The organism is Methylobacterium sp. D54C, from assembly GCF_053345595.1.
In genome coordinates this window covers 1-113,881 of record NZ_JBKFAK010000010.1, presented here as the reverse complement: position 1 = coordinate 113,881, position 113,881 = coordinate 1, and the positions used below count along the sequence as shown (strand labels likewise).

At 72.7% G+C, this 113,881-nt stretch carries 98 protein-coding genes and 1 pseudogene (1 of these 99 cut by a window edge); 53 read left to right on the top strand and 46 right to left on the bottom strand.

Going from position 1 to position 113,881, the window contains the following annotated elements:
- Positions 1–799, top strand: the 3' portion of a protein-coding gene (locus ACLBYB_RS19765) for a glycosyltransferase family 4 protein (protein ID WP_447699748.1). Its footprint begins 467 nt before the window's first position; only the last 799 of its 1,266 coding nucleotides appear in the window; the start codon falls outside the window, past its left edge; its stop codon occupies positions 797–799.
- Positions 800–1,010: 211 nt separating this feature from the next.
- Positions 1,011–1,187 (top strand): hypothetical protein, encoded by a 177-nt coding sequence (locus tag ACLBYB_RS19760; RefSeq protein ID WP_165923182.1) that lies wholly within the window; start codon positions 1,011–1,013, stop codon positions 1,185–1,187.
- 21 nt (positions 1,188–1,208) lie between these two features.
- Here the strand turns inward: ACLBYB_RS19760 and ACLBYB_RS19755 are convergent, their stop codons facing one another.
- The 5 genes from ACLBYB_RS19755 to ACLBYB_RS19735 all read right to left on the bottom strand — a co-directional run bounded on the left by ACLBYB_RS19755 (position 1,209) and on the right by ACLBYB_RS19735 (position 8,658).
- Positions 1,209–3,728 carry a putative bifunctional diguanylate cyclase/phosphodiesterase gene (locus tag ACLBYB_RS19755; protein WP_447699747.1) on the bottom strand — a complete coding sequence of 840 codons (2,520 nt, stop codon included), beginning with the start codon at positions 3,726–3,728 and terminating at the stop codon, positions 1,209–1,211.
- A gap of 94 nt (positions 3,729–3,822) precedes the next feature.
- Positions 3,823–5,505: an acyl-CoA dehydrogenase family protein gene (locus ACLBYB_RS19750; RefSeq protein WP_100252510.1), complete on the bottom strand. Its 1,683-nt coding sequence runs from the start codon at positions 5,503–5,505 to the stop codon at positions 3,823–3,825.
- Positions 5,506–5,737: 232 nt separating this feature from the next.
- The gene (locus ACLBYB_RS19745) at positions 5,738–5,944 is read right to left on the bottom strand and encodes a hypothetical protein (RefSeq protein WP_012321270.1); all 207 of its coding nucleotides are present in this window, start codon (positions 5,942–5,944) and stop codon (positions 5,738–5,740) included.
- A 116-nt stretch (positions 5,945–6,060) separates the two neighbouring features.
- A complete protein-coding gene (locus ACLBYB_RS19740) occupies positions 6,061–7,623 on the bottom strand; it encodes an FAD-dependent oxidoreductase (RefSeq protein WP_447699746.1) in 1,563 nt (520 codons plus the stop codon).
- Positions 7,624–7,749: 126 nt separating this feature from the next.
- A complete protein-coding gene (locus ACLBYB_RS19735) occupies positions 7,750–8,658 on the bottom strand; it encodes a DMT family transporter (RefSeq protein ID WP_447699745.1) in 909 nt (302 codons plus the stop codon).
- A 229-nt stretch (positions 8,659–8,887) separates the two neighbouring features.
- Here ACLBYB_RS19735 and ACLBYB_RS19730 point away from each other — a divergent pair, with 229 nt between their 5' ends.
- Positions 8,888–9,775: a YihY/virulence factor BrkB family protein gene (locus tag ACLBYB_RS19730; protein WP_056533709.1), complete on the top strand. Its 888-nt coding sequence runs from the start codon at positions 8,888–8,890 to the stop codon at positions 9,773–9,775.
- A gap of 49 nt (positions 9,776–9,824) precedes the next feature.
- Here ACLBYB_RS19730 and ACLBYB_RS19725 read toward each other — a convergent pair whose 3' ends face one another.
- Positions 9,825–11,600, bottom strand: coding sequence for a glucan ABC transporter ATP-binding protein/ permease (locus ACLBYB_RS19725; protein ID WP_447699744.1), 1,776 nt, complete (start codon positions 11,598–11,600; stop codon positions 9,825–9,827).
- A 377-nt stretch (positions 11,601–11,977) separates the two neighbouring features.
- Complete coding sequence (locus ACLBYB_RS19720; RefSeq protein ID WP_447699743.1) at positions 11,978–12,457, bottom strand: CAP domain-containing protein; 480 nt, start codon at positions 12,455–12,457, stop codon at positions 11,978–11,980.
- Positions 12,458–12,643: 186 nt separating this feature from the next.
- Between ACLBYB_RS19720 and ACLBYB_RS19715 the strand changes: the two genes are divergently transcribed.
- Positions 12,644–13,744, top strand: coding sequence for a diguanylate cyclase domain-containing protein (locus ACLBYB_RS19715; protein ID WP_447699742.1), 1,101 nt, complete (start codon positions 12,644–12,646; stop codon positions 13,742–13,744).
- Here ACLBYB_RS19715 and ACLBYB_RS19710 read toward each other — a convergent pair.
- The gene (locus tag ACLBYB_RS19710) at positions 13,697–16,399 is read right to left on the bottom strand and encodes a DUF3772 domain-containing protein (RefSeq protein WP_447699741.1); all 2,703 of its coding nucleotides are present in this window, start codon (positions 16,397–16,399) and stop codon (positions 13,697–13,699) included. The genes ACLBYB_RS19715 and ACLBYB_RS19710 overlap by 48 nt on opposite strands.
- 521 nt (positions 16,400–16,920) lie before the next feature.
- Between ACLBYB_RS19710 and ACLBYB_RS19705 the strand changes: the two genes are divergently transcribed.
- Positions 16,921–17,469: an HNH endonuclease gene (locus ACLBYB_RS19705; RefSeq protein ID WP_020094004.1), complete on the top strand. Its 549-nt coding sequence runs from the start codon at positions 16,921–16,923 to the stop codon at positions 17,467–17,469.
- 16 nt (positions 17,470–17,485) lie between these two features.
- Here ACLBYB_RS19705 and ACLBYB_RS19700 read toward each other — a convergent pair whose 3' ends face one another.
- The 3 genes from ACLBYB_RS19700 to ACLBYB_RS19690 form a co-directional block, all read right to left on the bottom strand.
- The gene (locus tag ACLBYB_RS19700; protein ID WP_331297560.1) at positions 17,486–17,737 is read right to left on the bottom strand and encodes a hypothetical protein; all 252 of its coding nucleotides are present in this window, start codon (positions 17,735–17,737) and stop codon (positions 17,486–17,488) included.
- Positions 17,738–17,767: 30 nt separating this feature from the next.
- Positions 17,768–18,712, bottom strand: a complete 945-nt coding sequence (locus tag ACLBYB_RS19695) for an outer membrane protein (RefSeq protein WP_056533697.1) — start codon at positions 18,710–18,712, stop codon at positions 17,768–17,770.
- A 275-nt stretch (positions 18,713–18,987) separates the two neighbouring features.
- Positions 18,988–19,962 carry an outer membrane protein gene (locus ACLBYB_RS19690; RefSeq protein WP_020094007.1) on the bottom strand — a complete coding sequence of 325 codons (975 nt, stop codon included), beginning with the start codon at positions 19,960–19,962 and terminating at the stop codon, positions 18,988–18,990.
- 236 nt (positions 19,963–20,198) lie between these two features.
- Here ACLBYB_RS19690 and ACLBYB_RS19685 point away from each other — a divergent pair, with 236 nt between their 5' ends.
- Positions 20,199–20,540: an MmcQ/YjbR family DNA-binding protein gene (locus ACLBYB_RS19685; protein WP_020094008.1), complete on the top strand. Its 342-nt coding sequence runs from the start codon at positions 20,199–20,201 to the stop codon at positions 20,538–20,540.
- Between the two features lie 50 nt (positions 20,541–20,590).
- On the opposite strand, the gene glmM is transcribed toward ACLBYB_RS19685, so the two are convergent.
- The 6 genes from glmM to pal form a co-directional block, all read right to left on the bottom strand.
- Positions 20,591–21,931, bottom strand: coding sequence for a phosphoglucosamine mutase (glmM, locus tag ACLBYB_RS19680; RefSeq protein WP_447699776.1), 1,341 nt, complete (start codon positions 21,929–21,931; stop codon positions 20,591–20,593).
- Positions 21,932–22,000: 69 nt separating this feature from the next.
- Positions 22,001–22,813, bottom strand: coding sequence for a sulfite exporter TauE/SafE family protein (locus ACLBYB_RS19675; RefSeq protein WP_447699740.1), 813 nt, complete (start codon positions 22,811–22,813; stop codon positions 22,001–22,003).
- A 303-nt stretch (positions 22,814–23,116) separates the two neighbouring features.
- Positions 23,117–25,039, bottom strand: coding sequence for an ATP-dependent zinc metalloprotease FtsH (gene ftsH, locus ACLBYB_RS19670; RefSeq protein ID WP_331289237.1), 1,923 nt, complete (start codon positions 25,037–25,039; stop codon positions 23,117–23,119).
- Positions 25,040–25,087: 48 nt separating this feature from the next.
- Positions 25,088–26,083, bottom strand: a complete 996-nt coding sequence (gene tilS, locus ACLBYB_RS19665) for a tRNA lysidine(34) synthetase TilS (RefSeq protein ID WP_447699739.1) — start codon at positions 26,081–26,083, stop codon at positions 25,088–25,090.
- Positions 26,084–26,223: 140 nt separating this feature from the next.
- A complete protein-coding gene (ybgF, locus tag ACLBYB_RS19660; protein ID WP_447699738.1) occupies positions 26,224–27,213 on the bottom strand; it encodes a tol-pal system protein YbgF in 990 nt (329 codons plus the stop codon).
- A 113-nt stretch (positions 27,214–27,326) separates the two neighbouring features.
- Entirely contained in the window at positions 27,327–27,821 is a 495-nt protein-coding gene (pal, locus tag ACLBYB_RS19655; protein WP_012321252.1) for a peptidoglycan-associated lipoprotein Pal, read from the bottom strand.
- Positions 27,822–28,170: 349 nt separating this feature from the next.
- On the opposite strand from pal, the gene ACLBYB_RS19650 reads away from it, so the two are divergent.
- Entirely contained in the window at positions 28,171–28,575 is a 405-nt protein-coding gene (locus ACLBYB_RS19650; RefSeq protein WP_020094013.1) for a response regulator, read from the top strand.
- A gap of 78 nt (positions 28,576–28,653) precedes the next feature.
- Here the strand turns inward: ACLBYB_RS19650 and ACLBYB_RS19645 are convergent, their stop codons facing one another.
- A complete protein-coding gene (locus ACLBYB_RS19645) occupies positions 28,654–29,703 on the bottom strand; it encodes a WcbI family polysaccharide biosynthesis putative acetyltransferase (protein WP_447682155.1) in 1,050 nt (349 codons plus the stop codon).
- Between the two features lie 74 nt (positions 29,704–29,777).
- Between ACLBYB_RS19645 and ACLBYB_RS19640 the strand changes: the two genes are divergently transcribed.
- The 3 genes from ACLBYB_RS19640 (at position 29,778) to ACLBYB_RS19630 (ending at position 32,683) form a co-directional block, all read left to right on the top strand.
- Complete coding sequence (locus tag ACLBYB_RS19640) at positions 29,778–30,845, top strand: GSCFA domain-containing protein (protein ID WP_042675851.1); 1,068 nt, start codon at positions 29,778–29,780, stop codon at positions 30,843–30,845.
- A gap of 288 nt (positions 30,846–31,133) precedes the next feature.
- Positions 31,134–31,733, top strand: coding sequence for a nitroreductase family protein (locus tag ACLBYB_RS19635; RefSeq protein ID WP_447699737.1), 600 nt, complete (start codon positions 31,134–31,136; stop codon positions 31,731–31,733).
- Positions 31,734–31,888: 155 nt separating this feature from the next.
- Positions 31,889–32,683, top strand: a complete 795-nt coding sequence (locus tag ACLBYB_RS19630; RefSeq protein WP_447699736.1) for an SHOCT domain-containing protein — start codon at positions 31,889–31,891, stop codon at positions 32,681–32,683.
- Between the two features lie 96 nt (positions 32,684–32,779).
- Here the strand turns inward: ACLBYB_RS19630 and ACLBYB_RS19625 are convergent, their stop codons facing one another.
- Entirely contained in the window at positions 32,780–33,805 is a 1,026-nt protein-coding gene (locus ACLBYB_RS19625; RefSeq protein WP_273560757.1) for a KpsF/GutQ family sugar-phosphate isomerase, read from the bottom strand.
- Positions 33,806–34,031: 226 nt separating this feature from the next.
- Here ACLBYB_RS19625 and ACLBYB_RS19620 point away from each other — a divergent pair, with 226 nt between their 5' ends.
- Positions 34,032–35,465 carry an FAD-linked oxidase C-terminal domain-containing protein gene (locus tag ACLBYB_RS19620; RefSeq protein WP_091680973.1) on the top strand — a complete coding sequence of 478 codons (1,434 nt, stop codon included), beginning with the start codon at positions 34,032–34,034 and terminating at the stop codon, positions 35,463–35,465.
- A 132-nt stretch (positions 35,466–35,597) separates the two neighbouring features.
- On the opposite strand, the gene ACLBYB_RS19615 is transcribed toward ACLBYB_RS19620, so the two are convergent.
- The 4 genes from ACLBYB_RS19615 to ACLBYB_RS19600 all read right to left on the bottom strand — a co-directional run bounded on the left by ACLBYB_RS19615 (position 35,598) and on the right by ACLBYB_RS19600 (position 39,664).
- A complete protein-coding gene (locus ACLBYB_RS19615) occupies positions 35,598–36,137 on the bottom strand; it encodes a MucR family transcriptional regulator (protein ID WP_447682152.1) in 540 nt (179 codons plus the stop codon).
- A 391-nt stretch (positions 36,138–36,528) separates the two neighbouring features.
- On the bottom strand, positions 36,529–37,749 hold the full coding sequence (locus tag ACLBYB_RS19610) for an ABC transporter permease (protein WP_100252500.1): 1,221 nt from the start codon (positions 37,747–37,749) through the stop codon (positions 36,529–36,531).
- 97 nt (positions 37,750–37,846) lie between these two features.
- A complete protein-coding gene (locus ACLBYB_RS19605; RefSeq protein ID WP_056533673.1) occupies positions 37,847–38,341 on the bottom strand; it encodes a DUF4112 domain-containing protein in 495 nt (164 codons plus the stop codon).
- Between the two features lie 153 nt (positions 38,342–38,494).
- Complete coding sequence (locus ACLBYB_RS19600; protein WP_447699735.1) at positions 38,495–39,664, bottom strand: aminotransferase; 1,170 nt, start codon at positions 39,662–39,664, stop codon at positions 38,495–38,497.
- A 366-nt stretch (positions 39,665–40,030) separates the two neighbouring features.
- Here ACLBYB_RS19600 and ACLBYB_RS19595 point away from each other — a divergent pair, with 366 nt between their 5' ends.
- The 5 genes from ACLBYB_RS19595 to ACLBYB_RS19575 all read left to right on the top strand — a co-directional run bounded on the left by ACLBYB_RS19595 (position 40,031) and on the right by ACLBYB_RS19575 (position 50,272).
- Positions 40,031–40,207, top strand: a complete 177-nt coding sequence (locus tag ACLBYB_RS19595; RefSeq protein WP_020094024.1) for a hypothetical protein — start codon at positions 40,031–40,033, stop codon at positions 40,205–40,207.
- A gap of 298 nt (positions 40,208–40,505) precedes the next feature.
- Entirely contained in the window at positions 40,506–41,912 is a 1,407-nt protein-coding gene (locus ACLBYB_RS19590) for an MdtA/MuxA family multidrug efflux RND transporter periplasmic adaptor subunit (protein WP_447699734.1), read from the top strand.
- 64 nt (positions 41,913–41,976) lie between these two features.
- Positions 41,977–45,102, top strand: a complete 3,126-nt coding sequence (locus ACLBYB_RS19585) for an MdtB/MuxB family multidrug efflux RND transporter permease subunit (protein WP_447699733.1) — start codon at positions 41,977–41,979, stop codon at positions 45,100–45,102.
- Entirely contained in the window at positions 45,099–48,566 is a 3,468-nt protein-coding gene (locus ACLBYB_RS19580) for an efflux RND transporter permease subunit (protein ID WP_020094027.1), read from the top strand. The genes ACLBYB_RS19585 and ACLBYB_RS19580 overlap by 4 nt, the downstream gene beginning before the upstream one ends.
- A gap of 170 nt (positions 48,567–48,736) precedes the next feature.
- Positions 48,737–50,272, top strand: coding sequence for an efflux transporter outer membrane subunit (locus ACLBYB_RS19575; protein ID WP_447699732.1), 1,536 nt, complete (start codon positions 48,737–48,739; stop codon positions 50,270–50,272).
- Positions 50,273–50,304: 32 nt separating this feature from the next.
- Here the strand turns inward: ACLBYB_RS19575 and dmeF are convergent, their stop codons facing one another.
- Entirely contained in the window at positions 50,305–51,297 is a 993-nt protein-coding gene (gene dmeF / locus ACLBYB_RS19570) for a CDF family Co(II)/Ni(II) efflux transporter DmeF (RefSeq protein WP_447699731.1), read from the bottom strand.
- Between the two features lie 116 nt (positions 51,298–51,413).
- Here dmeF and zwf point away from each other — a divergent pair, with 116 nt between their 5' ends.
- Positions 51,414–52,940: a glucose-6-phosphate dehydrogenase gene (gene zwf, locus ACLBYB_RS19565; RefSeq protein ID WP_042672970.1), complete on the top strand. Its 1,527-nt coding sequence runs from the start codon at positions 51,414–51,416 to the stop codon at positions 52,938–52,940.
- A gap of 262 nt (positions 52,941–53,202) precedes the next feature.
- On the opposite strand, the gene ACLBYB_RS19560 is transcribed toward zwf, so the two are convergent.
- The 3 genes from ACLBYB_RS19560 to ACLBYB_RS19550 all read right to left on the bottom strand — a co-directional run bounded on the left by ACLBYB_RS19560 (position 53,203) and on the right by ACLBYB_RS19550 (position 56,281).
- On the bottom strand, positions 53,203–54,168 hold the full coding sequence (locus ACLBYB_RS19560; RefSeq protein WP_020094031.1) for a homoserine kinase: 966 nt from the start codon (positions 54,166–54,168) through the stop codon (positions 53,203–53,205).
- Between the two features lie 114 nt (positions 54,169–54,282).
- Positions 54,283–55,284 carry a 4-hydroxy-3-methylbut-2-enyl diphosphate reductase gene (gene ispH / locus ACLBYB_RS19555; RefSeq protein WP_091926965.1) on the bottom strand — a complete coding sequence of 334 codons (1,002 nt, stop codon included), beginning with the start codon at positions 55,282–55,284 and terminating at the stop codon, positions 54,283–54,285.
- Between the two features lie 136 nt (positions 55,285–55,420).
- Complete coding sequence (locus ACLBYB_RS19550; protein WP_447699730.1) at positions 55,421–56,281, bottom strand: C40 family peptidase; 861 nt, start codon at positions 56,279–56,281, stop codon at positions 55,421–55,423.
- Between the two features lie 345 nt (positions 56,282–56,626).
- Between ACLBYB_RS19550 and ACLBYB_RS19545 the strand changes: the two genes are divergently transcribed.
- Positions 56,627–56,959: a hypothetical protein gene (locus ACLBYB_RS19545; RefSeq protein WP_447682144.1), complete on the top strand. Its 333-nt coding sequence runs from the start codon at positions 56,627–56,629 to the stop codon at positions 56,957–56,959.
- Between the two features lie 60 nt (positions 56,960–57,019).
- Here ACLBYB_RS19545 and ACLBYB_RS19540 read toward each other — a convergent pair whose 3' ends face one another.
- Positions 57,020–57,730 (bottom strand): MgtC/SapB family protein, encoded by a 711-nt coding sequence (locus ACLBYB_RS19540; RefSeq protein WP_056533658.1) that lies wholly within the window; start codon positions 57,728–57,730, stop codon positions 57,020–57,022.
- A gap of 257 nt (positions 57,731–57,987) precedes the next feature.
- On the opposite strand from ACLBYB_RS19540, the gene ACLBYB_RS19535 reads away from it, so the two are divergent.
- From ACLBYB_RS19535 to ACLBYB_RS19495, 9 genes are all read left to right on the top strand, one after another.
- Positions 57,988–59,025 carry an AAA family ATPase gene (locus tag ACLBYB_RS19535; protein WP_447699729.1) on the top strand — a complete coding sequence of 346 codons (1,038 nt, stop codon included), beginning with the start codon at positions 57,988–57,990 and terminating at the stop codon, positions 59,023–59,025.
- Positions 59,026–59,171: 146 nt separating this feature from the next.
- On the top strand, positions 59,172–60,041 hold the full coding sequence (locus tag ACLBYB_RS19530) for a DUF58 domain-containing protein (protein WP_447699728.1): 870 nt from the start codon (positions 59,172–59,174) through the stop codon (positions 60,039–60,041).
- A 36-nt stretch (positions 60,042–60,077) separates the two neighbouring features.
- Entirely contained in the window at positions 60,078–60,575 is a 498-nt protein-coding gene (locus tag ACLBYB_RS19525; RefSeq protein ID WP_447699727.1) for a DUF4381 family protein, read from the top strand.
- Positions 60,572–61,606: a VWA domain-containing protein gene (locus ACLBYB_RS19520; protein WP_447699726.1), complete on the top strand. Its 1,035-nt coding sequence runs from the start codon at positions 60,572–60,574 to the stop codon at positions 61,604–61,606. The genes ACLBYB_RS19525 and ACLBYB_RS19520 overlap by 4 nt, the downstream gene beginning before the upstream one ends.
- A 100-nt stretch (positions 61,607–61,706) precedes the next feature.
- Positions 61,707–62,636, top strand: a complete 930-nt coding sequence (locus ACLBYB_RS19515; protein ID WP_447699725.1) for a VWA domain-containing protein — start codon at positions 61,707–61,709, stop codon at positions 62,634–62,636.
- Positions 62,636–63,556 carry a tetratricopeptide repeat protein gene (locus ACLBYB_RS19510; protein WP_447682141.1) on the top strand — a complete coding sequence of 307 codons (921 nt, stop codon included), beginning with the start codon at positions 62,636–62,638 and terminating at the stop codon, positions 63,554–63,556. Before ACLBYB_RS19515 ends, ACLBYB_RS19510 begins: the two co-directional genes overlap by 1 nt.
- Complete coding sequence (locus ACLBYB_RS19505; RefSeq protein ID WP_447699724.1) at positions 63,550–64,839, top strand: hypothetical protein; 1,290 nt, start codon at positions 63,550–63,552, stop codon at positions 64,837–64,839. Before ACLBYB_RS19510 ends, ACLBYB_RS19505 begins: the two co-directional genes overlap by 7 nt.
- A gap of 96 nt (positions 64,840–64,935) precedes the next feature.
- Positions 64,936–65,406 (top strand): EF-hand domain-containing protein, encoded by a 471-nt coding sequence (locus ACLBYB_RS19500; RefSeq protein WP_447682139.1) that lies wholly within the window; start codon positions 64,936–64,938, stop codon positions 65,404–65,406.
- A 179-nt stretch (positions 65,407–65,585) separates the two neighbouring features.
- On the top strand, positions 65,586–66,095 hold the full coding sequence (locus ACLBYB_RS19495; RefSeq protein WP_020094045.1) for a hypothetical protein: 510 nt from the start codon (positions 65,586–65,588) through the stop codon (positions 66,093–66,095).
- 113 nt (positions 66,096–66,208) lie between these two features.
- Here the strand turns inward: ACLBYB_RS19495 and ACLBYB_RS19490 are convergent, their stop codons facing one another.
- Positions 66,209–67,039, bottom strand: coding sequence for a pyruvate, water dikinase regulatory protein (locus ACLBYB_RS19490; protein ID WP_020094046.1), 831 nt, complete (start codon positions 67,037–67,039; stop codon positions 66,209–66,211).
- A gap of 500 nt (positions 67,040–67,539) precedes the next feature.
- Between ACLBYB_RS19490 and ACLBYB_RS19485 the strand changes: the two genes are divergently transcribed.
- The 3 genes from ACLBYB_RS19485 to ACLBYB_RS19475 all read left to right on the top strand — a co-directional run bounded on the left by ACLBYB_RS19485 (position 67,540) and on the right by ACLBYB_RS19475 (position 69,589).
- Positions 67,540–68,718, top strand: coding sequence for a uroporphyrinogen decarboxylase (locus ACLBYB_RS19485; protein ID WP_447699723.1), 1,179 nt, complete (start codon positions 67,540–67,542; stop codon positions 68,716–68,718).
- Positions 68,719–68,726: 8 nt separating this feature from the next.
- On the top strand, positions 68,727–69,158 hold the full coding sequence (gene hemJ / locus ACLBYB_RS19480; RefSeq protein ID WP_020094048.1) for a protoporphyrinogen oxidase HemJ: 432 nt from the start codon (positions 68,727–68,729) through the stop codon (positions 69,156–69,158).
- Positions 69,159–69,223: 65 nt separating this feature from the next.
- A complete protein-coding gene (locus tag ACLBYB_RS19475; protein ID WP_020094049.1) occupies positions 69,224–69,589 on the top strand; it encodes a lysozyme inhibitor LprI family protein in 366 nt (121 codons plus the stop codon).
- A gap of 10 nt (positions 69,590–69,599) precedes the next feature.
- Here the strand turns inward: ACLBYB_RS19475 and ACLBYB_RS19470 are convergent, their stop codons facing one another.
- From ACLBYB_RS19470 to ACLBYB_RS19440, 7 genes are all read right to left on the bottom strand, one after another.
- On the bottom strand, positions 69,600–70,328 hold the full coding sequence (locus tag ACLBYB_RS19470; protein WP_447699722.1) for an aspartate/glutamate racemase family protein: 729 nt from the start codon (positions 70,326–70,328) through the stop codon (positions 69,600–69,602).
- 96 nt (positions 70,329–70,424) lie between these two features.
- Entirely contained in the window at positions 70,425–71,276 is an 852-nt protein-coding gene (locus ACLBYB_RS19465; protein WP_447699721.1) for a LysR family transcriptional regulator, read from the bottom strand.
- Between the two features lie 23 nt (positions 71,277–71,299).
- Complete coding sequence (gene hisG / locus ACLBYB_RS19460; RefSeq protein ID WP_091680945.1) at positions 71,300–72,292, bottom strand: ATP phosphoribosyltransferase; 993 nt, start codon at positions 72,290–72,292, stop codon at positions 71,300–71,302.
- Positions 72,289–73,431 (bottom strand): ATP phosphoribosyltransferase regulatory subunit, encoded by a 1,143-nt coding sequence (locus ACLBYB_RS19455; RefSeq protein WP_447699720.1) that lies wholly within the window; start codon positions 73,429–73,431, stop codon positions 72,289–72,291. Before ACLBYB_RS19455 ends, hisG begins: the two co-directional genes overlap by 4 nt.
- Positions 73,432–73,605: 174 nt before the next feature.
- Positions 73,606–73,848 carry a hypothetical protein gene (locus tag ACLBYB_RS19450; RefSeq protein WP_447699719.1) on the bottom strand — a complete coding sequence of 81 codons (243 nt, stop codon included), beginning with the start codon at positions 73,846–73,848 and terminating at the stop codon, positions 73,606–73,608.
- Between the two features lie 92 nt (positions 73,849–73,940).
- The gene (hisS, locus tag ACLBYB_RS19445; protein ID WP_447682135.1) at positions 73,941–75,488 is read right to left on the bottom strand and encodes a histidine--tRNA ligase; all 1,548 of its coding nucleotides are present in this window, start codon (positions 75,486–75,488) and stop codon (positions 73,941–73,943) included.
- Between the two features lie 397 nt (positions 75,489–75,885).
- Positions 75,886–76,389 carry a DUF3429 domain-containing protein gene (locus tag ACLBYB_RS19440; protein ID WP_056533629.1) on the bottom strand — a complete coding sequence of 168 codons (504 nt, stop codon included), beginning with the start codon at positions 76,387–76,389 and terminating at the stop codon, positions 75,886–75,888.
- 436 nt (positions 76,390–76,825) lie between these two features.
- Here ACLBYB_RS19440 and rho point away from each other — a divergent pair, with 436 nt between their 5' ends.
- From rho to ACLBYB_RS19380, 12 genes are all read left to right on the top strand, one after another.
- The gene (rho, locus tag ACLBYB_RS19435) at positions 76,826–78,178 is read left to right on the top strand and encodes a transcription termination factor Rho (RefSeq protein WP_056533627.1); all 1,353 of its coding nucleotides are present in this window, start codon (positions 76,826–76,828) and stop codon (positions 78,176–78,178) included.
- Positions 78,179–78,538: 360 nt separating this feature from the next.
- Positions 78,539–79,150 (top strand): Maf family protein, encoded by a 612-nt coding sequence (locus tag ACLBYB_RS19430; protein ID WP_091978946.1) that lies wholly within the window; start codon positions 78,539–78,541, stop codon positions 79,148–79,150.
- A 12-nt stretch (positions 79,151–79,162) separates the two neighbouring features.
- Positions 79,163–80,158 (top strand): cation diffusion facilitator family transporter, encoded by a 996-nt coding sequence (locus tag ACLBYB_RS19425; RefSeq protein ID WP_056533623.1) that lies wholly within the window; start codon positions 79,163–79,165, stop codon positions 80,156–80,158.
- Positions 80,155–81,003: a shikimate dehydrogenase gene (locus tag ACLBYB_RS19420; protein WP_447699718.1), complete on the top strand. Its 849-nt coding sequence runs from the start codon at positions 80,155–80,157 to the stop codon at positions 81,001–81,003. Before ACLBYB_RS19425 ends, ACLBYB_RS19420 begins: the two co-directional genes overlap by 4 nt.
- A complete protein-coding gene (gene coaE, locus ACLBYB_RS19415; protein ID WP_447699717.1) occupies positions 81,000–81,638 on the top strand; it encodes a dephospho-CoA kinase in 639 nt (212 codons plus the stop codon). Before ACLBYB_RS19420 ends, coaE begins: the two co-directional genes overlap by 4 nt.
- Before the next feature lie 57 nt (positions 81,639–81,695).
- On the top strand, positions 81,696–81,920 hold the full coding sequence (locus tag ACLBYB_RS19410) for a hypothetical protein (protein ID WP_447699716.1): 225 nt from the start codon (positions 81,696–81,698) through the stop codon (positions 81,918–81,920).
- Positions 81,921–81,992: 72 nt separating this feature from the next.
- The gene (gene dnaQ, locus ACLBYB_RS19405; RefSeq protein ID WP_447699715.1) at positions 81,993–82,718 is read left to right on the top strand and encodes a DNA polymerase III subunit epsilon; all 726 of its coding nucleotides are present in this window, start codon (positions 81,993–81,995) and stop codon (positions 82,716–82,718) included.
- Positions 82,719–82,941: 223 nt separating this feature from the next.
- Positions 82,942–84,174, top strand: a complete 1,233-nt coding sequence (locus ACLBYB_RS19400; protein ID WP_447699714.1) for an extracellular catalytic domain type 1 short-chain-length polyhydroxyalkanoate depolymerase — start codon at positions 82,942–82,944, stop codon at positions 84,172–84,174.
- Between the two features lie 127 nt (positions 84,175–84,301).
- Positions 84,302–85,192, top strand: a complete 891-nt coding sequence (locus ACLBYB_RS19395) for a TIGR01459 family HAD-type hydrolase (protein ID WP_447699713.1) — start codon at positions 84,302–84,304, stop codon at positions 85,190–85,192.
- Between the two features lie 244 nt (positions 85,193–85,436).
- Positions 85,437–85,835: a DUF350 domain-containing protein gene (locus tag ACLBYB_RS19390; RefSeq protein ID WP_020094066.1), complete on the top strand. Its 399-nt coding sequence runs from the start codon at positions 85,437–85,439 to the stop codon at positions 85,833–85,835.
- Between the two features lie 7 nt (positions 85,836–85,842).
- Positions 85,843–86,589, top strand: a complete 747-nt coding sequence (locus tag ACLBYB_RS19385; RefSeq protein WP_447699712.1) for a DUF1190 domain-containing protein — start codon at positions 85,843–85,845, stop codon at positions 86,587–86,589.
- A complete protein-coding gene (locus ACLBYB_RS19380) occupies positions 86,589–87,749 on the top strand; it encodes a glutathionylspermidine synthase family protein (protein ID WP_447699711.1) in 1,161 nt (386 codons plus the stop codon). Before ACLBYB_RS19385 ends, ACLBYB_RS19380 begins: the two co-directional genes overlap by 1 nt.
- A 22-nt stretch (positions 87,750–87,771) precedes the next feature.
- Here the strand turns inward: ACLBYB_RS19380 and ACLBYB_RS19375 are convergent, their stop codons facing one another.
- Positions 87,772–88,368: an HD domain-containing protein gene (locus ACLBYB_RS19375; RefSeq protein ID WP_447699710.1), complete on the bottom strand. Its 597-nt coding sequence runs from the start codon at positions 88,366–88,368 to the stop codon at positions 87,772–87,774.
- A gap of 289 nt (positions 88,369–88,657) precedes the next feature.
- Between ACLBYB_RS19375 and ACLBYB_RS19370 the strand changes: the two genes are divergently transcribed.
- A complete protein-coding gene (locus ACLBYB_RS19370; protein ID WP_447699709.1) occupies positions 88,658–89,635 on the top strand; it encodes a YiiG family protein in 978 nt (325 codons plus the stop codon).
- Between the two features lie 31 nt (positions 89,636–89,666).
- Here the strand turns inward: ACLBYB_RS19370 and ACLBYB_RS19365 are convergent, their stop codons facing one another.
- Positions 89,667–90,503 (bottom strand): hypothetical protein, encoded by an 837-nt coding sequence (locus ACLBYB_RS19365; RefSeq protein ID WP_447682123.1) that lies wholly within the window; start codon positions 90,501–90,503, stop codon positions 89,667–89,669.
- Between the two features lie 76 nt (positions 90,504–90,579).
- Positions 90,580–91,650, bottom strand: coding sequence for a DUF4424 domain-containing protein (locus tag ACLBYB_RS19360; RefSeq protein WP_447699708.1), 1,071 nt, complete (start codon positions 91,648–91,650; stop codon positions 90,580–90,582).
- Positions 91,651–92,136: 486 nt separating this feature from the next.
- On the opposite strand from ACLBYB_RS19360, the gene ACLBYB_RS19355 reads away from it, so the two are divergent.
- From ACLBYB_RS19355 to ACLBYB_RS19320, 8 genes are all read left to right on the top strand, one after another.
- Positions 92,137–92,715, top strand: coding sequence for a peroxidase-related enzyme (locus ACLBYB_RS19355; RefSeq protein WP_020094072.1), 579 nt, complete (start codon positions 92,137–92,139; stop codon positions 92,713–92,715).
- Positions 92,716–93,020: 305 nt separating this feature from the next.
- On the top strand, positions 93,021–95,276 hold the full coding sequence (locus ACLBYB_RS19350; RefSeq protein ID WP_447699707.1) for an ATP-binding protein: 2,256 nt from the start codon (positions 93,021–93,023) through the stop codon (positions 95,274–95,276).
- A complete protein-coding gene (locus ACLBYB_RS19345) occupies positions 95,276–95,737 on the top strand; it encodes a response regulator (protein WP_020094074.1) in 462 nt (153 codons plus the stop codon). The genes ACLBYB_RS19350 and ACLBYB_RS19345 overlap by 1 nt, the downstream gene beginning before the upstream one ends.
- The gene (locus ACLBYB_RS19340) at positions 95,734–97,461 is read left to right on the top strand and encodes a response regulator (RefSeq protein ID WP_447699706.1); all 1,728 of its coding nucleotides are present in this window, start codon (positions 95,734–95,736) and stop codon (positions 97,459–97,461) included. Before ACLBYB_RS19345 ends, ACLBYB_RS19340 begins: the two co-directional genes overlap by 4 nt.
- A 220-nt stretch (positions 97,462–97,681) precedes the next feature.
- Entirely contained in the window at positions 97,682–100,921 is a 3,240-nt protein-coding gene (locus ACLBYB_RS19335) for a PAS domain-containing protein (protein WP_447699705.1), read from the top strand.
- A 138-nt stretch (positions 100,922–101,059) separates the two neighbouring features.
- On the top strand, positions 101,060–101,677 hold the full coding sequence (locus ACLBYB_RS19330) for an SOUL family heme-binding protein (protein WP_447682118.1): 618 nt from the start codon (positions 101,060–101,062) through the stop codon (positions 101,675–101,677).
- 291 nt (positions 101,678–101,968) lie between these two features.
- Entirely contained in the window at positions 101,969–104,575 is a 2,607-nt protein-coding gene (locus ACLBYB_RS19325; RefSeq protein ID WP_042672263.1) for a TonB-dependent receptor, read from the top strand.
- A 206-nt stretch (positions 104,576–104,781) separates the two neighbouring features.
- Complete coding sequence (locus ACLBYB_RS19320; RefSeq protein WP_447699704.1) at positions 104,782–105,012, top strand: DUF6894 family protein; 231 nt, start codon at positions 104,782–104,784, stop codon at positions 105,010–105,012.
- A gap of 32 nt (positions 105,013–105,044) precedes the next feature.
- On the opposite strand, the gene paoC is transcribed toward ACLBYB_RS19320, so the two are convergent.
- The 6 genes from paoC to ACLBYB_RS19290 all read right to left on the bottom strand — a co-directional run bounded on the left by paoC (position 105,045) and on the right by ACLBYB_RS19290 (position 112,554).
- A complete protein-coding gene (gene paoC / locus ACLBYB_RS19315) occupies positions 105,045–107,264 on the bottom strand; it encodes an aldehyde oxidoreductase molybdenum-binding subunit PaoC (protein ID WP_447699703.1) in 2,220 nt (739 codons plus the stop codon).
- 3 nt (positions 107,265–107,267) lie between these two features.
- On the bottom strand, positions 107,268–108,218 hold the full coding sequence (locus ACLBYB_RS19310; protein ID WP_447699702.1) for an FAD binding domain-containing protein: 951 nt from the start codon (positions 108,216–108,218) through the stop codon (positions 107,268–107,270).
- Positions 108,215–108,790, bottom strand: a complete 576-nt coding sequence (paoA, locus tag ACLBYB_RS19305) for an aldehyde dehydrogenase iron-sulfur subunit PaoA (protein ID WP_020094082.1) — start codon at positions 108,788–108,790, stop codon at positions 108,215–108,217. The genes ACLBYB_RS19310 and paoA overlap by 4 nt, the downstream gene beginning before the upstream one ends.
- A 281-nt stretch (positions 108,791–109,071) precedes the next feature.
- Positions 109,072–109,269 (bottom strand): hypothetical protein, encoded by a 198-nt coding sequence (locus ACLBYB_RS19300; RefSeq protein WP_012321181.1) that lies wholly within the window; start codon positions 109,267–109,269, stop codon positions 109,072–109,074.
- 138 nt (positions 109,270–109,407) lie between these two features.
- Positions 109,408–111,867, bottom strand: coding sequence for a bifunctional diguanylate cyclase/phosphodiesterase (locus tag ACLBYB_RS19295; RefSeq protein ID WP_056533585.1), 2,460 nt, complete (start codon positions 111,865–111,867; stop codon positions 109,408–109,410).
- A gap of 216 nt (positions 111,868–112,083) precedes the next feature.
- Positions 112,084–112,554 (bottom strand): NUDIX hydrolase, encoded by a 471-nt coding sequence (locus tag ACLBYB_RS19290; RefSeq protein WP_020094084.1) that lies wholly within the window; start codon positions 112,552–112,554, stop codon positions 112,084–112,086.
- A 245-nt stretch (positions 112,555–112,799) separates the two neighbouring features.
- On the opposite strand from ACLBYB_RS19290, the gene ACLBYB_RS19285 reads away from it, so the two are divergent.
- Positions 112,800–113,273 carry a CYTH domain-containing protein gene (locus ACLBYB_RS19285; RefSeq protein ID WP_056533583.1) on the top strand — a complete coding sequence of 158 codons (474 nt, stop codon included), beginning with the start codon at positions 112,800–112,802 and terminating at the stop codon, positions 113,271–113,273.
- Positions 113,274–113,362: 89 nt separating this feature from the next.
- Positions 113,363–113,611: a hypothetical protein gene (locus ACLBYB_RS19280; protein ID WP_447682114.1), complete on the top strand. Its 249-nt coding sequence runs from the start codon at positions 113,363–113,365 to the stop codon at positions 113,609–113,611.
- 42 nt (positions 113,612–113,653) lie between these two features.
- Here the strand turns inward: ACLBYB_RS19280 and ACLBYB_RS19275 are convergent.
- Positions 113,654–113,881: pseudogene (locus ACLBYB_RS19275) on the bottom strand (hypothetical protein); the annotation flags it as partial.

Sequence of the window (113,881 nt, the reverse complement as noted above, 5' to 3'; positions counted from 1 at the left end):
CTGCATCGTGGCGAACTGCGACGCGCGCAGCTACCCGCGCAAGGTGGCCCGGATGGTCCGCCATGCCGGGCTCGCCCACGTGGCCCGGCTGCCGGAGCTGTTCGCCCACGTCATCACGATCAGCGACCTGCAGGAGAGCGTCGTGCGGCCACTCCTGCCCCGCGGCACCGCCTTCCACCGGGTCGACAACCCCATCGCGGTGGCGCCGGCGCCGGTCCACGACGGGCCGCCGGGCGACTTCCTGTTCGTCGGGCGGATCTCCACCGAGAAGGGCGCGCCGATCTTCGCCGAGGCGGCCCGCCGGGCGGGCGTGCGGGCGGCCTTCGTGGGCGACGGCCCCGAGCGGGCCGAGCTCGCGGCGCGCTATCCCGAGGCGGTGATGCTCGGCTGGCGCGACGCCGCGGCCGTGCAGGCGCTGATGCGGCGGGCCCGGGCGCTGGTCTTCCCGAGCGTCTGGTACGAGGGCCAGCCGCTCACCGTCTACGAGGCGCTCGCCTGCGGCGCGCCGGTGATCGTGAGCGACGCCTGCGCGGGTCGCGAGGCCGTGGCCGACGGCGAGACCGGATTCTGGTTCCGCTCGGGCGACCCGGACGACCTCGCCGCGCACCTGCGCCGCCTGACCGACGACGGCCTCGCCGCCCGGATGGGCCGGGCCGCGCACGAGCGCTACTGGGCCGCCCCCCTGACCCTGGATGCCCATCTCGACCGTCTCGAGGCCGTCTACGGGACGGTCCTGCGCGAGGCCGCGGCCCGCGCGCCGGCCCGCGGCCCGCTCGGGCGGCCGCTGGCGACCGCCTGACGGAGATTCCGGTGCGCACGTCCTCGCGAGCGCGGCGGAGCAATCCAGGGCAGCGGGTCGCCTCGGCACGCGGCGCGGTTCTGCGTCGCTCCGCTGCGCGCGCGATGACGGGGCGCACCGATCAGGCCCGAAAGATCGGAAACACCCGCCCTCCCTCGCGTTGATGCCCACCGGCACCCTTGCGTGCCTCCGTCACGGACGAGCGAGCGACATGGCCGAGACCCACAAGCCGAACGAGACCAAGCCGGGCTTCCAGCAGGGCAGCGCCAAGCCGGGCGACGCCAAGAACCCCGACAACAAGCAGGAGAAGCTGAACGAGCGCCTGGACGACGCCCTAGAGGAGACCTTCCCGTCGAGCGACCCGGTCTCGGTGAAGGTCACCAAGTAGGTCCCGCGCGGGCCGGGCGGATCAGGCCGCCCGGTCGTCCGGGACCGCCGCCCGCGCGCGCTCGATCAGGCGGCGGGCCTCGGGGCCCGGGACCGCGCGGCTGAACAGGAAGCCCTGAACCTCGTCGTAGCCCTCGGCGCGGAGCATCGCGAGCTGCTCGGCGGTCTCGACGCCCTCGGCGGTGGTGGCGATGCCGAGGCTGGTGCCCAGGCTCGCCACCGCGCGCACGATCGCCGTGCAGTGGGTGTTCTCGCCGACCTGGCTCACGAAGGAGCGGTCGAGCTTGATCTTGTCGAACGGGAAGCTGCGCAGGTAGCCGAGGCTGGAATAGCCGGTGCCGAAATCGTCCATCGCGATCCGGATGCCCATGGCCCGCAGCGCGTGCAGCGTCGCGAGGTTGGCGGCGCTGTCGGCGAGCAGGACCGATTCGGTGATCTCCAGCTCGAGGCGCCGCGGGTCAACCCCCGCGGCGGCGAGCGCCCCACGCACGGTCTCGACCAGGTCGCGGTTGCGGAACTGGATCGGGGAGAGGTTCACGGCGAGCCGGATCGCCTCCGGCCAGGTCGCCGCCTCGGCGAAGGCGGTCTGCATCACCCAGGCGCCGATCGGCACGATCAGGCCGGTCTCCTCGGCGAGCGGCACGAACTCGGCCGGAGAGACCGAGCCGTGCTCCGGGTGGTGCCAGCGCAGCAGCGCCTCGAAGGCGAGGATCCGACCGGCGCGGGCATCCATCAGCGGCTGGTAGACCAGCGAGAACTGGCCGCGAGCGAAAGCCTCGCGCAGCTCGTTCTCGCGCCGCCGCCGCGCCTGCACCCAGGCATCCATCTCCGGCTCGAAGCACCGGAAGGTGCCGCCGCCCTCGGCCTTCGCCCGGTAGAGGGCGAGGTCGGCGTTCTTCATCAGCGTCTCGGGATCAGTGCCGTCCCGGGGCAGACAGGCGACGCCGATGCTGGTGCCGATGTGGCAATCCTGGCCGTCCAGCCGGAAGGGGCGGCCGAGCTCGGCGATCACCCGCGCGACCAGCCCGTCGGCCAGCGCCGGGAGGTCCGGCCCGCGCACCAGGATGGCGAACTCGTCGCCGCCGAGCCGGGCCACGAGGTCGTCCTCGCGCAGGCAGCCGGCGATCCGCTCGGCCGCCTCGCGCAGCAGCGCGTCGCCGACCGGGTGGCCCAGCGTGTCGTTGACGATCTTGAACTTGTCGAGGTCGAGGCAGAGCAGCACCGCCGCCTCGCCGTCCCGGGCGTGGCGGGCGATCGCCTCGGCGAGGCGGTCCCGGAACAGCACGCGGTTCGGCAGCCCGGTGAGCGCGTCGTGGTGGGCCATGTGGGCGATGCGGGCCTCGGCCCGGCGCCGCTCGGTCATGTCGATGGCGGCCTCGAGCACGGCCTGCCGCCCCTCGAACGGCATCGCCCGCTGGAACAGGGACACCTCGATCGCGGAGCCGTCGGCGCGACGGTGGAGGGTGCCGGTGGGCGGCAGGCCGGGTGCCGGCGCCGCGTCGGCGGCCATGGCGAGATCGGCCGGCGCCCGCTCCAGGAACTGCTCGCGGCTGTAGCCGTAATGGGCGACGGCCGCGTCGTTGACCGCCAGGAACCGGTCGCGCGCGTCGGCCACGACCCACATCGGCACCGGGTTGTTCTCGAACAGGAGCCGGAACGAGGCCTCTCGGGCCTTGATGTCGCCGACATCCGTCATCGTGACCGAGACGAGATCGCCGACGCAGCCCGCCTCGACCTTGAGGTAGAGCGTGCCGCCGTCGGAGCGGGGACGGCTCAGCTCGAAGGCCGCGCGCCCGCCCCGCTCGACCATGGCGGCGAGCGTCGCGATCGTCCGCGCGGTGACGGCCCCCGGGAAGAGCTGGCCCACGCGCTGCCACTGCAGGGCGGCGGCGGGGCGCTCCAGCAGGCGCTCGGCCCCGCGGTTGAGGGCGACGATCTTGAAATCGACCGGCCGGCCGGCCGCGTCCCGGACCGTGCTGAGGGCCAGGATGCCCTGGTCGGTGGCGGTGAACATCGCCTGGACCAGCTCGGTCCGGACGCTCGCCCCGTCGAACCCGACCAGCACGAACGGCTCGCCCCAGCGGTTGCCCAGGGGCACGCCGACGAGGCGGGTCGACGTCACCACCCCGACGGCGAGGCGATCGCACCGGGCGTAGGCGGGCTGGCCGGACGTGAGGGCGGCCGCGACCATCTCGTCGACGGGCTCGCGCAGCTCGATCGGGAGCGCGTCGACTGGGAGGGTCTCCGTCGGGATGATCTCGGCCGGGACGATCCCGGACAACGCGCCCTCCGCGCCTTCGGCACCCTGCGCGAGCCAGGCGCCGAAGACCTGGCCCGCCCAGAGGATCCGGGCGGCCCGCCCGTCGCGGGTCGTCACCAGGGCGGCCCGGTCGGCGAGGCGGCCGAGGCTCCCGAGCACGACGGCCTCGTAGGACGGGATCGGCGCCCCCGGCGTCCGGCAATCCTGCCAGTGCCGGAGGAGGTTCTTGCCCGTCTGTCCGTCGTCGTGCTGCGCGCTCACCGAGCCGCCCCAGTTGTTCACCAGGTGCCAGGAAGCAGGGACTTCGTTTAAGCCGGGTTCATATGCCGACTTATAATCCCATGATACGTACTATTCCCAAGCTCTAGCCAGGATTTCAGGCAGACTCGAGCAGCCGGCGGGCGATCACCTGCGCCTGGATCTCCGCAGCGCCCTCGAAGATCGAGAGGATGCGCGCGTCGCACAGGATCCGGCTCACCGGGTACTCGAGCGCGAAGCCGTTGCCGCCGTGGATCTGGAGGGCGTTGTCGGCCGCCGCCCAGGCGACGCGGGCGCCGAGCAGCTTCGCCATCCCGGCCTCTAGGTCGCAGCGCTTGCCCTCGTCTTTCTCGCGGGCCGAGAAGTAGGTGAGCTGGCGGGCGATGTTGATCTCCACCGCCATCATGGCGAGCTTGTCGGCCACCCGCGGGAAGTTCACCAGCGCCTTACCGAACTGGACCCGCTCCTCGGCGTAGCGCAGGCCGACGTCGAGGGCCGACTGGGCGACGCCGATGGCGCGGGCCGCGGTCTGGATGCGGGCCGACTCGAAGGTCTGCATCAGCTGGGCGAAGCCCTTGCCCTCGACCTCGCCGAGCAGGTTGCCGCCCGGCACCTCGAAGCCCTCGAAGGCGAGCTCGTACTCCTTCATGCCGCGGTAGCCGAGCACCTCGATCTCGCCGCCCGACAGGCCCTGGACCGGGAAGGGATCCTCATCCGTGCCGCGGGGCTTCTCGGCGATCAGCATGGAGAGGCCCTTGTGGCCCTTCTCCTCGGGTTTGGTGCGCACCAGCACCGTCATGATGTCGGCGCGGACCGGGTGGGTGATCCAGGTCTTGTTGCCGGTGATCTTCCAGACGTCGCCCTCCTTCACCGCGCGGGTGCGCAGGCTCGCGAGGTCGGAACCGGTGTTCGGCTCGGTGAAGACAGCGGTGGGCAGGATGTCGCCGGAGGCGATCTTCGGCAGGAAGCGCTGCTTCTGCTCCTCGGTGCCGCCGCACAGGATCAGCTCCGCGGCGATCTCCGAGCGGGTGCCCAGCGAGCCGACGCCGATATAGGCGCGGGACAGCTCCTCCGAGACCACGCACATGGCGGTCTTCGGCAGGCCCATGCCGCCGTACTCCTCGGGGATCGTCAAGCCGAAGACGCCGAGTTCGGCCATCTTCTGCACGATCTCCATCGGGATGTAGGCGTTCTTCAGGTGCCACTCGTGCGCCTGATCGACCACCTCGGCCTTGCCGAAGCGGCGCATCTCGGAGCGGATTGCCTCCATGTCCTCGTCGAGGCCCGAGGCGCCGACGGTCGCCGAGCCGCCGCCGTCGCGCATCAGCGCCACCAGGGCGGCGCGGTTCTCGGGGGTGTTGCCCTCGGCGATCAGAGTCTCGACCGCGTCCGTGCGGTACGGGGCCACCTCCTTGGCGGAGAGACCGAGCGACCCGGTGACGCGGACCATCTCGCCCTGGCTCATCGGGATGCCGGAGAACAGCTGGTCGAGATACTCGCCGGCGCCGATCCGGACGAGGAGCGCCTCGGTCTCGCCGAACCGGCCCTCCCCTTGCAGGCGCTCGGCGTAGCCGCCGAGCTCGTTCACCGCCTCCGCGTAGGTCGCGAGCCACGCGAGCCCGTGGGCGGCGTGCTGCTGGCCCTCGAGCTTGGCCGCGTCGATCCGCCCGTCCGTCCCGAGGATCCGCGTGCGGACCCGGCGCGTGGCCTCGGCGGCCAGCGCCTTCGCGCTTTCACCGGCGGCCTTGGTGAGGGCCACGAGATCCTGCGGCTCGGTCTGGATGGCGGGGGATGCGGACATGGTTCTCTGCTCGCGTGGCGTCTTCTTGGATCGGGTCTTTTAACCTGCCGCGGTCCGGAGCCGAAGCAGATTTCGTTTGTCTCGCCTTGAACTGAAGTTGAATACCGGGGCTGGCGGGCCGGCGCGCAGCCCTGCGAAGTCAAGGCCTGACCGGCGCGGCGACGCGCGACGCTCCGGACACTGATGATCGTGCCTTCAGCCTACCGAAACCTGCTCGCCGGACGGCCCCGGCTCAGCGCCTCTGCTCGCACCGGGTCTTCAGGTAGGACCCGTCCTCGCCCTTGAAGCCGGCATTGGCCGCCAGGACCGGACCCTGGACGAGGCATTCCTGGAGCGTGTGGGCCGGGCCCGTCACCACGTCGATGGCGGTCTCGCGCGAGCAGTCCGGGGCCTGGACGGAGGCGGCGCAGATGAGGGCGACGACGATGATCTGGTTCATGGGGCCTCCCGTGCGGGCCCGGCTCTCGAGACGGCGGGCGGCGTCTACCGAAAGATGGACCGCCCGACCTGGTTCCCTCGGTCCGGCCGCCCCGACGTGGCGCCGATGTCGCGCCGTCACACCAGCGCGGCGAGATCCGCACCGGCCTCGATCCGGTCGGGGGCGGGCACGCGGCCCTCGCCCAGCAGGTGGAGGAACGCCGTGAAGGCGGGGTTGCGGCCGATGCTACAGGCGGCCACCGCGCGGTTGTCGCGGACGTAGTAGGCGATGAAGTCGAGCGCCGCCGGGTCGCCCTGCAGGATGATCCGCTCGAAATCCGGCGCGTAGCCGCCGTAATCCAGGCGCTTGTCGCCCTGGTTGCTCCAGAAGAACGGCGCCCCCGCGAAGGCGCCGGTGGCGCCGAGCATCGCCCGGGCGACGTGCGTGCCGTGCTGCTGCGCCAGCCGCCAGTGCTCGATCCGCGCCGTGACGCCGCTGCCGCACTCCGGGAAGGCCGCGATGTCGCCCGCGACCCAGACGTTGTCGGCGAGCTTCAGGTCGGCGCCGACCGGGAGGCCGCCGGACTCGTCCGGCTCCACCCCGGCGACGATCCCGGTCTTCGGCGCGGCGCCGGCGCCGATCAGCACGAGGTCGGCCGGAAGCCGCGCGCCGTCCTCGGTCTCGACGGCCTCGACGGAGCCGGTGCCGGCGATCCGCGCGACCGTGCCGGTCACGAAGGTCACGCCGTTGCCGGCGTGGTAGCGCTTCAGCGCCGCACCCACGGCCTCGCCGAAGCGCTTGGCGAAGGGGACCTCCTCCCGGGACAGGACCGTCACCGACAGGCCGCGCTTGGTCAGGAAGGCCGCGGCCTCCAGGCCGATGAAGCCTGCGCCGATCACCACCACGCGCGTCGCCCGCTCCGCCGCGGCGCTGAGGCGCACCGCGTCGTCGAGGCTGCGCAGGCTCATCACGCCGTCGAGATCCCTTCCCTCGAAGTCCGGCACCACGGCGCGGCTGCCGGTGGCGATCAGCAGCGCGTCGGCGGACAGGACCCGCCCGTCCGCCAGCGCGACGCTGCGGCCGGCCGGGTCGATCCGCGTCGCCTCGGCCTCGACCCGCTCGACCCGGTGGGCGGCGGCGAAGTCCGGCTCCAGCAGGGTCTTCTCCGCCGGGGTGGGCTTGGCCAGGAACTGCTTGGACAGCTTGGTCCGGTCGTAGGGCGGGTGGCCCTCGCGGCCGACCAGGGTGATCGCCCCCGCGAAGCCCTCGCGCCGGAGCGTGGTGACGCAGGCGGCGGCGGCCGCACCGGTGCCGACGATCAGGACATGCGCGACGGGCGTTTCCGCCCGCTTGGCCGGAGGGGGCTCAGGGCTGAGGGTCGCCACCGCCTCGCCGCCCTCGATCCGGACGGGATAGCGGGTCAGCGCCTCCAGAGCCGGCGGCTCCTCCAGGCTGCCGTCGGCGACCGCGAAGGCCGCCTTGTGCCAGGGGCAGTAGAGCCGGCCGCCGCAGATCTCGCCCTTGGCCAGCGGCGCGCCGAGATGCGGGCACTTCGCCTGGAAGGCGCGCACCCCGTCGGCGTCGCGCACGAACAGCACCGCGTCGTCGCCCGCGGCCCCCTCGCCCTTGCCCTCGGCCTTGCCGCCGAGGGGGATCGCGTCGAGGGCGAGGCGGATCTCGCGGGGCTTGTCCTGGTTCATCCTCGCCTCGCGCGGTGCCGGCCCGGGCCGATCCGGCCCGCGCGCATCAAACCGCGAGGGCGCGAAGGGTTTCCGCGCCTTCCGTCGCAGGGGTCGCGGCCTCGGCGGCGACCGCCCGCGGCCATCTCAGCCGCGGCTCGCCACCGCCACGCCGAGGGCAGCGAGCGCCATGCCGGCGCCCTGCACGGGGGTCAGCACCTCGCCGAACAGCAGGTAACCGAGGACGGCCGCGACCGGCGGCACGAGGAAGAACAGGGCGGCGACGCCCGCCACCGCGCCCCGCCGGATCAGCACCAGCAGCAGCAGGATCCCGGCGACCGAGTTGACCAAGACCGCCCAGCCGAGGCCGAGCCACAGGGCGGGCGCCGGATCGAACGCGGTGCCGCCGAAGGCGAGCGCCAGCGGGATGGCGCAGGCCATGCCGCCGACGAACTGGAGGGTCGCGCCGGCCAGGAGATCGACCTGGCCGCCGGTGCGCTTCTGCCAGAGCGTGCCGAGGGTCAGCGCCAGCACCCCCAGGAGGCTGACGGCCAGCGCCGCCGGCGGGATCCCGGACGGGTCCGTGGCGCCGAGCTTCGGGGCGAGCACGAGGCCGGTGCCGACGAAGCCCATGAGGATCCCGAGCGCCCGCCGGCCGCTGACGCGCTCGCCCAGCAGCGGTTGCGCCAGGAGCGCGGTGAGCAGCGGCTGGAGGCTGCCGACGAGCGCCGCGATGCCGGCCGGCAGCCCGTGGCTCACCGCCCAGAAGACGCCCGACAGGTAGACGCCCTGCATCAGGAAGCCCGCGACGACCGGGTCGCGCCACCCCGCCCGGTCCGCCGGCCAGCGCACCCGGGCGGCCGCGGCGATCAGGGCCAGCACCAGGGCGACGGCCGTGAAGCGGATTGCGGTGAAGGCCAGCGGATCGACGTGCGGCACGACCGCCCGGGCCGAGATGAAGCCCGTGGCCCAGATCGGGATGAACAGCGCCGGGAGAGCGCCGGACGCGAGCGTCGACGGGCGGGAGAGCGTAGGCATGGCCGCCGGACGGAGCATGCCGGCGCGCCCGGCGCAACGGTGATCTCGTCCGCGGGGCGCGACCGGCACCGGCGTGGCGCGGACGCGTCACCGGCCGCCGATCGGGACCGGAGCGGGCCGACGGCGTTGACGCGCGGGTGCCGGCGCCGTTCATCGGCGGACCTCTCCCGGAGAGGGCCGCCCCGAGGATCGCGCGATCGAGGATCGTTGGACACCCGTGAAACCCCTCCGCAGCGGATTACAGGTCATGGGCGTCGCCGCGCAGCGCTTCGTCTCCCATGACGGCTGGGCGATCGCGAGCCACATCGCGCTCTCGAGCCTGACCTCGCTGTTCCCGTTCCTGATCCTGCTGGCGGCGCTCGCCGGCCTGTTCGGCACCCAGTCGCTGGCCGACGAGGCCGGGGTGCTGATCTTCGACGCGTGGCCGCGGGAGATCGCCAAGCCGATCGTCGGCGAGGTGCACCGGGTGCTCACCGAGCAGCGGAGCGGCGTGCTGACGCTCGGCGCGCTGTTCGCCCTGTACTTCTCCTCCTCGGGCGTCGAGAGCCTGCGGGTCGGGTTGAACCGGGCCTACGGCCTGCGCGAGAGCCGGCCCTGGTGGCTGACCCGCCTCGAATCGATCGGCTACGTGATCTGCGGAGCCTTCGCGATGCTGGCCTTCGCGCTGCTCGTGGTGCTGGGGCCGCTGATCTGGCGCAACGTCGTCCTAGTGGCGCCGGGCCTGGAGCCCCTGAGCCTCACGGTGGCGATCGGGCGGATCGCCGTCACAGCCCTGCTGCTCGCCGTTGTGCTGGTCATCGCCCACAAGTTCGTCGCGGCCGGGCGGCGCTCGATCCTGTCGGTGCTGCCGGGGATCGGGGTGACCCTGCTCCTGTGGTTCTTCGCCGGCCTCGGCTTCGGCTACTATCTGGACCGGTTCTCCAACGCCTACGCGTCGACCTACGGGGGGCTGGCCACCGCGATGGTGTTCCTGGTCTTCCTCTACTGGCTCGCCGCCATGTTCCTGTTCGGCGGCGAGATCAACGGCACGGTGATCGCCGCCCGCCGCACCCGCCTGCAGGCGAAGATGCTGGCGCGCCGGGCCGAGATGGAGGGCCGCCGGGCCGGGACGGGGGTCCCGGGACCGGGCGCCTGACGCCTCTCGGCCCCCGCCCCGACGACGCGGTGGCCCCGGCGGCGGCGGCTCACGCCGCCAGCGCCAGCCCCTCGTCCTCCTCCGCCTGGGCCGCCATGAACTGCGCCCGGGCGAGCTCGGCGAACCTGCCGTCCTGCGCGACCAGGTCGTCGAAGGTGCCGGCCTCGACGATCCGGCCCTCGTGGAACACCAGGATGCGGTCGGCGTCGCGGATCGTCGCGAGGCGGTGGGCGATGACGAAGGTGGTCCGCCCCTCCATCACGGTCTCCAGGGCGCCCTGGAGCTTGCGCTCGGTGGCGGCGTCCAGCGCCGAGGTCGCCTCGTCGAGGATCAGGATCGGCGGGTTCTTCAGGAGGGCCCGGGCGATCGAGAGCCGCTGGCGCTCGCCGCCCGAGAGCGACCGGCCGCGCTCGCCGATCACCGTGTCGAGCCCGTCGGCCTGGCGCGCCATGAAGGCGCTGGCCTGGGCGCGCTCCAGCGCGTCGAGCATCTCGGCGTCGGTGGCGTCGGGGCAGCCGACCTGCAGATTCTCGCGGATCGAGCGGGCGAACAGCATCGGCTCCTGGAACACCACGCCGATGTTGTGGCGCAGCGAGGCGAGGCCGACGTCGCGGATGTCCATGCCGTCGATCCGGATTGCGCCGGAGGCCGGGTCGAAGCTGCGGTGCAGGAGGCCGAGCGTCGTCGACTTGCCCGAGCCGGTGGTCCCGACCAGCGCGATCGTCTCGCCGGGCTTGGCGGTGAACGAGACCCCGTCGAGCGCCTGGCGCCTTCCGTCGTACGAGAAGGCGACGTCCTCGAAGCTGACCGCGCCCTCGAAGCGGGCGACCTGCCGGGCGTGCGGCCGGTCGGCCACCGCCGGGACGGTGTCGTAGATCTCGAAGAACTCGGCGATCTTCGGCGCCTGCTGGAACAGGCCGTTGACGAAGCCGACCACGTGGTCGAGCCGGGCCACGAAGGCGGTGGCGAGGCTCATGAAGGCCACGACCTCGCCCACCGTGGTGGTGCCGGCCTGGTAGAGCCAGATGCCGGTGACGAAGATCGCCGTCATGGTAATGGTCGCGGAGGCGCGGGTCGCCACGTTGGCGAGCGCCCACCAGGACAGGACCGGGATCTGAGCGGCGAGCAGGTTGGTGATGATGCCGCGCATCGCCTCCTTCTCGGCCTTGGCGCGGGTGAAGGACTGGATCACCGCGACGTTGCCGAGGGCGTCCGAGGCGTGGGCGGCCAGCCCCGAGTTGAATTCCTCGACCTGGCCCTGGAGCGCCTCGGTCCGGCGCATCACGAAGGTGGTGAGCGCCGTGAAGGCCAGCACCAGCACCACCAGGATCGCGCCGAGCTGCCAGTTGATGAACAGGGTCATCGGCAGGAGCACGCCGAGCGAGACCAGGGCGACGAGGTGATCGCGGAAGAAGCCGAGCCACAGCCACGCCATGCCGTTCGTGCCCTCCAGCATCGCCTTCAGGACGCGGCCGGAATGGTTGGCCGAGTGGAAGGCGAGCGGCAGGTCGAGGACGTGCTCGAAGTAGCTCGCCATCGACGACAGCCGGTTGCGGTGCGCGAGCCGGTCGGCGTGGAGCGCGATGAACACGCCCGCCGCGATGGTGAAGAAGCCGAACGCCACCCAGGCGGCGAGCAGGGGCAGCATCGTGCCCATGGCGTCGCCGCCGCGCTTGAGATGGGTCAGCTGGTCGATGATCCGGCCCATCAGCAGGGGCTCGGCGAAGGCCGCGATCGCCAGGACCACGTTGGTGACGGCCAGGCCTATCGCCAGCCGCCGCTCCGCCTTCAGAAATCCCAGGACCCGCCCGTACAGACGAACCATCGTACCGCTCCGCCACCCCTGGCGCGGCCCGTGTGACCCGGGTCTCACGCCTTCACCGAGGAGGTCCGCGCGGCCGGCATGCGTGCCGGATCCGCGTCAAACCCCTCGTACGAAACGGGTATGCCAGCGCCTGCCTGAACGGGCGATGACGGGCCGATACAGGTTCGAAACAGTCGCCTTTACGGTTGCTTCAGCAAAGTTTCCCGAAGCTTAGCGCGGAGCCGCCGCGCCCGGGGCGCGCGGGCGGTGCCCGACATGCCCGGCGTCGGCGCGGCGTTCGCGCCGTTCAGGACCGATGGCGGCCGGACGTCCGGACGACCGATTCGCCTCCGCCGCCGGCAAGGGAGCCCCCCGCCATGCCGGCCGGTGGGGCTCCGCTACTTCGCGGTGAGCAGCGCCCAGTAGACCTTGTACTTGGAGCCCGGCGCGTAGGCGGTGGCGATCCCCATCCGGGTCGCCCCGGGCGCCAGCATGGTGGCGTCGTGGGGCGGGCTCTCGCGCCAGCCCGAGAAGGCCTCGGCCAGGGTGTGGTAGCCCGCCGAGAGGTTGGCGTTGACGTTCGCGTAGCCGAGCCGCTCGACGGCGGCCTTGACGGTCTGGGCCCGGCTCGGCCGGTCGGCGAGCGCCATGGCGGCCGCCTCGGCCTCGGCGAGGCGCTGCAGTTCGGGATCGACCGTCAGCGGCGGCGCGCCGCGGTTGCGGCGGTAGGACGAGATCATGTCGCGGGCCGCCTCGACGTCGATATGCGCGCTGTTGCTGGCGAGCGGCAGGTAGATGCTCGGCAGCCCGGCGCTGCTCGGCGGCTGGGCGGCGCAGCCGCCGAGAAGCGCCACCGCCAGCGCGGCCGGACCGACCATCCGGGCCCCGGTCCTGATCCGGGCGCGCCCGCGCCCCGCATGTCGACCGTCCCGATCGCGTCTCGTCACGTTTCACCCATCCCTGCGACGGCCCCAACGCCCAGCCGCCATATAGGGGCTGCCGCTCGGCCGCGCATCGGACGGTTAGGGCTTCCTCAAAGGCCCTCCGTCTAAAATTGCACACCGATGACGACCGCGCGTTCCCTGACCCCGGTGGATCTACCCCGCGACCGACCCGTCGGCGGGTGCGCGGACCCGTCGGCAGCGTCTGAGGCGGCGTCGGAGGCCGCGACCGCGCGCGCCCTCCAGCGGGCGATCCTTCGCCAGCAGGCCGGCCTGCTGGCGCGGCAGGAGCGTGCCCTGGCGGCCGCCGGGATGGGCCTCTGGTCCTGCCGCCTGCGCGACGGCGCCCTCGACTGGTCCGGGGGCGTCCACGACCTGTTCGGCGTCCCCCGGGGCGCGGCGCTGCTCCGGCCCCGGATCCTGGACCTCTACGAGCCGACCTCGCGGCGCCTGCTGGAGGCGCTCCGGCACCGGGCGATCGCCGGGAGCGGCGCCTTCGTGCTCGACGCCGAGATCCAGGCCGGGGGCCGGCGGCGCTGGATCCGGATCCGCGCCGCGGTCGAGGCCGAGGACGGGCGCCCCGCCCGCCTGTTCGGAACAAAGCAGGACGTGACCGAGGAGATCGCCCGGCTGGCCGAGCTGAGCCGGCGCGCCGAGTGCGACCCGCTCACCGGGCTGGCGAACCGCCGCGGCTTCGAGGCGCGATTCGAGGCGCGGTTCGAGGCCGGGACGGACGGCGCCGGTCCGGATCCCCTCGCCGCCCTGCTGCTGATCGACCTCGACGGGTTCAAGCCGGTCAACGACGTCCACGGCCACGCGGCCGGCGACCTGTGCCTCCGGCGCTCGGCCGCGCGGCTCGCCGCCGTCTGCCGGGATGCGGCCCTCGTGGCCCGCATCGGCGGCGACGAGTTCGCCGTGCTCCTGCGGGCGCCCGTCGACCCGCTCGCGCTGGTGGAGCGCGGCCGGCGCGTCGTCGCCGCCCTGAGCCAGCCGATCCCGTATCGCGGCCGGGAGTTGCGGATCGGCGCCTCCGTGGGGATCGCGGTAGGAGACGCCGCCGGGATGTCCAGCGGGCGCGGGGGCCGCGCCCGGCTGTTCGGCCGGGCGGACGCGGCGCTCTACGCCGCCAAGGACGCGGGCGGGAACGCCGTCCGGATCGCCCTCGGCGGCGGCCGGTCAGGCGCCGGCAGTGCGCAGGCCGCGGTCGCGCTGGGGCCGGGCTGATTCGCCGCCCTCGGGAACCGCGGCCGGCTGGATGAAGCGGCTGGCGATCTCGCCCATGGCGCTCTGCATCGTGTCGAGGCCCTGAACGGTGACGATGCTGGAGCCGGGCCCGAGCGGCGGGATGAAGCCCGCCTCCGAGAGGGTCGCGAACACCGAGAAGTTCAGGTCGGTCACCACCTTCTGGCCGAGGCTCACGTCGACGATCCAGACGAGCAGCTCGAATTCCAGGAACGGTTCGCCGATCTTCTTGAACACCACCCGGGGCGGGGGCTCCTTCAGGATGTCGGAGTGGCTCTGCGCGCAGGCCGTGATCATCTCGGCGGCGCGCACCGGGTCCTGGTTGCGCAGGACGCTCACCGTGATGCTGACGCGCCCGGTCCGGTCGCCTCGCACCCGGTTCTTCACCACCCCGGAGATCAGGTTTGAGTTCGGCACGATCACGGCCGAGCGGTCGAAGGTCTGGATCTCGGTGGAGCGCACCGAGATCCGCTTCACGATGCCCTCGGAATCGCCGATCACCACCTGGTCGCCGACCCGGATCGGGCGCTCCCACAGGAGCAGCAGGCCGGAGACGAAGTTGTTGACGATCGACTGGAGGCCGAAACCGATACCGACCGACAGCGCGCCGGCCACGATGGTGAGCTTCTCCAGGCTCAGGCCGAGATACGAGAAGGCGAGCGCCAGCGCGATCAGGAAGCCGCAATAGCCCGCCACCGTGGTGATCGAGTTGCGCAGGCCCGCGTCGAGGTCGGTGGCCGGCAGGTAGGTGTTCTCCAGCCAGCGCTGCACCCCGCGGGTGATGAACACGCCGACCACCAGGATGCCGATCCCGAAGGCGATGCTGGAGAGCGAGATCGTGACGTCGCCGACCTTGAAGCCGAAGAAGGCCTGCCGGACCGACGAGACGATGTCGGTGGAGTCGAGGCCCCAGGGCGCCAGCACGAGGACCGCCGCCGCCAGGAACAGGATGAGCCGGGTCGCGCCGGTCGTCAGGACCGAGATCTGGTTGAGCGAGCGCTTGCGCAGGCCGGTATTGGCCTGGAGCGTGGTGGCGAGCCGCGTCTCGTCGCTGAGGGCGCGGCCGACGAAGATGTCGACGCTCTGGACCAGCAGGTAGAGCAGCACGAGGACGGCCGCGTCCCAGATCAGCTGGTCGATCAGGAAGGCCGCGAAGGCCACGTAGCCCACCAGCGCGCCGAGCCCGATCAGCGCCACCGCGGCCCAGCCCAGGAGCCGCGCCGGCCCGCCGATGCCCGTCGTGGTCTTGGTCGGCACGTAGGGGCCGAAGCAGGCCTCCTCCTCCTGCTCGGTGTCGGCGAACCGGTGGAGGCCGACCGCGAGGATCAGCGCGGTGGCGACCGCCCCGATGCCCCGCGTGGCGATGGAGATCGGCAGGGCCGCCGAGATCCCGGAATTCAGGGCCTCGACGGACTTCACCACGGTGATCACCGTGGCGATGCCGACGGCGAGCCGGGTCAGGCGCGTGGCCGCCGCGTCGCTCACCGGGGCGGGCCGCCACGCCGGCTTCTCGGGGCTGAGCAGCCCGTCGCAGAGGGCCTCCACGAAGGCGATGAAGGCCAGCCCGCCGAGGATCGCGGCGGCGACCGGCAGGAGCCGGGACGGCAGCAGGTTGGTGGAATCGAGGGCGTAGTAGACCGCGTAGGATCCGGCCACCGCCGGCACCGTGCCGAGCAGGATCACCCGCCAGGCGGCGAGCATCACGGCGCGCCGCGACGGGTCGGTCTTGGTGGCATCCCGGCGGGCGCCCTTGGGGGCGATGTTGCGCCGGCCGAAATACAGCGCCACCGAGATCCCGAAGGCGAGCCCCAGGAACAGCAGGTTGGCGAGGTTGCCGTTGCGGGAAAACAGCAGCCCGATATCCGACACGGCGCTCTGCAGGGCGCGCGTGTCCCGGGGGACGTCGCCCATCACCTTGGTCCAGAGACCGGGGCCGACCAGCGGCTGGGAGCGCTGGAGCAGGTCGCGGGTGAACGATTCGCGGCGGCGATTCGAGACGCGGTCGACGATCTGGTCACCCTGCACCACCAGGGAGCGGGCGAGGCGCTGGGTCTCGTCGATGCGGGTAACGGCGGCCTCGCGCTCGGCGCGCTCGGCGGCGACGTCGGCGCTCTCCTGGGTATCCTTGGGTTTCGGCCCGAGCTGGGCCAGGCGCTCGCGCGCGGCCTCCAGCGGCGCGTCGAGCCGGGTGACCAGGGTGCGGATCTCGTCGGTGACCGTCACGGCGCTGTCGCGGATGGCGGTGAGGTCGGCCACCGTCAGCTCCGTGTGGCCGAGCTGCTTCTCGCGGGCGTCGAGCTCGGTCTTGGCGGCGTCGAGCTTGGCTCGGACCTTCTTGAACTGCTCGGGAACCTCGGCCTTGGCGGCCGGCGGGGGCGCGGGCTTCGCTTCGGCGGGTTTCGCGTCGGGCGCCTTCGCGTCGGGCGCTTTGCCGTCCGCGGGCTTGGCTTCGGGCGCGGCCTTGGTGTCGGCGGCCTTCTGATCGGAAGACTTGGCGGCGGGCGCCGGATCCTGGGCGAAGGCCGGCAGGGTCAGGGCCGCCGGGGTTGCGAACACCAGCGCGGCGAGCAGGGCGAGTGCGCGGGACGGGCGCGGCGCGCCCTCCGGCTTCCGGGTCCGCGCTGGGATACGATGCATGAGCAACCTCTCGTCGGGCGCGCGGCGGCCGGCCGGAGTCCGGCATCGGCGAATCGGCGGCGATCGGGGACCGGGCGGGCCTCCTGGCGGCCGGGCGCTCTGGGCGAGCAATAGGGCGAAACCGTGCCGCTGCCCACCCCGGGCCGGATCCCGCGCCGGGTCCCACCCCCGCGAGCCCGCTGTGGGTGCGTCCCCGGGGCTCATCCGGAAAAGCTTCACAAGGGTGTCACGCTGGGATTAGATGAACACCTGATGGACAGGGCCTTTTCGTTGCTACGCGAAAGGGCGCGGCCGGTGGCGATACCGGCCCGGCCCGGCCGCGTTCCGGATGCTACCGCATCGACCGGCGCCCCCGCGCGCCGGCCCGCCGCCCTGTTGTTCCCTCCGTCTCTCCCGTCGAGCCGTCGCTCCGCGCGCCGGCCCGTCCTGCATCGGCCCCGGGCCGGTTCGGACGGGCCGGCGGGGCGGCGGCATGGTCCCGCGCGTCCCACGCGCCAGAGCTAGTCCGAAGAGTCGCGCCGATGATGGATCTCCAAACCCTCGTCCTCAACGCGGATTATCGGCCGCTCTCGTACAATCCGCTCTCCCTCTGGTCGTGGAAGGACGCCTTCACGGCCCTGTTCCTCGACCGCGTCACCCTGGTGGCGAGCTACGACGTCGAGGCGCGCTCGCCCTCGCGCGCCCTGCGGGTGCCGAGCGTCGTGGCGCTGAAGAACTACGTGGCGCTGGCCCGCAGCCCGGCCTTCACCCGCTACAACATCTACCTGCGCGACGGTTTCAGCTGCCAGTATTGCGGCCTGCGGCTGCCCTCGGGCGGCCTGACCTTCGACCACGTGGTGCCGCGCTCCCGGGGCGGCCTGTCGAGCTGGGAGAACGTCGTGGCGGCCTGCTCGCCCTGCAACCTGCGCAAGGCCAACCGCACGCCGGACGAGGCGGACATGCCGCTGATGACCGAGCCCCGGCGGCCGACGCGCTACGAGCTGCACCACCGGCAGCCCGAGTTCGATCACCGCCAGTACCATCACACCTGGCTCGACTACCTGTACTGGGACAGCGAGCTGGAGAGCTGAGGGCGGCGCGGAGGCCTCACCAGGCCGGCTCGCGGCGGGGCGGCTCGTTGTACATCGGGACGTTGTGGTTGCGCGGCAGGTAGCCCCGCACCAGCACGGGCGGGGGGACGGCGGGAACGGCCGGCACCGGCCTCACCCGGACGATCCGGCGCGTCGGGTGATGCGCCCCGCGGCGCTCCGCGAAGGCCGGTCCGTGGGCGAGCACGAGACCAGCGAGCAACGCGGTGCGCGACGCCAGGGGCCAAAGCCTCGAGGGACGGTCAGTCATTGTCAGGATCCGGCCGGCGCGGGGGAATGATCAGAACTTGAGGGCCGCACCGCCGCGGACGGTATTCAGCTCCGCCTTGTGACCGTTGAAGTCCTGGAACCGCACGTACTGGTACTCGCCGCGCACCAGGATGTTCGGCGTGATGGCGTATTCCAGGCCGAAGCCGAGGGCGACGCCGCCGATGGTCTTGGTCCGGGCATTCGCGGTCAGCGTCGTCGGCGCGTACGGGACGGTCTGGACGCCCTGCCCGGTCGGCGTCGAGTTGTTGAGCGGGAAGTTCGGATTGAAGCTCGCGTAGCCGTGATTGTAGACGGCCACGGGCTGCCCGGTGGTCAGGGCCTGGTTCGCCGCGTAGGTGGTGGCGCTGTAGCCGTAATTCTGAACCGCCACGGTGTCGTTGATGGTCACGCGGCCGATCGCGGCGCCGGCGGTGACGTAGGGGAGCAGATTGCCGAACGCGTAGCCGGCCCGGCCCCGGATGGTACCGTAATCCTCGATCCGCGTGTTCGAGGTTCCGGACAGATTCACGTCTTCGGAGACACCTCCGGCGGTCGTCACGTTGCGACCGATGCGGTTGGTCGACCAGCTTCTCTGATCCGTGTGCGTGTAGTCGGCCTCGATGCCGAGGACGATATCGTCGAATTGCACGTTGTACCCGGCGAAGGCACCGAAGCTCGCCCCGTGGGTTCGCGTGCCCGGCAATGACAGGATTTTAGAGACGCTGAACTCAGTCTCGATGTCGCGATAGCTGAAGTAATTCGCCAGCGTGGACTGCATCGCGTTGCGCTGCGACAGGCCGCCCGACGTGAAGCCGCCGTGGCCGCCGACATACACGCCGCTCCAGTCGACCACCGGGGCCGGGACCGGGTCGTAATCCGCGCCGCGCAGGTAATCGTAATCCAGATCCGCGGCGCGCGCGGTGTTCACGCCGCAGAGACCGAGAACCGCCAGCAGCGGGAAAGTGACGGTACGCATCGGGATCGTCCTGGGACGGAAGAGACGGACGGCGGATCGAGCCTCGACACGGTGATACGCCGGTAACCTTAATTCTCCGTTTCTCGACTGCGAGAGGCACGTCTCGATCCGAGGATGCCAGTCCCGGGACGTCGTGGCGGTTATTGGGTCGGCCAAGGACGGGCTGAGGACAGGCCGAGAACCGGACCTGTCGCGACGGGGCGCCGAAACGCGAGACGGCGCGGAGACCCTCCGCGCCGTCGTCGTCCGTCAGGGGGATCGCGGTCGAGGCGCGATCAGTACTTCCGCACCAGCGGGCCGGGGATGGGCTCCGGCATCAAGGGCGGAAGCGGGGCCGCCACGAAGCCGCCGAGGTAGTAGCGCAGGCCGATCTTCACGTCGTGCGCCTCGATGTCCTTGATCTTGATCGCCTGCAGGCTGCCGGTGCAGCACGGGACGAAGCCCGGGCCGGTCTCGGCCTTGCCGAGGTTCAGGTAGCGGTAGGCCACTTCGATCTTCAGCGCGTCGGTCACGTTGTAGGCGAGACCGGCGTGGAGTGCCCAGGCGAGGCTGCCGGTGGTCTTGTCCTTGTAGAACTTGCTGCCGCTGTTGGTGTTGTAGACCGGATTGCCGTTCGGGTCGTAGACCGGGGCGTACGGGATGCAGCCGCAGCCGGCATTCGTGTAATCGTACGCGTAGGTCGGGCTGGTGAACTGCTGGTTGGTCGAGTAGCTCGAGACGTGGTTGAACGCGTAGCCGACGCCGCCGCCGATGAACGGCGTGATGCCGTACCACGTGCCGAGGTCGAAATACGCGTTGGCCAGCACCACTGCGGAGTCGAAGTTGCCGCTCGACTTGTTCACGCCGTACGACCCGAGCCCGTTGTCGAAATCCGGGCCCTTGTAGTACTCGCTGCCGCGCAGGCCGGTGGAGTAGCGGTACTCACCGGTGATGTCGCCGCGCAGGAACGGGGTGAACTGGTAGCCGACGCCGACGCCCGCGAAACCGCCGCCGCCGACCGCGTTGCCGAAGGCGCGGTTGGACTCGGCGTAGCCGGTGTAGTCGTAGGCGTCGCTGTAGCGCGGACGGGTGTAGATGCTCGCGCCCACGTCGCCGCGCAGGTACCAGCCGCCGCCGACCTCAATCGGCGGGGGCGGCGGGGGCGGGGGCGGCGGCAGCATCAGATCCGCGGCCGCGGCGAGGCAGGGCGCACCGACGCTCGCCGCGAGCGTCAGGCTACGCACCAAAGCGTTCAGCTTGGAGCGGGCCATGAGGATTCCTTCACTGGACTCGTGAGCCGGACGCGCGGCGCGCGGTCCCGGGGTACGAGGGCAGGATGGAAGGAACGTCTTAAATCCGGCTTAACGTTAAATGTTAGGCTTGCGCATCCGTTGCCGAACTGTCGAAACCGATATCCGGGCGAGACTTGCTTGTTTCGGCTGCGCTGCGCCGCCGGGGTCAGCGCAGTTCTTCTATGGGGGCCGGACGGCGCGGGGGCTGAGGCCGCATGGGACCCGACGACGTGCGCATCCTGGCGCTGATGCTGCCCGAGGCGGTAGCGGGCGCCCACAGCGGCAACCCGGATTTCCGGGTCGGCGGCCGGGTCTTCGCGACCCTCTGGGTCGAGGAGGCGCGGGTCGTGCTGCGCCTCGCGCCCGCCGATCAGGCCGCCCTCTGCGAGGCCGAGCCGGACCTGTTCGCGCCGCTCGACGGCGCCTGGGGGCGGCGGGGCTGGACCAATCTCGACCTCGACCCGTGCGCGGAGGAGGTTCTGCGGGCGGCGCTGCTGGCGGCGTGGCGGATGACCGCACCCGCGGAGCTGCGCGCCGCCTACGCCGATCTGGGCTGACTCGGGCTGCCCCCTTCGGAGTCGAGCCGCGCCCCTCCGGGGCTCCGGCCTCAGGCCGCCGCGCGGGTGACGGCGTCGACCACCTCGTCGACCACCGCGTTGACGAGGCCGCGGTCGTCGCCCTCGGCCATGACGCGGATCACCGGCTCGGTGCCCGACGGGCGGATCACGAGGCGGCCGGCATTGCCGAGCCGCTCGCGGGCGTGCTCGATGGCGCTGACCACGCTGTCCTCGCGCAGGGGCTCGCCGCTCCGGTAGCGGACGTTCTTGAGGATCTGCGGCAGCGGGTCGAAGCAGTGGCAGACCTCGCTCACGGGCCGGTTCTGCCGCTGCACCACGCTCAGCAGCTGCAGGGCGGCCACGAGGCCGTCGCCGGTGGTCGTGTAGTCCGACATGATGATGTGGCCGGACTGCTCGCCGCCGAGGTTGTAGCCGTGCGCCCGCATGTGCTCGAGGACGTAGCGGTCCCCCACCGCCGTGCGGGCCAGGGTCAGGCCGAGACCGCCGAGGAAGCGCTCCAGGCCGAGATTCGACATGATCGTCGCCACCACGCCCGGCTGCGTCAGGCGCTCGTCCTCCTTCCAGGAGCGCGCCACGACGGCCATGAGCTGGTCGCCGTCGACCACCTGGCCCTTCTCGTCCACGATCAGCACCCGGTCGGCGTCGCCGTCCAGCGCGATGCCGATATCGGCCCGGCGCTCGCGCACCATGTCGATCAGGGCCGCGGGCGCGGTCGAGCCGACATCCCGGTTGATGTTGAACCCGTCCGGCTCGGTGCCGATGGCGATCACCTCGGCGCCGAGCTCCCACAGGGTCTCGGGGGCGACCCGGTAGGCCGCGCCGTTGGCGCAGTCGACCACGACCCGCAGCCCGTCCAGCGTCACCTGCCGCGGCAGGGTCCGCTTGGCGAACTCGATGTAGCGGGCGTGCACGCTCTCGATGCGCTTGGCCCGGCCGAGGTCGTTCGAGCCGGAGAGGCGCTTGTGCATGTCGGCTTCGATCAGCCCCTCGATCTCGTGCTCGATCGCGTCGTTGAGCTTGAAGCCGTCGGGCCCGAACAGCTTGATGCCGTTGTCCTCGAACGGGTTGTGCGAGGCCGAGATCATCACGCCGAGATCGGCCCGCATCGAGCGGGTCAGCATCGCCACGGCCGGCGTCGGCACCGGCCCGAGCAGGAGCACGTCCATGCCCACCGAGGTGAAGCCGGCGACGAGCGCGGTCTCGATCATGTAGCCCGAGAGGCGGGTGTCCTTGCCGATCACCACCCGGTGGCGGTGGTCGCCGCGCTGGAACACGAGGCCGGCGGCCTGACCGACCTTGAGGGCGAGCTCCGGCGTGATCACGCCGTTGGCCCGGCCCCGGATGCCGTCGGTTCCGAAATACTTGCGCACCATCACGTCTCCGGCGCCCGGTCTCGCGGACCCGGCACAGCTTAGCAGATTATCGCGCCCGCCGGCGGCTCACCGGCCGGCAGAGTCAACGGGGTGCTCCCCGACAAAGGCGGTCGAAATGGGGCGCCCGGCGCGCTGCAGGAGCCGCGGCGCCGAGGCCGAGACCAGCACGAGGCCCGAGACGGTCAGCAGGCCGAGCACGAGCCGGCGGAAGGCGACCTCGCTGAGGCCGAGATAGATCCGGGTGCCGAGCAGCGTCGGGACCAGCATCGCCGGCAGGACCACCGCCAGGATCGGCAGCGTCGCCCGTGTGACGAGCCCCGCGGCGAGGTAGGTCGCCAGGGTGACGCTGAGCATCGCGAGGTTGAAGTTCTGGATCACCGAGCGCTGCACGTCGCGCTCGTAGCGGCGCAGGGTGCACCAGAGGGTCGGCAGCACGCCCGTGAAGCCGCCGAGCCCGCCCATCATCCCGCCGCCGAGGCCCACCGCGGCGTCGGCGAGCCGGCCGCCGGCCGCGATCCGCGGCAGGTTCCGGGCGAACAGCATGGTCGGGCACCAGACCATCAGCAGGAGGCCGAGGAGCGTCTTGAACCAGTCGGCGTCGAGCCGCGGCAGCAGGAGGACGCCGAGGGGGATGCCGGCGAGGCCGCCGAGGACGAAGGGCGCGAGGCGCCTAGTCTCGAACCCGCGCCGGACCGAGACCGCCGCGATGACCTGGCCCGTGAAGGCGCCGGAGACGGCCAGCACGGCGGCGAGCTGCGGGTCGATCACCCAGGCCCAGAACGACAGGGCCGTGAGGCCGAAGCCGAAGCCCGACAGGCCCTGGACGAAGCCGGCGACGACGGCGCCGAGGGCGACGACGAGATAGGTCGAGACCGGCATCGGGGGTTTCGCGGCGGCCTGTGGAAGGGACCTGTGTTTCCGATTCGGCGGAGTCCGCCGAGCCTCCGGCCAAGCTGACGCGCGCGATCCGCCGACAGGAGGGCCGGTTTGTCACGGGAGACGCGGCGACGATCACGCGTCGCCGGCGAACGCCGCCGCTGATGAGGGAGCGCGACGCGGCCCCGCGCGCGGTCCTGACAGCGTCCTGAAAGCGCGCCGAATCCGCACGCGCGTCGAAGGAGGCCGCACGGAACGAAAAAGGGCGCCTCGCGGCGCCCCCTTCGCTCGTCCGATTCCGCGACCTCAGGCCTGCGGCTGCGGCTCCAGGCCGCCGTCGCTCTCCTTCGGCCGGCCGCGGCCCGCCGAGGGGACCGAGGAGCCCCGGGCCGGGGTCGGCGGCACGTCGCCGCCGTCGCGGATCGGGGGCTGGCCCTTGAGCAGGTTGCGGATCTCCTCGCCCGAGAGGGTCTCGTACTCGAGGAGCCCCTGTGCCAGCGCCTCCAAGTCGTCCTTGTGCTCGGCCAGGATGCGGCGCGCCTCCTCCAGACCGGTCTCCACGAGGCGGCGGACCTCGGCGTCGATCTTCTGGGCGGTCGACTCGGAGACCGATTGCTGCCGACCCATCGACATGCCGAGGAAGACCTCGTCGTTGTTGTCGCCGTACGCGACGGTGCCGAGCTCGGGGCTGAAGCCCCAGCGGGTCACCATCATCTTGGCGAGCCGCGTCGCCTGCTCGATGTCCGACTGCGCGCCCGAGGTCACCTTCTCGCGCCCGAAGATCATCTCCTCGGCGATGCGGCCGCCCATCATGATCGCCAGCCGCGAGGTCATCTGCTCGAAGCTCATGGAGAGCTTGTCGCGCTCGGGCAGCTGCATGACCATGCCGAGGGCGCGGCCGCGCGGGATGATGGTCGCCTTGTGCACCGGGTCGGTGGCCGGGACGTTCAGCGCCACGATGGCGTGGCCGCCCTCGTGGTAGGCGGTGAGCCGCTTCTCGTCCTCGGTCATCACGAGGGTGCGCCGCTCGGCGCCCATCATGACCTTGTCCTTGGCGTCCTCGAACTCGTGCATCGTCACGATGCGTTTTCCGCGCCGAGCGGCGAGGAGCGCCGATTCGTTCACGAGGTTCATCAGGTCGGCGCCCGAGAAGCCCGGGGTGCCGCGCGCGATGGTCTTGAGGTCGACATCGGGGGCCAGCGGCACCTTGCGGACGTGGACGCGCAGGATGCGCTCGCGGCCGGTGACGTCCGGGTTCGGCACCATGATCTGGCGGTCGAAGCGGCCGGGCCGCAGCAGCGCCGGGTCGAGCACGTCGGGGCGGTTGGTCGCCGCGATGATGATGACGCCCTCGTTGGCCTCGAACCCGTCCATCTCCACGAGGAGCTGGTTGAGGGTCTGCTCGCGCTCGTCGTTGCCGCCGCCGAGGCCGGCGCCGCGGTGACGGCCGACCGCGTCGATCTCGTCGATGAAGATGATGCAGGGCGCGTTCTTCTTAGCCTGCTCGAACATGTCTCGCACGCGGCTGGCGCCGACGCCCACGAACATCTCGACGAAGTCGGAGCCCGAGATGGTGAAGAACGGCACGTTGGCCTCGCCCGCGACCGCCCGGGCGATCAGGGTCTTGCCGGTGCCGGGCGGGCCGACGAGCAGCACGCCGCGCGGGATCCGGCCGCCGAGCCGCTGGAATTTTTGGGGGTCGCGCAGGAATTCCACGATCTCCTGCAGATCTTCCTTGGCCTCCTCGACGCCCGCCACGTCGTCGAACGACACGCGGCCGTGGGCCTCGTTCAGGAGCTTCGCCTTCGACTTGCCGAAGCCCATGGCGCGGCCGGCGCCCGACTGCATCTGGCGCGAGAGGAAGATCCAGGCGCCGATGAAGACGAGGATCGGCAGCCAGCTCACCAGCAACTGGATGAACCAGGGGGTGTTGTCGGACGGGGGACGGGCGGTGATCGTCACGCCCTTGCCCTGGAGCTTGGAGACCAAGCTCGGGTCGTTGGGCGCGTAGCTGGTGAAGTTGCCGCCGCCGACATAGGTGCCGGACACGTCCTGCCCGGAGATCACCACCGACTGGATCTTGCCGGAATCGGCGTCGTTCAGGAGCTGGCTGTAGGCGATCTCGCTGCCGCCGCCCCGGTGGCCGGGGTTCTGGAACAGGGTGACGAGGGCCAGCACCAGCAGGAAGATGACGACCCACAAGGCAAAGTTGCGAAAATTCGGGTTCATCGATCAATCCCTGGCGCGTGCGACCCCCAGGACGGACCCGCCACGCGGCTATTCCGATCCATCCGTGCACACTCCGCCAATGTAGGCGGGGGGCTCTCCCTTGCCAAGTAAGTCGGGAGACCCTGCGGCGAGGGCAGCACCTGCGGGTCCGTGCCGGCGCGGCGGCGCCGGGGCGAGGTTCACGCCCCCGCCCGCGTCGGCGGCGACGAGGATCCCCGCGAGGGTGCGGCGGACCGGCTCCCGGCGGCGCAGGGCCGGCAGGAGCGAATCGAGGACGAGGGCCTCGAGGCGCTCGAGGCGGCGCGGCGCCGCGCCGGCCCGGGCCAGGGCGAGATCCAGGCAGCGCAGGGCCACGGCGTCCGGCAGGGCCACCAGGGCGCGCCCGTCGAGCCGCAGGCCCGCGCCCGTCTCCGGCCCGGGTCGCAGCGCCCCGTCGAGGGCCCGCTCGGCCGCGCCCCGGAGCGCGGCCTCGTCACGGGCGGCGCGCTCGGCGAGCCGGGCGAGGCGCGCCCGGGTCAGGCCCTCGCGCTCCAGGGCCGGCCAGGCCGCGCGCAGGCGGCCGCGGGCGAAGCGCGGATCGCCGTTGGCGGGATCGCGCAGATACCCGATGCCGCGCGCCGCGCACCACGCCTCCAGGCTCGCCTTCGGCAGGTGCAGGAACGGGCGCCCGAGGGCGAGGCCGGGACCGAGGTCCCGCTCGGCGCGCATGCCGGCGAGCCCCGCGGGGCCGCTTCCGGCCGCGAGCCGGATCAGCACCGTCTCGGCCTGGTCATCCCGCGTGTGGCCCGTCAGCACGAGCCCGGCGCCGACCGCCCCGGCATGGGCGGCGAGGAGTGCGTAGCGGGCGGTGCGGGCCGCGTCCTGCAGGCCGGTGCCGGGCTTCGCGCCCGTCCAGGTCAGGGTCGCGTGGGGCAGGTCCAGCGCCCGGGCGGCGCGGCCGACGCCCTCGGCCTCCGCGCCGGATTCCGGCCGCAGGCCGTGATCGACGGTCGCCACGCGCAGGGACGCGCCGGTCGCGTCGCGCAGGCGCGCGGCGGCGTGCATCAGGGCGCTCGAATCGGGACCGCCCGAGACGGCGAGGAGAACGCCCCGCCGGCCGCGCGCGGCCCGGTCGAGCCAGGGGCGGAGGGCGCCGAGGACCGGGTCGCCCGCGGCGCCCGAGCCGCTCAGAGCGCCCGAGACGCTCAGGCGCCGCAGCGGGCGCGCTTCTGCTCGCGGGCGACGCCCTGGCGGACGCCGGTGCCGGCATTCGGGAACTTCCGGTCGAGCTCGGCCAGGGTCGCGCAGGCCTGCTCGCGGGCGCCGAGGGCGTTGAGCGTGACGCCGAGCTTCAGCATGGCGTCGGGGGCCTGGGCGGAGCGGGCGTAGTCGGTCGAGACCTTCAGGAACTGCTCGGCGGCCTCGCGGTTGCGGCCGCGGGCGAGGTAGCTCTCGCCGAGCCAGTAGGTCGCGCCGGCGACGCGGTTGTCGCGCGGGTGCGACTGGATGAACTGGCGCAGGCCCATCTCGGCCTGCTCGTACTGCTTGGCGCGGTACAGCTCGACCGCGGCGTCGAAATCGGCGGCCGGATCGCCGGTCCGGGTCGCCGCCACGCTCTCGGAGGGCCGCGCCGGGATCGCCCCGGTCCGGGCCGGCGGCCGCAGGTCCACGGGCTCGTCGTAGCCGGAGGTCCCGGCCTCCGCGTCGTCCTCGCCGGACTCGTTGAGCGCGCCCTGGGGCAGGCGCTGCGGCCGGGGCGCCGCCTCGGCGGCCTCCTCGGCCTCGCGGGGCGGCAGCGGCGCGGAGGGCTGCGTGCTGCCGAGCTGCATCGGGGCGCCCGGGGCGCCGGGGGCCTGCGACGGGTCGAAGGCGTCGCCGCGCTTCCCGGGGCGGCCGGCGCCCGGATTGCCGCCGTTGACGGGCCCCGACGGCGCGGGCGCGGCCGAGGGCTTGCCGCCCTTGCCCTCGTTCAGGCGGTACTCGACGTCCTCCTGGAACTTGCGCAGCTGCTCCTTGAGCTGGCGGTTCTCGTACTGGAGGGTCTCGATCTGTCCCGCCATCATCCGGGACTGGTTCTCGATGCGGCCGAGGCGCACCACCAGTTCCGAGGCGTCCTGCGCGGCGGCCGGGTGGCCGAGGAGCGCGGCACCGAGGGCGGTGGCGAGGGCGAGGCGGGTGCGAAGGTGGGCGGGCATGGTTCGGCTGCGGTCCGGTGTCGGCGCGAGGCCCTAACAGATGCGCCGCACCGCGGCAAAACTGCGGCGCGGAGGCGGCCGCATGCCGCCTCCGGACTCGTTCGCGCGGCGGCCTACGCGCCGGCGCCGCGGTCGAGGACGATCACCGCGCGGCGGTTCTGCGACCAGCAGGAGATGTCGTTGCACACCGCCACCGGCCGCTCCTTGCCGTACGACACGGTCCGCATCCGGCTCGCCGCGATGCCACGGGTGGCGAGGTAGTCGTTCACCGCCTGGGCCCGGCGGGCGCCGAGGGAGAAGTTGTACTCGCGGGTGCCGCGCTCGTCGGCGTGGCCCTCGATGATGAAGGTGTAGCGCGGGTAGCGCTGCAGCCACGCGGCCTGCTTGTCGAGGGTCGCGGTCGCGGTCGGCGTCAGGTCGGTGGAGTCCGACTCGAAGAAGACCCGGTCGCCGATATTGACGACGAAGTCCTGCGCGCTGCCCGGGGTGGCGGCGCCCGCCCCGAAGGCGGAGGCGTCGGCGAGGTCCTTGTCGTTGCTGCAGGCGCCCAGGCCGAGGGCGGCGACGAGCGCGAGGCCGAGGGCGGCGGCGCGGAAACGCTGGGGCATGGTCTGAAAAACTCCTCGAGCGGTGCCGAAGGCCGGCTGCTGGTCTTCGAGGCGGGTCCGCGTAATCCTCGCGCCGTTGGTAGGCGGGGTTGGTTAAGCGACGGTTCCGCCGGGCGGCGCGGGGGCGTGGTGACGGTCCGCACCGATCGACGGCGTGCGCTGACGCACCCGGACGCGCCCGGAATGCGGCGGCGGCGGGGCGGCGGGCCGCGACGCGCCATTTCGGCCGCCCCGGTTGCGGCGCTGCAACAGGCGCCGGGCCTCCGCCGGTAACGGTCGCGGGCCAGGCTTTAAGAGATCCTCAACCCTATCGGTCCCTTATCGGCGGGCCGAAGACCGGACCTCCCGCATGCGCCCCGCCCAGAGCGTCCTCATCGTCGAGGACAGCTACCTGCTCCTCGAGATCGTCGCGAGCCTGTGCGAGACGCACGGCATCCGGGTGATCGAAGCCTCGACGGGCGAGGCCGCGCTGACCGTCCTGCGCGACCGGGGCGCGGCGATCGACTGGCTGTTCACCGACATCCACCTGCCCGGACTGATCGACGGCTGGACGGTGGCCCACGCCTTCCGGGCGATCCACCCGGACCGGCCGGTGGTCTACACCTCGACGGACACGCACGGCCGCAGCGGCGTGCCGGGCAGCCTGTTCCTGCGCAAGCCCTTCCAGATGCAGGAGGTCAACCGCCTGGTCCGGATGATGGTCGAGGGCCTGGGCGAGGCCGGCTCCGAGAGCCGGCTCTGCGCGGCGGGCTGAGCACGGACCCTTCCGAGCGGGATTGTCGTCGCGCGCGCCGCGAAGCGACCCGGGACGCCGCGGCGCCCGGAGGCGGCCTCAGCCGCCCCGGAACAGCGCGACGATCTCCGGCGCGGCGAGCCACGCCTCGACCCGCGGGCAGGCGAGATCCCCGGGGGGCATCGCGTCGTAGAGGGCGAAGCTCGCCGCGACGAAGCCCGGCAGGTCGTAGAGCACCGGGAAGTCGTCGCCCCGCGGCTTGGTCTTGAACAGGTACGAGCCGGTCAGGCCGAAATGCTCGGCGATGGGCGGGTAGATCGGCCAGACCACGTCCTGGGCCAGCTCGTCGCCGAGGTAATCCTCGATCTCCACGGGCTCGGGCGTGAGCCCGTTCTCCTGCAGCAGCCGCCTCGCGATGTCGCCGAGGACGTGGACCTTGGGATGGTTCATCAGGTGCATGAAGGCGCCGCGGCGCGCCCAGCGGGTCACCTCGCGCTCCAGCCCGAAACCCAGGGCGTCGGCCGCGCCGACGAGTTCGCGCACCGCCGGGTCCCAGTGGTCGAGGTAGCCCAGGCGGGCGAACACGTCCTCGCGGAACAGGGCGGCCGTGCGGCCGGCATCGAGGCCGAGCCGGTGGGCGGTGACGACGATCGCCGAGTGGTACTGGCCCAGCGGCGACGGCGTCAGCTTCAGCGCGGCGAGGTCCGAGGCCTGCCCGACATAGACCATGTCCGGGTGGAAGGCCGAGAACACGATCGACGGGAACAGCTTGAGCCGCGGGTCGGCCGCGCGCAGAGTGGCGACGTCGCCGCCCGGGATCAGCCCGGCCGGGAAGGCCTGCGAGAAGACGTGGTCGTGGGCGCGCAGGGTCCGGATCAAGCCGTCGACATGGCCGTGGTCGCGCTTCAGCGAGCCCATGGGCAGGTAGCGGACCGGGCTCTTCGGCGCGAGCAGGCGCATGGCCCGGGCGATGCCCCGGGCCTGGCAATTGCCCAGCACCGCGATGCTCGGCCCGTCACGGGTCGTGGCGGTGCGGGCGCGGTTCCGCCATGGTGTCGCCCAGGTGGGGGCCCAACGGGTAGGCGTCCAATCGGGCGCCGAGCGGGTGAACGCGCTGCGGGCGCGCCGGGGCAGGTCGTTCAGGGCCACGTCGCGTGCCGGTGTCAGCGGACGGAACAGCGCCCCCGAGGGCCTGCCGCCGTCGTGAAGAAGAGGGTTCGAAGATGGCGTTGAATCCGTATACGGGTCTACCGGCCGAGCGATTCTGGCGCAAGGTCGTCACCAACGTGCCGCCCTTCGCGGTCAATCCGCACCCGAAGGACACGTTCGTGATCGGGCCGACCGACAAGGTCGCCACCGGCGGCTCGTGCTTCGCCCAGCGGGTGGCCGAGGCGGTGCGCGGCGCCGGGTTCAACTACTACCTGACCGAGCCGCCGACCCCCGGCATGAGCGCCGAGGAGGCCAATGCCCGCCAGTTCGGCACGTTCTCGGCGCGCTACGGCAATCTCTACTACACGCGCCAGTTCGTGCAGCTGTTCGACCGGGCCTACGGCACGTTCGAGCCGGAGCTGAAGGCGTGGCTGCGCGACGACGGCCGCTACGTCGACCCGTTCCGCCCGACCGTCGAGCCGGCGGGCTTCGCCAGCGAGGCCGAGGTGGTCGCGGCGCGCGACGCGCACCTCGCCGAGGTGCGCCGCCTGTTCGAGACGCTCGACGTGTTCGTGCTGACGCTCGGCCTCACCGAGGGCTGGCGCTGGCGGGCCGACGGCGCGGCGCTGCCGCTCGCCCCCGGCGTCGCGGGCGGCACGTTCGACCCCGCGCTCTACGAGTGCGTGAATGCCGGCGCGGGCGAGGTACTGGGCGACCTCAACGGCTTCCTCGACCGGCTCTGGAGCGTGAACCCGAAGGCGCGGGTGATCTTCACGGTCTCGCCGGTGCCGATGATCGCCACCTACATGGACCGGCACGTGATGGAGTCGAACAGCTACTCCAAGTCGGTGCTGCGGGTGGCGGCCGGCGAGGTGGTCGGCCGCGGCGACCCGCGGGCGGTCTACTTCCCCGCCTACGACATCGTCACGAGCAACGTGAATGCCGGGCGCTACTACAACGAGGACCAGCGCACCATCAACGACGCGGGCGTGCGCCACGTCATGCGCCTGTTCCTGGCGACCTTCGCCCGCGACCGGGTCTCGCCGGCGCCGACCCACGCCCCCGTCGACCTCGCGGCCGAGTTCGAGGGCAATGCCGGCGTGATCTGCGACGAGGAGGAGATCGAGCGCAGCGTGGCGTGACGGGGGGCCGAGATCGTCACCGGAGCGGCCGCGGCCATCGGGCGGCCTGCATCGTCTTCACGAGCGTAGCGAAGTGACCCAGTGTAACGCGACATCGACAGTCGTGGCGCTGCCTGGATTGCTTCGCTCCGCTCGCAAAGACGGCAGCGCTCCGAAGATCCCGCCGGGCAAACGCTCGAGCCCTTCGCGACCGTCACGGCGGCCGGGGCGATCCCGCGTTTGCCTCCAGCCCGGCCTTTCGGGCAAGCTCGGCCGCCCGGGCGCTCGCGCCTATCGGAGACGAATCCCTTGAGCCTGCCCCCGCCCCGCCGCGCCGACCACGACATCGATCCGGTCTTCGTGAAGCGGCACTCGCCCCGCGTCTTCACGGGCGAGGCCGTGCCCGAATCCGAGCTGATGCGGATGATCGAGGCGGCGCGCTGGTCGCCCTCCGCCTACAACTCGCAGCCCTGGCGCTTCCTCTACGCGCTCCGGGGCGACGCCCACTGGGACACGTTCTTCGACCTGCTGGTGCCCGGCAATCAGAAATGGGTGTCCGGCACCGGCGCGATCCTGTTCCTCGTCTCGAACGGGCTCATGAAGGTCGGCGACGAGCTGAAGCCCTCCTACAGCCACTCCTTCGACGCCGGCACCGCCTCGCTGGCCTTCCAGCTCCAGGCGATCCACCAGGGCTGGCACGCCCACGGCATGGTCGGGTTCGACCACGTCCGCGCGCCCGCGGTGCTGCGCCTGCCCGAGAATCACCGGATCGAGGCCGCCTTCGCGGTCGGCCGCAAGATCCCGGAGGCGGACCTCACCGAGGAGCAGCGGCCCCGCGAGACCCCGAACGGGCGCCGGCCGATCACCGACTTCACCATCGCGGGACCGTTCCCGCCGGCCGCCGGCTGAGACGGGCCGGAACCCGCTCGGACGACCGGGGATTGGCTCCGCATCGCGACGCCGTCGCAGGTCCGTGGGCGCAGGCCCACGGGCTCGACCCGGGCCGGCAGGGGGCCGCCGCCCCGCGCCTCCTGTCCGCCCTCCGACGCTTCGGGAGCTGGCTCATGGATCCGTCCGACACCGCCGCGTCCGACCCGTTCCGGGACGACGGGCCGTTCGACCCCGTCCCCGGGCTGCAGGCCGTCGCCGACCGCCACGGGGTCAGCCCGGACGCGGTGCGCCACCTGGTCCGGGCCCTCGAGCGCGGCCACGGCACGATGGCGCAGTTCGACCATCCCGATCTCGGCGGGATGGGGCAGTGGTTTTCCGGCGGGATGGTGATGGTCGGCCGGATGTTCGACGACGCGCTGAAGGCGCGGGTCGACGCGCTCTGCACCGAGCTGGCCGGGGCGCTCCCCGCGGGAGGCTTCTCAGAGGCCGCGCCCGCGGCGCGCCGCGGCGGCGGCGAATGGTGGCCGGCCGGCCTCGGAGATCCGGCCAGCACCGGCGCGCAGGACGGGCTGCGCTACGCCTATTTCCCGGACAGCCGGCGGCTCGCCGTCGACGCGGGGTCCGGGATCGCGCTCTACGACACCGGCGAGCACCGCATCACCGGCGTCTCCCAGGCGAACGGCAGCCTCGGCTTCACGGGACCGTCCGGGGCCGTCGCCCTCGACCGCCTGCGCCGGATCGAGGCGGAGATCGCGGCGCCGCGCCAAGCGGACCCGGCCGAGATCCCGCCGAAGGCCGCCCCCGCCGCTTCGCCGGCCGCTGCGGCTGCCCCTTCGGCGGCCCCGGACCGGTCGTCTCCGGACGCGATCCTCGCGACCATCGAGCGGCTGGCCGACCTGCACGCGCGCGGCGTGCTCACCGACGCGGAGTTCGCGACCAAGAAGACGGAGCTGCTGGCCCGACTGTGAGGGGCGCCCGGTCGCCGTACCCGCCGGCCCCGTCCCGAGGCGCGGAGGCCTCGCGGGATGCGGGCGCGGATCGGACCCTGCCGGGTCCGGACGGCCTCAGGCGATGCCGACGCGCAGCAGGTCGTGGACGTGCACGATGCCGACCGGCCGGCCGTCGGTGACGGCGAAGACCGCCGTGATCAGCCGGCGGTTCATCAGTTCCAGCGCGGCCTGAGCCAGCTTGTGGGGCTCCACGGTCACCGGGTCCCGAGTCATGACCGTCGAGACCGGCGTGTCGAGGAGGGCCGGACCCATGTGGCGGCGCAGGTCGCCGTCCGTGACGATGCCGACGAGGCGGCCAGCCGCGTCCGTGACGCCGACGCAACCGTAGCGCCGCGCCGCGATCTCGATCAGCACCTCGGACATGAGGGCGGTCTCGTGCACCAGCGGCATGTCCTGGGGCCCGTGCATCACCTGCTGCACGGTCCTGAGGCGGGCCGCGAGGGTGCCGCCCGGATGCAGGGTGTGGAAGCGCGCCGAGGTGAAGCCGCGCCGCTCCAGGAGCGCCACCGCCAGGGCGTCGCCCAGCGCCAGCTGGATCAGGCTGGAGGAGGTCGGCGCGAGGTCGTGCGGGCAGGATTCCCGCACGCGGGGCAGTTCCAGCAGCACGTCGGCGGCCTTGCCCAGGGTGCTCTCGCCGTTGCGGGTAATCGCCACCAGGGGGATCGAGAACCGGCGGCTGAAGCCGACGAGGTCGGACAGTTCCGCGGTCTCCCCCGACCACGACAGCGCGATGATGACGTCGTCCCGGGCGATCATCCCGAGGTCGCCGTGGCTCGCCTCGGTCGGGTGGACGAAGAAGGCGTGCGTGCCGGTGGAGGCCAGCGTCGCGGCGATCTTGCGCCCGACATGCCCACTCTTGCCGATGCCGCTGACGATGACGCGGCCCTTGCTCTGCAGGATGGTCTGCACCGCCTCCTCGAAGGCCGCGCCGAGCCGGCCCTGGAAGGCGGCGCTCGCCTCCTGCAGGGCCGCGATGCCCAGCTGGAGGCTGCGGATCCCGAGGTCGCGGGTGGTGGCGAGATGCGCCGACGGCGCGTCGTAGCGGTCGTCGCGCAGGGCGCTGGAGGCGGGAGCGTTCATCGTGTCCGTTCTTGACCCGTCGACCGGATCCGGCACCGGGGGCCGGAATCGGGGAGCGGCGCAGCGAGGCGTCTCCGGCGACGCTAGGCAGCCGTCGTGGTTGAAATGTGACGCGGGGACGACGCAGCGCCGCACGCCGGTTGAAGGCGCGGCCGCCGGGGTCCATGCTCCCGGCACGCCACCCCGCGCCGTCCCGCGCCGCGGGCCCCAGGAGGGCAAGAGCCCCATGACCATCCGCTTCCCCGACCCCGATCCCGCGATCCTCGCCCGCCGCGAGGCGATCCTGGCCGGCCTCGCGCCCCTGGTCGCGCCGGAGGCGCTGGTGGTCAGCGAGGACGAGCGCCGGGCCTTCGAGACCGACGGGCTCACCGCCTACCGGCAGATGCCGCTCGCCGTGGTGCTGCCCTCCACCACCGCGGAGGTCGCCGCCGTGATGGCCTACTGCCACGCCAACGGCGTGCGGGTCGTGCCCCGGGGCGCCGGCACGTCGCTCGCGGGCGGCGCCATCGCGCAGGCCGACGCGATCATCCTTGGCGTCGGCAAGATGACCCAGGTCCTCGACATGGACTTCGCCAACCGCACCGCCCGGGTGCAGAGCGGCATCACCAATCTGGCGATCTCCGGGGCGGTCAGCCACGAGGGCTTCTTCTACGCCCCCGACCCGTCGAGCCAGCTCGCCTGCACGATCGCCGGCAACATCGCGATGAATTCGGGCGGCGCGCACTGCCTGAAATACGGCGTGACCACCAACAACCTGCTCGGCGTTACCCTGGTGCTCAACGACGGCACCGTGGTGGAGATCGGCGGCCAGCACCTCGACAGCGGCGGCTACGACCTGCTCGGCCTCGTCTGCGGCTCGGAGGGGCAGCTCGGCATCGTCACCGAGGCGACCGTGCGGATCCTGCGCGCCGCCGAGGGCGCGCGCCCGGTGCTGGTCGGCTTCTCGAAGGTCGAGGATGCGGGCGACTGCGTCGCGGCGATCATCGCGGCCGGGATCATCCCGGTGGCGATCGAGTACATGGACCGCGAGGCGATCCTCATCACCGAGGACTTCGCCCAGGCCGGCTACCCGCGCGATGCCGAGGCGATGCTGATCATCGAGGTCGAGGGCTCGGACGCCGAGTGCGACGCGATGCTGGCGCGGATCGAGACGATCGCCAAGGATTTCCGCCCGACCAGCGTGCGCGTCTCGCGCTCGGAGGCGGAATCGGCCGCGATCTGGAAGGGCCGCAAGTCGGCCTTCGGGGCGACCGGCCGGATCTCCGACTACATCTGCATGGACGGGACGATCCCCACCGGCCAGCTCGGGCCGGTGCTGGAGCGGATCGGCGCCATCTGCGCCGAGAAGGGCCTGCGCGTCGCCAACGTGTTCCACGCGGGCGACGGCAACCTGCACCCCCTGATCCTGTTCGACATCAACACGCCCGGCGAATTGCAGAAGGCCGAGGCCGCGGGCGACGAGATCCTGAAGCTCTGCGTCGAGGTCGGCGGCTGCCTCACCGGCGAGCACGGGGTCGGCATCGAGAAGCGCGAGCTGATGCGCTTCCAGTACGACCAGGTCGATCTCGAGCAGCAGATGCGGGTCAAGGCGGTGTTCGATCCGGACTGGATGCTGAACCCCGCCAAGGTGTTCCCGCTGGACGGGCGCCTCGCGGCCTGAGCCGCGCCGCGCGAGGGGTCCGGCCGAGAGCTTGGCCGAGAGCCCGGCCAAGAGGTCTGGCGAACAAGCCCGGACCGGTGCGGGCGCGATCGTCTCCGATCGCCCGCCCCCGTCCGGGCCTCGCGGCCGCGCTCAGGCGGCCTCGACCTTGCGGCTCGCCCGGGTCTTGGTCGCGGCGGTCTTGCGGCGACCGGAGGCAGGGGCGGAGGCGGCAGCCTCCTCCTCGACGGGGGCGGCGGCCTTGTCGCCCGACGGGGACCGGCCCGGCTGGCCGAGGCCGAGGCTCTTGGCGAGGGCCGAGCGCTGCGCCGAGTAGTTCGCCGAGGTGGTCGGGTAATCGGCCGGCAGGCCGTAGCGCTCGCGGTAGGTCTGCGGATCGAGACCGTGCTTGGTCAGGTGACGCTTCAGCGTCTTGTACGACTTCCCGTCGATGAAGCTGACCAGCCCGTCGGGACGGATCGACTTGCGGATCTGGGCGGGCGTCGGCCGCTCGACGCTCTCGGTCGCCGGAGCGACGGGGCCGGCCCCGATCGTGTTCAGCGCCTCGTGGATGCTCGCGATCAGGGCCGGCAATTCGGCCGAGGGCAGCGAGTTGTTGGAAACGTAGGCCGCGACGACGTCCACGGTCCGCTCGATGAAATCCAATTGCGATGTCGGCGCAGCTTCTGACATTCTCTCGTTCCTCGGCACAAATGCCTGATGGGATCCCCACTTTTCGCGAGTTAAGTCAGCGTCCGAAAAATGCAAGCCGCGCCATACAATTATCTGTGATGAGACCGAAGTCTAACTCTGCATCACGCGGCGAGGCTTACAGGGTATGGTTGCATTGGCGGCACTTAAGGGACACTTCTGAGACGCTTTATCGGTGTCCGCCCGGCGAATTCTAGTCGCTTCCTCGAAGCGGGTTTTCGCAGCCGGCAGAGACCTTTACCCCCGGGTCAGGGGCCGGCTCTAGACGGTCGTATACGATTGCCGCCCGGTCGTGCGGGCACAATGCGCAATCTTCGTACAGTTGTGCGAGCGCGGGGCGAGGCCCTGCGTCATTTTTGCAACCCGCGCGGCCTCAGGCGAAAGTCTTGCGCGGATCGAAGGCGTCCCGCACGGCCTCGCCGGCGAAGACGAGCAGGCTCAACATCACGGCGATGACCAGGAAACCGGTCAATCCGAGCCACGGCGCGGTCAGATTGTCCTTGCCCTGAGCGAGAAGCTCTCCGAGGGACGGCGAGCCCGGCGGCAGGCCGAAGCCGAGGAAGTCGAGCGAGGTCAGGGTGGTGATCGAGCCGTTCAGGATGAACGGCAGGAAGGTCAGCGTCGCCACCATGGCGTTCGGCAGCAGGTGGACCGTCATGATCCGGATATTCGACAGCCCCAGCGCCCGGGCGGCCCGGACATACTCGAAGTTCCGCGCCCGCAGGAACTCGGCGCGCACCACGCTCACCAGCGCGACCCAGGAGAACAGCAGCATGATCCCGAGCAGGACGAAGAAGCCCGGGGCGATGAAGGCCGAGATGATGATGATCAGGTAGAGGGTCGGGATGCCGCCCCAGACCTCGATGAAGCGCTGGAAGGCGAGATCGACCCAGCCGCCGAAATAGCCCTGCACGGCCCCCGCGATGACCCCGATCACCGACGAGACCGCGGCCAGGATCAGACCGAACAGGACCGAGATGCGGAAGCCGTAGATCACCCGCGCCAGCACGTCCCGCGTGGTGTTGTCGGTGCCGAGCCAGTGCTGGGGAATGTCCGCGCAGGTCGAGCCGCCGAGCTTCTCGGCGACGGGCTTGCACTGCGCGTCCGTGAGCATCCAGGTCGGCGGCGACGGCGACGGCGTCGGCAGGTCCTCGTTGATCGTGTCGTACGCGTACGGGATCGGCGGCCACAGTGCCCAGCCGTTCGCCGCGATCTCCCGGCGGATCTCGGGGGAGCGGTAGTCGGTCGTGGCGAGGAAGCCGCCGAACTTCTCCTCCGGATAGTCGACCAGGACCGGGACCAGCCACTCGCCCTTGTAGGACATCACGATCGGGCGGTCGTTGGCGATGAACTCCGCGAACAGGCTGAGCACGAACAGGACCGTGAAGATCACGAACGACCCGTAGCCGAGCCGATTGCGGCGGAAATTGTCGAGACGGCGCCGGTTGAGCGGCGACAGCCGGGCGCGCCGGCCGGCGGCCCCGGGCAGGACCGGCGGCGGCGCGCCCTCGTCCGGCCGCAGGACCAGCGGCTGGGCACCGGGCATCGGCGCGGGCACGACCTCGCTGTCGCCGGGACGCGTGACCTCGTTCATCCGTGCTGCCTCCCGGGCCGCGTCGCGCGCGCGCCGGCCGCCCCGATATCCGGGCGGCCCCGCGACCGGTCGGCCGCGGGACGGAGGCCGGTAACGCTCAGCCGTCGAGCCGGGTCGCGGTGCCGTCGATCTCGGTGGGACGCAGGTTGCCGCTGCGCTCCAGCCAGCGGCGCAGCAGACGGACGTTGCGGCGATTGGCCTTGAAGGCGGCGTCGAACAGGTCGCCCGCCACCGGCACGGCGCCGATCAGCCCGTCGAAGGCCACGTTCAGGCCCATCCGGGCCACCAGCCAGCGCGGCGCCCCGAGGCGCTTCGCCTCGTAGACGATGAAGGACGAGATCACCATGCCGGCCAGGTCGCCGATCACCGGCACGAGGCCGATCAGCGCGTCGAACCCGACCCGCCGGTTGATGCCCGGGATGACGAAGGCGGTGTCCATCAGGTGGGCCAGCGTCTCCAGCCGGGCGAGGCTCGCCTCCCGGCCGAGATCCGCCGACAGGTAGGGGGGCCGGGGGCCGGCGCGGGTCTCGCCTCCGGGGAAGGTCTCGGCACGGGCGAAACGCCCGGCCTGGGCAGCCTGGGTGAAGTCCATGGTCGGGATCCGTCGGGAAGCCATCGTCCCCAACGATGTGGCCCCCCGCCCGGATCCCCGCAAGGACGGTGCCCGCTCGGCGCGCGCGGTCCGCCGTGATGCCCGCCGTGATGCCCGTCCTGCTGCCCGTCATGCCGTCCCTCGAGCCGACCCTCATGCCCCGGCCCCCGGGAGCCCGCGCATGCGGTCGAGCGCCGCATCCAGGGTCGCGTCGTCCTTTGCGAAGCAGAGCCGGACGAGGCCGCGCACGGAGGCGTCCGGGTAGAAGGCGCTCACGGGGATCGCCGCGACGCCGTGACGGGTGACCAGGGCCTCGCAGAAGGCCACGTCGTCGGCGTGGCCGCGGGCGGCGATGTCGATGTTGAGGAACCACGTGGCCCGGGCCGGCAGCACGGTGAAGCCGAGGCCGCGCAGGCCGTCTGCGAGCCGGTCGCGGGACCGGGCGTAGCCGGCCCGCATCGCCTCGAACCACGGGGCCGGCTTGCCCAGCCCGTAGGCCACCGCCTCTTGGAGGTTCGGGGGCGTGGTGAAGGTCAGGAACTGGTGCGCCTTGGCGAGCCCGCGCATCAGCCGGGCATCGGCCATCACGAAGCCGACCTTCCAGCCGGTGAGGGAGAAGATCTTGCCGGCCGAGCCGATCTTGACGGTCCGCTCCCGCATCCCGGGCAGCGCCATTAGCGGCCGGTGGCGCGCGCCGTCGAACACCACGTGCTCCCAGACCTCGTCGCAGAGGGCGGTCACGTCGAAGCGCTGGCAGTAGCGGGCGAGCAGGTCGAGGTCCTCGGGCGCGAACAGGGTGGCGCTCGGGTTGAGGGGGTTGTTCAGCACCACGACCCGGGTCCGCGCCCCGAAAGCCTCCGCGAGCGCGGCCTCGTCGAGGCGGAAGTCCGGGGGCCGGAGCGCCACGATCCGCGGCACGCCGCCCGCCCGCCGGACCAGGGGCAGGTAGGCGTCGTACATGGGCGCGAACAGCACGACCTCGTCGCCGGGCTCGATCAGCGCCAGGAGCGCGCCGGCCAGGGCCTCGGTCGCCCCGGAGGTGACCATCACCTCGGTCTCCGGGTCGAGGACGAGGCCCTGGTGCTGCGCGTAATGGGCGGCGACCGCCTCGCGCAGGGCCGGCAGGCCCATCATCGGCGGGTACTGGTTCCAGCCGTCCAGGAGCGCCCGCGCGCCCCGCTCGCGGACATCCGCCGGCCCGGCATCGTCCGGGAATCCCTGGCCGAGATTGATCGCACCGTGGACCCGCGCGAGACGCGACATGGTCTCGAACACGGTCGTGGGCAGCACGTCGAAGACGGGGTTGATGACGGCGGACCTCATGCGGCGCGGCACACGGTACGGCACGCGGCGCCGGGCATCGAGAGAGTCGGCATGGCGGGTCTCGGCATCGCCGGCCTGTAACATGGCCGTCGCGCGTTGCGGAATGTGCGCGGTCGCACAGACCCGGTCTCCGGCGCGCCGAGGCCTACTGACGAATGTTGACATTCATCACCCGTCTCTTAGGTTTGGATCACGGCCGGAGCGGCGCACACGCCGACGGAGCTTCGCCCCCTCGCTCCGTCAGCGGGGCGCCGCTCCGGTCCCCAGAAGGGCCATCGACTTGCGGGTCGGTGGCCCTTTCGGCATGTCCGGACGCGGCCGCACCCGCTCACGCCCCGCTCGCTGGGTCGGCCACCGGATACGACGATGCGGCCCTCCTCACGCGCGTTCCTCGGCTGCCTGGTGCTGGCGCTGCTGATCGGCGGCCTCGGACTCGGCCTGCGCCGCGCCGTGGCCGTTACCCCGGTCGATCCCGCGTTCCGGGCGGTGCTGCGCGCTTATGCGGTACCGGACGCGTCCGGCGGGCCCCAGCAACACGAGTGAAACGTCGCCGCCCTAGTGACGGCGCATTGGCCGGGCACCGGTGGAGGGCGCCGCGAGGTGCGCGAGCGGCGCGGCCGCGGGTGTCCATGACGCCGCGGTAAGGAGCCGTTCGGGGCCCGGACAGCTTTATGGGCTTACGCTCCCGTACACGGGATCGGAGCCGTCGGGTCCCGCGGGACCGGGCGGCTTCAGGACGGGCTTCCGGGACGCGGCGTTCCGGGGGCGGCATGGGGGCTTGGACAGCGAGGGATAGGGTGCCGCCGGTCGCACAGACGACCGTCCTGTGCTCTAGTCAGGCATGAACGAGAGTTCACCGATCCGGACCGACACGGCCCGCGCCTACCAGCCCGGCGAGGCGCCCGCGCGCGAGGTCCGGACGCGGCGCTTCCGCCCGATCCGCTGGCTCGTGATCCTGGTGCTGCTCGCCGGCGCCGGGGCGATCGGCCACCGCTGGTACGAGGCCCGCACCGGCAAGGGCGCCGAGCCCGCGACGGCGCATCACACCGGCGGCCACGGCGGCCGGCGCGGCGGGGCCGACATGCCGCAGGCGGTGGGCATCGCCAGCGCCACGACCGGCGACATGCCGGTGGTGCTGCAGGGCCTCGGTACCGTGACGCCGCTCGCCACCGTGACGGTGAAGTCGCAGATCAGCGGCTACCTCACGCAGGTGCAGTTCCGGGAGGGCCAGAACGTGAAGGCGGGCGACGAGCTCGCCCGGATCGATTCCCGCCCCTACGAGGCGCTGCTCGCGCAGTACCAGGGCCAGCTCGCCCGCGACCAGGCGCTGCTCCAGAACTCGAAGCTCGACCTGCAGCGCTACCAGACGCTGAACCGGCAGGACTCGATCTCGAAGCAGAACGTCGACACGCAGGCCGCCCTGGTGAAGCAGAACGAGGGCACGGTCGCGGCCGACCAGGCGCTCGTCGACCAGCAGAAGCTCAACATCGCCTACACGCACATCGTCTCGCCGGTGGACGGCCGCGTCGGCCTGCGCCAAGTCGACCAGGGCAACTACATCTCGGCCGCCTCCACGGCGATCGTGGTGGTGACCCAGCTCCACCCGATCTCGGTGGTGTTCACCCTTCCGGAGGACGACGTGTCGCGGGTGATGCGGCAGGTGCGGGCGGGCACGAAGCTCACCGTGCGGGCCTACGACCGCGGCGACGCCCACGAGATCGCCACCGGCCGCCTCGACACGGTCGACAACCAGATCGACACGACCACCGGCACGGTGAAGCTGCGCGCGCTGTTCGACAATTCCGACGAGGAGCTGTTCCCGAACCAGTTCGTCAACGCCAAGCTGACCGTCGACACGGTGCGGGGCGCGACGCTCGTGCCGAATTCCAGCCTGCTCCAGGGCACGCCCGGCACCTACGTCTACCTGATGGACGGGGACAGCAAGGTTACGGTCCGGCCGATCAAGACCGGCGAGACTGACGGGACCCACACGGTAGTGGTCTCCGGGCTGAACCCGGGCGACCGCGTCGTCACGGACGGCACCGACCGGCTGAAGGACGGCGCGCCGGTGCGCATCACCGAGGGCGCGCCGGCGGCCGCGGGCGACGGCAAGGCCGCGGCGGCGAAGCAGGACGGCAAAGCTGACGGCAAGGGGGAGGTGAAGCCCGGCGCGCCCGCCGACGCGGCGGCGGATTCCCAAGGGACAGCGGAGGGCGGTCGTCGGCACCGGCGCCGTCAGGCGCAGTGAGGACGGCTCTGGCGCGACGCTCCCTCTCCCCCCTCCGCGGGGGAAGGGATAACGGGAGCGCGTCATGAACCCGTCCCGCCTGTTCATCCTGCGGCCGGTGGCCACGACGCTGCTGATGCTGGCGATCCTGATCGTCGGCGGCGTGTCGTACCTGAACCTGCCGGTCTCGGCGCTGCCGGCGGTCGATTACCCGACGATCCAGGTCCAGACCTTCTATCCCGGCGCCAGCCCCGAGGTGATGACCTCCTCGGTGACGGCGCCGCTGGAGCGGCAGTTCGGCCAGCTCGCCAACCTCAACCAGATGACCTCGCAATCCTCCGCGGGCGCCTCGGTCATCACCCTGCAGTTCAGCCTGGACCTGCCGCTGGACATCGCCGAGCAGCAGGTCCAGGCGGCGATCAACGCCGCCGGCAACCTCCTGCCCTCCGACCTGCCGGCGCCGCCGATCTACGCCAAGGTCAACCCGGCCGACGCGCCGGTCCTGACGCTGGCGCTCACCTCCAAGACCCTGCCGCTCACCCAGGTGCGCGACCTCGCCGAGTCGCGCCTCGCGCAGAAGATCAGCCAGGTGGCGGGCGTCGGCCTCGTGAGCATCTCGGGCGGCCAGCGCCCGGCCGTGCGGGTGCGGTTCAACGCGCGGGCGCTCGCCGCCTACGGGCTCAACATCGACGACCTGCGCACCACCATCACCAACCTCAACGTCAACACGCCGAAGGGCACGATCGACGGGCCGAAGCAGTCCTACGCGATCAACGCCAACGACCAGATCCGCGACCCGAAGGCCTACGACGCGGCGATCATCGCCTACCGCAACGGCGCCCCGGTGATGCTCTCGGAGGTCGCCGACGTGGTCGAGGGGCCGGAGAACACCAAGCTCGGCGCCTGGGCGGACGCGACGCCGGCGGTGATTCTGAACATCCAGCGCCAGCCCGGCGCCAACGTCATCGCGACCGTCGACAAGATCAAGTCGCTGCTGCCGCAGCTCCAGGCGAGCCTGCCGGCCGCCGTCGCGGTTGCGCCGCTCACCGACCGGACCACCACGATCCGCGCCTCCGTGGAGGACGTGCAGTTCGAGCTCGGCCTCGCCATCGCGCTGGTCGTCTTGGTGATCTTCCTGTTCCTGCGCAGCCTGTCGGCGACCCTGATCCCGAGCCTGTCGGTGCCGCTGTCGCTGGTCGGCGCCCTGTCGGTCATGGACTTGTACGGCTTCTCCCTCGACAACCTGTCGCTGATGGCGCTCACCATCGCCACCGGCTTCGTGGTCGACGACGCCATCGTGGTGATCGAGAACATCGCCCGGCACGTGGAGGCGGGCGACTCGCCCCTGGAGGCGGCGCTCAAGGGCTCCCGCGAGATCGGCTTCACCATCATCTCGCTGACCGTCTCGCTGATCGCCGTGCTGATCCCGCTCCTGTTCATGGGCGACGTGGTCGGGCGGCTGTTCCACGAATTCGCCATCACGCTGGCGGCCACGATCATTATCTCGGCGGTGGTCTCGCTGACGCTGGTGCCGATGCTGTGCGCGCGGCTCCTGAAGCACGTCCCGGAAGCCGGTCACCGCCGCCGCGAGGGCGTCCTCTCACGCCTGGGCCGGCGCGCCGTCGACGGCACGATCGAGTCCTACGGCCGCTCCCTGCGGGTCGTCCTGAACCACCAGGGCCTGACGCTGCTGGTGGCGCTCGGCACGCTCGGGCTCACAATCTACCTGTTCGCGGTGATCCCGAAGGGCTTCTTCCCCGTGCAGGACACGGGCGTCATCCAGGGCATCACCCAGGCCGACCAGTCGGTCTCCTACGCCGCCATGGCCGAGCGCCAGCAGCGGATGGCCGAGATCGTCCTCAAGGACCCGGACGTGGCGAGCCTGTCGTCGTTCATCGGGGTCGACGGCCAGAACGTCACGCTCAATTCCGGCCGGATGCTGATCAACCTGAAGCCCCGGGACGCGCGCACCGCGACGGCCAGCGCGATCATCCGGCGGATCTCGGCGGCGGCGGCCAACCAGCCCGGCATGCGGCTCTACATGCAGCCGGTCCAGGACCTGACCATCGACACGGCGGTCTCGGCGACCCAGTACCAGGTGATCCTCGAGAGCCCGAACATCGACGATTTCGAGACCTGGGTGCCGCGCTTCACCGAGGCGCTGGCGAAGTCGCCCGTGGTCACCGACGTGGCGAGCGACCACCAGGGCCAGGGGCTCGCCGCCTACGTGACCATCGACCGGCCCACCGCCGGCCGCTACGGCATCACCCCGGCGACGATCGACAACGCCCTCTACGACGCCTTCGGCCAGCGGATCATCTCGACGATCTTCACCCAGTCCAACCAGTACCGGGTGATCCTGGAGGCCGACCCGAAGCTGCACACGACGCTCCGCAGCCTCGACGCGATCTACCTGCCCTCCTCCACGGCGACCAACGGACAGGTGCCGCTCTCGGCGGTCGCGCGGATCAGCGAGCGACGGGCACCGCTGCTGATCTCCCATCTCGGCCAGTTCCCGGCCACCACCGTGTCGTTCAACCTCGCCCCCGGCGCGGCGCTGGGGCAGGCGGTCGAGGCGATCGACACGGTGAAGGCCGAGATCGGCCTGCCGCCCTCGTTCCGGGTGGTGCCGCAGGGCTCGGTCTTCGCCTTCCAGTCGGCGCTCGGCAACGAGCTGTTCCTGGTCCTAGCGGCGATCGTGACCGTCTACATCGTGCTGGGCGTGCTCTACGAGAGCTTCATCCACCCGATCACGATCCTGTCGACCCTGCCATCGGCGGGGATCGGGGCGCTGCTCGGCCTGATGCTGTTCGGCCTGTCGCTCGACATCATCGCGGTGATCGGCATCGTGCTGCTGATCGGCATCGTGAAGAAGAACGCCATCATGATGATCGACTTCGCGCTCCAGGCGGAGCGCGAGGACGGGCTCGAGCCCCGCGAGGCGATCTTCCAGGCCTGCCTGCTGCGCTTCCGGCCGATCCTGATGACGACGCTGGCGGCGCTCTTCGCGGCGGTGCCGCTGATCCTCGGCACCGGCGTCGGCTCCGAGCTGCGCCAGCCGCTCGGCATCTGCATCGCGGGCGGCCTGATCGTCAGCCAGGTGCTGACGCTGTTCACCACGCCGGTGATCTACCTGGCCTTCGACCGGCTGGAGCGGCGGATCTCGGGGCGGCGGGGGCCGGATCTCGCGCCCGGCGAGGCGCTGCCGTGAACATCTCCGAGCCGTTCATCCGGCGGCCGGTGGCGACCACGCTGCTCACGATCGGCGTGCTGCTCGCCGGGCTGTTCGCCTTCCTGAAGCTGCCGGTGGCGCCGCTGCCGCAGATCGACTTCCCGGTGATCCTCGTCCAGGCCCAGATGGCCGGCGCCTCGCCCGACACCATGGCCACCACCGTGGCGGCGCCCCTGGAGCGGCGGCTCGGCGCCATCGCGGACGTCAACGAGATGACGTCCACGAACTCCCTCGGCTCGACCCGGATCGTGCTGCTGTTCGGCCTCAACCGCGACATCGACGGCGCGGCCCGCGACGTCCAGGCCGCCATCAACGCGGCGCGCGCCGACCTGCCCGCGTCGCTCCGGCAGAACCCGACCTACCGGAAGTTCAACCCCGCCGACACGCCGATCATCATCCTCGGCATGACCTCGGAGACGCTGACCCGCGGCCAGGTCTACGATTCCGCCGCCACCGTAGTGCAGCAGAAGCTGTCGCAGCTGCCGGGCGTCGGCAACGTCGATATCGGCGGCTCGTCCCTGCCGGCGGTGCGGGTCGAGCTCGATCCCACGGCCCTGTTCAACTACGGCATCGGGCTCGAGGGCATCCGGGCCGCGCTCGCCTCCGCGAACGCGAACTCGCCCAAGGGCGAGATCGACGCGGGCGACCGCCGCTACCAGCTCTACGCCAACGACCAGGGCCGCAAGGCCGCCGATTACCGCGACATCATCGTGGCCTACCGCAACGGCGCCGCGGTGAAGCTCACCGATGTCGGGCAGGTGCTCGACGGGGTCGAGGACAAGCGCAACCTCGGCATCGTCAACGGCAAGCCGGGCGTGCTGCTGTTCGTCTACAAGCAGCCTGGCGCCAACGTGGTCGAGACCATCAACGCCGTGAAGGAGGCGCTGCCGCAGATCACCGCCTCCCTGCCCGGCGGCATCGACATCAAGCTCACCGGCGATCGCAGCGCCACGATCCGCGCCTCCCTCGCGGCCACCGAGGAGACGCTGCTGGTGGCGGTCGGCCTCGTCATCCTGGTGGTGTACGGCTTCCTGCGCTCCTGGCGGGCCACGCTGATCCCGGCGGTCGCCGTGCCGATCTCGATCGTCGGCACCTTCTCAGCGATGTATCTGCTCGGCTACTCGCTCAACATCCTGTCGCTGACCGCGCTGATCATCGGCACCGGCTTCGTGGTCGACGACGCCATCGTGGTGCTGGAGAACGTCCAGCGGCACATCGAGGAGGGCAAGCCCCGGCTCCAGGCGGCGCTGATCGGCGCGCGGGAGGTCGGGTTCACGGTGATCTCGATGAGCCTGTCACTCATCGCGGTGTTCCTGCCGATCCTGCTGATGGGCGGCCTCGTCGGCCGCATCTTCCAGGAATTTTCGGTGACCCTGTCGCTGTCGATCCTGATTTCCTTGGTGCTCTCGCTCACGACCACGCCGATGATGTGTGCCCGGCTGCTCCGGGCCGAAGGGCATGGTCCCAATGGCGAACCGCCGGCCGGCCGCCGGCCGAACCTGCTGATCCGGATTTTGGAGGGCGGCTTCGCCCGGCTGCTCGGGGCCTACGCGCGGACGCTAGAGGTGGCGCTCGCCCATCCGCGCCTCGTCCTGCTGAGCCTGCTCGCCACGGTCGGGCTCAACGTCTACCTCTACATCATCGTCCCGAAGGGCTTCTTCCCCGAGCAGGATACCGGGCAGATGATGGGCGGCATCCAGGCCGACCAGCGCATCTCGTTCCAGTCGATGGAGAAGAAGCTCACGCAGGCGACCGCGATCGTCGGGGCGGATCCGGCGGTCGAGAGCGTCGTCGGCTTCACGGGCGGCCGCGGCACCAACTCGGCCAACGTCTTCGTCGGCCTGAAGCCGCTCAACGAGCGGGCGCCGATCTCGGCCGTGATGGCGCGGCTGCGGCCGAAGCTCGCGCAGGTCGCGGGCGCGCGCCTCTACGTCTTCCCCCGCCAGGACCTGCAGATGGGCGGCCGCCAGAGCTTCGCCCAGTACCAGTACACCCTCCAGGGCGACACGGCCGAGGAGCTGTTCGCCGCCGCCCCGAAGCTGGTGGCGGCCCTGCAGAAGGACCCGACCTTCGCGGACGTGACCTCGGACCAGCAGGAGGGCGGGCTGGAGAGCCGGGTCGTGATCGACCGGGCGACCGCGTTCCGCTACGGCATCACGCCGAACAAGATCGACAACACCCTCTACGACGCCTTCGGCCAGCGCCAGGTCTCGACGATCTACAACCCGCTGAACCAGTACCACGTCGTGATGGAGATCGCGCCGCGCTACCTGGAGACGCCGGAGACGCTCAAGCAGATCTACGTCTCGACCTCGGGCGGCAACGCGCCGGGCTCGGCCACCACCAACGCGGTCGCCGGCACGGTGGCGGCGGGTGGGACCGTCAACACCAACGCGGCGACCGGCACCAGCAGCCCGGGCAGCGGGTCGTCGGCGAGCGCCGCGACCGGCGTCGCCACGGGCTCCGGCGCCGTCGGCGGCTCGGGCACCGCGGGCGCCGTCGCGGCGGCGGCCGCCGCCGCTTCCGCCAGCACGGCCGACACTGCCTCGAACGCCGCCGCCATCGCGTCCGACTCGGCCCGCAACGCCTCCGCCAACGCCATCGCGGCGAGCAAGGGCGGCGCCTCGTCGAGCGCGCCGGTCTCGGCCGCCAAGGAGACGATGGTGCCGCTCTCGGCCTTCGCGCGGATCGAGCCCGGCAGTGCCCCCGTGCAGGTGAGCCACCAGGGCCTGTTCGTGGCGACCACGATCTCGTTCAACCTCGCCCCGGGCAAGAGCCTGTCGGACGCCACGGACGCCATCGACCGGGCCATGGCCTCCCTGCAGCTGCCCGCCACGATCCACGGCGAGTATGCCGGCGCGGCCAAGAACTACGTCGCCTCCGCGTCGCGGCAGCCGCTGCTGATCCTGGCGGCGATCCTGGCGGTCTACGCGGTGCTGGGGATCCTCTACGAGAGCTTCGTGCACCCGCTGACGATCCTCTCGACCCTGCCCTCGGCCGGCGTCGGCGCGGTGCTGGCCCTGCTGGTGACGGGCACCGACTTCACCATCATCGCGCTGATCGCGGTGTTCCTGCTCATCGGCATCGTGAAGAAGAACGCGATCATGATGATCGACGTGGCGATCGACGCGGAGCGGACCCGGGCCGCGAATCCCGTGGACGCGATCCGCGAGGCCTGTCTCCTGCGCTTCCGGCCGATCATGATGACGACGCTGGCCGCCATGCTCGGCGCCGTGCCGCTGATCCTGGCCAACGGCGAGGGCGCGGAGCTGCGCCGCCCGCTGGGCATCGCCATCGTCGGCGGGCTGATTGTGAGCCAGATCCTGACCCTCTACACCACCCCCGTCGTCTACCTCACCCTCGATCGCCTCCGGCACAGGGTGCTCAACCGGCGCAGGCGCGGCGGGCGGAGCGGAGAAGCGGCGCTGCCGGCCGGAGAGTGATGGTTAAGGTTTCACGTGAAACAGCGGCGGCCGCGATCGCGCGCGGGGGTTCCTCCAACCCACCTCCTCATCCTGAGGTGCTGCACAGCAGCCTCGAAGGAGGGCTCCAGCCAGGCGCGCGCTTCCTGGAGGGCTCCTTCGAGGCCTCCGCTACGCTCCGGCACCTCAGGATGAGGTTCAGGGTGGAAGGTGCGCTTTTTACCCATCAACGGCTCCGCACCCTCGCATCCCTGCTCCTCGCCGCCCCGCTCCTCGCCGGCTGCGTGGTCGGCCCGGACTACACCCGACCCTCCGTGGAGACGCCGCTGGCCTACAAGCAGGGCGGTGTCCGGGAGGACAGCCCGGCCTACGTCGCGGCGCGGAAGAAGGGCTGGCGCGAGGCCCGGCCGAGCGACGCGGTCGAGCGCGGCGACTGGTGGCGGGTGTTCAAGGACCCGACCCTCGACCGGCTGATCCGCCTCGTCGACGTCGACAACCAGTCCCTCCGGCAGGCGGTGGCGAATTACCGGCAGGCGCGGGCGCTCGTCGCCTCCGCGCAGGCGGCCCTGTACCCGACGGTGATCGGCGCGCCGAGCATCACCCGGACCGGCAGCGGCACCACCACGCGCACCAACGTGGCGCTGCTGGGCCAGGCGAGCTGGGAGCTCGACCTGTTCGGCGGCACGCGCCGCACCATCGAGAGCGAGGCGGCCCTGGCGCAGTCCGACGCCGCCACGATCGCGCTGACCCGCCTGAGCATCCAGGCGGAGATCGCGGCCGACTACCTGACGGTGCGCTACGCCGATTCCCTCGAGAAGGTGCTCGATGAGAACGTCGAGAACTTCAAGAGGACCCTGGCGATCACCGAGAACCAGTACGCCGCCGGGGTCGCGGCGCGCTCCGACGTGATCACCGCGCAGACCCAGGTCCAGACCATCCAGGCCCAGGCCATCGCGGTGCGCCTGACCCGGGTGCAGTTCGTCAACGCTATCGCCACCCTGATCGGGCGCCCGCCCTCCGAGGTGTCGATCCCGGTATCCGGCATCGGGCGCAGCCCGCCGGGCGTGCCGGTGGGCATCCCCGGCGACCTGCTGGAGCGGCGGCCCGACGTCGCCCAGGCCGAGCGCCTCGTCCAGGCGCAGAGCGAGCGCATCGGCGTGGCGGTGGCGGCCTTCTTCCCGACCGTGACGATCTCGGCCCAGGGCGGCATCTCGGGGGCGACCCGCAACGGCCTGCTCTCGGCGGCCAACCAGGTCTGGTCGGTGGCGGCCTCCGGCAGCGAGGTGCTGTTCGACGGCGGCGCCCGCACCGCGGCACTGCGCTCGGCCGAGGCCGGCTACGACGCGGCGGTGGCCAATTACCGGCAGGTGGTGCTGGCCGCCTTCGCGGAGGTCGAGAACCAGATGGCGGCTTTGCGCATCCTCGGCCAGCAGCAGGGGGCGCAGGACACCGCCGTGGACCTGTCGCGCAGGGCCGTGGAGATCACCCTCAACGAATACCGGGCCGGCACCCAGAACTTTACAACGGTGGTGACCGCGCAGAACCTGCTCGTGAACAACGAGGTCAACGCCCTTCAGGTGCGACTGAACCGCTTCACTGCGGCGGTCACGCTGATCCGGGCGCTCGGCGGCGGCTGGGACGTGCGCGCCCTGCCGAGCGATTCCGAGCTGAAGGGCCCGAGCCTGCCGATCGACCGGGGCGGCCAGGCGGTCCGCCCCGACGAGTAGCGGCCGCCGGGCCGAGCGCCCGCGCGGGACCTTCAGGCCGCCGCCGCGTGCCCCCCGCAGAGCTGGACCTCGACGGTGACGTGGCTCAGGCCCTTCACCCCGGCGAGGCGCGCCTTGTAGTGGGCGGGCGGTTGCGGATCGTCGCTGACGAGGGCGATCACGGCGGCCCGGTGGCCCGGCCCGATCTGCCAGAGATGCAGGTCGCTGACCCGGTCGCCGCCGATCTCCAGGCGCTCCCGGATCTCCCGGGTGGCCGCCGGCGAGGGCCGTGCGTCGAGGAGCACGAGGGCGGCCGTCCGCAGCAGGCTCCACGACCACGCCAGGATCACGGCGGTGCCGACGAGGCCCATGGCCGGGTCGAGCCAGGCGAGGCCGAGATAGCGCCCGCCGAGCAGCGCCACGATGGCCAGGACCGACGTCAGCGTGTCGGCCAGGACGTGGACGTAGGCGGCCCGGAAGTTCGTGTCGTGGCCGCCGTGGCCGCCATGCGCGTGGCCCGCGTGCGCGTGACCTCCGTGCGCGTGGCCTCCGTGATGGTGAGCGTGGTCGTCGTGGCCGTGGTCGTCGTGGTCGTCGTGCAGCAGCCAGACGCTCGCGAGGTTCACGGCGAGCCCCAGCACGGCGATCGGGATCGCCTGACCGAAGCCGATCGCCACCGGGTGCAGCAGCCGGTCGAGGCTCTCGGCGCCGATCAGCAGGGCGATCAGGCCGAGCAGCAGCGCGCTGGCGAAGGCCGCGAGGTCGCCGAACTTGCCGGTGCCGAAGCTGAAGCGGGGGTCGTCCGCGTGGCGCCGGGCGAAGTGGTAGGCGAGCGCCGCGACGCCCAGGGCCGCCGCGTGGGTCGACATGTGCCAGCCGTCGGCGACCAGCGCCATCGAGCCGAGCCACGTGCCGCCGGCGACCTCCGCCACCATCGTGACGGCCGTGAGCGCGACCACCGCCCAGGTCCGGCGGGCGTGCCGATCGTGCCGGTCGCCCAGGAAGACGTGGCTGTGGGCCCAGGGCTCGAGGGAATGGGTATGCATGCGGGGTTCCTTGATCCTAACCTCGGCGCAGCATAGCCCAGCGGGAACCGGAACGGGCCTCGCCGCGGCGGGTTGTCAGGCCGGTTTGGTGCAGTGCAGCCACACGGGAGTCAGGGATGGCCGAGCCGACGACAGCCCTCAAGGACACGGCAGCCTGCGGCACGCAGCCGGCGCCGCCCTGCACGCTGGTGATCTTCGGGGCTGGCGGCGACCTCACCAAGCGCCTGCTGATGCCCTCGCTCTACAACCTCGCCGGCGCCGGCCTGCTGTCCGAGGGCTTCTCGATCCTCGGCATCGATCACAATGACGGGACGGACGAATCGCTCCGCGAGAATCTCACCCAGACCCTGGAGGCGTTCAGCAAGGACCCGACCTCGGAGTTCCACGCCGACCATATCGACCCGAAGAGCTGGGGCTTCATCCGGGACCGGCTCCACTACCTCAAGGGCGATTTCGAGAAGCCCGAGACCTTCGCGGCCGTGAAGCAGCGGGTCACCGGCAGCGCGGTGTTCTACTGCGCGGTGGCGGCGCGCTTCTTCGGGACGATCGTGGACGGGCTCGGCCAGGCCGGCCTGCTCAAGCAGGAGGGCGACACCTTCCGGCGCGTGGTCATCGAGAAGCCGTTCGGCTCCGATCTCGCCTCGGCCCGGGAGCTGAACGCCCGCATCCTCCGCCAGGGCGACGAGAGCCAGTTCTACCGGATCGACCACTTCCTGGGTAAGGAGACCGTGCAGTCGATCATGGCGTTCCGCTTCGCCAACGGCCTGCTGGAGCCGGTCTGGCGGCGGGAATACATCGACAGCATCCAGATCACGGCGGCCGAGACCGTGGGCGTCGAGGAGCGGGGCGGCTTCTACGAGCCGACCGGGGCGCTGCGCGACATGGTGCCGAACCACATGTTCCAGCTGCTCTGCATGGTCGCCATGGAGCCACCGAACTCCTTCGACGCGGAGGCCGTGCGCACCGAGAAGGCCAAGCTCGCCGAGGCCGTGAAGCCGATCCCGCCCGAGGACGCGGTGCGCGGCCAGTACACGGCCGGCACCTCGGAGGGGCGCGACGTGCCCGCCTACCGGGACGAGCCGCACGTGGCGAAGGACTCGGTCACCGAGACCTACATCGCGTTGAAGCTCAACATCGAGAACTGGCGCTGGGCCGGGGTGCCGTTCTACGTCCGCACCGGCAAGCGCATGACCGGGCGGCGCACCGAGATCGCCGTGCTGTTCAAGCCGGCGCCGTTCAAGATGTTCGAGGACACGCCCACGGCCGACCTCGCGCCCACCGTGATGCGGATCCAGATCGATCCCGATCACGGGGTGAGCACCGAGTTCAACGTCAAGGTGCCGGGGCCGCAGATGAAGATCGGCCGGGTGCGCTCCGGCTTCCGCTACAAGGACTTCTTCGCCGACCGGCCGAATGTCGGCTACGAGACGCTGCTCTACGATTGCATGACCGGCGACGCGACGCTGTTCCAGCGCGCCGACAACATCGAGGCCGGCTGGGCCGCGGTCGATCCCCTGCTCAAGGGCTGGCCGCAGGCGGAGGTGAACTTCTACCCCGCGGGCAGCGCCGGCCCGACGGAGGCCGACGCGCTGCTCGCCCGCGACGGCCGCCACTGGCTGGGTCTGGACGGCGAGACCGACTGAGCGGCCCGACGATTCGTTCGAACGCGAGGGTCGGCGGTTGCGCGCCTCCCCTTCCCGAAGCGGTGCGGCCGCCTGCCGCCCCCTGCGCCCCAGCCGTCAGTGCGCGTGCAGCGAAGCGATCCAGGGCAGCGCCACGGCGACGAGCGTCGCGCCACCTTGGGCCACGGCGCTGCGCTCGCGGTGACGGGGTTCGGCCCTGTCAAACCGGTCGCGGCGGATGGATCGACCCGGTTGTCCAGCCGGTCGCCGGCTCATCCGCGTCTCAGCCCGCCCGGCCGTAATCGCGCGCGTCCCGCGCCTGGCGGTGGAAGGTGAGCCGGCGATCGAATTCTCGCGGGTCCTTCGGCTTCACCAGGGCGCCCGGGGGCACGTTCAGCCAGTCGACCAGCCGGGTGAGCATGAAGCGGAGCGCGGCGCCCCGGCACAGGATCGGCAGGGCCGCGACCTCGGCGGCCTCCAGGGGCCGCACGGCCTCGTAGCCGGCGATCAGCGCGGCGGCCATGTCGCGGTGGAAGGTGCCGTCGGGGTCGAAGCACCACGCGTTCAGGCAGACCGCGAGGTCGTACGCGAAGGCGTCCGTACAGGCGAAGTAGAAGTCGATCAGGCCCGACAGCGCGTCGCCGATGAAGAAGACGTTGTCGGTGAACAGGTCCGCGTGGATCACGCCGCCCGGCAGGTCCCGGGGCCAGTGCGCCTCCAAGACGGCGAGGTCCGACCGGGTGCGCGCCGCGAGGCCGGGCTCGACCGAATCGGCCTGGGCCTCGGCCTGCGCGAAGAGCGGGCGCCACGCGGACACCGAGAGATTGTTGTCCCGCACCATCGGGAAGTCCCGGCCGGCGGCGTGCAGCTCCGCGAGGGCCCGGCCGAGTTCCCGGCAATGCTCGACGCCCGGCGCCTTGACCGAGACCCCCTCCAGGAAGCTCACGATGGCGGCGGGCCGGCCGCAGAGCTGGCCGAGGGCCTGGCCAGCCCGGTCGCGCACGGGCTGCGGGCAGGCGAGGCCGCGGGCCGAGAGGTGCTCCATCAGCCCGATGAAGAACGGCAGGTCCTGTTCCCGGACGCGCTTCTCGTAGAGCGTCAGGATGTAGGCGCCCTCGGTCGTGTGCAGGAAGAAGTTCGAGTTCTCGACGCCCTCCGCGATGCCCTTGAAGGAGAGCAGGCTGCCGATCGCGTAGGCGGACAGGAACTCGGCGAGCGCCGCGTCGGATACCTCGGTGTAGACGGCCACGTGTCTGCGCTCTGATGTCGGAAGTTCGATACGGCAAGGGGCGCCGAAGCGCCCCCGCATAAAGCCCGCCGCGCGCCCCGAGCCCGGGGCGTCGGCGCTGTCGGACCGGACCGCCTACTCGGCGGCCTCGCTGCGCAGCTCCCGCGGCAGCGGGAAGACCATGTCCTCGATCACGGTCGAGACCGTGTCGACCATCACGTCGTAGCGGGCCGCGAAGGCGTCGATGATCTCCTCGACCAGGACCTCGGGGGCCGAGGCGCCGGCCGTGAGGCCGAGCTTGCGGATGCCCTCGAAGGCCGGCCAGTCGATCTCCTCGGCGCGGAGCACGAGGCGGGTGATCGGGCAGCCGACGCGCTCGGCGACCTCGCGCAGGCGCTGCGAGTTCGACGAGTTCGACGAGCCGACCACGATCAGGGCGTCGACCAGCGGCGCCACCTGCTTCACCGCCTCCTGGCGGTTGGTGGTGGCGTAGCAGATGTCGTCCTTGTGCGGCCCGGTGATGTTCGGGAACTTCTTCTTCAGGGCGTCGACGATGTGCCGGGTGTCGTCGACCGACAGGGTCGTCTGGGTGACCCAGGCGAGGTTGTCGGGATTGTCCGGTGTCAGGGCGGCGATCTGCTCGAGATCCTCCACGAGGGTGATCGAGCCCTTGGGCAGCTGGCCCATCGTGCCCACCACCTCGGGATGGCCGGAATGGCCGACGAGCAGCACGTGGCGGCCGCGCTTGTGGTGGATCTCGGCCTCGCGGTGGACCTTGGTCACCAGCGGGCAGGTGGCGTCGATCGTCGTCAGCCCGCGCGAATCAGCGTTGGCCGGCACGGTCTTGGCCACGCCGTGGGCGGAGAAGATCACCGGGGCGCCGCCGTCCGGCACCTCGTCGAGCTCGCGGACGAACACCGCGCCCTTCCGCTTCAGGCTCTCCACGACGTACTTGTTGTGCACGATCTCGTGGCGGACGTAGACGGGCGGCCCGTAGATGGCGAGCGCCCGCTCCACGACGTCGATGGCCCGCACCACGCCGGCGCAGAAGCCGCGCGGGGCGCAGAGCAGGATCTCCAGCGGCGGCTTGCCGGCGGTGCCCGGGACGGGCTCGGGGGTCGCGATATCGGCGGTCATGCGGGGGATGTGGCGAGGGCGGGGCTGTCCTGTCAACAGGACTGGCCCAGGAACCGGGCGGGAAGAGGGAAGCGGAACCCCTCCGTGGCCCCTCTGTAGCACGATTGCCGCGGGAATGGGACCCGCGCCGGCTCCCTCAGAGCCGCCGGATCCCCGTCACGGCGCCGAAGCTGTGCGCCGCGATGCGGGCGACCGCCCCGGCGAGCGGCTCCGCGGCGACCGCCATGTGGTGGCCGTTGGCGTGGATCAGCGTCTCGGGATCGACCATCAGCCCGACATGGCCGCGCCAGAAGACGAAGTCGCCCCGGCGCAGACCCGCGAGCTCCGGGCGCGCGGGGTCGAACGTCAGCGCCTGCCCGAGGGCCCGCTCCTGCATGTCGGCGTCGCGCGGGCAGGGCAGCCCCGCCGCGTCGAGGCAGAGCTGCACGAGGCCGGAGCAGTCGAGCCCGAGGCTGGTGCGGCCGCCCCAGAGATAGGGGGTCCCGGCGAGCCGCGCGGCCGTCGCGGCGTAGTCCGGCTCGCGCGCGTCGACGGGCGCGCAGTGGCGGGCGAACACGTAGCCGCCCGGCGTCTCCAGGTAGGCGCCCGCCTCCCCCGTCGCGGCGAGGCGTGCGCCGAGGCTGAGATGGCCGAGGACCGGCCGCTTCAGGTCCGGCTCGGGATACAGGAAGGTGCGCAGGGCCGTGACGCGGTGCGTCGGCTCCGGATCGGCCGGACCGAGGCTGTCGGCCGGCAGGTAGCCGACGTAGCCGTCGCGGGCGAGCTGCACGAAGGCGAAGCCGTCCGCCGTGTCGTAGAGATCGACCGCGTCGCCGAGCAGCGCCTCGGTGTCGAGCCCCGCATCGGCGGCGGGCGCGCGGCGCAGCGGCGCCGACGGCGATGTCACCCGCCGCGGCGTGCCGGCAACGTAGCGCGCCGCCGCGACGCGGTCCCGCAGGCGGAGATCGGCGACGTGCGGCCGAGCCGGGGTCAGCCGGGGATCGAGGCTCTCGGTCATGCGCGGACCCTACCATGCCGGGCTGAAGCGCAGGTAAGCGCGGGCTCGCCGGACTGCGCCACTATGACGCATCGGGGCGCGTTTCTGAAGCTGGGCAGACGGCACTGGCCCGCGGGACGCCCGAAACTCCGGCAGATCGGGCACCGGATGCCCGAAGCGGCCCGAGCCTGCCCAAGCGCGCGGCAGCCGGCCTCACAGCCGCGCCACTGCGCGTCAGCTCCGCGTCTCCCCCGCGCTATCCGCCGGCGAGACATGTGCGGGAGGCGCCCATCACACGTTTTTGATGCACTGCACAACCTGCCCGGAAGGCGCTATGTCTGGTGCATGAAGACCGCGAGTCGCCCCGTGAAGAAGACGCAGAAGAGCTTCGCCGACCTGCCACCGATCCGCGTCCGCCGCGAGCCGCCCACCGTGAGCGAGGCGGTCGCCGCCGCGCAGGACCTCGCGGACGACGTGGAGCAGCAGGTCGAGATCGCCGCCGGCCTGATGGGCCTGCCGGCCGACGAGGTCCGCCCCCACGTCCTGGCGGCCAAGAAGGCCAGGCCGGAGCGCACCCCCGAGCGGATCCTGACCCAGGCGAGCCCGAGCCGCGCCCCGCGCACCGTGGTGGTGGAGCGCCGCACGCGCCCGACCGTGGTGATCGAGCGCCGCAGCCGGCCCCTCGACCCGCGGCGCTGACGGCCCGGGTCACCGCCGGAGGGCGGCCCTCCGGATCGCCGCCCCGCCCGCGCGCCGCGCTCAGTCGGCGGTCTGCACCGACCACGTGGCGTGGCGGATGCCGGGCATGCGGGCCAGCTCGTTGGTCACGGCGTCGAGTTCCTCCGCCTTGACGGCGCTGGCCGTGAGCGTCGCCACCACGTCGACCGCGCTCTCGCCACGCTCCTCGATCTCGACGCTGCCGACCGGGTAGTTCGCCGCCTCCAGGCGCTCCACCAGCAGGTCCTGCGCCGGCCCGGCCTCGCCGGGCGCCGTGGTGACCTGGACCTCGTAGGTCGCCTCGGTGGCGGATTCGCGGATCGGCGCGCGGTTGATGGCGTTCACCAGCGGCCGGAGCGCGGTGTTGCAGGCGAGCACCGTCACCATCACGAACACCGCCTCCAGGGGCAGGTCGGCGCCGCAGAAGGCCCCGACCGCGGCCGAGCACCACAGGGTCGCGGCCGTGTTGAGGCCGCGGACGTTCATCCCTTCCTTCATGATCACGCCGGCGCCGAGGAAGCCGATGCCGGAGATCACGTAGGCCACGGTCCGGACGCCCCCGTCCGGACCGGTCAGGCGCATGCCGAGATCCACGAAGGCGCTCGCCCCGACCGCGACCAGCACCGCCGTGCGCAGGCCCGCGGTGCGCTGCCGGTACTGCCGCTCGGCCCCGATGATCGTGCCCAGCACGAAGGCCACGAGCAGGCCGATCGCGGATTTCAGTTCTTCGGGGAGGGCGGCGTAGCTGGTCATCCGGCGTCTCATGGGAGCGGAGAGGTGACGGAACCGTGACACCATGGCCCGGCCGGGACCGGAAAGCGTGTCCGAAGCGGGATTGACGGCCGCACCGGGCAGCGGGCACACCGGCAAGAGCCTGAGGATCCCTTAAGAATCCGGGACCCGGCCGAGGAGACGTGCAGGATGCAGCACACGGCCCAGGACAAGGCCCGGGACATGGCCCGGGACATGGCCCGACGGGCGGATCCGCTCCGCACCGGATCGTTCTCCGCATGAGCGGCGCCACGAGCGGCGCCCTCGCCGAACGCAGGCCCGACACCGCGCCAGACCATGCGCCCACCGGCGCTCCCGACGCCGCTCTGCACGGCCGCGTCATGGCGCTGCGCGAGGGGCTCGAGCGCGGCCTGATCGGCAGCGCCGGCCTCGTGGAGCGCCTGCTGATCGGGCTCCTCACCGGCGGGCACCTGCTGATCGAGGGCGCGCCGGGGCTCGCCAAGACCCGCGCGGTCAAGCGCCTCGCCGACGGCCTCGACGGCTCCTTCGCGCGCATCCAGTGCACCCCGGACCTGATGCCGGCCGACCTCACCGGCACCACCGTCTGGCGTCAGGACAGCGGCACCTTCGAGTTCCTGCCCGGGCCGCTGTTCCACGCCCTCGTGCTGGTGGACGAGGTCAACCGCGCGCCGCCGAAGGTGCAGTCGGCGCTTCTCGAATCCATGGCCGAGGGGCAGGTGACGGTCTCGGGGACGACGCACTGCCTGTCCGACCCGTTCATGGTCGTGGCGACCCAGAACCCGATCGAGCATGCCGGCACCTTCCCGCTGCCGGAGGCGCAGCTCGACCGCTTCCTCCTCCACGTCGTGGTCGACATGCCCGACGAGACCACCGAGCGGGCGATCCTCGACCTCGTGGAGGGCGAGATCACCCACCACGTCGACGCGATGACCGTGCGGCTGTCGCTGGCGGACGTGCGCGCCGCCCGGGAGGCGGCGCTCGCCACCTACGTGTCGCCGGCCCTCAAGGACTACCTCGTCCGGCTGGTGGCGGCGACCCGCACCGACGCGGCCGCCCCGGACCTGCGCGCCATGATCGAGCACCCGGCCTCCCCGCGCGGCACCCTGGCGCTGATGATGGCCTGCAAGGCCCGGGCCTGGCTGCGGGGGCGCGACCACGTCACGCCCGAGGACGTCGCGGAGCTGGCCCGCGACGCCCTCTCCCACCGGATCGGCCTGACTTGGCGGGCGGCCGCCGAGGGCCGGACGGCGCGCAGCCTCGTCGGCGAGCTGGTGCAGCGGGTGCGGGCGCTCTGACGGTGTTCGGGTTCGGGCAGGCGCGCCGCAGATCCCCTCCCCCCGCCGCGGGGGCGGTCGGCCCGACCGCCGGGGGCCCCTTCCCCGCCCGAGAGGCGGGGCGAGACCGCGCCGAGCACGGCATCCACCTCTCGGGCGAGGCCCTGATGGGCCTGCGCCACCTCGCCCGGCGGGGCTCCGCGCCCGCCACCCGGACGCTGGCGGGCCTGCCGGGCGGCATCGTCACCCGGCGCCGCGGGCGCGGGTCGGAGCCGGAGGACGTCCGCCTCTGGTCCGAGGGCGACGACCGCCGCTTCATCGACCGCAACGCCACGGCCCGCACCGGGCAGCTGCACGTCCGCACCCACCACGACGAGCGCGACCGCGCGGTGGTGCTGCTCGCCGATTTCCGGCCCGCGATGCTGTTCGGCACCCGGAGGGCCCTGCGCTCGGTGGCGGCCGCCGAGGCCCTGGCGCTGCTCGGCTGGCGGGTCGCGGCCGACGGCGGCCGGGTCGGCCTCGCGGTCGCCTCGGCCGGGATGCCGACCGTGCTGCGGCCGGCGGGCGGCGAGCGCGCCATGATCGCGGTCACCGGTGCCCTCGCCCAGGCCCACGCCGACGCCTTGGGGGCCGAATCCGGCGCGCCGGCCCGCGCGGAGCCGCCGCTGGAGGCGACGCTCGCCCTCGCCCGCAGCCTGCTGCCGGCCGGCGGCCACCTCGTCATCGCCAGCGCCCTGGACGATCCCGGCCCGGGCTTCGACGAACTCCTGACGCTGCTCGCCGAGCGGATCGCCATCCGGCTGATCCTGGTGAGCGACGCCTTCGAGCGCGCCCGGCCGCCGGGCTACTACCCCTTCGCCCTCGCGGACGGCCGCCGCGGGACCGCGCTGCCGACCGCGGGAGGACAGGCGGACGCGTCCGCCGAGGCCCGGCTCGCCGACTACGCCCGCCGGGGCATCGCGGGCGTGCGCCTTGACGTCGAGACCGGCCCGGAGGCCTACGCGCCGCTCATGGAGCGCCTCGATGCGGTGCTGTGAGGCCGAACCCGGCGACCTGACCCGCGGCGCGATCCGATGAATCCCGTCGCGCCCGCCGAGATCCCCCTATCCCTCGACCAGCTCCGGGGCCTGCACCTGCCCGGGGGCGCCGCCGGCGCCGTGCAGGGCGAGGTCGTGGCGGCGGCCGCCCTGGGCTTCCTCGCCGCCCTGCTGGTCGGGCTCGTGCGCTACGCGCGCGGCCGGGCGCGGGCCACCCTGCGCCGGGCGGCGCTCGCCGAGCTCGCCCGGAGCCGTGGCCTCGACCCGGAGGCGCGCCTCGTCGCACAGGCCCGGCTGCTGCGCCGACTCGACCGATCCCTCGACCGGTCCCTCGACCAGTCCGGCGAGGCAGGGACCGGGACCCGGGCGACGGGCCCGGACTGGGCGGCCCGGCTGGACGGGCTGTTCCGGACCGAGTTCTTCACCCGGGGCGCCGGCCGGGTGCTCGCCGACGGGCTGTACCGGCGACAGGATCCCGACCTCGACGCCCTGGACGCCGAGCTCGCCCGCCTGATCGGGCGGCTGCGGGCATGAGCGGATTCCTGCCCGCGTGGCTCAGCGCGCTCCTGTCGGCCTTCGACCTCGCCGCGCCCTGGGCGCTGCTGGCGCTGCCCCTGCCGCTGCTGGCCGCGCGCCTGATCCCGGCGGAGCCGGAGGGCGGCAGCGGCGCCCTGCGCGTGCCCGCCACCCTGGTGGCCGGCGCGCGCGCCGGCGCCGACCGCGCGGCCCGGGGCCGGCGGCGGGCGCTGCTCACCTGGACGCTGTGGATCGCCCTGGTGGCAGCGCTGTCGGGCCCGCGCCTCGTCATGCCGGCGGCCGCGCTCCCGGCCTCGGGCCGCGAGATCATGATCGCCATGGACCTGTCGGGCTCGATGGAGCGGCGCGACTTCGCCCTCGACGGCGAGACCGTGAACCGGCTCACCGCGGTCAAGCGCGTCGGCACCGACTTCATCCGGCGCCGGGCCGGGGACCGGATCGGCCTCGTGATCTTCGCCGACCAGGCCTACGTGGCGGCGGCGCCGAGCTTTGACACCGCGGCGGTCGCCCGGGCGCTGGACGAGGCCACGATCGGCATCAGCGGCCGCTCCACCGGCATCGGCGACGGCCTCGGGCTCGCCCTGCGCCGGCTGGATCCGCGGGACGTCGGGGGCGACACCGCCGGGACCAGGCCGGGCGAGAAGGCCGCGAAGGCCGTGATCCTGCTGTCGGACGGCGCCAACAATGCCGGCCAAACCGCCCCCAAGGACGTGGCGGAGCTCGCCAAGGAACTCGGCATCAAGGTCTACACGATCGCCCTGGGGCCCCGCGACATGGCCGACGCCGACGGCGAGCAGGACGTGGTCGACACCGAGACCCTGCGCGACATGGCGCGGGCGAGCGGCGGCGAGGCGTTCCGGGTGCGCACCACCGAGGATCTGGTCCGGGTCGCCGACGCCATCGACCGGCTGGAGGGCGGCCGCGCCCTCGCCCCGCCCCTGCCGCTCCGCCGGGACCTCTGGCCCTGGCCGGCCGCCCTGGCTTTCCTCAGCGCCGCGCTCCTGCTGGCCAGCCGGAGGGGCGCGTGATGGTACGATACCCCGCGCTCCCGACCCTTCCCCGCGTCCCGCGGTGCCGGGGTGCGGCGCCGGCCTCGGGACAGGGAATGCGGGTCGGAGGGTCCGCCCGATGAGCGCCCTCGACGCCGTCGCCCTCCTGCGCCCCTGGTGGTTCCTGGCGATCCCGGTCGTGGTCCTGCTGGCCCTTCGCGCCGCGTGGCGCTCGGCGCCGCTGGGCGACTGGGCCCGGGCCGTCGACCCGGCGCTGATGGCCCATCTCGCCCGGGCCGGCGCGATCCTCGGCGGCCGGCGGCAGGCGAACCTCGCCGCCGCGCTGGCGGCCGGGCTGATCGCCCTGGCGCTGACCGGCCCCGCGGTGGAGCGGGCGGACGGGCGGACCTACCGCAACCTCGACGAGACCGTGCTCGTCGTCGACCTGTCGCGGTCGGTCACCGAGGGCGGCAACCTCCAGGGCGTCCGGCAGGCCGCCGCCGCCGTGGCGGAGGCCGCCGGCACCCGGGCGGTCGCCCTCGTGGTCTACGCGGGCGACGCCTACCTCGCCGCCTCCCCGACCACGGACCGCGACAGCCTCGGCACCACCCTGTTCGCCCTCGACGCCGACACGGTGCCGGACCGCGGCTCGCACCCCGAGCGCGGGCTGGCGCTGGCCCGCCGCACCCTCGCGGAGGCCAACGTGGTGGCGGCCGACGTGGTGCTGATCAGCGACGGCGACGGCATCGGCGAGGCCGCCACCCGCGAGGCCCGCGCCATCGCCGAGCACGGCTGGCGGCTCCAGGCCCTCTACGTCCCGGCCGACAAGCCGCTGCCGCCCGGCGCGCCGAAGCCCGACCGGACCGCCCTCGACGCCCTCGCCCGGGCCGGCGGCGGCACGGCCGCCGACATCGCGACCCCGGGCCCGGTGCTCGACGCGGTCGGGGCCGGCCTCGCCCAGCACCTCGCGGCGGGCGGCTACGGCGTCCTGGCCTACGCGGATCTCGGGCGCTGGCTGCTGCTGCTGGCGGCGCTGCCGGCGCTGCTGCTGTTCCGCAGGAGCGCGTGATGCGGCTGACCCTTCCCGAGACCGGCCTCGCCGCCCCGCTCCGGGCCGGCCTGCCGCCGCGCTGGCGGCGGCTCGCCCGGATCGCCGGCCTCGCCCTCGCCGGGATCGGCCTCCTGGCGCTGCTCGGGGTCTCGCAGCCCCGCACCGGCTTCGGGCGGCTGCTGATGGGTCTCGGCCTGCCGGGCCTCGCCGCGGACGTGTTCGTCGATCCGGCCTGGCGCGCCGCCGCGCTCTACGAGGCCGGCCGCTACGAGGAGGCGGTCGCGCTGTTCCGTGCCGGCGGGAGGCGGGCGAGCTACAATCTCGGCAACGCTCTGGCCAGGGCCGGCGACCTCGACGGGGCGCTCGCGGCCTACGACGAGGCCCTGCGCTTCAACCCCCGCGACGCCGACGCCCAGGCCAACCGCTCGCTGATCGCCCGGATGCGGGCCGAGGTGATCGACCGCGGGCCCGGCGGCGGCATCGCCAACGGCACCGCCCAGTACGGCGCCCGCTACAACAACACCGCCAACCAGGACCAGAACAACGACATCAACGCCGCCTCCAGCGGCGAGGGTCTCGCCGGCAACAAGGAATCGAACGCCAGCGCGTCGCTGCCCGGCAACAGCAAGGTCGCCCGCCGCGGCAAGGCCGAGCAGCAGTCGATCGACGCCGGCAAGGGCCAGGCCCGGGGCTCGGCCGGCGACGCCGCCGGCCGCGGCCGGACCGGCGGCGGCTCAGCCATGGTGGCCGAGGCGCCCGAGCGCGAGGTCCGCCGGGTGACCAAGAGCTTCGAGGCCCACGAGATCCGCCCGGACCGGCTCTGGCTCCAGACCCTGCCGGACGATCCCGGCCGCTATCTCAAGCTGCGCCTGCGCGCCGAGCAGACCCGCCGGGTCGAGGCCGGCACCGCGATCCCCGCCGGGAGCAACCCGTGGTAAGTGTTTTCGGCGTTTCCGAGCGGCGCGCCCTGACCCGCGCCCTCATCCTCCTCGCCCCCTTCCTCGCTCCCCTGCCCGCCCGGGCCGAGATCGAGCCGGGCGACCTCACGCTGACGGTGACCGCGGAGCTCAACGGCAACAGTGCCCCCTTCCCCCGCGAGATGGTGCTGCTGAAGATCCACGGGGTCTACAAGCAGCCGATCCTGCTCGAGGAGGTGGTGCAGCCCTCCCTCGCGAACTTCTCGTGGACGCAGCTCGGCCGCGACCACTGGAGCCGGACCAAGCTCCCCGACGGCCAGAGCGCCATCGCGTTCGACCGCACCGTGGCGGTCTTCCCGCACCATGCCGGCCAGTTCACCATCGAGCCGTTCGTCCACAAGCTCACCGTCAACGATGTCGGCGAGCGGCGAGTCGTCGAAGTCCGCTCGAAGCCGATCCCCTTCCCGGTCGCACCCTGGACCGAGCCCACCGGCGGCCCCGACGCCAAGGAGCCCTGGTGGCTGCCTGCCAAGGACGTGGCGATCACCGATTCCTGGAGCCCGGACCCGGAGACCATCAAGGTCGGCGAGACCACCCGCCGGATCGTCACCCTGGAGGCCCAGGGCATGGTCGCCGAGGGCCTGCCGCCCCGGCCGGTCATGCGCACCCGCGGCATCATCACCTTCGCGGGCCCCGTCACCCGCGAGACGCTGCTGACGCCCTCGGGACCCGTGGCGCGGGCCACCTACCAGTGGGACGTGAAGCCCGGCGTGCCGGAGATCATCCCCCTCGACGCCATCGCGATCCCGTGGTTCGACACCAACACCCGCACGATGCGCGAGACCGAGATCCCGGCCCGGCAGATCGGCGGCGGCCTGCCCGACCGCGAGACCGAGCGGGCGCCCCCCGCGATCCCCTCGCCCCTCGTCGTCGCCGCCTCGGCGCTCGCCGCCTTCGGGCTGGGCCTCGCGCTGATCGGCTTCGGCCTCGGGCGGCCGCGCCTGCGCCTCTCCGGCGCGGTGCGCCGGGCCCTGCGCGCGGCGGCCCGGGCCGGCGACCCGGCCGGGTTCCGCGCGGCCCTCGACGCCGCCGAGCGCGAAGTCCCCGACCTCGCCCGGACCTGGCGGGCGCGGCCCGATCTCGCGGCCGCCTTCGCGGCCCTCGACCGGGCGGTCTTCGGCGCGGCGGGCGCCCCGGTCCCGGATCTCAGGGCCCTGGCCCGGACCCTGTCGCATGCCGCGCCGGGAGAAGCCGCGACCCCCACGGCGGACCGGCTCGCACCGCTCGACGGCCCGGTCCGCTGAGCGCGGCGCGGCTCCGCATCTCGTGAAGGCGGGCGCGGGAACGCAAGCCGGGACCGGGATTTGGGCTGCCGCAACCGCCCGGCACCGGAGATCCCCATGCCCGCGACCCCGCACCGATCCGTCCGCGCCGCCACGCGCCGTCCGACCATGGGCGCCCCGACCGTCGCCCTCGCCACCGCTCTCGTGACCCTCCTGGTCCTGCCGGCCGCGCTGCCGTCGGCGGCCCTCGCCCGGTCCTCCGGCACCGAGCGCACGCTGAAGATGGTCGACACCGACCACGACGGCACGATCGACCTGGCCGAGGCCCAGGCCGCCGCCGGCAAGGTCTTCGACGCCGCCGAGACCGACAAGGACGGCACCGTCGACGCCAGGGAGCTGAAGGGCCGGCTCAGCAAGAAGGACCTGAAGGCCGCCGACACCGATTCCGACGGCACCCTCGACCGCAAGGAATACCTCGCCCTGGTCGCGCAGCGCTTCAAGGCGGCCGATCCCGACAACGACGGCACCCTCGACGTCAGGGAACTCAAGTCCCCGGCGGGGCGCAGCCTGCTGCAGCTCCTGAAGTAAGCGCGCCTCCCGGACCTGCCGCCGTTGCACAGTTCATGAGCAAGTATTATTCCTGTGCAACGGCTCACGTTCTGAGCAGGCATCAATATTTTGCACTATCTTGCGTCATCTGAATTGGCCTCGTAGGTTTCGGTTATCCGAGCGGTAAAGCATCGGGTGAACCACCAGGGAGGAGCGCGATGGCACGCGCCAACGAGGTCAAGGACAGGTTTCGCGCGCGGCTGCAGGCGGCCGACGAGCGCAGCAACGACTTCCGGCGGAAGCTGCTCGAGGACGGGTCCCGGGCGCTCCAGCCCGTCATGGGCGTGCTGAACCTGATGGCCGAGGTCCTCAACGAGGAGGACAACGTCCACGGCAGCATCACCGGCCTCGAGGCGAAGATCGATCAGGACAACTTCATCAGCCTGTGCGCGCAGCTGCGCGGCACCGAGTCCGAGCAGAAGATCAAGATCAAGTACGGTCCGGAACTCGGCGGCAGCAACTACATCTCGGTCTCGGGCCTGAACCAGCGCTACAACGAGCGCCTCGTGCCGGGGGCGGCGAGCTGCTCCATCGGCCGGACGGTCGGCAGCGACATCCAGCTCGACGAGCACCGGGGCGACGAGCTGGCCGAAGTGGTCCGCGAGGTCGTCGAGGACTTCTACGCGGCCCAGATCGAGCAGCGCAGCCACTTCGCCTCCGCGCGCTGACGCCAGCGGCGCCGCGAACCGATCCGCGCGCCGCCGGCATCCGCCGGCCCGCCCCCGTCCTCGGGGGGACGGCCGGACCCCGCCGAAGGGCTCGGCCCTTCGGAGGCGCCGCCTCAGTCGGCGATGAACTTCAGCCGGTGGTCGCGGTAGAGGTCGACGATCGCCGCGGCGGTCTCCTCGATGGACCGGCGGGTGACGTCGATCGTCGGCCAGCGGTTCTTGGTGAATAGCCGGCGGGACATGGTGATCTCGTCCGCCACCGCCGAGCGGTCGACGTAGAGGGACGATTCGTCGGCGTTGAGGCTCGACAGCCGGTTCTGCCGGATCTGCACGATGCGCTCCGGCGACGCGAACAGGCCGACCACGAGGGGCTTGCGGGCCCGCTCGATCGCCGGCGGCAGCGGCATGCCCGGCACCAGCGGCAGGTTGGTGGTCTTGAGGCCGCGATTGGCGAGGTAGATCGAGGTCGGCGTCTTCGACGTCCGGCTGACGCCGAGCAGGATCACGTCGGCCTCCTCCAGATTGTCCGGCAGGTTGCCGTCGTCGTGGGCCAGCGTGAAGTTCATCGCGTCGATGCGCTTGAAGTACTCGGCGTTCAGCATGTGCTGGGCGCCGGGCCGCGCCGTGGTCTCGGCGCCGAGATACGCGCGCAGCAGGTCGTGGACCGGCCGCAGCACCGACAGGCAGGGCGAGCCGGTCTCCCGGGCGACCTCCTCCAGCCGCTCGCCGAGGTCGCCCCCCACCAGCGTGTAGAGGACGAGGCCCGGCGCGGCCCGGATCTCCGAGATCACCCGGTCGAGCTGCGCGGCCGAGCGCACCAGCGGGTAGACGTGCTCGATCGCCGACACGCCCTCGTACTGGGCGGCGGCCGCGCGCCCGACATTGATCAGCGTCTCGCCGGTGGAGTCGGAGACGAGGTGGAGGTGGAAGTAGCTGCGGCCCATTCCGATCGCCTCTGCGGTCGACCTCTCGGCCGACTGTGCGGTCGCCTCGCGCGGCGCCCACGTTGTCCACCGCCGGCCGCCAGGGGAGTCGATGAGTGTGGATAGGATGCCCCGCCGGGCCGGTCCAGGGCGATCCCGGTGCGCGCTGTCGACTCCGCCGTTCACAGGCAGATGATCGGGACGCGCCGAATCCGGCTCTCTGGACGAATCGGCCGCGAATCCGGCGCCCGTACACGACTCGGCGTTGCCAAGGCGCTGTCGGACCATCCGGTTCTCGCAAGTTGGCGGAAATCCTTTAAAGCCCCGTTAACGGCGCGGCGGCGGGGACCGCCTGTGGACGCTTTTGTGCCCCCGAGATTCGGCCCCCCAGAAGAAAAAACAGACTCCAAGATTCTCTCCTTATCTTTTCGAAGGGGCCTGTGTGGGGATCGGCGCGCCTCGACTCGACAGGACGCCCGCCGACGGGCATGCGGGGTGAGGGATACGGGATGGGAGCGACCATGACGGGGACGGAGCGCGAGCCCGGGCAGACGACGTCGGGGACGACGTCCGAGCGCAAGGTGCTGCGAGTCCTCGAGGGCGAGGCGATCGGGCCGCCCCCCGCCTGGATGATGCGCCAGGCCGGGCGCTACCTGCCGGAATACCGGGCGACCCGGGCCGAGGCCGGCTCGTTCCTCGACCTCTGCTACAGCCCGGACTTCGCCGTCGAGGTGACGCTCCAGCCGATCCGGCGCTTCGGCTTCGACGCGGCTATCCTGTTCTCCGACATCCTGGTCGTCCCCCACGCGCTCGGCCAGGACGTGCGCTTCGTGGAGGGCGAGGGACCGCGCCTCGACCCGCTCGACGGTCGGGACGCGTTCGCGCGCCTGCGGGAGGCCGGCGACCCGGCGATCATGACCCACCTCGCGCCGGTCTTCGAGACGGTGACGCGGCTGCGGGCCGAATTGCCGGGCGAGACGACGCTGCTCGGCTTCTGCGGCGCCCCCTGGACGGTGGCGAGCTACATGATCGGCGGCCGCGGCACGCCGGACCTCGCCCCCGCGCGGGCGCTCGCCGAGGGCGACACCGCCCTGGTCGACACCCTGATCGACCGCCTCGTCGCCGTGCAGACCGAGTACCTCGTGCGCCAGCTCGAGGCCGGCGCCGACGCGGTGCAGATCTTCGAGTCCCACGCCGGCACCCTGCCGCGCGCCGTGCCGGGGACGGCCTCGGGCTCCGGCGGCACCGTCGAGCCGGTCGGCGACGTCGCCGAGAGCGCCTTGCCGGGCGCACCTGCCTCCGATGCCCTCACCCGCTGGTCGCTGCGGCCGATCGCCCGCATGGTGGCGGGCGTCCGCGCCCGGGTGCCGGGGGCGAAGATCATCGTGTTCGCCCGCGGCTCGGGCCTCGACGGCCACGCCCGGGTGGTGCCGGAGACCGGCGCCGACGCGGTCGGCGTCGACTGGGGCGTGGACCTGAAGGCCCTGCGGCAGACGGTGCCGGCCGCGACGGTCACGCAGGGCAACCTGCATCCCGACACGCTGATCGCGGGCGGCGCGGCCCTCGACGCGGCGGTGGACGCGGTGCTCGAGGCGACCGCCGGCCTGCCGCACATCTTCAACCTCGGCCACGGCATCACGCCGCAGACGCCGGTGGCCCATGTCGAGCGGATGCTCGCGCGGCTGCGCGGCCAGGGCTGAGGCCGCGCGTGCTGTACGACTGGATCAAGGCCCTCCACGTCATCAGCCTGATCGCCTGGATGGCCGGGATGCTCTACCTGCCCCGGCTGTTCGTCTACCACGCGAGCCTGCCGCCCGGCGCGGAGGCGCAGTCCGCGACCTTCAAGGTGATGGAGCGCCGCCTGCTCAAGGCGATCATGAACCCCGCCATGATCGCCACCTGGGTGTTCGGGCTGGCGCTCGCCTGGATGAGCGGCTTCTACGCGAGCGTCTGGCTGCAGGCGAAGTTCGCGCTGGTGCTCGCGATGTCGGGCATCCACGGCTGGCTCGCCCGGATGGTCAAGGATTTCGCCGCCGACCGGAACACCCGTGGGCACAAGTTCTACCGGGTGCTCAACGAGGTGCCGACGCTGCTGATGATCGGCATCGTCATTCTGGCGATCGTCAAGCCGGGCCTCTGATCCCGCGATCCCGCGATCCTGTGATCCCGGCCGGAGCCTTTCCGCGGCCGGCCCGTTGGGAGGCCATGTCGAAGCCTCTCGTCCTCGCCCTCGCGCTGGCCGCCCTCGCGGGCCCGGTCGCCGGCGCGATCACCGCGTCCCCCGCCCGGGCCGCGAGCTTCCCGTGCGACAGGGCCGAGGCCCCCGACGAGAAGGCGATCTGCGCCCATCTCCCCCTCAACGACCGGGACGTCGAGATGGCGACCCGGTTCGAGATCCTGAAGAGCGTGCTGCCGATGGGCGGTCAGGCCAAGCTGCGCGACGACCAGGAGGCGTGGCTGACGGAGCGTCGCGCCTGCGGCGGCGACGTCGGCTGCCTGACGGCCGCCTACGACGCCCGGCTGAAGGTCCTGCGCGGGGTCCTGGCGGAATTCGCCAAGCAGGGCCCGTGAGGTCCCGCGCTCAGGCCGCGCGCGGCAGGGCCGCGGCGTCGACGCGGCAATCCGGCCGGCACGCCGCCACGCAGGCGCGCGCCAGCGCCTCGGTGGCGTCGACCAGCAGGCCCGACGGGTCGCTCCCGGCGAGCGCGAGCGGGATCTCCGTGCAGGCCATCACCACCCGGTCGCAGCCGGCCTCGGCCAGCGCCCGGACCTGCGCCTCCAGGAGCGGCGTCGCCTCGGCCACCCGGTCCGCCTTCACCAGCCGGATCGCCGCCGACACCGCGGCCTGACCCGCCTCATCGGGCGCGCGGCACGCGAGCCCGTGCCGCGCCAGCCGCTCCGGGTAGAGCCCGGACCGCAGGGTGCCGTCGGTGGCGAGCAGGCCGATCCGGCCGCCGCTCCCGGTCCGCGCCAGGGTCTCGGCCAGGGTCTCGGCCACCGCGTCGACGATGTGGAGGATCGGCAGGGCGGTCGCGGCCTGCAGCGCCGCGTGCCAGTGATGAGCGGTGTTGCAGGGGATCGCGATCCGGGTGGCGCCGCCGGCCTCGAGCCGCGCCAGGGCGGCGCGGAGCGCCGGCAGCGGGTCCGGGCCGGTGCCCAGGATCGCGTCGGCGCGGTCGGGGATGTCGACGGCCGAGCAGACCAGGGTCGGGATGTGGTCCTGATCGCGCCCCGCGGGCGTCGCCCGCACGAGCTTGGCCAGGAAATCCACCGTGGCCATCGGGCCCATCCCGCCGAGTACACCGAGCATCGCCGCCTCCGACCGTCGCGGCCGCCGTGATGGGCCGCGGCGGGGCGGGAATCCAATGCCGTGTCAGCACCGGCCATGCCGATCTGGCACCGATTCCTAGAGTTCGGCCGCCAGGGCGGCGGCCGCGGCCCAGACCGCCGTGACCGCGCCGCCGCGCCCGGCCCTGCGGTAGAGCCGGATCTCCAGCGGCGTGCCCGGCCCGGCCGCCACGAGGCTGCCGTCGGCGAGCTCGCGGGCGACGAGGCTCTCGGGCAGCCACGCGCGGCCGTGGCCCGCGAGGACCATGAACTTCAGGGCCTCTGCCATGGCGTTCTCGTTGACGTGGGCGGCCGCCGCCCCGTCACCGGCGAGCGCCGCGACCCGGCCCAGGAACGAGTCCCGGGGGTAGCCGAGTCCGGGCCGGTCCGCGGCCGGCCCCGGCCGGTGCACCGGCACGAGGCTGTCCCGGCCGATGGTCAAGTGCGGGAAGGCGGCCGGGTTGAGGGGGATCGGCACCAGGGGATGGTGGTAGGTCAGCAGCAGGTCGTAGCCGCCCTCGGCCAGCGCCTGCACGCAGGCGTGGAAATCGTCCGGCAGGAGCCGGCTGCCGAGCGGCCCGGTGCGGGCCTCGACGTCGCGGAACCAGCCCGGGAAGACGGTCAGCGCCAGGGTGTGGAGCGCCGCCACCGAAACGGTCCGCGGCGGCGGCCGGATCCGGGCGCGGAGCGCGTCGCGGCTGCCGTGGAGCCGCCGCACGGTCTCCTCGGCGGTCTCCAGGAACAGCCGGCCCTCCGGCGTCAGGGCCGTCGGGTAGGTGCTGCGGTCGACCAGCGCGACGCCGAGCCAGCCCTCGAGCGCCCGGATGCGGCGGCCGAAGGCCGGCTGGGTGACGTGGCGCTCGACCGCCGAGCGCGAGAAGCTGCCGGTGCGCGCGAGGCTCAGGAAGTCCTCGAGCCATTTCAGCTCCATCTCGGCTCCATCGCGCGGCGGTCTCAGAGCCGCGCCAGGAGCCGCTCCGCCAGCGGGTTCTCGGCCGCGAAGGCGTAGTCGACCCGCCGCACCGTGACGGCCCGCGCGCCGGCCTCGACCAGGGCGCCGGCGAGCTCGAACACCGCGGCCTCCCGGCAGCGCAGGACGATCTCGCCCTCCGGCCCCCGCGGCGCGCCGTAGGGCAATTCGGCCTCGTGCAGGCCCGCGATCGTGGCGAGGTCGATCGTGCCGCTCTCCGGCAGGGCGGCGCGCACCTCGCGGGTGGTCCGGGCGCGCTCCTCGGCGGCGATGCGGCCGAGCACCGTGCGGAGCGCGGCTCGCTGGCCCTCGCCCCAGGGGGCCTTCAGCGAGGCGACGAGGTTCGCCTCCGAGCGCAGGATGATGCCGTCGTCCAGCACCTTCAGGGCGTTGGCCGAGAGCGTCGCCCCCGTGGTGGTGATGTCGACCACGATCTCGGCCGAGCCCGCCGCCGGCGCCCCCTCGGTGGCGCCCAGGCTCTCGACGATCCGGTAATCAGCGACGCCCTTCTCGGCGAAGAACCGGCGGGTCAGGTTCACGTACTTGGTGGCGACCCGCAGGCGCCGGCCGTGGCGGGTCCGCATGCCGGCCGCGACCTCGTCGAGGTCGGACATGTCGCGCACGTCGATCCAGGCCTGGGGCACGGCCACCACCACGGTGGCGTTGCCGAAGCCGAGCGGCGTCAGCAGCTCGACCTGGTCGCGCACGTCCGGCAGGGTCTCGCGGATCAGGTCCTCGCCGGTGACGCCGAGATGGGCGGCGCCCGAGGCGAGCTGCGCGGCGATCTCGGAGGCCGAGAGGTAGCGCACCTCGACGTCGGGCACGCCGATGAGCTTGCCCCGGTAGTCGCGGGCGCCCGCGCCCTGCGCGAGCTTCAGCCCGGCCCGGCCGAAGAACGCGCTGGCATTCTCCTGCAGGCGGCCCTTGGACGGGACGGCGAGGATCAGCGGCATGGCGGCCGCGTCCGAGGCACTCATCGGCCGGCTCCCGCCACGCGCTCGATCCAGAAGGTGCATCCCACCGCCGGCAACGGCGCCGGGCTGCCGAGATGGCCGAGCAGGCCGTCGTAGCGGCCGCCGCCGACCAGGGTCGGGCCGTCCCGCTCGGTCACCTCGAAGATGAAGCCGGTGTAGTAGTCGAGGTTGCGGGCGAAGCCGCCCTGGAAGCGGAAGCGCTCGATCGGCAGGCCGCGGGCCGCGATGAAGCCGGTGCGCTCCTCGAACAGGTCGAGGGCGGCCGCGAGGGCGTCGTGCCGCAGGCCCGCGTCGGCGACGAGCGCCCGCAGGTCGCGGGCGGCGGCGTCCGGATGGCCGGCGATCGCCCGGTAGCGGTCGAGGAGCGCGCGGTTCTCGGTGTTGAGCCCGGCGCCGCCATGGGCCTGCGCGGCGGCCTTGGCGAGGAAGCGCTCGGCGATCTCGCCGGCGCTGCGCCCGCCCACCGCCGAGATCCCGGCGATCGCCAGCACGTCCTCCACGAAGGCGCGCACGCCCCGCGGGTCCTGGCCCTGGATCGCCGCGAGCAGGCCCGCGTGGGGATCCTCGGGACGGATGCCCTCGGCGCCGTTGGTGACGGCGTCCAGCGAGCGCCCGGCGGCCAGCGCCCGGAGCGTCCGGCGCTTGGCGGCGGGCGGGACCGCGAGCCCGTCGAGGAGCGCCACGGTCAGGCCCATGTCGCCGAGCCGCACCGCCGGGTCGGTCCGGCCGAACAGCGCGAGGCCCTCCAGGGCGAGGCCCAGCACCTCGGCGTCGGCCGCCGGCGTGTCGGTGCGCCCGATCGACTCGATCCCGGCCTGGAAGAACTCGTCCGGCTCGTCGGCGGCGAGCCGGAAGACCGGGCCGCAATAGCTGTAATCGGCCGCCTGCCCGTCGGCCTCCGCCCGGTGCAGGCGGCAGACGGGAATGGTGAATTCGGGCCGCAGGCACAGCTCGGCCCCGCCCGCATCCTGGGTGACGAAGATCCGCCGGCGGATATCCTCGCCCGACAGTTCGAGGAACGGCTCCAGCGGCTGCAGCACCGGCGGCGTCACGGGCCGGTAGCCCGCCGCCGCCAGATGCGCGGAGAGCCGCGCGCGTGCCGCGTCCCCCGCCCCCGTCTCGCCCGCCTCCGGTCGTGTCATCGCGATCCACCTCGCGGGGCAATCCACCTCGCGGGCGCTCTGTAGCAACCGCAACCGGACTTGGCGACACGCACCCGGGAAGCGTGGGGCCGGCGCGCCGCGCAGGACTGCGCAGACCCCGCGCCGCGGCCGGATTCCGCTACGGCGTCAGTGACCGGACCGGCTCAGAGCGGCTCAGAGCGGCCGGAGGCTGCCGAGGCGCGCGCCGCGCGGGCGCCGGACCGGCTTGCGGCGGGCGAGCACGGTCAGGGCGGGCGCCCCCGCCATCCCGGCGCTCAGGATCGGCGCGCTGCCGGTCCCGGGCGTGGCCTGCGCGACGGCGCTGGGCAGCCGGCCGAGGACCGGCCGGGCGGCCCAGGCGGGTCCCGCGCCGGCGCAGACCAGGCCGAGGGACAGGACGAGGATCTTCGCGCGCATCCCGACATCTCCGCGGCACCGACCGACGACAACGCCGCCGGAGCCTCTGCGTTCGACGTGCGGTTCGACTTACGGTTCGATGCGCGAGTGTCTCAGATCTCCGTTGACGGAAAATGCCGGGCCAGCACGGCGCGGACCTGCGCCACCAGGTCGGCCTCGGGACACGAGAATTGCGCGGGCCGCGCGGCCTTCCACTCGGCGTTGCTGGCGATGGACTCGGCCGCCCGGGCGCCCTCGATCAGGTCCTTGATCTGGACCTCGCCGGCCAGGCGCTCGTTCGAGCCCTGGATCACCGCCACGGGCGCGCGGCGGCGGTCGGCGTACTTCATCTGCGCCTTCATGCCGGCGGCGCCGAGGTAGAGCTCGGCCCGGATGCCGTCGGCGCGCAGGAGCGCGACGAGCCGCTGGTAATCGGCCATGTTCTCCCGGTCGAGGACCAGCACCACCACCGGCCCGGGGGCCTCGGCGCCGGCGATCAGGGGGCTGCCCACGAGCTGGAGCGCCGAGAACAGCCGCGAGACGCCGATCGAGAAGCCGGTGGCCGGGACCGGCTCGGCCCGGAACCGCCCGACGAGGCCGTCGTAGCGCCCGCCGCCCGCCACCGAGCCGAAGCGCACGGTCTGGCCGTCCTCGTTGGTGACCGGGAAGGTCAGCTCGGCCTCGTAGACCGGGCCGGTATAGTACTCGAGGCCGCGCACCACGCTCGGATCGGCCCGGATCACGTCGTGGCCGTAGCCGGCGGCGGCGCAGAGGCGCATGATCGCGTGCAACTCGGCGATGCCCTCGCGGCCGGTCTCCGAATCGCCGACCGCCTCGTGCCAGCCGGCGAAGAACTTCTCCCAGAACGCCACCTTGTCGGCGCCGTCGCCGGCATCGGCCTGGAACGACACGTAGGCGAGGATCCGGCCGATCGCCGTGGCGTCGAGGCCCGCGCCCTTGGTGAAGTCGCCGCTCTCGTCCTTGCGGCCGGACCCGAGCAGGTCGCGCACCCCGTCGACGCCGAGCCGGTCGAGCTTGTCGATCGCCCGCAGGACCGTGAGGCGCTGGCCGGCCTTGTCGGGGCCGGCGAGCCCGATCGCCTCCATGACGCCGTCGAGCACCTTCCGGTTGTTGACCTTGACCACGTACTGGCCGCCGAGCCCGAGGCGGTTCAGCGTGTCGGCCATCAGCATGCAGGTCTCGGCATCGGCCGCGACGCTGCCGGCCCCGACGATGTCGGCGTCGAACTGCATGAACTGGCGGAAGCGGCCCGGCCCCGGTTTCTCGTTGCGGAAGACGTAGCCGGCCCGGTAGCTCCGGTAGGGCTTGGGCAGCCCGTCGTAGTTCTCGGCCACGAACCGGGCCAGCGGCGCCGTCAGGTCGTAGCGGAGCGACAGCCACGCCTCGTCGTCGTCCTGGAACGAGAACACGCCGGCGTTCGGGCGGTCGAGGTCGGGCAGGAACTTGCCCAGGGCCTCGGTGTACTCGACGAACGGCGTCTCCAGGGCCTCGAACCCGTAGAGCTCGAAACTCCTGCGGATCGTCTCCAGCATCCGCCCCTGCGCGGCGATCTCGCCGGCGCGGCGGTCGACGAAGCCGCGCGGCAGGCGGGGCTTCAGGGTCTCGGCCTTCTCGGCCTTCGGGGTCTCGGGCTTGGACATGGGCGCATTCGCTCTCGCGGACCCGGAATCCGGGTCCCGCATCGAATCTTCGATCGTCTCCGGCGGGCGGAGATCCTGCGGCCGGGCTCTAGAGCATGCCGGGCGAAAGGGGAATTCGGTTTGCGGGCGCTCTGGCCGCCCGATCATCCAGCCCGATCATCCAGCAATGTCGTCCTTGCGGGCGGAGCGAGCGATCCAGGCAGCGCCACGCTTGTCGAGGTCGCGCCGCCCTGGGTCACGTCGCTGCGCTCGTGATGACGGAAAGAGCGCATCGACCGGAGCGGTGAAGCGGAACCCTGCCGGAACTCCGCACGCGCCGATGCGCCTTTTTCCGGATCGGGTTCCGCTTCGCTCCACTGGTCCGGCACAGGGCGCGGTTCACCCGGACCTAACGACCTCAGTACGGCGCCGTCAGCTTGAGCCAGAGCAGTGCCGCGAGACTCACCACGGCGATCGGCATCTGCAGCGGGCGCAGGCGGGCATGCGACAGGGGCACCTCGCCGGCGCGCGCCGCGATCGGGTCGAGGATCCCGATGGCCGCGTAGCCGAGGATCAGCATCGCGAGGGCCGGCACCGCCTTGCCCATCACCGCCGCGAACAGGCTGCCCAGCCCGAGGCCGTAGAGGACCAGCATGGTGACGATCTGCGACACCTGCGGGCCGCCCTCGGTCCGGAAGCTGACGCCGCGGCGCACGCCGGCCAGGAACAGCAGGATCGAGGCGGCGTAGAGCAGGGTGAACAGCGCCACGAGGTAGTCGAGGGGTTTGCCGTTCAGCCACCACGTCACGGCGGTGCCGACGGCGATCGGCAGCATCGGGCCGAAGCCGAAGACGATCTCGAGCCAGGGGATCCGGCGCGGCTCGTGCGTGGTGAGGGTGCGTCCGGTGGCGTCGTCGCGCATGGCGGTCTGGGGGAACTCTCGATTCGACGGTCTGCTGCGCCGCAGCACCGGGACAGGGAACGGCCGCGCACCGGCCCGGTTCCGAAACCCGGGTCCGGGCCCGGTTCGACGCGGTCCGTGTAGCGCCGCCGCGGCGCTCCGGCGAGGCCCCGCCGGTCCGTAAACGCGTCACCCGGTCGCCCGCGTCCCCGTCGGCGTCCCGGGCCAATGTCCGGGCCCTTGAGTGCGGGCGAGAAAGGCGTTATCTGTGTGGGGCCCTCATCACAAGGTCTGCGCCGCAGCGCGCCCGTGAGCCGCGAGGGTCCTGCCTCATCGGTTTCGCCAACCTGACCCCGGGCCCCTCGCCGCAGCGCGGCCCGCTCTCCGGTGCCCATCCCCCGGGCACCTGGCACTGAACCGGCCCTCCCACCACCTCCGTCGGTTGCAAGATACCCCCATGACGCCAAATCCCGACGCCCTCGCCGACGATATCGAGACCGCGGAGCCGGCCGACGCGCCGACCATGCCCGCCGCCCTCGAGGGCGTCCGCGAGGTCAAGCTCCAGGACCTCAAGTCGAAGACGCCGACCGACCTGACGGCCTTCGCCGAGGAGGTCGAGGTCGAGAACGCCTCGACCATGCGCAAGCAGGAGCTGATGTTCGCCATCCTGAAGCAGCTCGCTGCCAAGGAGGTCGAGATCATCGGCTCGGGCACCGTCGAGGTGCTGCAGGACGGCTTCGGCTTCCTGCGCTCCTCCGACTCGAACTACCTGCCCGGCCCCGACGACATCTACATCTCGCCGACCCAGATCCGCCGCTTCGGCCTGCGGACCGGCGACACCGTCGAGGGCCCGATCCGCGGCCCCAAGGACGGCGAGCGCTACTTCGCGCTCCTGAAGGTCAACACGATCAACTTCGAGAATCCGGAGAAGATCAAGCACAAGGTCCACTTCGACAACCTGACGCCGCTCTTCCCGACGAAGCGGTTCAAGCTCGAGCTGGACAACCCGACCAAGAAGGATTTCTCGCCGCGGATCATCGACATCGTGGCGCCGATCGGCAAGGGCCAGCGCGCCCTGATCGTGGCGCCGCCGCGCACGGGTAAGACCGTGCTGATGCAGAACATCGCGCAGTCGATCACCCTCAACCACCCCGAGTGTTACCTGATCGTGCTGCTCATCGACGAGCGGCCCGAGGAGGTCACCGACATGCAGCGCTCGGTGAAGGGCGAGGTCATCGCCTCGACCTTCGACGAGCCGGCCACCCGCCACGTGCAGGTCGCCGAGATGGTGATCGAGAAGGCCAAGCGCCTCGTGGAGCACGGGCGCGACGTGGTGATCCTGCTGGATTCCATCACGCGCCTCGGCCGCGCCTACAACACCGTGGTGCCGTCCTCCGGCAAGGTGCTGACCGGCGGCGTCGACGCCAACGCCCTGCAGCGGCCCAAGCGCTTCTTCGGCGCCGCCCGCAACATCGAGGAGGGCGGCTCGCTCTCGATCATCGCCACGGCGCTGATCGACACCGGCTCGCGCATGGACGAGGTCATCTTCGAGGAGTTCAAGGGCACCGGCAACTCCGAGATCATCCTGGACCGCAAGGTCTCCGACAAGCGCATCTTCCCGGCGATCGACATCACCCGCTCGGGCACCCGCAAGGAGGAGCTGCTGGTCCCGCCGGATTCGCTCAAGAAGACCTACGTGCTGCGCCGCATCCTCAACCCGATGGGCGTCACCGACGCGATCGAGTTCCTGCTCGACAAGCTGCGCCAGACCAAGAGCAACGGCGACTTCTTCGACTCGATGAACACCTGAGGCCGTCCCCGGCCGCGGGCATCGCCGCCGTCCCCGCGAGCGGAGCGATCCAGGCAGCGCCGCGGTGGCAAGCCGCGCGCTGGCCTGGGTCACGTCGCTGCGCTCCGGTCCCTCAGGATCGGGGAGCGGATGGGACGGGGGTCGCGCCCGCCGTGCGGGACGCCTGTCCCGCGGCGGCACGAAACGCGATTCCGGTCCGATCGGGCCGTTGACCGTCTCCTAACCGGCCTCTGCCAAGGTTCCATCCGGGCGCCAGGTAGCGTATCGGCCCCGCGACAGCCCCGCCGGCCGGTCCATCCCGGCGGCGGGGCTCGTCGCAGCCCGGCTTGCACCGATCCCCGGATCCGTGACACTGGCGCGATGCCCCGCTCGCCCTGGACCGGTCCGGATCCGCTCCTCCTCGCCTCGACCAGCCCGACCCGGCGCCTCCTCCTGGAGAGCGCCGCCCTGCCGGTCGAGACCGCCGCCCCGGACGTCGACGAGCGCGCCCTCGAGGCGGCGAGCGCCGGCCTGTCCCCGCCCGACCTCGCCCTGCACCTCGCCCGCGCCAAGGCCGAGTCGGTGGCGGCGCGCCATCCCGGGCGGCTCGTCCTCGGCGCCGACCAAGTGCTCGACCTCGACGGCACCGTGTTCCACAAGCCGGCCGACGGCGCGTCGGCCCGGGCGCAGCTCGCCCGTCTGTCCGGGCGCACCCACGCCCTTCATTCCGCCGTGGTCCTGGCCGGGGTGGTCGAGGACGCCTTCGTGGAGACCGCGCGGCTGACCCTGCGCCCCCTCGATGAAAGGGCGATCGCGGCCTATGTGGACTGCGCCGGCGCGGAGCGCGTGCGGGCGAGCGTCGGCGGCTACCAGCTCGAGGGGCCGGGGATCCACCTGTTCGAATCGGTCGCGGGCGATCACAGCACCGTGCTGGGCCTGCCGCTTCTGCCGCTCCTCGCGCGGCTGCGCGCCGCCGGGCTTCTGGCTTTCTGAGGGAGTACCGCCTTGGCGGGACACGACCATTCGCACGGCGGCCACGGGGGGCATTCCCACGGCGGCCACGCCCAGGGCGGTCATGCCCATGGCGGCCTCGGCGGCCACGCGCACGCGCCGAAGGATTTCGGCACGGCCTTCGCCATCGGCATCGTGCTCAACACCGCCTTCGTGGTGATCGAGGCGGCCTACGGCTACCTCAGCAACTCCATGTCGCTGGTGGCCGATGCCGGCCACAACCTCTCGGACGTGCTGGGCCTCGCGGCGGCCTGGATCGCCGCGATCCTGGTGCGCCGCCGCGCCAGCGCGCGCTTCACCTACGGCTACCGCGGCTCCTCGATCCTGGCCGCCCTGTTCAACGCCGTGTTCCTGCTCATCGCCATGGGGGCGGTGATCTGGGAGGCGCTGGTCCGGCTGGTCCACCCGGAGCCCGTCGCGGGCACGACCGTGATGGTGGTGGCGGCGGTGGGAATCCTGGTCAACGGCCTGACCGCGTGGCTCTTCGCCAGCGGCGCCAAGGGCGACATCAACGTCCGCGGGGCGTTCCTCCACATGGTGGCCGACGCCGCCGTCTCGGCCGGGGTCGTGGTGGCGGGCCTCGTGATCCAGCTCACCGGCCTCGCCTGGCTCGACCCGGCGGTCAGCCTCGTCATCGCCGCCCTGGTGGTCTGGGCGACCTGGGGCCTGCTGCGCGACAGCGTGGCCATGTCTCTCGACGCCGTGCCGCCGGAGATCTCCCCGGACGCGGTGACCGGCTTCCTCCTCGAGCGGCCGGGCGTCGCCGGCCTCCACGACCTGCATATCTGGCCCATGAGCACCACCAGCGTCGCCCTGACGGTCCATCTCGTGATGCAGGAGGGGCATCAGGCCCACCGCCAGCCCGGCAACGGCTTCCTCACCGAGACCGCCGAGGGCCTGCGCGACCGGTTCGGCATCGGCCACGCCACCCTCCAGGTCGAGGAGGCCGGCGGCCCGGCCTGCCGCCTCGCTCAGGATTGCGCGGCGTGAGCGGCGCCCAGCCCCGCGCCTTCGTGGTCGGCCACCCGATCGCCCACTCGCGCTCGCCGCTGATCCACGGCCACTGGCTCGCCGTGCACGGGATCCCGGGCTCCTACGAGCGGCTCGACGTGGCCCCGGAGGCCTTTCCGGACTTCATCCGCGCCCTGCCCGCGTCCGGCTACCGGGGCGGCAACGTCACCATCCCCCACAAGGAGGCGGCCTTCGCGCTGGTGGACACGCTCACGCCGCGGGCGAAAACCATCGGCGCGGTCAACACCCTGGTGGTCGGGCCGGACGGGCGGATCCGCGGCGACAACACCGACGCGCCGGGCTTCTGCGCCCATCTCGACCACAGCCTGGGCGCGGCCTGGCCGGACCGGGCGGGCGGCACCGCCCTGGTGCTCGGCGCCGGCGGCGCGGCGCGGGCGATCGTGGTCGGGCTCGCCGAGCGCGGCCTGCGGCGCGTCTGGGTCGCCAACCGCACCGCGGCCCGGGCCGAGGCGGTGGCGGCCCTCGCGCCGGGCGTCGGCGCGGCGCTCGCCTGGGACGACCTGCCGGCGGCGCTTCCCGGAACAGGCCTCCTCGTCAACACCACGTCCCTGGGCATGAAGGGCCAGCCGCCGCTGGCCGTCGACCTGTCGCTCCTGCCGGCGGACGCGGCCGTGGCCGACATCGTCTACGCGCCCCTGGAGACCGAGCTCCTGGCGGCGGCGCGGCGGCGGGGGCTCGCCGCCGTGGACGGGCTCGGCATGCTGCTGCACCAGGCGGTGCCGGGCTTCGCGGCGTGGTTCGGCCCGCGCCCCGCCGTCACCCCCGAGCTGCGCGACCGGATCGTGGCGGACCTCGCCGGATGACCCCGAAGGCCGGATCCGGACCCGTCATCCTCGGGCTCACCGGCTCGATCGGCATGGGCAAGTCGGCCACGGCCCGGATGTTCGCGGAGCGCGGCGTCCCGGTCCACGACGCCGACGCCGCCGTCCACGCCCTCTACGGGCCGGGCGGCGCGGCCGCCGCGGCGATCGGCGCGGCCTTTCCCGGCGTGCTCGACGATCGCGGCGGCGTCGACCGGGCGCGGCTGCGCGCCGCGGTGCTCGACGCGCCCGACCGGATGGCGGCGCTGGAGGCCATCGTCCATCCCCTGGTCCGGGCGGCCAGCACGGACTTCCTGGCGCGGCACGCGGCGGCGCCGCTGGTCGTCCTCGACGTCCCGCTCCTCTACGAGACCGGCGGCGAGGGCCGCTGCGACGCGGTCGCGGTGGTGAGCGCCCCGCCCGAGACCCAGCGCGACCGGGTGCTCGCCCGTCCCGGCATGACCGAGGCGGCCTTCGCGGCGATCCTGGCCAAGCAGATGCCCGACGCCGAGAAGCGCGCCCGGGCAGATTTCGTCATCGACACGGGCCGGGGTTTCGCCGCCGCCGAGGCCGCGGTCGCGCGGATCGTCGCGCGCCTGACCGCGCACCGTGCGGAGCCGCACGCTGGCGACGGATGACACGCCCGGCGGATTGAATATCTGCGGTTGTGTTCCGGGGGGAATACGGACGGCAGGATGGACGTGATGGCGCGGCGCTGGGGCGGGATTGATCGCATTCGGTCGGGCGGCATCCGGGCCGCAACCCTTCTCGCGCTGCTGGCGGCCGAGCCCGCGCAGGCCCAGTACGCCGCCAGCTGCCCGCCGCCGAAGAAGGTCGCGGCCGGCGCCTGCGTCACCGCCTGCCCGGGCGGCTACGAGGACCGGGGACCCGCCTGCGTCTACCGCAACACGTCCCGATGAGGGGCACGGGAGCTTAACCCCTCCGCCGTATCCCGCTAGGGTCCGCCCCCACCCCCGCGAGTCGCGAGACCCATGCTGCGCGAGATCGTCCTCGACACCGAGACCACCGGCACGGAGGCGAAGGGAGGCGACCGGCTGATCGAGATCGGCGCGGTGGAGCTCCTCAACCACATCCCCACCGGCCGGACCTTCCACCGCTACTGCAACCCGCAGCGGCCGGTCTCCGAGGGCGCCTTCAACGTCCACGGCCTGTCCGACGCGTTCCTCGCCGACAAGCCGCTCTTCGCCGAGATCGCCGGCGAGTTGCTGGCCTTCCTGGCCGATGGGCGGCTCGTGATCCACAACGCGCCCTTCGACGTCGGCTTCCTCAACATGGAATACGCCCGGCTCGGCGCGAACGCCCCGCCGCCGATCCAGCTGGAGGACGTCGTCGACACCCTGCCGATGGCCCGGCGCAAGCACCCGGGCGCGGCCAACAACCTCGACGCCCTCTGCAGCCGCTACGGCATCGACAACACCCGGCGCACCAAGCATGGGGCGCTCCTCGACGCGCAGATCCTGGCCGAGGTCTACGTCGAGCTGCTCGGCGGCAAGCAGACCAGCCTCGGCCTCCTAGAGGCCGCGACGGGCGCCCCGGTGGCCGGCTCGGCGGCCCTGGCGTCGGCGGCTCCGGCGGCGCCCCGCCCCTACCGGTCTCGCCTCACGGATGCAGAGCGCGCCAGGCACGACAGCTTCCGCGCGAGCCTCGGTCCTGCCGCGATCTGGGCCGAGTATATCGGGGCGGACGATCCGGCCTGATCGCCGGTCGATCCCGCTCTCCGATCCGCACGCCTGCCGCGCGCCGCCGGCTGTTGCCGCATCGCACAGGGGCGTTTATTGCAACGCACAAAACGCCGTCGACGGAGCCTCTCGCGGGGTGACGGAGGCTGGCCCGCGCGGTGCCGGTGCGCTTCCTCGGGGGAGGCACGGGCGCGCCGGATCCGGCCGTGACGGAGATGCTGAGGCAGTGAGGCGCGCACGCATGACCGAGGATTTCGGCAGTCGCGACGGACAGCGCGACGACAAGACCGGCCCGTCACCCTTCGCCGACATGATCGAGGCCACCCGCCTGACCGGCCTCGGCCGGCTCGAGGAGGCGACCGCCCTCATCCAGCGCAGCCTCGGGGGGCAGAAGGCTCCGCCCGCCGATCCGCCGGCCGCGCCGCAGCCTCCAGCGCGCCGCGACGCGCCTTCCGCCGAGACGCGCAGTCCCGCGGCGGAGTCCGGGACGCGGATGCGCGAGGTGGTGGGGCAGGTCGTGCGCGGGCTCGCGCCGGTGCTGAAGGGCCTGGGCAACCCGCTCCGGTCGCCGGCCCCGCCGCCCGCCGACCGGGCGGGCGGGACCGGGGGCCGCTTCGTGTCCCTGACCCATGCCGAGACCGCCGGCACCCGCGAGTACAAGCTGTTCATCCCGAGCCACCCGGACCGGGCGGCGCCGCTGATCGTGATGCTGCACGGCTGCACGCAGAACCCGGACGATTTCGCCGCCGGCACCGGCATGAACACCCTCGCCGAGCGCGCCGGCGTGTTCGTGGCCTACCCGGCCCAGAGCCGCCAGGCCCACGCCCAGCGCTGCTGGAACTGGTACGAGCCCCGGGACCAGGGCCGCGGCGCGGGCGAGCCGGCGATCATCGCGGGCCTCACCCGCGCGATCATGGCGGAGCACCCGATCGACCCGGCCCGGGTCTACATCGCCGGCCTGTCGGCCGGCGGCGCCGCCGCCCTCAACATCGCCCGCGCCTACCCGGATCTCTACGCCGCCGTCGGCGTGCATTCGGGCCTCGCGGCCGGCTGCGCCCGGGACCTCGGCTCGGCGCTGATGGCCATGCAGGTCGGCGCCCCCGGTCTCGGCACCCCGACATCCTTCGGTACGCCCGCGCCCGCCACCCGCGTGCCGACGATCATCTTCCACGGCGAGGACGACGGTACCGTGAGCGTGCGCAACGCCGACCAGGTGCTGGCCCAGGCCAAGGTCGCCGGGCTGACGCCGCGGTCGGAGACCTTCGAGGGCCGCGGCCACCCCTTCACCCGCACCCGCTACCGGGACGAGGCGGGCCGGGTCGTGGTCGAGGATTGGCGGGTGCGCGGCGCCGGCCACGCCTGGTCCGGGGGCCGCCCCGACGGCAGCTACACGGATCCCGAGGGGCCCGACGCGTCCCGGGCGATGCTCGACTTCTTCGCCGAGCACCGGCTGGGACCGGCGGGGCGCCCGTAAGGGGTTTCCGGAGGGCCGCGCGCGCTGGCGGGTTGTCAGGGCGCGGCCCTGCTGTATCGCAGGGCGCTGCCCTGCTCCCACAAAAGGTCCCGGACCTTTTGCATCCAGGACCTCCCCAGGACCTCCCATGAGCACCACCCCCGCGCCGATCCCGACCCTCCAGGGCCTCGCCGAGGTCGCCGACCGGTACGACCTGATCCTCTGCGACGTCTGGGGCGTGCTGCACGACGGCCAGAAGGCCCACTCGGCCGCGGGCGAGGCGCTGATCCGCTTCCGCGGCCTCCCGGGCGCGCGGCCGCGCCGGGTCGTCCTCGTCTCGAACGCGCCCCGGCCCGGCGACGGCGTCGGCCGCATCCTCGACCGGTTCGGCGTGCCGCGGGAGGCCTACGACGCGATCCTGACCTCGGGCGACCTCACCCACGACCTGATCGCCGCGCGCCCGGGTGCCCGGATCCGGCATCTCGGGCCGGAGCGCGACCTCGGCATCTTCCAGGGGCTCGACCTCAGCCTCGTCCCGGAGACGGAGGCCGACCTCGTCGTCTGCACCGGCCTGTTCGACGACCGCAGCGAGACCCCCGACGATTACCGGCCGGAGCTGGAGCGCCTCGCCGCCCGCGGGCTGACGATGATCTGCGCCAATCCCGACCTCGTCGTGGAGAGCGGCAACCGCCTGATCCCCTGCGCGGGCCTGCTCGCGGCGGCCTACGCGGAGATCGGCGGCCCCGTGGTCTACGCCGGCAAGCCGCACCGCCCGGTCTACGAGGCGGCGCTCGCCAAGGGGGCAGCGCTCACCGGGGCCCCGGTGGACCCGGCGCGGGTCCTGGCGATCGGCGACGCGATCCGCACCGACATCGCCGGCGCCCGCGGCTTCGGCATCGCCAGCCTGCTGGTGGCCCGCGGCATCCACGCGGAGGAACTCGGCGTCACGGCCGCGCATCACCGCCTGGGCGACGTGGCGGACTGGCTCGGCCGGCAGGCGGTGCATCCGGACGCGGTGATCGAGCGGCTGGTCTGGTAACGGCCGGTCCTCCGAGGCGGGCCCTTCGAGGCGGGTCCTGCGCGTATTGCCGCCAGTCTAACCCCCTGAAATCCCCGACAAGCTTGACACCGCGCGGGAAATTGCGTGGATTCGCGCGTGTGAATCGGTCCCGCGCGCAGCAATCAGCCCCGACATTCGCCTCACGCGTCGGGCGATTCGACCGGAAGACCTGTCCGATGGCGGCGCGCGCGACGATCGGGGCCGGCGAGACGGCGGGTCTTGCGTGACCCTGGTCTCCGGACTGCCCGATTTCCTGCTCTATCTCGGCACCGCGACCGGGCTGATCGGCCTCTACCTGCTGATCTACACCCTCGCCACCGCGCACAACGAGCTCGCGCTGATCCGCCGGGACGTGACGGCGGCCGCCGTCGCGCTGGGCGGGAGCCTGGTCGGCTTCACCCTGCCGCTGGCGGTGGCGATCTACAACGCGCGGTCGCTGCTCGACTGCCTGATCTGGGGGCTGATCGCCCTGGTGATCCAGATCGCGATCTACTGGCTCGTGCGCCTCGCGGTGCCGGACCTGTCACGGCGCATCGAGGAGGACCGCGCCGCCGCCGCGATCCTCCTCGGCGCGGCCTCGCTGGCGGGCGGCGTCGTGAACGCCGCCTCGATGACCTATTGAGGGGCCGGTGACGGAGACCGCGCCACGTCCCGACGCAGCCTCCGACGCAGCCTCCGACGCAGCCTCCGGCGACGCCGCCGGCGGGGCCGGGACCGGCTTCGCCGCCACCCGCCGCTCCAAGCGCTCGGCCGCCGTGTCGCTGGTCCTGGTCGCCGGTGCCGGCGCGGCCGCCCTGACGCTCGGCGGCCTCGACCCGTCCCAGCGGGAGGAGGAGGCGCTCGTCTACGGGACGCTCGGCGCCTGCATCGCCCAGCAGCTGCGCGGCGCCGAGGCCTGCATCGCCGCCTACAAGAGCGCGCAGGAGACTTACGCGGCGACGGCGCCGCGCTACGAGACCGAGGCCGATTGCCAGCGCCACCACGGGACCGGCGGCTGCACCCCGGGCGCGCAGGTCACGGAGGCCGCGCGCGGCCGCTACCTGCCGGTGATGGCCGCCTTCATGATGGGGCGCACGGACGCGCAGGACCTGCCGGTCCAGCCGCTCTACCCGCACGCGCCCGAGGAGGAGCGCGACGAGGCCGGGGCCGCGACGGCCGGGCACGGCGGCGGCTACTGCACCGGTGCGGGCGGGCGGGTCGCCTACGCGGGCGGCGCCTCGCGGGTCCACGTCCCCGCCTCGGTCGCCCGCACCACGAGCGCGACCCCGCGCACGATCAGCCGCGGCGGCTTCGGCGGCACCGGGCGTGCGACGGCGTTCTCCGGAGGCTCGAGCGGCCGCGCCGGCGGGTTCGGGGGCGGATCCGGGGGCGGCTGATGCGCCGCGTGCCGGTCCCGGAGCGGCCCGACTGGCGCCAGCACGCCGCGCGGGCCGGCTTCACCTTCCACACGTTCGACGGCGCCCCCTACTGGGACGAGAGCGCCTACTACGCCTTCGGCCTCGCGGAGATCGAGGACGCCATCGAGGCGCCGAGCGCCGCGCTGCACGACCTCTGCCTCGCCTTCGTGGACCGGGCGGTCCGGGACGCGGCGATCCTCGCCTCGCTGCGGATCCCCGAGCACGCCTGGGACGCGATCCGGGCGAGCTGGGACCGGCGCGATCCCAGCCTCTACGGGCGCTTCGACTTCAGCTACGGGGGCGACGGGCCGGCCAAGCTCCTCGAGTACAACGCCGACACGCCCACCGCCCTCTACGAGAGCGCGGTCTTCCAGTGGCTCTGGCTGGAGGACGGGCTGGCGCGGGGGCGCCTCCCCGCCGGCGCCGACCAGTTCAACACCCTGCACGAGGCGCTGGTGGCGCGCCTCGCCGCCGTGGCGCCCCCGGAGGGCGTCGCCTTCGCGGGCTTCCCCGACGCGCCGGAGGATCGCGGCACGCTGGCCTATCTCCAGGACTGCGCGCTCCAGGCCAGCCGCCCCGCCCCCTTCCTGCCGGTCGAGGCGATCGGGCTCGACGCGGACGGGCGCTTCGTGGACGCGGCCGGCGCCCCGATCGGCTGCCTGTTCAAGCTCTACCCGTGGGAGTGGATGTTCGCCGACCCGTTCGGCCGCGCGGTCGGCGTGGCCACGACCCGGTTCCTGGAGCCGCCCTGGAAGGCGGTGCTCTCCAACAAGGGGCTGCTGGCCCATCTCTGGACGATGGCGCCGGGCCATCCCAACCTGCTGCCGACCTATTTCGAGGAGGACCCCGCCAAGGCCGCGCTGGGCCGGAGCTTCGTGAAGAAGCCCCTCTACGGGCGCGAGGGCGCCAACGTGCTGATCGTGCGCGACGGCGCCGTCGCGGCGCGCGACGAGGGGCCCTACGGCGGCGAGGGCTACGTGCGGCAGGCCCTGGCGGAGCTGCCGGATTTCGCGGGCCGCCGCGCGCTGGTCGGCAGCTGGATGGTCGGCGACCGGCCCGCCGGCCTGTGCCTGCGCGAGTCGGACGGCCTCATCACCACCGACCGGGCCCGGTTCGTCCCGCACCTCATCGACCCGTGACCCAGTCCCGCGCCGCCGCGGCTCACCGGCCCAGCGCCGCGAGCTCCCGCCGCATGTTCGACCGCGCCGGCCCCTCCAGCTCCGCCCGGGCCCGGGCGGTGACGAACAGCGGCCGGCCGGATGCGAGGGCCCCCCGCAGGAAGGCCGCGCGCCCCTGCCGGTAGGCGGCCGCGCCCACGACCGGGACGAATTCCCGCGCCACGCCGGCGGCGTAGCCGTCGTAGGCGGCGGGCGCCGCACCCAGGATCGCCATGTCCATGTCGAGGAAGGTCGCGACGTCCGCGGCGAGCGCGGCCGGGAGACCGTCCGGAACGGCGTGCCGCTCGGTCGCCAGGATCATCGTCTCGGCCGCCGCCAGCGTGGGCGCCGGGACCGCGCCCTCCGGCAGCGCCCGCAGGAGCGCGGCGCTGCGGCGCTCGTTGTCCGCGGCGCCCGGCCGGTAGACGGCGTCGTGGAACCAGATCGCCAGCTCCACCGCGTCGGGATCCCGGACCGTCCCGCGGCGGGCGCGGAACGCCTCCATGAGCGCGTCGATATGCGCCTGGCCGTGATAGACCCGGTGCGGCTCGGCCAGCCGGGCGCGCAGGTCAGCCAGGATGCGGGGATGGCCGTCGAGCATCGGCCGATCCTCTACCCGATCCGCCGCCGCGGGACGAGGCGGATCGCGCCGCAGGCCCGGGAAGACGCTCCGGGCACCCGCGATGGACTTCCCGGCCTCGCGCTCCGACGCCCCGCGAGATCATCGTCCCCGCGACGATGATCGGGGATGTGATCGTCGAACGCCCCGATAGACGCGCCGCTGTCGATCCCGAGAGATCTATTGGGCGCGATCGACCCGATCCCGCGTCTGGTCTTCGCGCGGAACGCCGGCTACAGGGGCAGAACCATCCGGAGGATCCCCAGCGCCCATGAGAGCGACGAGCCTGAGAACGACGACTTGGTTGATGCTGACGGCGCTGCTCGCCGCCGCCCCGGCCCGTGCGCAGGCCCCCGCGCAGGCCCCCGCGCAGGCCCCTGCCCCGGCACCGGCGGGGCCGGCGACCAAGCCCGAGAGCGATCCGGCTCAGGAGACGATCCGCAAGCTCAACGCCTATGTCGGGCTCCTCAACCGGACCCTGCGGGCGCAGGAATCGCTCGGCCGCTATCAGAGCTGGGTCAACATGAAGACCGGTCCGACCGGCCGCGAGCGGATCATCTACGGCCTCTACGGGCTCTACGACGTGCGCGGCGAGATCGCGAAGGCGGAGGCCGCGACGGCGCAGCCGCCCGCGATGCCGGACCTCGACGGCGCCGTGAAGACCTACATCGCCGCCTATCAGGCGCTCGCCCCGACGGTCACCGAGGCGGAGGGCTACTACGAGCGGCAGGATTACCGCGCGGACAAGATGGAGCAGGGCAAGGCGCTCCACGCCAAGCTCGCCGTCGCGGGGCCGGCCTTCCTGGCGGCGCGCGCCAAGGTCGACGCCGCGCTGCGGGTCGAGAAGGAGAAGAGCGACGCGCTGGAACTCGCCGCCATCGAGGCGCGGGAGGGCCGCAAGGCGCGCTGGCACGTCGCGAACGTGATGACCGCCTGCCGCAAGGTCATGGACCTGCTGCCCACCGACGCCAAGCCGGTCGTCGACATGGCGGCCTTCGACGCCGCGCTCGGGCGCTACGCCGTCGCCGTGAAGGACATGGACGGGTACAGCGCCGCCAACCCGAACTCCTTCCACGTGTTCGAGAGCCGGCCGCGCGCGCTCCTGGGCAAGCTGCGCGAGTTCGACGACAAGCTCGCCAAGGCCAGGGGCGACGCCCGGCGCGGCGCCGGGCGCGACGTGACCTGGATCGTGAACGACTACAACATGATGGTGTCGACCGCGCAGACGGCCACGACCTTCTCGCGGTGACCGGGGGCGTCCGGGGGTGTCCGGGCCCCCGTCAGCGGGCGCTCCGGCCCGGTTCCGTCAGCCGCAGCGAGGTCGCGGCCGCGGTGACGGCCGCCTGCCAGCGCGCCTGCTCGGCTGCGGGGTAGCGGACGCGCAGGGTGACGAAGGCGCCGCCGCGGCCGCCCGCCAGCAGGGTCTTCCGATACAGGATCCCGGCCGCCGTCGTGCAGGAGAGCACGATCCAGCCGGGCTTGCGCGCCGCGTATTCCGGCGGCTGCCGCAGGCAGGTCTTCCGGTCCGCGGCCACGACGGCGTCGAGATCCTGGTCGAGCACGTCGTTCAGGCCCGACACCGTCAGGTGCAGGTGGCCGTCGGCCGAGCGGAAGGCCTGCCCGTCGCCGTTGTCCGGCGGCGGCTCCGCGACGAGGTCGGCGGGCACGTCGACGGAGAAGCCGAAACGGGCGTTGACCACGTGGCGCAGCGCCGGCGTGTCCGGCAGCGCCCGGCTCCAGTCGCGCCGGACCTGCGCGATCCGCGCGGTGTAGGCCCGCGTCAGGCAGGCAGTGTCCGGGCAGGCATCGCGGACCCGCGCGCGCCAGCGCGCGTGGTCCTCGCCGAAGGTGTCGATCGCCTGGCCGGTCTCGCCGTCGACCCCGCGCGTCTCGCCCACGATCCGGTCGAACAGGCGCCTGAGTTCCTCGTCCAGCCGCGTCAGGGCGGGGTCGGCACAGATCAGCGTCTCGACCCTGTCCCGGATCCCGGCGCAATCCGACGCCGCCCGGGCGCCGACGGTGCCGAGCGCACAGACTGCGCCGACGAGGCCTGTTCGGAGGATCGATCGGGGGATCGATCGCGGGCTCAGGCGCGCCGGACGGGCTTGGCTACGCACGGATATCCTCCTGTGGCGGTCTGGACGCGATCGGCCGTCGGGCCTTCCGGATCCGGGCAGGATGGCGCGCCGCCGCTCATCGGCCCGTCGTGGTCTTGAGCATCAGGATGTCGATGTCGCGCCGGGGCACGTAATCCGTCACGACGCTCTCGAAGGTCGTCGGGCCGGTCTTGCGGAGTCCGGTGGCGCAGAACGACACGAGCGTCGTCGGATCGCCCTTGTCCACGGTCAGCTTGAACGTGCCGATCGGTCCGGCCCAGTTGCCGCCGGAGGTGATCACGTAGGACAGGTACTGCTCGAAGGCCTGCACCCCCTGCCCGCCCGCAGCCTCGATCCTGCGCGCGAGCCCCTGGGCCGCCTTCAGGAAGGCCGCGTCCGTGCAGTATTTCCGCGCGTACTCGGCCTTCTCGTCGGCGCCCTCGGTCGGGGTCCCGAACGACAGGCTGGAGAGGCCGCCGACGCCCGGGACGTAGCTCTGCCGGACGACGACGTCGCGGCCCGCCGGGAAGACCTGCCGGCGCCAGAACTTCGACCGCAGGGTCCAGACCGGGAACAGGCTCGTCGTGCCCTTGCCCATGTCCTGGGGCTCCAGGAGGCCGTCCGCCACGAGGCCGCGGCGCTGATCCGCGCCGAGGGCGGCCAGCGCGGCCTCGGTCGCCTCGACCGTCGGGACGAGGGGGATGCCGAGGCTCCGCAGCCGCCCGGTCACCTCGACCTCCGGCTTGCCGGCCGGCGTGACGAAGGCGCGCTGCTCGACCTGCGAGTCGACCGGCCGGCCGTCGACCTCGGTGGTGAAGCGGAGGAAGTTGTCGTGCTTCGGGTCGGCGATGCTCAGCATCGCGTCGGGACCCCCGGAGATGTCGGGCATCGGGAACGCGATCGTCGTCTCGACGTCCCGGTCGGTCAGGTTGCGGAAGCGGTAGACGATCCGCACCGCCTTCTCGGACAGGAAGAGGTCCTCGGAGACGAGGGCGATCCGGTCCGTCTTCTCCAGGATTAGACCGCCGGTCGCGAGGGTCGCGACGCTGTCGTCGGCCCGGGCCGGACGCGGCAGGGCCGACGACAGAGCCGTCGACAGGGCCGCCGACAGGATCACCGGCAGGAGCAGGGTCAGGCGCGGGATGCGGGTCGTGGATGGGATTCGCACGGCTGTCGGGCTCGCGGGTTGGATCCGTCGGTGCGGGGCGGGGTGAGAACCGGCGCGTCGCCGGTCAGCGATCGGCGGGCGGGTTTCGGACGATCCGGTCACGCCTCCGGCTCAGTCGCGGAGCGGGCTCGGCAACCGTCGGTCCCGGTGGGAGACGGGCCTCGATCCGCCGCCCCAGGGCGGTGAGCGCTTCGGCGAAGGCGTCATCGGTCGCGGCACACCATCCTCCCCGCGGCGCGCCCGCACGCGCACCACCGAATCTCGGACGGACCGAATGGAAGCTTTCGGGCAGAGTTGAGGCCGACCGAGAGGGCCATGTCAGGTCGAGGCGCCAGGTCGAGGCGTCAGGTCGAGGCTGTGAGAAGACACCGCCGTCGGCGGCCGCGCGCGATTGCGCCGCCGCGACCGTTCGGTCTATCGGCTGCCCGGGATGGCCGGCGGCCCCGGGCGCCGGCTCGATCCGCGACGATCTGCGAGGAGCGCCCCGTGCCAGCCGAAGACGCCCCGATCGGCCGCTTCCCGATCCCCCGCCTGGAGACGCTGCCGGACGACATCCGCGCGCGGATCGAGGCGGTGCAGGAGAAGTCCGGCTTCATCCCGAACGTGTTCCTGGTGCTCGCCCACCGTCCGGACGAGTTCCGGGCGTTCTTCGCCTACCACGACGCGCTCATGGACAGGCCGGGCAACCTGACCAAGGCCGAGCGCGAGATGATCGTGGTGGCGACCTCGGCCATCAACCAGTGCCAGTACTGCGTGATCGCCCACGGGGCGATCCTCCGGATCCGCGCCAAGGACCCGCTGATCGCCGACCAAGTGGCGATCAACTACCGCAAGGCCGACATCACCGACCGGCAGAAGGCGATGCTCGACTTCGCCATGCTGGTCAGCCAGTCCGCGCACCAGGTCGGGGAGGCCGCGTTCGCGGCGCTCAGGGCCCACGGCTTCGACGACGCGGATGCCTGGGACATCGCCGCCATCGCGGCCTTCTTCGGCCTGTCGAACCGGCTGGCGAACGTCAGCAACATGCGGCCCAACCCGGAATTCTACGCGCTGGGTCGCGGCTGACGGCGCGGCGTCCCTCGCTGCCGGTTACCGGACCGCCGGAGCGGGTTCCGGGCGTCCACCACGCCTTCAGAAGGCTCGGCGCCCCCGCGGGACCGCCGGAGCCCCGCCGTGCGACCTGGCGTCGCGCGCGGGGAGCGGATGAAACGGCTCCGGCCCTCTGAGCCCGGCGGCGACCGCGCGCGGGGACGGGGGGCGGACGGGGCGCGCCGTCCTTACCAGTGCTTTAAGCCTATAGGAGCCGCCCGGTCCGGCTGTTAACAGGCGTTAAATTTTGTGGCCGACCCGGTGAGGGGGCGAATCCCGGCTTGAACCTTCGAAGCGGCGCGGCCCAGCGTCTCGACCTGACCGCGTGCGATCGCGAGCCCATCCACATCGTCGGCAGCGTCCAGCCGCACGGGTTCCTGCTCGGCCTCGAGGCCCGGTCCCTCACCATCGTCCAGGCGAGCGCCAACGCCCCCGCGGCGGCCTCCGTCGGCACCGTCCTCGACGCGGCCCTGCCCGACCTCGCGGCCGTCGTCCGCCACCACCTGGAGGCGGCGGAGCCCCAGGACGGCGCCCTCTATCTCCGGACCGTGACGCTGGAGACCGGCGGCGGGCGCCAGGCCTACGAGGTCGCGGCCCACCGGGTCGACGAACTCGTCGTGCTGGAGCTGGAGGAGATCGACGCGGCCGCGGCCGAGATCGGCGTCGACGTGCTCACGCCGCGCCTGCGGGCCTTCGTCGAGCGCCTGCAGACCGCCCGCACCGTCGAGGACCTCTGCCAGTTCGTCGCCGAGGACATCCGCCAGATCACCGGCCTCGACCGGGCCCTGGTCTACCGGTTCGACCGCGACTGGCACGGCACGGTGCTGGCGGAGGCCGGCAACGGCGTCCTGCCCTCTTACCTCGACCTGCGCTTCCCCGCCTCCGACATCCCCGCCCAGGCGCGCGAGCTCTACCGCCGGAACCGGTTGCGCATCATCCCGGATGCCGGCTACGTCCCCGTGCCGATCCGGCCGGCCACCACGCCCTCCGGCAAGCCGCTGGACCTCAGCCAGTCGGTGCTGCGCTCGGTCTCGCCGGTCCATGTCGAGTACATGCGCAACATGGGCACGATGGCGTCCATGTCGGTGTCGATCCTCGTCGACGGCGCCCTCTGGGGCCTGATCTCCTGCCACAACCGCGCGCCCAGGCGCGTGCCCCTCCAGGCGCGCAATGCCTGCGACGTGCTCACCCAGATCTTCGCCCTGCAGCTCTCGGCCCGCGAGCGCGGCGCCCAGTCCGAGAAGCGGCTGGCGCTGGGCGCCGTGCAGGCGCGCCTCCTCGCGTTCATGGCCGAGGAGGACAGCTTCGTCGACGGCCTGCTCAACCACCCCGACGACGTCCTGGCCCTGGTGGACGCGACCGGCGCCGCGGTGGTCACGGCGGACCGCTGCCGGCTGCTCGGGGCGACGCCGACCGAGCGCGAGGTCCGCGCCCTCTACCGGTGGCTGTCCGAGCGCGAGGATGCCGAGGAGGTCTTCGTCTCCGAGGCCCTGTCGGAGGCGTTCCCGGCCGCCGCCGCCTTCGCCGACCGGGCGAGCGGCCTCCTGGCGATCTCGGTCTCGAAGAAGTACGCGAGCTACATCCTCTGGTTCAGGCCCGAGGTCGTGCGGACGGTGAAGTGGGGCGGCAACCCCGTGAAGGCCGTCCGGCCCGACCCGGAGGGCGGCCCGGACCGGCTGCACCCGCGCAAGTCGTTCGAGATCTGGAAGGAGACCGTGCAGGGCCGCTCCCTGCCCTGGTCCGACCCGGAGGTGGAGGCCGCCAAGGACCTGCGCGCCTCGGTGCTCGGCATCGTGCTCCGCCGGGCCGAGGAGCTCGCCGCCATGAGCGAGGAGCTGCAGCGCTCCAATAAGGAGCTGGAGGCGTTCTCGTACTCGGTCAGCCACGACCTGCGCGCGCCGTTCCGCCACATCGTCGGTTACGCGAACCTGCTCAAGACCCGCGAGGGCGCCCAGCTCTCCGACAAGGGCCGGCACTACGTGGAGACGATCATCGAGGCGGCCTTCTCGGCCGGCACCCTGGTCGACAGCCTGCTGAGCTTCTCGCAGATGGGCCGGCACGCCCTCAACAAGGTCTGGGGCGACATGAACGCCCTGGTCGAGGAGGTCCGCCGGAAGGTCCTGCGCGACGTCACCCCCGACCGGACAATCCGCTGGGAGATCGCGCCCCTGGGCCGCGCCTACGCCGACCCGGTGATGCTGCGGCTCGTCATCGAGAACCTGCTGTCGAACGCCGTGAAGTACACCCGCGGCACCCCGGAGGCGGTGATCGCGATGGGCAGCCTCCCGCCCCGGGAGGGCGAGGCGGTCTACTACGTGCGCGACAACGGCGCCGGCTTCGACATGGCCTACGTCGACAAGCTGTTCGGCGTGTTCCAGCGGCTGCACCGGGTCGAGGAGTTCGAGGGCACGGGGATCGGCCTCGCCAATGTCCGGCGCATCGTCGAGCGCCACGGCGGCCGGACCTGGGCCGAGGGCAAGCTCGGCGCGGGCGCCACCTTCTACTTCACCCTGCCCATCCGGGAGGAGGCCCACTGATGGCGGGACTGAAGCCCATCCTCCTGGTCGAGGACAACCCGAACGACATCGAGCTGACGCTGGCGGCGCTCGAATCGAGCCAGCTCGCCAACGAGATCGTCATCTGCCGCGACGGCGCCGAGGCCCTCGACTTCATCTACCGGCGGGGCGCGCACGAGAAGCGGCAGGCCCAGGACCCCGCGGTGGTCCTGCTCGACCTGAAGCTGCCGAAGGTCGACGGCCTGGAGGTGCTCGCCAAGATCAAGGGCGACCCGGTCACCCGCCAGGTGCCGGTGGTGATGCTGACCTCGTCCCGCGAGGAGACCGACCTCGTGCGCTCCTACGATCTCGGGGTGAACGCCTTCGTGGTGAAGCCGGTCGCCTTCGAGGAGTTCTTCGCGGCGATCAAGGAGATCGGCGTGTTCTGGGCCCTCCTCAACGAGCCGCCGCCGTACCGGGGAGGCTGGCCATCGAACGCGTGATCGGACCTTCCGCGGGGCCGCTGCGCATCCTCCACCTGGAGGACAGCGACCTCGACGCCGAGCTGATCGAGGCCGAGCTGGAGACCCTCGGGCACCCGGTCGCGATCGAGCGGGTGATGACCCGCGACGCCTTCGCCCGCGCGGCGGTCGCCGGCCGGCACGACCTGATCCTGGCGGACTACGTCCTGCCGACCTTCGACGGCGTGAGCGCCCTCGGCATCGCCCGGGCGCAGTGCCCCGACACGCCGTTCATCTTCTGCTCGGGCACGCTCGGCGAGGACGTCGCGGTCGAGGCCCTGAAGAACGGCGCCACCGACTACGTCGTCAAGCAGCGCCTCGACCGCATGCCGCGCACGATCGTCCGGGCGCTCGCCGAGGCGCGGGCCCGCGCCGACAAGCGCGAGGCCGAGGCCGCCCTGCAGGCGCTCAACGAGACGCTGGAGGTGCGCATCGCCGAGCGGACCCGCGAACTCGCCGCGGCGAACGAGGCCCTCCAGGCCCAGATCGTCGAGCGGGAGCGGGCGGAGGACGCCCTGCGGCTCGCCCAGCGCCTGGACGCGGTCGGCCAGCTCACGAGCGGCGTCGCGCACGACTTCAACAACCTGCTGACGGTGATCGCCGGCAACATCGAGTTCCTGGAGAAGGCCGTCTCCGACGCGCGCTCGAAGCGCCGCCTCGCCATGATGCGCGGGGCCGCCGAGCGCGGCGCCCGGCTCACCGCGCAGCTCCTCGCCTTCTCCCGGCGCCAGCGCCTGGAGCCGACGCCGGTCAGCCTCAACCAGACGGTCGCCTCGATGCGCGACTTGCTGCAGAGCTCGATCGGCGGCGCGGTCCGGATCGAGACGACCCTCCAGCCCGACCTGTGGCCCGCCCTGGTCGACGCCACCCAGATCGAGCTGGTGATCCTGAACCTCGCCATCAACGCCCGCGACGCGATGGCGGTGGGCGGCCGGCTCGCCATCGAGACCGCCAATGTCAGCGTCACCGGGGCGCCGACCCGGCCCGAGCAGCCGGCGCCCGGCGCCTACGTCATGGTGGCGGTGAGCGACACCGGCACCGGGATGACGCCGGACGTGCTGGCCCGGGTGTTCGAGCCGTTCTTCACCACCAAGGAAGTCGGCAAGGGGTCGGGTCTCGGGCTCGCCCAGGTCTACGGCTTCGTCAAGCAGTCCGGCGGCGGCATCCGGATCGACACGGTCGCGGGCGAGGGCACCTCGATCAAGGTCTACCTGCCCCGGGCCGCCGAGCCCGAGGGCGCCGTGCCCCGCCTGCCGGTCGCGGCCGAGGCCGCGCGGACGCACCCGCCCGGGAGCGGCCCCCGGCTCCTCGTGGTCGACGACGACGCCGAGGTGCGCGAGGTGACGACGACCCGCCTGATCGAGGCCGGCTACGCGGTGCGCGAGGCGGCCTCGGGCCTCCAGGCCCTGGCCGCCCTGGAGGCGGATCCGGGCGTCGACCTCGTCGTGATGGACTTCGCCATGCCGGGCATGAACGGGGCCGAGACGGCCCTGGAGGTGCGGAAGCGCTGGCCGGCGCTGCCGGTCCTGTTCGTCACCGGCTTCGCCGACACCACCGCCCTGACCGAGGCCGGCGCCGTCGGCGCCGACGCGATCGTGCTGAAGCCGTTCCGCGTCGGGGAACTCGAGGGCAAGGTCGCCGCCGCCCTGGCGGCGCGCCCGCCGGCGCAACTCCGGCTGATCTCGGGCCGCGACAGGAGCGCCTGAGGGACGTCGCGCTGGCGTCCCGCTTGCGTCCCGCTTGCGTCCCGCTTGCGTCTCCTGGGGCTCTCCCGGGCGTTCTCCACACGGCGTGCGGGCCCCGCACGGCGTCCCGGGCGGCGCGTGCGCGCCGACGCGGTTGCGCGAACCCGCCCGCTGGGGCACCGATGGCGCTGTCCTGTCCCGCCGGTTCCTCGCCCCATGTCCGAGTCACGCGCCTGGTCCGATGCCTGAGACCGTCGGGACCGCGCCCCCGGCCTTCCTCGCGGAGGGCGGCGCGATGGGCGCCCGGATCCGCGCCCACGACTGGTCCGGCTCGCCGCTCGGCCCGCCGGACAGCTGGGCGCCCTGCCTGCGGGCGACCCTGAGCCTGATCCTGGGATCGCGGTTCCCGATGTTCGTGGCGTTCGGGCCCGACCTCGTCTTCCTCTACAACGACGCCTACGCGGAGATCCTGGGCGACAGGCATCCCGCGGCGCTCGGCGCGCGCTTCCGCGACGTCTGGAAGGAGATCTGGCCGGAGATCGGCCCCCTGATCGACCGGGCGCTCGCCGGTGCGGCGACGTGGTCCGAGAACATGCCGCTGACCATGAACCGGCACGGCTACGACGAGCCGACCTGGTTCACCGCCTCGTACGCGCCGGTGTGCGACGAGGCGGGCCGGGTCGCCGGCCTGCACTGCGCCTGCACGGAGACGACCGGCCGCGTCCAGGCCGAGGCGCGCCTGCGCGAGGCGGAGGCCCGGATCCGGGCCCTCGCCGACCACCTCCCGGGCGGCTACGTCTACCAGCTCGCCATGGCCCCCGACGGCGCCGACCGGCGCTTCCTCTACGTGTCGCAGGGCTTCGAGCGCATGACCGGCCTGGCGGCCGGGGACGTGCTCGCCGACCCGGCGGTCGCCTACGACCTGATCCTGCCGGAATACCGCGCCGCGGTCGCCGAGGCGGAGGCCGCCGCGATCCGCGACCTCGCGCATTTCGACGTCGCGGCGCCCATGCGCCGGCCGGACGGCACCCACGTCTGGACGCGCATCATCTCGGCCCCCCGCCGCGTCGGCGACACGCTGGTCTGGGACGGGCTGCATCTCGACGACACGGTGCGCCGCCGGACCGAGGAGCAGCTGCGGGAGAGCGAGCGGCGCCTGCGGCTCGCGACCGAGGCGGCCGAGATCGGCCTCTGGGACGTCGACGTCGTTGCCGACACCCTGTTCTGGCCCGCGCGGGTCAAGGCGATGTTCGGCATCTCGGCCGACGTGCCGGTCACGATGGCCGATTACTACGCCGGCCTGCATCCCGACGACCGGGCGGCCACGAGCGCGGCCTACGCCTCCGCCCTCGATCCCGCGCGGCGCGCCGTCTACGACGTGGAGTACCGCACCGTCGGCAAGGAGGACGGCGTCGTGCGCTGGGTCGCCGCCAAGGGGCGCGGGATCTTCGAGGGCGCGCGCTGCGTGCGGGTGATCGGCACGGCGATCGACATCACCGCCCGCAAGCAGGCCGAGGAAGCCCTGCGCGCCAGCGAGGCGCAGTTCCGGGTCCTGTCGCAGGTGCTGCCGAACTTCGTCTGGGCGACCGACGCGGCCGGGGCGGCGAACTGGTTCAACGCGCGCGTCTACGCCTACGCGGGCCGGGAGCCCGGCACCCTCGACGGTGCGGGCTGGCGGGGGATCATCCATCCCGACGATCAGGACCGGGTCGACGAGGAATGGCGGACGGCCGTCCGGTCGCGGGCCGACTACCAGTCCGAGTACCGCCTGCGCCGCGCCGACGGCGCGTATCGCTGGTTCCTGGCCCGGGCGCAGCCGGTCCTGGGCGCCGACGGCGCGGTCACCCGCTGGGTCGGCACCAGCACCGACATCGACGACCAGAAGCGGCTCATGGCCGAGCTCGTGCGCTTCAACCTGACCCTGGAGCAGCGCGTGGCCGAGCGCACGGCCGAGCACGACCGGGTCTGGCGCAACTCGCGCGACCTGCTGGCCGTGGTCGGGGCCGACGGCATCTTCCGCGCGGTCAATCCGGCCTGGCAGACGATCCTGGGGCACGAGCCCGCCGCGGTGGTGGGGCGCAGCTTCCTGGACTTCATCTGGCCCGAGGATGCGGGCGCGACCCAGGAGGCGCTCGAAGCGGCCGCCGCGGCACGCGACCTGACCGATTTCGAGAACCGCTACCGGCACAGGGACGGCACCCTGCGGCTGATCTCGTGGCGCACCTCCGTCGAGGGCGCGCAGGTCTACGCCTACGGCCGCGACGTCACCGCCGAGAAGGCCCAGGCCGAGGCGCTCCGGCACGCCGAGGAGGCGCTGCGGCAGTCGCAGAAGCTGGAGGCGGTGGGCCAGCTCACCGGCGGCGTCGCCCACGACTTCAACAACCTCCTGACGATCATCCGCTCGTCGGTCGACTTCCTCCGCCGGCCGGACCTGGCGGAGGAGCGCCGGTCCCGCTACCTCAACGCCGTCTCGGAGACGGTGGACCGCGCGGCGAAGCTCACCGGCCAGCTCCTCGCCTTCGCGCGGCGACAGGCGCTGAAGCCCGAGATCCTCGACGTCGGCGCGCGGCTGCGCGGCGTGGCCGACCTCCTCGACACGGTCACGGGCGCCCGCATCGCGGTCGTGACCGAGCTGCCGGAGCAGCCCTGCTTCATCCGGGTCGATCTCAGCCAGTTCGAGACCGCGCTGGTCAACATGGCGGTGAACGCCCGGGACGCCATGGACGGCGCCGGCACGCTGACCCTGCGCCTGCGCTGCGGCGCGGCGCTGCCGCCGATCCGCGGCCATGCCGGCGCGCCCGGCCCGTTCGCGGCGATCGACCTCGTCGACACCGGCACCGGCATCGCGCCGGACGTGCTGGCGCGGGTGTTCGAGCCGTTCTTCACCACCAAGGAGGTGGGCAAGGGCACCGGACTCGGCCTGTCCCAGGTCTTCGGCTTCGCCAAGCAGTCCGGCGGCGACGTCGCGGTCGAGAGCGCGCCCGGCCGCGGCGCCACCTTCACGCTCTACCTGCCGCAGGTCGAGCCCGAGGCGTCCTGCGCCGCCGCCGCGGAGGCCGCCGCCCTCGACCCCGGCGGCGCGGGGCAGCGGGTTCTGGTGGTGGAGGACAACATCGAGGTCGGCCGCTTCGCCACGCAGATCCTGGAGGATCTCGGCTACGCGACGACCTGGGCGACCAACGCCGAGGCGGCGCTGGATCAGCTCGGGGCCGACGGCGCGGCCTTCGACGCCGTGTTCTCCGACGTGGTCATGCCCGGCATGGGCGGGATCGCGCTGGCCCGGCTCCTCCGGCAGCGGATGCCGCACCTGCCGGTGGTTCTGGCCTCCGGCTACAGCCACGCCCTCGCCCAGGAGGGGATCCGCGAGTTCGAGCTGCTGCCCAAGCCCTACTCCGCCGACCAGGTCTCGCGCGTGCTGCGCAAGGTCGTCGGCGCGCGGCGGAGGCGGCCGAGGGGCGGGCAGCAGGGCGGGCAGCCCTGACGCGGCGGGGCGCTGCCGGGACCAGCGGAGACCTGACAGAGGCCTGACGCCGCAGCCGGGCGGCGACGGGCGGTCCCGGCGCCATGTTCCCGCGGGAGGTTCCGCGCGGGAGACGCCGCGCCCGCCCCCGGAGGTCCCATGGACAGGGTCATGTACGCGCTCGTCACCCTGGCGGAGGCGGTGCTCGGGATCTTCGGCGTGCGGGCGCTCTACGAGCAGCCCGCCTACGCGGTCGTCGAGCGCCTCGACCGCGGGGTCGAGATCCGGTCCTACGCGCCGCGCCTCGCGGTCGAGACCGACGCGCGCGGCCAGGGCGACGGCGACGCCTTCGGGCGGCTGTTCCGCTACATCACCGGCGCCAACCGGGCCGGGGACCGCATCGCCATGACGGCGCCGGTCGAGAGCGGCGGCCAGCGCATCGCCCAGCACATCGCCATGACCGTCCCGGTGGAGCGGGACGGCACCGGCACGATGCGGTTCTTCCTGCCCCGCGCGGTGGCGGCGGCCGGGGCGCCGGCCCCGACCGAGCCGGGGGTCCGGCTGGTCGAGGTCCCGGCGGAGCGGGTCGCGGCCCTGCGCTTCTCCGGCCGCCTCACCCCGGAGGCGCGGGCCGCGCAGGCGGGCATCCTCGCCGCCGTCCTGGCGGCGGCCGGCCGCGCACCGGCGGGCGCGCCCTTCGTCATGGGCTACGACCCGCCCTTCGCGATCCCGTTCCTGCGCCGGAACGAGGTCGCCGTCCGCCTGCCGCCGCCGTGAGAGCCGGGACCGGTCCTGACGGCCGGGCGCGCGGCCTCGGACGCCGCCCCGGAGGACCGGCCCGATTGCGCAATTATCCCGCGATGTCCTTCATAATAATCCCGAAGACTTGCCGCGATCTTCCTCTTTTGTTGTCTTTGCGCCACAGGGCCGATCATTCGAGCCCGCAAGTCGTCCCCGGCAGGGATTAAACAGAATGTGAATTGAGGTCGCGACCCGACCCGAGATCAGTGAGGCGCACGCAGCCGACGCGAAGCGGCGCGTGCCTTCGAATCCAGGTTGGGGGAAGATATGCGGGCCCTGCGAGGCAGCTTGATCGCGTCCGTGGCTCTGTTGCCGGGTGTCGCGCAGGCTCAACAATCCGTCACCCTCGGCGAGATCAGCGTCGTCTCGACGTCGCCGGTGGGTGCGGGCGGCGGCAATTCCAGCGGCGCCCAGAATCTCGATACGCTCGCCCAGGCCGCGCCGACCTTGCCGGCCCCGGCCGGCGGGGTGCGGCTGCGCGGCTCCGAGCAGCCGCTCAACAAGATCCCCAGCACCGTCGAGACCGTCACGGCCCGGCAGATCGAGGTCGATCAGGGCTCCGACAACGTGATCGCCACGCTGGCGCGGCGCACGCCCGGGGTGAACCTCAACGACTCGCAGGGCAATTCGAACCGGGTCGATCTCAGCTACCGCGGCTTCACGGCCTCGTCGGTGCAGGGCGTGCCGCAGGGGCTCGCCGTCTACCAGAACGGCGTGCGGATCAACGAGGCCTTCGGCGACGTCGTCAATTTCGACCTGATCCCGCCGCAGGCGATCCAGCGCATCGACGTGGTCACCGGCAACCCGGTCTTCGGCCTCAACGCCATCGGCGGCGCGGTCAACATCCAGATGAAGAACGGCTTCACTTGGCAGGGCACCGAGATCTCGGCCTGGGGCGGCTCGGACGCGCGCACCGCCGGCTACCTCGAGTACGGCAAGATCTCCGGCCCCTGGAGCTTCTACTTCACCGGCGACGGCCTGAACGACCGCGGCTGGCGCTACCAGAACCCGAGCACGATCGGCCGCCTCTACGCGGATCTCGGCTACCGCTCGCAGGATTCGGAGTTCCACCTGATCGGGCTCGCCGCCCGCAGCTTCTACGGCGCCGCCGCCGCCACGCCGGTGGACTTCACCCATCTCGACCCGCGGGCGATCTTCACCTACCCGCAGACCCAGACGACGCAGGTGGGCACGCTCCAGCTGACCGGCCGGGTCGACCTCTCGCCGACCTGGGACCTCGCCGGCAACGCCTATTACCGGCGCTTCAGCGAGTTCTACGTCGACGGCAACCAGGGCAACTTCGAGAACTGCAGCAGCCGCAGCAGCTTCCGGGGCTCGCTCTGCTACCAGGACGACGCGTTCAACGTGAACGCGCCGCCCACCAGCCAGGTGGCGGCGCGCCGGGCCTACGCCAACCAGTTCGCGATCCTCGGCCTGAACAACCAGACGATCCCGTTCGTCCGGAACATCCCGTACGGCACGATCGACACGACCCGGACGGAGGCCGAATCCTACGGCGGCTCGCTCCAGGCCGCCAACCGCGACCGGATCTTCGGCCTGAACAACGCCTTCGTGGTCGGCGGCAGCGTCGACGCCTCGAATTTCTCGTTCAAGTCGGCGAGCCAGCTGGGCGTGATCAACCCGAACCTGTCGATCACCGTCGATCCGAACAACCCGTATTACGGCACGATCCCGGGCCTCGGCACGCCGGACATCCGCACGCTGGGGGCGATCGGCCTCGCGCCGGGCAACGTCAGCGGCTCGACCCTGTATCTCGGCCTCTACGCCACCGACACGCTGGACGTGACCGACCGGCTGTCGCTGACCGGCGGCTTCCGGCTCAACTACGCCCGCATCCAGACCCGGGACCAGACCGGGTTCTCGCCGGACGTCACCGGCGTGCACGAGTACACCAAGGTCAACCCGCTCGCGGGCCTGACCTACCAGTTCGACCCGGCGCTGAACCTCTACGGCGGCTACTCGGAATCGAACCGCGCCCCGACCCCGCTGGAGCTGTCCTGCTCCAGCCCGACCCAGCCGTGCCTGCTGCCGAACTCGCTCGTGGCCGATCCGCCGCTCAAGCAGGTCACCGGCCGGACCTACGAGGCCGGTTTCCGCGGCGTGATCCCGGCCTTCCTGTCGGGCGGCGCCCTCACCTACAAGGCCGGCGTCTACCGCACCGACCTGAGCAACGACCTCTACCAGGTCGCCGTCGCGGGCAACGCCGCCCGCGCCTACTACATCAACGTCCCGGCGACCCGGCGCCAGGGCATCGAGGTCGGCGCCGAGTACGCGGTCACGCCCGACCTGCTGGTCTACGCGAACTACGCCCTGGTCGACGCGACCTTCCAGTTCAACGCGACCCTCTCGTCGCCCAACAACCCGCTGGCGAGCACCGGCGCGGCCGGCGGCGCCGTGGGCGGCGACGTGATCCCGAACGGCGGCATCCGCGTCCGGCCGGGCGACAAGATCCCGCTGATCCCCGATCACCAGATCAAGGCGGGCTTCGAGTACAGCATCACCCCGAACTGGCGCTTCGGCCTCAACGTCTCGGCGTTCTCGTCGTCCTACTACCGGGGCGACGAATCGAACCTCAACCGCAAGCTGCCGGCCTACTACGTGATGAACCTGACGACGAAGTATCAGGTCAGCAAGAACCTGGAGATCTTCGGGCTGATCACCAACCTGACCAACAACCGCTACGCCACGTTCGGCACCTTCGCGGAGACGGGCGCAGTGGCCGGCAACCTGTCGATCAACGACCCGCGGACCACGACCCTGGCGCAGCCGCTCTCGATCTACGCCGGCCTCACCTACCGGTTCGGGGCGGATCCGGTCCCGATGGCGCCGGAGCCGATCATCCGGAAGTACTGATCCCGTCCACGGGACGATGATGCGAGGGGCCGCGGGATCCGCGGTCCCCGTTCTGTTTCGCGTCATCGGTCCTTGGCGGCCAAGAAATTGGCCCGGTCTTTCAAACCCAGATGAGTGCGGCCGTCGACCCGATCTGTATCCCTGATCGGCCGCCGGCGAGGCTTGCGGGCGCTCCCGTCCCGGTCACCCCGATCCTGGAGACACCCATGCCGCGCTACTTCATCGACACCGCCGACCACGTCGCCGTCCGGGACGACGAGGGCACGGTCCTCCCGGACCGGGCCGCCCTGCGGGACCTGCTGCGCCGGACCCTGACGGCGCTCCTGCACGACGAGGGCGAGGAGACCGGGGTGAACGACTTCGCCGCCAGCGCCTACGACGAGGACGGTCGCCTCGTGATGCGGGCCCGGGCCAGCTTCCACGTCGTGGACCCGTAGGGGACGCCCGGCAGGACGTCCCCGCGCCCCGGTCAGGCCGCGTCCGGCATGCGGTCGAGGAGCTTGTCGAGGGTGATCGGGTAGTCGCGCACGCGGATGCCGGTGGCGTTGTAGATCGCGTTCGCGACCGCGGCGCCGACCCCCGAGATGCCGAGCTCGCCCACGCCCTTGGCCTTCATGGGCGAGGACATCGGGTCGACCTCGTCGAGGAAGATCACCTCTTGGTGCGGGATGTCGGCGTGGACCGGCACCTCGTAGCCGGCGAGGTCGTGGTTGGCGAAGAAGCCGCGCTTGGTGTCGACGGCCAGTTCCTCCATCAGGGCCGCCCCGGTGCCCATGACCATCCCGCCGATCACCTGGCTGCGGGCGGATTTCGGGTTGAGGATGCGGCCCGCCGCGCAGACCGCCAGCATCCGCCGCACCCGGACCTCCGCCGTATAGGCATCCACCGCGACCTCGACGAAGTGGGCGCCGAAGGTCGAGACCTGCTGGGTCTTCGAGAACTCACCGAACTCGATCGCGTCCTCGGCCACGAGCTCGCCGTCGGCGGCGGCCCGGGCGAGCGGGATGGCGCGGTTGCCGGCGCGAACCTCGCCCTCCTCGAACACCGCGTCGGTGGCGTTGAAGCCGAGCTTCTGCGCGACCGCCTCCCGCAGCTTCACGCAGGCCGCGTAGACGCCCGCGGTCGACGAGTTGGCGCCGAACTGGCCGCCCGAACCCGACGAGACCGGGAAGTCCGAATCGCCGAGCCGCGCCACGACCCGGTCGAGGGGCACGCCCATCATCTCGGCGGCGGTCTGCGCGATGATCGTGTAGCTGCCGGTGCCGATATCGGTCATGTCGGTCTCGACCGTGACCGTGCCGTCGGCGGAGAGCCGCACCCGGGCGCCCGACTTCAGCACCATGTTGTCGCGGAACGCCGCCGCCATGCCGTGCCCGACGAGCCACTGCCCCTCCCGGACCTGTCCGGGCTTCGGGTTGCGCCGGGCCCAGCCGAACCGCTCGGCGCCGAGCTTGAGGCAGCCGACGAGGTCGCGGTGGGAGTAGCGCAGGTCCGGCTGGGTCGGGACGACCTGCGTGTCGTTGCGGATGCGGAACTCCACCGGGTCGAGGCCGAGCTTCTCGGCCATCTCGTCCATGGCGACCTCCAGCACCGCGAGGCCCGGGGCCTCGCCGGGGGCGCGCATGGCGTTGCCCTCGGGCAGGTCGAGCCGGGCGAGCTTCATGGCGGTCAGGCGGTTCGCCCCCGCGTACAGGTACTTGGTCTGGTTCACGGCCGTCTCGGGATCGCCCTCCGGCAGGTTGCCCGAGACGCTCTCGTGCGCGATCGCCGTGATGGTGCCGTCCCGCTGGGCGCCGATCCGGACCCGCTGGATCGTGGCCGGGCGGTGCGTGGTGTTGTTGGCGATCAGCGGGCGGGTCAGCGCCACCTTGACCGGCCGCCCGGCGGCCTTCGCGGCGAGCGCCGCCAGCACCGCGTCGGCGCGCACGAACAGCTTGCCGCCGAAGCCGCCGCCAACATAGGGCGCGTCGAGGCGGACCTTGTCCTTCGGCAGGCCGAGCATCTTGGCGAGGCTGCCGTGGCCCCAGCCGATCATCTGGTTGGCGGTCCAGAGCGTGACCCGGTCGCCGTCCCAGGCCGCCGTCGTGGCGTGCGGCTCCATCATGGCGTGGCTCTCGTCGGACGTCGTGTAGGTCGCGTCGAGCGTCACGGGGGCCTGCGCGAAGGCGCCCTCGAAGTCGCCGGTCCGCTCCTCGCCGTTGCCGCCGCTGCCCTCGCCGCTGTCGGCCGGGACCGGCTCGGCGGTCTTCGCCGCGGCGGCGAGGTCGAACGCACCGGCCTCTGGGGCGTAATCGACCGTCACCAGGAAGGCGGCCGCCCGGGCCTGCTCGAAGGTCTCGGCCACCACGACGGCGATCGCCTGATGGTAGTGCTGGATCACGTCGCCGCCGAACAGGTAGGCGACGTTCATCACGCCGCGCTCGATCCGCGGCGTGTCGAGGGTGGTGACGATCCCGATGACGCCGGGCGCCTGCCGGGCCGAGGCCGTGTCGATGCTGCGCACCCGGCCCTTGGCGATGGCGGAGCCCAGCACGTAGCCGTAGGCGGCGTCGGGGGCCGCGTCGTGGCGCTCGTACGCGTAGGGCGCGGTGCCGGTGGTCTTGTACTTGCCGTCGATGCGGTCGGTGGGCAGGCCGACGACCTTGAGGCGGTCGATCGGGTTCGGGCCCGCGGCGGTGTCGAACTTCATGGCTCAGGCCCTCGCTTGGTTGAGCGCGGCGCCGAGGGTCCGCTCGGCGAGCTTCAGCTTGTAGGCGTTCTCGTGGGTGGGCGCGGCGTCGGCGAAGACCCGGTCGGTCACGGCCCGGGCGCCCTTCGGGAGATCGGCCTCGGCCGCCTCGACCCGCCAGGGCTTGTGGGCGACGCCGCCGAAGGCGACGTGGCCGGAGCCGTCCTTGCCCAGGATCGCCGCCACCGAGACCAGCGCGTAGGCGTAGGAGGCGCGGTCGCGGACCTTGCGGTAGATGTGCGTCCCGGGAACGGGCTTCGGCAGCGTCACCGCGGTGATGAGCTCGCCGGGCTCGAGGTTCGTGTCGCGCGACGGGTCGTCGCCCGGCAGGCGGTGGAACTCGGCGATCGGGATCGTCCGCGCGGCGCCCCCGGCGTCGATCGTCTCCACGGTGGCGTCGAGGACGCGCATGGCCACCGCCATGTCGCCCGGATGCGTGGCGATGCAGGCCTCGCTGCCGCCGATCACCGCCAGCTGGCGGCTCACGCCGTCGAGCGCCGAACAGCCGGAGCCCGGCTGGCGCTTATTGCAGGGCTGGGCGGTGTCGTAGAAGTACGGGCAGCGGGTCCGCTGCAGCAGGTTGCCGGCGGTGGTCGCCTTGTTGCGCAGCTGGCCGGAGGCGCCGGCGAGCAGCGCGCGGGCGAGGACCCCGTAATCCGCGCGCACCCGCGGATGGGCCGCGAGATCGGTGTTGCGCACCAGGGCGCCGATGCGCAGGCCGCCCTCCTCGGTCGGCTCGACCGCGTCGAGGCCGAGCCCGTTCACGTCGACGAGGTGGCGCGGGGTCTCGATCTGCAGCTTCATCAGGTCGAGCAGGTTGGTGCCGCCGGCGATGAACTTGGCGTCGGGCGTGGCGGCGACGGCGGCGGCGGCCGCGGCGGGCGTGCCCGGGCGCTCGTACGTGAAGGACTTCATGCGCGGCTCCCGGCGACTTCGGTGATCGCCTCGACGATGTTGGAATAGGCGCCGCAGCGGCAGAGGTTGCCGCTCATCCGCTCGCGGATCTCGGTCTCGGTCACCTGCGGCGCGGCGCCGAGATCGGCCGTGACGTGGCTCGGGATGCCGGCCCTGATCTCCTCCAGGACGGCCACGCCCGAGCAGATCTGGCCCGGCGTGCAGTAGCCGCACTGGTAGCCGTCGTGCTTGACGAAGGCCGCCTGCATCGGGTGCAGGCTGTCGGGCTGCCCCAGGCCCTCGACGGTCACGATCTCGGCGCCCTGGTGCATGATCGCCAGCGTCAGGCAGGCGTTGATGCGCCGCCCGTCGACGATCATCGTGCAGGCGCCGCACTGGCCGTGATCGCAGCCCTTCTTGGACCCGGTGAGGTGCAGGTGCTCGCGCGCGGCGTCGAGCAGGCTGGTGCGGGTGTCGAGTTCGAGCGTGCGCCGCTCGCCGTTCACCGTGAACGTGACGGCGGCGAGGACCGGTGCGTCGGTCCGCGCAGGTCTGGCGCCCGGGTCCTGGGGCACGGTTTCGGCGCTCACCATCAAGTCTCTCTCCGGTTCAGATCACGAAGGCGCGGACGGGATCCCGGTCGCCGGGGCCCGCGGGCGGAACATCCCGGCGGAACATCCCGGCAAGACATCCCGGCAAGACATCCCGCAAAGCGGCGGCACCCTGGATCGGCTCCAAGGTAGAGCCCGCTCCCGCGATGGTCAGGGGGGCGGCGCGGCCGGGAACGCGAAAGTTGCGGCGGGCCGCGCCGGGACCCGTCCAAACGAAAGGGCCGACCCGAAGGCCGGCCCCGATCGTCGCGTGGCGGACGCGCCTACTCGGCCGCGGTCATCTCGGCGGTGTAGTGGCCGCACCAGTCCTGGGCGGCGACCACCGGCCAGAGGCCCTTGGACTCGGGCGCGGGCTGGCTGACCGGCGGGTTGAAGCGGCACAGGCCGGCATCGTTCTGCGCGACGGCGCCGTTGCCCTTGTGCTCGTCGAAGAACCGGCAGGTCTCGCACTTGGCGTTCATGGTCGGGCTCCTGTGAGGCCGGCGGCCCGGGGGCCGTCCCGGCGGGGGACGAGAGCTTGGACCTTAGAAGTGATCCAATCTGCGGGGCCAACGTCGGAGCGATCGGGCGGGTTCCCGGCGGCGGATCGGCGATCCCGCTCAGCCGACCGCGGCGAGGCCCGGCTCGGCCCGGGCGGACTCCTCGGCGGGGCCGGCGGGACCGCCGACCGCGGCGGCGTAGTCGGTGATCGGGCGCGGCCTGCCGAACAGGAAGCCCTGCATCTCGCCGCAGGCCTCCTCGGTCAGGAACTTCATCTGCGCGTGGGTCTCGACGCCCTCCGCGACGACGCCCATGCCGAGGCTGCGGCCGAGGCTGAGCACGGCCCGGACGATCACGGCGGCCTGCGGCCCGGTCCCGAGCTGCGCCACGAAGGAGCGGTCGATCTTCAGCTTGTCGAACGGGAAGGCCTGGAGGGTCGCGAGCGACGCGTAGCCGGTCCCGAAATCGTCCATGCTGATCCGGATGCCGTAGCTCTTCAGGCGGCGGAGGATGCCCACGGCCCGCGCCATGTCGTTGATGATGATGCTCTCGGTGACCTCCAGCTCCAGGCGGTCCGGCGAGAGACCGGTCTCGGCCAGGATCGCCAGGACGGTCTCGGGCAGGCCGGGCTTCTGGAACTGGCGGGGCGAGAGGTTGACGGCGACCTTCAGGGGCTGCGCCCACTGGGCCGCCTCGCGGCAGGCCTCGCGCAGCACCCAGTCGCCGAGCGCCACGATCAGGCCGGTCTCCTCGGCCAGGGGCACGAACACGTTGGGCGACACGCTGCCGCGGACCGGGTGGGTCCAGCGCAGGAGCGCCTCGAACCCGACGAGCGCCCCCGTGTGGCCCTCGACCTGCGGCTGGTAGTGCAGGCTCAGGGTGTTGTCGTCGAGGGCCTGGCGCAGGTCGCGCTCGAGCACCCGCCGCTCCTCGGCCTCCTCGTCCATGGCGGGGGTGAAGATCCGGTACGTGCCGCGGCCCTCGGCCTTGGCCCGGTAGAGGGCGAGGTCGGCGCGGCGGTACAGCGGCTCGGCATCCGTCCCGTGCTCGGGGGCCAGCGCGATGCCGACACTCAGGCCGACGCCGACCCGGTGCCCGCCCACGCTGAACGGGCTGTGGAACAGCGCGATGAGGCGCTCGGCCAGGACCTCGGCCTCGGCCGCGCCGCCGGCCGAGAGCACGGCGAACTCGTCGCCCCCGAGCCGGGCCACCGCCCCGTCCCCCGCGATGCCCCGCAGGCCGGCCGACACGCGCCGGAGGAGCTCGTCCCCGGCCTGGTGGCCGAGGCTGTCGTTCACGCTCTTGAAGCCGTCGAGGTCGAGGTACAGGACCGCGCAGGCGCCGCCGCGCTGGACGATGTCGACGAGGCTGCGCGCGAGGGTCTCGTGGAACAGCGCCCGGTTCGGCAGGCCGGTGAGGACGTCGTGGCGGGCGAGGCGCGCCACCTCGGCCTCCGCGGCCTTCCGCTTGGTGATGTCGGTGAAGGTCCGCACGAAGCCGCCATCTGCCAGGGGCACGGTGCGGATCTCGAGCACGAGGCCGTTGGGCCGCGCCCGCTCGTGAACCTGCGTCTGCCCGGCCTCGCCGCGCTCGATCCAGGTCCGGATCGAGCGGTCCGGGCGCCGGCGCTCGCGGCGGCTCGCCTCGTGGCGCAGCACCGCCCGGTAGCTCGGCCGCGCCTGCATCATCGCCCGGGGCAGGTCGAGGAGCGCCAGAGCCCGCTCGTTGCAGACCCGGACCACGCCGCCGGCGTCGACCATGATGAGGCCCTGGTCCATGCTGTCGAGGGTGGCGTCGAGCAGCAGGGTCTTCTCCCGCAGCATGCGGCCCTGCCGGGCCAGGGCGACGTTGATCCGGCGCAGGTGGTCCAGCATCAGCGTCAGCGCCGCGAAGGCCAGGATCACCGCCATCACGCCGGCGATGCCGCCGGCCAGGACGCCCCGGGCGAGGCCGAGTTGCGGGACCGCCAGGGCCGGGTCCGGCACCACCCGGGCGGCCGCCATGGCGAGGAAGTGCAGGATCGCGATGGCGAGGGTCAGGACGGTCGCGGCCGCGAGCCGGGCCCGCGCGCCCGCGCTGCCGACATGGATGGCCATGCCGGCGGCCGCGAGCCCGCAGCCCGCCGCGATCGCCGTGGCGGCCATGGCGGGGTCCCAGGTGAAGTGTCCCGGCAGCCGCACGCCGGCGATGCCGAGGAAGTGCATGCAGGCGATGCCGATCCCGAGCACGAGGCCCGCCCCCGCCCCGGCCCAGCGCGACGGCGTGGCCCGGGCGAACAGGAAGGCCACGGTGGCGGCCGCGATCGCGACGATCAGCGAGAGCAGGGTCGTGCGCGGCTCGTAGCCCAGCACCACGCCGGGATCGTAGCCCAGCATGCCGATGAAGTGGGTGCTCCAGATCCCGGCCCCGATCGAGAAGCCCGAGGCCAGGAGCCAGACCGGCCCGTGCCCGTCGGCGCGGACCTGGACGCGCTGCTCCAGCTTGAGGGCGACCGCACAGGAGATCCAGCACACGCAGGCGGCCAGGGCGACCACCCAGCCGGTATGTTCCTCGGTCAGGCAAGCGAACGCGCGATACATCGAGGTGCCCCGCCCATCTGCGACGGCGGGAACCTTAACCCGCGGGTACTAATCAGAAGTTGCATTCCGCCCGGACACGGGTCCGATCCGCCATGCGGACGAGACTCTTCCGGGCGCCGCCGCGCGCCGGTCAGGCCGCAGATCAGGAGTTGTATGTTCGGGCGCGGCGGCGGTCCGCCCGCCCGTGCCCGTCGCGGCGCCCGTCAGCCACGCCCGTCAGCCACGCCCGTCGCCGCGGATCTCGATCGGCCGCGCCGCGAAATCCGTCAGGAGTTCCTGGAGCTCGTCCTCGTGGACGAGGCGCGCCGCCTCCTCGGGCGCGAACCATTGCAGGGTGCGCTGGGCCTGTTCCGGCCAGCGCTCGTGCTGGGCCTCGACCCGCAGCGGGTAGACGCGGACCATGCAGGGGAAGGCGCGGCCGTGGTCGAAGCGCTTCTGGTAATGGTACCGTCCGACCGGGTTCGCGGCGATCTGCCCTTCGAGCCCCGCCTCCTCGTAGGCCTCCCGCGCGGCGGCCTGATGGGCCTTGCGGCCGGTCATCGGCCAGCCCTTCGGGATGATCCAGCGCCCGGTATCGCGCGAGGTGATCAGCAGAACCTCGATCCGGCCGTCGGCGCCGACACGGAACGGCAGGGCCGCCACCTGCTTGAGCGGTTTGACCTGCGCCTTGCGGAGCAGCTTCTTCAAGTTCGGCCGCTTGGATGCCGTCTTCAGCGCTGACCTCGCGGACGGAGAAGGGCGGGATTTCTGATGATGCTTCTGCAATCGACGGCCTCCTCACGCTTTTACATAAGTTTAACACGATCCCATTGCAGCCCGCGCGCATTGGCACCGAGCCATGCCTGTAACGCTGTGCTCATCCCCTCCAGGCGGCTTGTCGCGGGCCGGCTTGTCGGCGAAGGCTGACGCGTCAAACGTCCACGAGGCGCGGCATGGCTGTCGAGATCGAGCGCAAGTTCATCGCGAACCCGTCGGTTCTGGCGCTGTGCCGGGCGGGGACGCCCCTGGTTCAGGGATACCTCTTCACCGACGCGGCCAACACGATCCGGATCCGCCGGGCCGGTGAGCGCGCGCTGATCACGTGGAAGAGCCCGCGCCGCGGCGCCAGCCGGGACGAGATCGAGTTCGCCATCGCGCCGGAGGACGGCGCGGCGCTCCTCGCCACCGTGCCGCCCGGCCGGCGGCTCGAGAAGACCCGCTACCGGGTCGCGCATGCCGGGGCGGTCTGGGACGTCGACGTGTTCGGCGGGAACCTCGCGGGCCTGATCCTGGCCGAGATCGAACTGGAGCGCGAGGACCAGCCGGTGGTGCTCCCTCCCTGGGTCGAGCGCGAGGTCACCGACGACGCGCGCTACCGCAACTCGCGGCTGGCCGCGGGACCGGTGCCGGAGCGGTGGGCGGCCTAGGTCCCCGACGCGCCGGGCGGATCCGTCCGGTCGAACATCTCGAACATCCGGGCCCGTGAACATCCCGGGGCGGCCACCGTTCTCACGGCATGCCCCGGACCCTGATCACCTGGACGCAGAACGAGACCGCCGGCGTGCCGCTCCCGCGCTTCGTCGGCCGGGTCGGGACGGTCGTCGTGGGGATCTGTGCCTACGACGGATCGAGCCGGTTCTGGACCTGGTGGAGCCCGCTGGCCGAGGACATCTGGGGGCACGGCCAGGACGCCGAGGGCGCCCGGCAGGGCTGCGAGGCCTGGCTGCGCGGATGGCTCGAGAACTTCAGGCCGTTCTTCACCTGACGCGGCCGGCCGCGAGGGCGCGGCCGGGCCGTCGACGCTGGATCAGCGCATGAAGTGCGGCAGGCGCCGCTTCCAGCGCTCGCCGAGCCGCAGCTCGTTCGTCCGCCGCCCTGCCGTCGACCGGGGCGCCGGGCCCTGACCCGACGTGGGACCCGACGCGGGACCGGACGCGGCCGGCGGCGGGACGCGGGCGGGCGCCGCGTCGACGGGCGGGGCCGGCGGCGGGGCGGTCGGCGCGGCCGGGCGCGGCGGCACCGTCTGCACCTGCGG

Bases quoted from the DNA above. Each gene is read 5' to 3' on its own strand.
- ACLBYB_RS19760 (WP_165923182.1), top strand. From the start codon at position 1,011: ATGGCCGAGACCCACAAGCCGAACGAGACCAAGCCGGGCTTCCAGCAG.
- ACLBYB_RS19750 (WP_100252510.1), bottom strand. From the start codon at position 5,505: ATGTCCGCATCCCCCGCCATCCAGACCGAGCCGCAGGATCTCGTGGCC.
- ACLBYB_RS19745 (WP_012321270.1), bottom strand. From the start codon at position 5,944: ATGAACCAGATCATCGTCGTCGCCCTCATCTGCGCCGCCTCCGTCCAG.
- ACLBYB_RS19740 (WP_447699746.1), bottom strand. From the start codon at position 7,623: ATGAACCAGGACAAGCCCCGCGAGATCCGCCTCGCCCTCGACGCGATC.
- ACLBYB_RS19735 (WP_447699745.1), bottom strand. From the start codon at position 8,658: ATGCTCCGTCCGGCGGCCATGCCTACGCTCTCCCGCCCGTCGACGCTC.
- ACLBYB_RS19730 (WP_056533709.1), top strand. From the start codon at position 8,888: ATGGGCGTCGCCGCGCAGCGCTTCGTCTCCCATGACGGCTGGGCGATC.
- ACLBYB_RS19725 (WP_447699744.1), bottom strand. From the start codon at position 11,600: ATGGTTCGTCTGTACGGGCGGGTCCTGGGATTTCTGAAGGCGGAGCGG.
- ACLBYB_RS19720 (WP_447699743.1), bottom strand. From the start codon at position 12,457: ATGGTCGGTCCGGCCGCGCTGGCGGTGGCGCTTCTCGGCGGCTGCGCC.
- ACLBYB_RS19715 (WP_447699742.1), top strand. From the start codon at position 12,644: ATGACGACCGCGCGTTCCCTGACCCCGGTGGATCTACCCCGCGACCGA.
- ACLBYB_RS19710 (WP_447699741.1), bottom strand. From the start codon at position 16,399: ATGCATCGTATCCCAGCGCGGACCCGGAAGCCGGAGGGCGCGCCGCGC.
- ACLBYB_RS19705 (WP_020094004.1), top strand. From the start codon at position 16,921: ATGATGGATCTCCAAACCCTCGTCCTCAACGCGGATTATCGGCCGCTC.
- ACLBYB_RS19700 (WP_331297560.1), bottom strand. From the start codon at position 17,737: ATGACTGACCGTCCCTCGAGGCTTTGGCCCCTGGCGTCGCGCACCGCG.
- ACLBYB_RS19695 (WP_056533697.1), bottom strand. From the start codon at position 18,712: ATGCGTACCGTCACTTTCCCGCTGCTGGCGGTTCTCGGTCTCTGCGGC.
- ACLBYB_RS19690 (WP_020094007.1), bottom strand. From the start codon at position 19,962: ATGGCCCGCTCCAAGCTGAACGCTTTGGTGCGTAGCCTGACGCTCGCG.
- ACLBYB_RS19685 (WP_020094008.1), top strand. From the start codon at position 20,199: ATGGGACCCGACGACGTGCGCATCCTGGCGCTGATGCTGCCCGAGGCG.
- ACLBYB_RS19675 (WP_447699740.1), bottom strand. From the start codon at position 22,813: ATGCCGGTCTCGACCTATCTCGTCGTCGCCCTCGGCGCCGTCGTCGCC.
- ftsH (WP_331289237.1), bottom strand. From the start codon at position 25,039: ATGAACCCGAATTTTCGCAACTTTGCCTTGTGGGTCGTCATCTTCCTG.
- tilS (WP_447699739.1), bottom strand. From the start codon at position 26,083: ATGCACGCCGCCGCGCGCCTGCGCGACGCGACCGGCGCGTCCCTGCGC.
- ybgF (WP_447699738.1), bottom strand. From the start codon at position 27,213: ATGCCCGCCCACCTTCGCACCCGCCTCGCCCTCGCCACCGCCCTCGGT.
- pal (WP_012321252.1), bottom strand. From the start codon at position 27,821: ATGCCCCAGCGTTTCCGCGCCGCCGCCCTCGGCCTCGCGCTCGTCGCC.
- ACLBYB_RS19650 (WP_020094013.1), top strand. From the start codon at position 28,171: ATGCGCCCCGCCCAGAGCGTCCTCATCGTCGAGGACAGCTACCTGCTC.
- ACLBYB_RS19640 (WP_042675851.1), top strand. From the start codon at position 29,778: ATGGCGTTGAATCCGTATACGGGTCTACCGGCCGAGCGATTCTGGCGC.
- ACLBYB_RS19630 (WP_447699736.1), top strand. From the start codon at position 31,889: ATGGATCCGTCCGACACCGCCGCGTCCGACCCGTTCCGGGACGACGGG.
- ACLBYB_RS19625 (WP_273560757.1), bottom strand. From the start codon at position 33,805: ATGAACGCTCCCGCCTCCAGCGCCCTGCGCGACGACCGCTACGACGCG.
- ACLBYB_RS19620 (WP_091680973.1), top strand. From the start codon at position 34,032: ATGACCATCCGCTTCCCCGACCCCGATCCCGCGATCCTCGCCCGCCGC.
- ACLBYB_RS19615 (WP_447682152.1), bottom strand. From the start codon at position 36,137: ATGTCAGAAGCTGCGCCGACATCGCAATTGGATTTCATCGAGCGGACC.
- ACLBYB_RS19610 (WP_100252500.1), bottom strand. From the start codon at position 37,749: ATGAACGAGGTCACGCGTCCCGGCGACAGCGAGGTCGTGCCCGCGCCG.
- ACLBYB_RS19605 (WP_056533673.1), bottom strand. From the start codon at position 38,341: ATGGACTTCACCCAGGCTGCCCAGGCCGGGCGTTTCGCCCGTGCCGAG.
- ACLBYB_RS19600 (WP_447699735.1), bottom strand. From the start codon at position 39,664: ATGAGGTCCGCCGTCATCAACCCCGTCTTCGACGTGCTGCCCACGACC.
- ACLBYB_RS19595 (WP_020094024.1), top strand. From the start codon at position 40,031: ATGCGGCCCTCCTCACGCGCGTTCCTCGGCTGCCTGGTGCTGGCGCTG.
- ACLBYB_RS19590 (WP_447699734.1), top strand. From the start codon at position 40,506: ATGAACGAGAGTTCACCGATCCGGACCGACACGGCCCGCGCCTACCAG.
- ACLBYB_RS19585 (WP_447699733.1), top strand. From the start codon at position 41,977: ATGAACCCGTCCCGCCTGTTCATCCTGCGGCCGGTGGCCACGACGCTG.
- ACLBYB_RS19575 (WP_447699732.1), top strand. From the start codon at position 48,737: ATGAGGTTCAGGGTGGAAGGTGCGCTTTTTACCCATCAACGGCTCCGC.
- dmeF (WP_447699731.1), bottom strand. From the start codon at position 51,297: ATGCATACCCATTCCCTCGAGCCCTGGGCCCACAGCCACGTCTTCCTG.
- zwf (WP_042672970.1), top strand. From the start codon at position 51,414: ATGGCCGAGCCGACGACAGCCCTCAAGGACACGGCAGCCTGCGGCACG.
- ispH (WP_091926965.1), bottom strand. From the start codon at position 55,284: ATGACCGCCGATATCGCGACCCCCGAGCCCGTCCCGGGCACCGCCGGC.
- ACLBYB_RS19550 (WP_447699730.1), bottom strand. From the start codon at position 56,281: ATGACCGAGAGCCTCGATCCCCGGCTGACCCCGGCTCGGCCGCACGTC.
- ACLBYB_RS19540 (WP_056533658.1), bottom strand. From the start codon at position 57,730: ATGACCAGCTACGCCGCCCTCCCCGAAGAACTGAAATCCGCGATCGGC.
- ACLBYB_RS19535 (WP_447699729.1), top strand. From the start codon at position 57,988: ATGAGCGGCGCCACGAGCGGCGCCCTCGCCGAACGCAGGCCCGACACC.
- ACLBYB_RS19530 (WP_447699728.1), top strand. From the start codon at position 59,172: ATGGGCCTGCGCCACCTCGCCCGGCGGGGCTCCGCGCCCGCCACCCGG.
- ACLBYB_RS19525 (WP_447699727.1), top strand. From the start codon at position 60,078: ATGAATCCCGTCGCGCCCGCCGAGATCCCCCTATCCCTCGACCAGCTC.
- ACLBYB_RS19520 (WP_447699726.1), top strand. From the start codon at position 60,572: ATGAGCGGATTCCTGCCCGCGTGGCTCAGCGCGCTCCTGTCGGCCTTC.
- ACLBYB_RS19515 (WP_447699725.1), top strand. From the start codon at position 61,707: ATGAGCGCCCTCGACGCCGTCGCCCTCCTGCGCCCCTGGTGGTTCCTG.
- ACLBYB_RS19510 (WP_447682141.1), top strand. From the start codon at position 62,636: ATGCGGCTGACCCTTCCCGAGACCGGCCTCGCCGCCCCGCTCCGGGCC.
- ACLBYB_RS19500 (WP_447682139.1), top strand. From the start codon at position 64,936: ATGCCCGCGACCCCGCACCGATCCGTCCGCGCCGCCACGCGCCGTCCG.
- ACLBYB_RS19495 (WP_020094045.1), top strand. From the start codon at position 65,586: ATGGCACGCGCCAACGAGGTCAAGGACAGGTTTCGCGCGCGGCTGCAG.
- ACLBYB_RS19490 (WP_020094046.1), bottom strand. From the start codon at position 67,039: ATGGGCCGCAGCTACTTCCACCTCCACCTCGTCTCCGACTCCACCGGC.
- ACLBYB_RS19485 (WP_447699723.1), top strand. From the start codon at position 67,540: ATGACGGGGACGGAGCGCGAGCCCGGGCAGACGACGTCGGGGACGACG.
- ACLBYB_RS19475 (WP_020094049.1), top strand. From the start codon at position 69,224: ATGTCGAAGCCTCTCGTCCTCGCCCTCGCGCTGGCCGCCCTCGCGGGC.
- ACLBYB_RS19470 (WP_447699722.1), bottom strand. From the start codon at position 70,328: ATGCTCGGTGTACTCGGCGGGATGGGCCCGATGGCCACGGTGGATTTC.
- ACLBYB_RS19465 (WP_447699721.1), bottom strand. From the start codon at position 71,276: ATGGAGCTGAAATGGCTCGAGGACTTCCTGAGCCTCGCGCGCACCGGC.
- hisG (WP_091680945.1), bottom strand. From the start codon at position 72,292: ATGAGTGCCTCGGACGCGGCCGCCATGCCGCTGATCCTCGCCGTCCCG.
- ACLBYB_RS19455 (WP_447699720.1), bottom strand. From the start codon at position 73,431: ATGACACGACCGGAGGCGGGCGAGACGGGGGCGGGGGACGCGGCACGC.
- ACLBYB_RS19450 (WP_447699719.1), bottom strand. From the start codon at position 73,848: ATGCGCGCGAAGATCCTCGTCCTGTCCCTCGGCCTGGTCTGCGCCGGC.
- hisS (WP_447682135.1), bottom strand. From the start codon at position 75,488: ATGTCCAAGCCCGAGACCCCGAAGGCCGAGAAGGCCGAGACCCTGAAG.
- ACLBYB_RS19440 (WP_056533629.1), bottom strand. From the start codon at position 76,389: ATGCGCGACGACGCCACCGGACGCACCCTCACCACGCACGAGCCGCGC.
- rho (WP_056533627.1), top strand. From the start codon at position 76,826: ATGACGCCAAATCCCGACGCCCTCGCCGACGATATCGAGACCGCGGAG.
- ACLBYB_RS19430 (WP_091978946.1), top strand. From the start codon at position 78,539: ATGCCCCGCTCGCCCTGGACCGGTCCGGATCCGCTCCTCCTCGCCTCG.
- coaE (WP_447699717.1), top strand. From the start codon at position 81,000: ATGACCCCGAAGGCCGGATCCGGACCCGTCATCCTCGGGCTCACCGGC.
- ACLBYB_RS19410 (WP_447699716.1), top strand. From the start codon at position 81,696: ATGGACGTGATGGCGCGGCGCTGGGGCGGGATTGATCGCATTCGGTCG.
- dnaQ (WP_447699715.1), top strand. From the start codon at position 81,993: ATGCTGCGCGAGATCGTCCTCGACACCGAGACCACCGGCACGGAGGCG.
- ACLBYB_RS19400 (WP_447699714.1), top strand. From the start codon at position 82,942: ATGACCGAGGATTTCGGCAGTCGCGACGGACAGCGCGACGACAAGACC.
- ACLBYB_RS19395 (WP_447699713.1), top strand. From the start codon at position 84,302: ATGAGCACCACCCCCGCGCCGATCCCGACCCTCCAGGGCCTCGCCGAG.
- ACLBYB_RS19380 (WP_447699711.1), top strand. From the start codon at position 86,589: ATGCGCCGCGTGCCGGTCCCGGAGCGGCCCGACTGGCGCCAGCACGCC.
- ACLBYB_RS19375 (WP_447699710.1), bottom strand. From the start codon at position 88,368: ATGCTCGACGGCCATCCCCGCATCCTGGCTGACCTGCGCGCCCGGCTG.
- ACLBYB_RS19370 (WP_447699709.1), top strand. From the start codon at position 88,658: ATGAGAGCGACGAGCCTGAGAACGACGACTTGGTTGATGCTGACGGCG.
- ACLBYB_RS19345 (WP_020094074.1), top strand. From the start codon at position 95,276: ATGGCGGGACTGAAGCCCATCCTCCTGGTCGAGGACAACCCGAACGAC.
- ACLBYB_RS19335 (WP_447699705.1), top strand. From the start codon at position 97,682: ATGCCTGAGACCGTCGGGACCGCGCCCCCGGCCTTCCTCGCGGAGGGC.
- ACLBYB_RS19330 (WP_447682118.1), top strand. From the start codon at position 101,060: ATGGACAGGGTCATGTACGCGCTCGTCACCCTGGCGGAGGCGGTGCTC.
- ACLBYB_RS19325 (WP_042672263.1), top strand. From the start codon at position 101,969: ATGCGGGCCCTGCGAGGCAGCTTGATCGCGTCCGTGGCTCTGTTGCCG.
- ACLBYB_RS19320 (WP_447699704.1), top strand. From the start codon at position 104,782: ATGCCGCGCTACTTCATCGACACCGCCGACCACGTCGCCGTCCGGGAC.
- paoC (WP_447699703.1), bottom strand. From the start codon at position 107,264: ATGAAGTTCGACACCGCCGCGGGCCCGAACCCGATCGACCGCCTCAAG.
- ACLBYB_RS19310 (WP_447699702.1), bottom strand. From the start codon at position 108,218: ATGAAGTCCTTCACGTACGAGCGCCCGGGCACGCCCGCCGCGGCCGCC.
- paoA (WP_020094082.1), bottom strand. From the start codon at position 108,790: ATGGTGAGCGCCGAAACCGTGCCCCAGGACCCGGGCGCCAGACCTGCG.
- ACLBYB_RS19300 (WP_012321181.1), bottom strand. From the start codon at position 109,269: ATGAACGCCAAGTGCGAGACCTGCCGGTTCTTCGACGAGCACAAGGGC.
- ACLBYB_RS19295 (WP_056533585.1), bottom strand. From the start codon at position 111,867: ATGTATCGCGCGTTCGCTTGCCTGACCGAGGAACATACCGGCTGGGTG.
- ACLBYB_RS19285 (WP_056533583.1), top strand. From the start codon at position 112,800: ATGGCTGTCGAGATCGAGCGCAAGTTCATCGCGAACCCGTCGGTTCTG.
- ACLBYB_RS19280 (WP_447682114.1), top strand. From the start codon at position 113,363: ATGCCCCGGACCCTGATCACCTGGACGCAGAACGAGACCGCCGGCGTG.